This is a genomic window from Chitinispirillales bacterium ANBcel5 (assembly GCA_029688955.1).
GTDB classification, from domain to species: Bacteria; Fibrobacterota; Chitinivibrionia; order Chitinivibrionales; family Chitinispirillaceae; genus Cellulosispirillum; species Cellulosispirillum alkaliphilum.
The window spans coordinates 1-98,355 of record JARUKZ010000018.1 but is presented as its reverse complement, the minus strand read 5'-3'; the positions used below and the strand labels follow the sequence as shown (position 1 = coordinate 98,355).

The window sequence follows — 98,355 nt, the reverse complement described above, 5'->3', positions numbered from 1 at the left end:
GTAAAAGTTTGGCTGGCGACACCTCAGGGTGTGGGATACGGAGGTAAAAGTTTGTCACTGGGGCCTCGCATGCCAAATGCCGGGTATTCCCCAAATCCGAGTGATGAAGGGATACCTCATAATTAAGAGATTTTCGAGCCGTTGCGCGTTTTTGGGGTCGGACCAGACGAAATGCCTATTGTAAGGGTGAAAGTTCGGAAAAATTTAGTTTACCGCTGGATGTTTTTTTGGGTCCGCAGTAACGTAAGGTGGTTTGAAACATGATGACTACTGTACATCCAGTGTTGCTTTTGGAGCTCTGAATTTGTTCGTTCAGTTCACGAGCGTCCTAAAGAAAGAATGGTGGCGAAAAGCACAACCCATGTGGAAAAAGAGGTGAGCCTTGTTAAGGAACTGGGGATACCCTATTCTGTATCTAAAGAGAATCGTGCTTCGATCCTCTATCGATGGGCTTTGTGAGGTGTACCATTTTAGATTCTTAGAGCTTGATGAGATGCCTTCCCATCGAGCTCTAAGCCCGGGATATTTGGCTTGAAGATAGAGGTTTTTGCCCATTGCAGCTCAATTTGGGCAATTAGGTTGACTAAATCTGGTCCGACCCCAACGACGCATACTCGGTTTGCCGGCAAACAGAACTGATTACACAATGGATGATTTGTTAATTAACTATATCGGTACTATCGCTGAAGACCACTGGGGCGGGTATCCGCTAATACCGATGATAAGCTGCCTATAGAGTATATCTCACCAAAAACTCATATCACCGATCAGGATAAGGTGCTGATCGGTGAAAGGTATGAGGAGCTCAGCAGGAGAGTGCGGAAGTTGTCATCGGTAAGCAGATGATAATCCAGCTATATTATATGGTCACGTGTTTTAGGCTTTCCAGAAGTTCCCAAAGTTCAATCTCTTCCTCTCTTACTGGGTTAAAAAATGATGTGTCTGAGGTTTGAACCATGCCATTAATCATAATGATTGTATCTGTATTCCCCTTGGAATCAAGGAGAACAATTTTTGTTTTTAAGGCTTCATTGGACCATCTGATCATTATGTCACCTTTTGATGGAAGTGTTCCGAGAAGTTCGACTACTTTCTCAATCGTAGTTTGATCTGATATCTCTTTTTCCTGAAATGGAACAGATGCAATCAGTGACTCATAATAGTGTACCTGGATCTCAGTAATATCAGATCTGTTTAGTTGGGATATCATGGATTTGTTTTCGTAATTATCGTAATTATCGGTACCAACAGAGTTACAGCCGATAAAAAGAGTTGCAGTGATCAGTAATAGGGCGACTTTCATAGTTTTCTTTCCAGTCTAAAGAGATGATGAATTAGAGTTACTGCAATTAAACTTCCAATCTGATAGGTAATATAAACAGCACAGGGGTAAAATAGCAATATTCTACTTAAGAAAGTGTATTCAGGTGTATTTATCGATTGAATTTACGATAGTTACATTCTGACCATTACTGTTAATGGCGGCTATGAAGGCCCCTGGGTGGTGCACCAATTTAGATTCTTAGAGCTTGATGAGATGCCTTCCCATCGAGCTCTAAGCCCGGAATATTTGGCTTGAAGATAGATGTTTTTGCCCATTGCAGCTCCAATTGGGCAATTAGTGTAGCGGAACCTATTTATGTAGAATTAATAACATTTTCCAGCTTAGCTCTTGCTCGTTGAATTTTTTCAAGAATTTTTTCTCCATCAGCATTCCAGCTGTATTTCCGCGGAGATTGATTTCTTTGCTCTAAATATTGATATATATCATTTTCAAGTTCTTTTACACTTGAAAAACTACCATACCTAATACACTCTTCGCTTATATCCCGAAGGAATCTTTCTACCAAATTCATCCAAGAACTACCAGTGGGTGTAAAATGTATTTTGAAACGTGGATTTTTCTCTAGCCACGCTATTACCTTTTCATGTTTATGTGTGCAGTAATTATCTGCTATAATGTGGATTGTCAGATCTTTTGGTGTTTCTCTGTTTATTTGTTTTAAAAAACGTAACCACTCAACATGCGTGTGCTTCTGCTCGATTCTGCTTATTATTTTTCCCTCAAGATAATGCAAAGCAGCAAAAAGTGTTACAGTGCCATGGCGCTTGTAATCGTGCGTTGTAGTCTTTACATACCCATTAAGACCAAGAGGCAGAGATAGCTGTGTTCTCTCAAGTGCCTGACACTGACTCTTTTCATCACAACAAAGCACCAGTGATTTCTCTGGAGGGTCCAAATATAAACCAATTACATCCCAAAACTTTTTTTCGAAATCTTTGTCTGTGGATATTTTGAAAGTTTTCTGTATGTGCGGTTTTAATTCGTTTTTGTTCCAAATTCTACGAACTGTACTATGAGAAACTCCAACGTGTTCAGCCATTTTGCGTGTTGACCATCTTTTAAGAGGTTTAGGAGGCTGGGTAGCACTTGTAATAATCTTCTCAACTTTGCTCAATGGAAGAGATTCTTTTCTTCCCCGCCCTTTTTTATCGATAAGCCCGTTTAGACCCTCTCGCTCAAAACGCTGGCACCACTTATTAACACAAGCGACACTAACATTAAGCTTTTTAGAAACATCTATTTGGCGCATACCCTTGCTGCGCATGAGAATTATCTGAGCACGTGTGTGATCTCGCTTCGAAGTAAGAGAGGAATTAGTGCGACGAGATAACTCTTTTATCTCATCAGATGTTAATTCAATAATTGAGATTGTCTTTGCCATAGAAACAATATAATAAATAGAATCAAATACTTCAACTTAATTGTGTTCCACAACACTAGGTTGCCTAAATCTGGTCCGACCCCAACAACACTGAACCATTTGCATTAATAAACATACTAATAATAGTCACCACAGAACAAAAATGGGCACCATTCACCAAAAAAAAGGAGTATAAAAATGCCTTCAAGGTATTTTACACCTCTAATCATTATGTTAATAACGCTGAGTCTTTCGGCTCAGGAACTGCTTAGAAACGGCAACTTTTCTTCTGGAACTGATGACTGGGACGCCCGGCTTTCAGGTACCGTGAGTGAAGTAACCGGTAGTTGGGGCACGGGACTTCTCTTTGACATAACAAGCGGTGGAAGTCAAATGTGGGATGTACAGATGACTCAGGAGGAAATACACCTACGTCCTGGCTACACTTACACAATCAGCTTCAGTGGCATTGGGAATGGTGGAGACAAACGGGTTGTGTTGGGTATCGGCCAGGATGGCGGAGACTACACCTCGTATATAGAAGCTGATGGGCTTTTTAGAGAGGACAATCTTTCAGAATTTGAGATTGAATGGGAGAACAGTTCTGTTGATGACTCCAGAGCAAGGTTTTTTCTAAATGGTGGTATGTGTAACACCAACTTCACTATTGTATCTATTTCAGTGACAGAATCCCAAACACCGGGTGGCAACCCCAGTGATGAGTTTGCACTGATAAACCAGGTTGGATTACACGTAAGTGGCCCCAAGCAGGCGGTGCTGCGCAACAGCAGCGGGGGCTCCTTCGAGGTGCGAGACAGTGACGGCACGGTTGTGTGGACAGGAGAGGCATCTGCTGAGCGCAGCTACCAACCATCGGAAGAAAGAGTTCGGACAATCGATTTTTCATCAGTAACTCAACCAGGAACCTACGCAGTTTATAAAAACTATACCAAAATCAGTCGTGATTTTGTAATTAGCGAAGATCCATACAAAGAGCTGTCAATTGCCAGTCTCAGATCGTTTTACTTTCAACGTGTTTCAATCGACCTTCTTCCTGAATATGCCGGAATATACGCACGCCCCATGGGACACAGAGATGAGTCCATCGGCCGTTTCTATGATGGTGCGACAGGAGGACCAATTTCCAGCCCCAAGGGCTGGTACGATGCAGGTGATTATGGAAAATATGTGGTAAATTCCGGTATCACGACCTACACGCTTCTTCTTTTATATCAGCACTTCCCTGAATACTTCAAAGATCTTTCGTTAAACATTCCTGAAAGTGGCAATACTACCCCTGACATTCTGGATGAAATCAGATGGAATCTTGATTGGATGTTCACAATGCAGGATATTGACGGTGGAGTTTTCCACAAACTAACCCCTCTCGGATTTGATGGACGGGTTATGCCCCATGAGAGCACTCAGGAGCGTTTTGTGTTTCAAAAGTCCACTGCAGCGGCTCTTAATTTTGCAGCCGTAATGGCCAAAACCAGCCGCATCTTTACCCCTTTTGACAAAACCTTTGCCGATGAATGCCTTGAAGCCGCAAAGAGAGCATTTGCCTGGGCGCAAGCTAATCCCGAGATCTATTTCACAGAAAACCCTGAGGGATCCAATACCGGCATGTATGATGACACCTACGTTGAAGATGAGTTCTACTGGGCAGCAGCAGAGCTCTATGCTTCGACCGATTCATCTGAATACCACTCCTATTTGCTAACAATCCCCACGCTTACAACCCCGGACTGGCAGGGTACAGGAGGTCTGGGACTTTACACGATTCTAAGCAATGACAGCAAATTTGACAGCACAGTTATAAGCCTTGCCAGGGATCGGCTCTTGCTTCTTGCAGACACACTACTCGACAATCAGCAAAACGGCTATATCGTTTCCATGGAAGTGCCTGATTTTGTCTGGGGTAGTAACAGCGTGGCTGCCAATCAGGGGATTGCACTTCTGCATGCCTACTACGTAACCAGCGACCCGAAATATTTGAATGCCGCGTTTAACCAGATAGATTACCTTCTTGGCCGCAACCCACTTGACCTTTCTTTTGTCACTGGTTTTGGACGAAGATCACCCCAAAATCCTCACCACAGAGTCATGGACGCAGATGGGATTGCAGCACCTATCCCGGGATTTATAGTGGGCGGTCCGCAAAGCCACAATAACCCCGATATTACTGAGGATGGATGCGAAACATACGTCAATCTTCCGGCCACTTCTTATATAGATCACTGGTGCAGTTACGCAGCCAACGAAACCGCTATAAACTGGAGCGCCTCCTTCTCTTACCTTTCCAGTGCGCTTGTTGCCTTGTATTCTGGTCATGAAGTACACGGTTTCGCTCACACAACAAGTAGTACTCGCCAGCCATTTGCGAAATCAAGAAGAGATAATGGCATTACTCTTAACATGCAAACCACTGGTGCCAAACTTAGCATAAGGTTCTCAGAGCCCCGGAACGGTGTTTTCGATGTAAGCATCTACAATCTTAGTGGCAGACGTGTTCACTTCTCCTCACATCATCGTTCTGCCGAAGGAGAAATGAACATATCGCTCAATGACTCAAAACTTAGCAGGGGCGCATTTATAGTTAAAGTAACAGAAGGCAATTTCAGCTACAGCAACAAAATAATAGTACGCTGAGACCACTCTTTTGAATGAGAACGGGGCTGCCTGGAACCTTTAATTTCCAGGCAGCCCTATTTCTTATTAGTGTCCAAGCGCACGTAGTGGGTCTAATTCTATGGGGTAGGTAGTGGTTTATGTATGATGTATTAAAAGAGTTAACGAAGCTGGTGTTGGCTACTAATTTTTTAGGTATTGGTTCTGGTTAAGGAACTGGGGGCACCCTATTCTGTATCCCAAGAGAATCGTGCTTTAAACCTTTATCGATAAGGCTTGGGAGGTGCACATTTTAGATCCTTAGAGCTTGATGAGATGCCCTTCCATCGAGCTCTAAGCCCGGGATATTTGGCTATAAGAGAGATGGTTTTGCCCATTGCAGCTCAATTTGGGCAATTCGGTTGTTCAATTCTGGTCCGACCCCAATTACGGCAAGGGAATCAAACCATCCTGAAGCACTGCAAGCTGTAAAAGGAGCCCATGCAGCGAGGGTCCGCGTGAGCCATACCCCCCCAATCGTTGCTCTACGGGCCAAATTCAGCTATATTTGAACAGCCACATACCCCAAGACCAACGCCAGGAAAAAACGATACAAGATGTTCAATGTTCGTTTGCGCGGGGTGGGGTGGCAGTGGTCGGATATGGCGTGAACAGAGAAGAAGAAAATGTCCTATCCATTTGATAATAAGAACATATTCGCTTAATATGTCTGTAATAGTATTCAAATTGATATTAAATATAAGGATTGATTTTATGAAAAAAACAACGAGGTTAATGGTATGACATGTCATTTTGTGAGTCACATGAAAAGGATAAGTTATAAAAAGTTTCTGGAGTAATTGCAGTGAATAATAATACAGTTGTAACATTAATTGGTAATGGTGATGAAAGTAAGCTAAAAAAAACAGTAGAAAGAGTTGGCTATAAGTTTGCAGGAATCGAGTGAACAAAAAGTGTGTAGCACCTCATACATTATGAACTGATGGGTGTTTTTTTTGTTAATTAGCAGCAAGTTTGTAACTAAAAATCAAATACAAAAGGTGTTTTAATGTATAAATATAACAGTCTAATAATTTCTTCTTTATTTTTAGTTTTGTTAGTTTTACCTGTCACAATAAGTTATGCAGAAGAATATGATTGGGATGAAAGTAATGATTATTTTATCGAAAAGGTGATAATAGCCTTGCAAGAAGGGAATGAAGATGAGTTATTAAATCAAGATTTTGGCTTAAAACAAGCTGTTGATTTTGATTTGGAATATGTCGGGATTGATCCTGAAATAAAGATTGAGAATATTGTGAATGGTGATATGGTTCCATTTTCTTCGATAATGGATGACATTTTGTTTAACTTTATGTACTTATTAGATTTGAAGAATGACGGAGAAACAGATTTTGCTTTAGTAGAGCTTATCTATAAAGGATCTGCTAGATTAAAGGACTTTTTTTTGTTTAAAAGAAATGATTGTGGTGAATTTGAATACCTTAAATATACTGATGCAAGAAGCTTAATCCGGGATTATTACTTTTTAGATAATGATAAGGTTTATGCTTTAGATTTTGCTATTTTAGAAAAATATACACGAGTATGTGCTTTGAAATATATAGATGGAAAGTTTTATAAGATAGCAGAAATAGAAATCATGAGAGGAGAAGAAATATATCAGCTTGAGATAAATAAAAATGACTCTCTGTTTAAAAAAATAAAAACTTTATCAAATCAACTTTTAAGTGATTTTGGAGAAAAATGAAAGCACTTCAGGTAGAAGATCTTTTAACAGAGCAAGAATTTAATGAAATAATAAGTCAAACTGAAAAAAGTTGGCAAGCTTTCAAAAACAAGAATCATTGGCTTAAGGCAGATATTAATAATGACGGAAATTAAGAAATTATATACAGAAACTGGTGGCTTCCAGGACAACATAAATCCAAGTATTTTAAGACAGTATAAATATTTTATTAATAGAAAATAAAGCTATGGAGATTGTAAATCAATACATAGTAGAATATAATAGAAGGATAAAGGTGGAAGTTTTTGATTAATAAGTTTAAATATTATCACATTAACTTCTTCTTATAAGCCAATAGTACACTAAAAGATGGTACTGAATTGGTGTGGATAATAGAGGGTCAAAAAACAGATATTTTGAAACTTTGAATCAACCGAGATTCGACCATACCGTTGGTGGACTCTGATGCATGAACACTAAAGGAAATGCTTAGGTAATCTTAAAGCGTTATTAGAGTGCTGATTTGAACTTCAATGATTAATCTGTATGTGGCCGATGGTTTTAGTTCTGCTGTGAACAGCAGAGCAATATCACCGGAGATCTATCACGCCTCATATACAGCACAAGTCCTTATGACACCTAAATAATAATTCGGATTGAGTAAAATGACCAATTCAAAAATGATGGATAATAAAACAAGTAAATCATCTCCACAACTGGTAACAAGAAATTTTTGTCGAAGTATTGAACTAATCGAGCGTGCTGCTGGAAATATGACATTCGAACTAGATATCCCTAACTACTCAATGATGGCGATTTTTATGACAGTGGGAGCAGTAGAAGCTTTCCTTAATACATTTTTTCGTGAATTAGTTGAGCAACCACCATATCTGGAATTGAAGAATAACGTCCTTCAGCAAATGACAGATCGACGTTTTGGATTGGAGCAAAAGTTACGGAAATGGCCAGAAATGTTTTTTAAGAAAAATTTTATAAACACAAAACCAGGCAAGGCATTTGAAGAATATAGGCGAATTCGCAATGCGTTACTCCATTTTCAACATACATATGAAGAATTAGATTGGCATGACACCAAACTCATAGGGTTAACGAATACCAGTTTATTTGACACTCTTGATACCAGCTACATTTACAACGCCAAATCCACTGTGTGCAATTTTTATTCTGAAATATTTCGAATGGCTGGGCACAAGGAAACCCAAATAGAACAATTGGTTCGAAACTGGACAGGGTATTTTGATCCAAACAAAACTAATAAACAATTGAAGATGTAGAGTACTTTTTTTGTTTTTGAATAAGTACACCTAACCCTACAACAAAACCAAAGGCGAATGATATAAGGCCCGAGTCTACTTCCAACTGCTATCAACTGTTCTAAGCTCTTCGATTTTCTCCTTCAAACGCCTCATCTCCTGCTCAGTCTCTAAAATAACACCGTCATCACTGAGCGGGCCAAGTACACTCTCCATCTCTTTGCTGTTATCATAAACTGAGAGCCGAAATGGTGATAAATAGTCCTTTTCTCTGGAAGAGCGGGTTAAGTAGGCTATTTTTTCACAATCAGCCGCACAGGAATCAAGATCATGTAAAAAGTCTTTAGAACCGTAACTCTCTTTTCCAAGACCATTTAATGCAGTAAGCGAGCTTAGAGCGTGTTGGACTACCTTATCTTTATAACTGCCTTCAAGCTTTTTGTAGAATTCATGTACCTGATTCCAATCCTTTATGTTACCAGAGTAGACTCTTTCTTTTAAGTCGCTAAGATCTGCTTTGGAGAGCAGCATTCCGGCACAGTTTACCCAATCAACAGAACGCTTCTCAGGCATTAGATCCTTTATTTGGCTAAACGTTAAGGGGCTTTTTTGGTAATTAACGATACTCTTTATGGCATAATAACGAATCATCATTTTGTAGGCTGACCATGCAGAGCAACAGTTCTTCACCCACATATTTTTGTTCCCGCGCTCAACATTATCCACAGTGATCGTTAACGATGAGCAGATTTCAGGCTTTTTCGTTAAAAGCTCATTTCCCTTTGCTATGAGTTCTTTATCAGATAAACCGTTTATTCTACCGTACTCTTTTATATAAAAGGATTTACCTACTAACAGTTCAAGCAAATCCATAGCTGAAAACATCTCCTCCACAGTGTCGGGAGCGAGTACTTCATGTTCGATAAACTGGTGGCGATGAACTCTCTTATCCCTCTTTTTAAATTTCAGGGCATTTCTCATAAATGCATACATGTCATGGGTGAACCAGAAGGCCGGAATAAGTACTGTTGAGTTGTTCTCTCTATCCGGGCAGAGAAGTGAAAAGGGAAGTTTAAGATCTATTTCGGAAGGGTAATCGCCCTTTGCGATCATGGTGAAGGAAGCAAAAGAGCTGTTGTGTTTAAGCGAAACACACAGCCCCGGCCAAAAGCCGCGCTTTGCCCACACCTCTCCGTCATTAACACGGCTGTTGTGGTTTGAACCAATTGTTGCGCCTGCCGCGATATTACTCTGACCACCGATCATTGAGGCGATAAGAAATGAGTTGTTATGATGCTGCGCGTGGGAAGGGGAGAGAAGCGCATTTGCTATTTCACAGCAACACACATGGGCGTTATCACCGATAAATGATTCGGTTATTCGCGAACACTGGCTTACAGAAACAGCAGTCCCCGATACACTGGAATAGAGTTGAGTGGCAGTTTCGATTGTGTTACCATAGCCAATGATTGAATCTTTAATGATAACTGCAGAGCCGATAACGGTTGGTTCAGAGAGATCGGATAGTATGGTCACATTTTCTAATCGCTCAGCCGAATCTATAACAGTCCCTTCCCCAATGATTGCATTTCTGATGCTTTTTGCATTTATAACAACCGATTTAGCTGAAATGACTCCTTCCTTACCTGCCACCGTTTTAGCAGCCTGGGCACTGAAGGCCTGGAAATTTTCGAGCAACTGAAGATCATCTCTATATTTTGACCATATAAAAGCATCTGTGCAATTAATCCCAATGAAAGGTAAAATGGCCCTGCCACCATTTTCATTAATAATGCTTACTTTGTTGACCTCTTTTCCCCATCTATCTATCCCTGTTCCAAAACAGGGTTCTTCAGAACAATCCACTTCAGCACAGTTAAACAGTATTACCTCGCTGTTAATCGAGACGTTTTTGCAGTAGGACACTTTATGCATGGCCACATTGTCCTCGATAATACAATCGGTGATAAAGCTGTCATAGATTCCTACCGGCAAGATAAGGTTATCGTGGGAAAGGGATTCTTTGGAAAAGGAACCGATATAAACACTGCCCCAAAATGTACAACCATGAACCCTTGAAGGATCAAAGCCATCTTTTACATATATAGTTTTCCAATCAATTGCTCTGTTTCTGTTTTCTGTGAGTGATTTCTTCTCCTGCTCATTCAGAGGACGGTAAGCAGAGGTATCTATAGTCACGATCAGTTTTTCGGTTTCTTTGATCATACTTAGCTCCGGTCTACAGATTTTGAATTGGGGTTATTTGATCGCAGTTTTGGTGTTATAACTAACAGCAAATTTCCTACCCTAAAACATAAAAATAACCTTTGAGCAAACAGATAACTAAAAGATTAGGAATTTTGTGATTTCATGAAATTATTCTATTTATGAAGCAGATACAGTTGGTGGGGAAAAAAGCTCCTCATGACCGGCAAGTATTACCGCTTTGATACTGCGAATGTTTGCTAAAACATTCCTTACTTTCAGCATAGACATTTCAGTGCAATGTTGGTATAATCAACCACATAGTTAATTTAGCTAACGTTGAGCATCAGTTTGGTTCATCCGTTGAAAGAGGTGGCATACCTATTGCATATTAGAGCGTTCAAACGTACTACAAAGGGAAAGTTATGCTAAGAGAAGCACTTTTTAACCGAACTCCAAATCCGGTAGTGAAGAAGAGCCTTGATGCATCGATGTTAAGAAGCCGTGTGATCGCCAATAATATCGCCAATGTGACCACCCCCGGCTATCGTCGTGTGGAGGTTTCATTTGAAGATGAGTTGAGGAATGCACTAAGCTCCACCAGGCTCAAAGGGAGCCAAACCAATAACAATCATATGAGACTTGGAAGAAGCGGTGTTGGTGATGTAAATGCCAGAGCCTATAAACCAAACGATCCAACGTTGCCAAGTGGGGTAAATAATGTTGATATCGATATGGAGATGGCCAAGCTGGCAGAAACGCAAATAATGTTTAACTACGGGTTACGGTTTAATCAGGGCACCTACAGAAAGCTCAATGCTTCGATTCAGGGCAGAGCATTGCCACTATAATAACGGAATAAGGAGTATTATTCTATGTCGATGACAGGTATTTTTTCGGGGCTTTCAATAAGCGCATCGGGGATGAGAGCACAACGAACGCGCCAAAACACCATCTCTTCAAATCTGGCCAATGCAGAGACAACCCGAACACCTGAAGGTGGTCCCTACAGAAGGCAGTTTGTGGTGTTTAATGCTCAGAGTGATAAACGGGATGTACGGATTTTAAATAAAGAAGTTGCTCTTGAAGGCAGGAGCTCTTCAAGCAATCATATGCCTATTCCATCGTCTAATTTTCCCCGCGATGAACGGTTCTTTGGAAGTGGTGTTGAGGTTTCAGAGATAAGGGAGGATTCACGTCCCGCAAGGATGGTGCATGATCCGGCACATCCGGATGCAGATGAACGGGGATATGTGGCGATGCCAAACGTAAACGTTATTGAAGAGATGACCAATATGATCGCTGCAACCAGAGCATATGAGGCCAATGTAACAGCGTTTAATGCAACCAAAAGTATGCTTATGCAGGCACTTCAAAGTTAGGGGATAGAGAAGGATGAATACACAGGGTGTTAATTCTCAGGACTCCTGGGCACAGTTTATGAAACTTACCTCGCAGGCCAGAGCACGAAACAGCACCGCTTTTAACGGTAAAACTGATACCAATCAAAAAGCAGGAGCCAAGAGCACTATCTCCAGAGAGGTAAAGATGTTTCAATCTTCAAAGCTTCCTTCAGTGAATCTTCAATCTGCCGATAAAGCTAAAAGTGGGAAGACTCTTGGTTCAAAATTCGATGCCTATGCTTAAAGCATAACTGTATACTGGAGGGATTAAACTTATGAATATCAATCAAATAGGACCGGTTGGAAACACAGGGGGCGATTCACCGTTAAAACCTAAAAAAACGTCTTCTGGTGCTCCCTCTTTTAAGGATACTATGAATGGATTCCTAAAAGATGTTAATGATATGCAAAATAAAGCAGATCAATCCATAAAAAAAATGGCTGCCGGTGAAATCACTGATGTTCATCAGGTAATGTCTACCGTTGAAGAGGCCAATGTGGCGTTTAATATGATGATGGAAATTCGAAACAAGGTAATGGATGCATATCAGGAAGTTATGCGAATACGACTCTGATGTGTTATCAATAGAACTGGCTGAAATTTTACTCTGCAAAGAGCTTTAGGGGAAGAAACAGAATGTCGGATTTTTTTAAGCAGTTAATTACTCAGCTTTCTGCTGTGTGGCAGAAACTTTCGCTTCAACAAAAAATTATTACCTCTGCCCTGGTAGGGTTTACCCTCTTTGGGCTGGTAGGACTTCTTATCTGGTCGCATAGTACGGGATCGACCGAAAGCGGCTATAGAGTCTTATACTCAAATCTGGATATCGAAGATGCTTCTCTTATTACCGAGCAGCTTGATAATCATAATTTCCGGTATCGTATGCAGAATAACGGAAGTACAGTAACGGTACAGGCCTCACAGCTCTATGAGGCACGGATGGCACTTGCACGTGAAGGACTTCCCCGAAAACGTGGGTTGGGGTATGAGTTGTTTGATGGTAACAATTTTGGAATGACCGATTACGTCCAGAAGCTTAATCACCGGCGTGCCCTTGAAGGGGAGATTCAAAGAACGATTGAGGGGCTTTCTGAAGTCAGGAGTGCCAGAGTTCACATAGTTATTCCCGAAAATACCATCTTTTTGGACCAGCAGCAGGATTCAAAGGCGTCGGTAGTATTAAATCTTACCCATGGTAATCAGCTATCAAGAGACCAGGTGCGGGGAATAAGCTATCTGGTCTCATCCAGTGTGGATGGACTTAGCCCCGAAAATATTTCAATCCTCGATTACAACGGCAGGCTTCTCTCAAACCCTTATGCACAGGATGAAACCGCCATAATTAGCTCCAGAAATATGGAACTACAGCAAAATGTGGAACAGTATCTTGAAAAAAAGTCAAATCAGCTTCTCTTAAATATCCTTGGTCCTTCCAAGGCATATGTGAATGTTTCTGCTGTGTTAGACTTCGACAGAGTTGAAAAAACAATCGAGAGGTTTGATCCCGAAAGCAGAGTTATAAGATCTGAAGAGTTGATTGAAGAATTTACCAAGAATGCTCCTGATGGTGATCACACGCGCGAACGCTCACTTACCAATTATGAAATCAACAGAACCCTTGAGCAGGTGGTTAGAGAAGTCGGTAATATAGAACGCCTCACTGTTTCGGTAGCTGTGGACGGAAGGTATCAACAGGGTGAAAATGGTGAGCAAATTTATGTGGAGCGTAGTCCCGAGGAACTTCAAAACATAGAAGATATAGTGAGAAACGCGGTTGGATACGATATCACCCGTGGCGATCAGATTACAGTTTCGGCGATTCAGTTTGATAATGAATTTCTAAGACGCGAACAAATGGATATGCAAAACAGAGAGCAGTGGGAGTTCTGGATGACTATTGCCAAATATGTTCTAATTTTCATTATTGCTCTGGTGTTTATGGTCTTTCTCAAATATGTGGCCGGAATACTGTCTGAAGCAATGAATCCACCCGTTCCGGCAATGGAAAACTTTGGAATTACAGAAGATATTATACCAGAAGTTCCCGAAGATGTCAGATATCATTCTGAAATTCTTGAAAGAGTAGAGATGATGACCAGAGAAGAGCCTGATAATATCTCCTCTATTATTAAAGAATGGCTTTCTCAGCCAGCACCAAAACGAAAAAAGTAGTACACAGATCTTGAAATAAATGGTGTGGATGGTATAATAGATTGTAGTAATTTTTTTCTCCAACTCATTGTTGTGGGGTGATATAAGAATTACTACAAAGAGCGCATTTAGCCATTGGTACCATTTAATGAAGGTCTGAATTATGCCCATTTTAGATCGCAACGAAAAAGCAGGTTTCTATAAAGAAAATTATGTATCCCCCAAAGATTCCAAGAAACCCAAAGCGGTAGATGTATCAGGTATTCCGGGTCCTGCTAAAGCCGCAATCGTTATGGTTGCTCTTGGGTCTGAAGCTTCCGGCCAGATCTTTAAAAATCTCGATGAAGCAGATGTGGAGCGTCTTTCCACCGAAATTGCACGATTGGAAAACGTTCAACCTGAAATACGCGAAGCTATTCTGGAAGAGTTTCACGAAATTGCAATGGCCCACCAGTACATCTCCCAGGGCGGAATCGATTATGCACGTGAAGTGCTTGAAAAAGCACTGGGATCTCGCAAAGCCAAGGAGATACTGGAAAAAGTTCAGCAAACTATAAGAACAACAGGATTTAATCTTTTAGAGAATATCGACCCAAAACAGCTGGTCAATTTTATTCAAAAAGAACATCCCCAAACCATTGCCCTTCTTCTTGCACATATGAGCGCGACCAACGCAGCTCCGATCATCTCCTCCTTACCCCAGGAGTTGCAGGTGGACGTTACAACAAGAATCGCAACCATGGAAAGCATCTCACCAGAAACCCTCGATCAGGTCGAAGAGGTGCTGGTCAGTCAGATAAAATCCTTGTTTGGCGGTGATGTATCTGAGGTTGGTGGTGTTAAAGCAGTTGCAGAGATGCTTAATAGCGTTGATCGGGGAGCTGAGAAGAATATTCTTGGAAATCTGGAAAGAGACAATCCTGAACTTGCCACCGAAATTAAAAACCTTATGTTTGTCTTCGAGGATGTGCTTCTTCTGGATGATCGCTCGATGCAGCGGGTATTAAAAGAGATAGATACCAAGGAACTTTCTATGGCGCTCAAGGGTGCTTCAGAAGAGCTTCAGGACAAATTCTTCAGAAATATGTCATCACGTGCTTCTGAAATGATAAAGGAAGATATGGAGTATATGGGCCCGATCCGGCTAAAAGATGTGGAAGAGGTTCAGCAAAGAATTGTTGATGTGGTCAGAAGGTTGGAAGAGGATGGCGAAATCATAATCAGTGGTCGCGGTGGCGAGGACGACATAGTCGTATAAAGGTGAAGTGCTATGGATAATAACAATTTTGAGGAAGAAAATGTTCCAACCCTTATAGATCAGCTCCTCAAAGCCAAAGATCCTGCTTCGGTTGGGTTGAAGAAAATTCTTCGCAAAAAGGTTGAGGAACACAACGACTTCCCACTTCATGCCCCCAATCTGGAATCATTTGATACTCCTGATAAAAGCGGAATCTTAAGCGCCGATGAAAGGCATATTCTTGAGCTTGAAAAAAAGATTCTTGAACTGAAAAATCAGATTACAAGAAAAGAGAATATCGCAAAACAGGCAGTTAATAACGCGTATAACAAGGGCAAAAAGGAGGGGGTTGCTGAAGGGGAAATCCTCGGTAAAAAAAGAGCTGATGAAGAATATAACGCACAGTTAGAAAAGCTTCAGCAGAATATATTAACTGTCCTTCAAAACCTGGAAAAATCAAAAAAGGAGATGATCTGGCGCTCTGAAGGTGCTGTGATGAGGGTATCGTTTGCAATCGCTAAAAAAATAATCGGTGCTGAGTTGTCCACTAATCATGAACTAGTGCTGAAAGTTATTAAAAAAGCTCTTAGCTCCATATCACAAAAAGAGGATATCATTATACGAATATCTCCTCAGGATTTAGAAACTGTTAAGAAGGGAAAAGAGTTCTGGGCACCGGTAAGTGAACGACTTAAGGATATTGTAATCGAAGAGGACAACAGAATAGACAAGGGGGGGTGTATAATTGAGTCGGGGAACGGATTAGTCGATGCAAGAATCGATGTTCAGATGGAGGAAATAAATTCATTGATTGAAAAAAGTTGGTCACAGCAAACAGAAGGTCAATCTCCAACCATCCCGGATGATTCATGATACTTTTTCAAAACGAGATCGAAGAACGGCTAAATTATCTACTCGATACGGTAAATGCTTCAGAACCGATCAGGATTCATGGGCGAATTATCGAAGTCATTGGATTGATGATAGTTTCAAATGGTCCGGCTGCATCAATTGGAGAAATCTGTAACATTGAGAGAAATGGTATCAGAGTTGGACAAGCCGAAGTTGTGGGGTTTCGAAAGAAAAATACTCTTCTGATGCCTCTTGGAACCATTGAAGGTATACACCCCGGGCTCACTGTATCTGCCACAAGACATCCATTGATGGTTTCTACCGGTGAAAATCTACTGGGAAGAGTGTTAAATGGTTTAGGTGTTCCTATTGATAACAAGGGACCACTTAACACCATCGATAAAAGATCGGTCTTCTCTGCTGTTCCAAACCCACTAAGCCGAAACCGAATAACCGAGCCATTTCATACCGGTATCAAAGCAATCGATAGTTTGATCACCATAGGCAAAGGTCAGAGAATGGGAATCTTTGCGGGAAGTGGTGTTGGAAAAAGTGTTCTGATGGGCATGATGGCTAAAAACTGCAAATCAGATATTAATGTCATTGCCTTAATCGGTGAGCGGGGAAGAGAGGTAAGAGAGTTTATTGAACGTGATCTTGGACCTGAAGGTATGGCCAGGTCGGTGCTCGTTGTGGCCACAAGTGACCAACCTGCTCTAATAAGAATAAAAGGTGCTCTTATTGCTGCTTCCATTGCCGAATACTTCCGGGATCAGGGTAAAAATGTTCTTTTTCTGGCAGATTCAATTACCCGCCTTGCAATGGCACAACGGGAGATAGGACTTGCTGTAGGCGAACCCCCTGCCACCAAAGGGTACACGCCTTCGGTTTTCTCGCTTCTACCACAATTTCTGGAAAGAGCCGGAAATTCTGATAAGGGTACCATTACAGGGCTTTTTACGGTGTTGGTGGAAGGTGATGATATGGATGAGCCTATAGCTGATACTGCCCGATCGATTCTTGATGGTCATATTGTGCTATCAAGGAAACTTGCACACCAAAACCACTTTCCAGCTATTGATGTGCTTGAAAGTATATCAAGGTGTATGAATGATATCGCAAAAAAGGAACATGTATCGATCAGCAGTAGAATAAAAGATCTTATGGCAGCTTACAGAGAAAATGAAGATCTGATCCAAATTGGCGCATATGTAGCGGGAACCAATGAAAGAGTGGATAGAGCAATAAAAATTCAGCAACATATAAAAACATTTCTACGCCAATCAACTGATACATCCTCTGATTTTGATGGAAACATTAAAAAGTTAAGAGAGCTCTTAGCTGCTGCAGGATAAAGCTAAAAGATGAAAAAGAAATTTAAGTTTTCACTTCAGGCACTACTTGATTTCAGGCTTCGCAAAGAGGATGAAATCAAAGGCTTACTTGGTCAAAAGCATGGTGAAATAGAAAATCAGAAAAAAGAGATACAATCTTTGGAACAATCGCTTAAGGAACTTCAGAGATCAGAAAAAGAGAGTAGGGGATCGGGTGAGGATATTCTCTCAATGCGCTACTCGGTAAGTTACAGAAATCATCTGAAACTTACAATTTTAAAACAGGGACGCAAATTCCAGGATCTTGGTGCTGAAGCTGAAGCGATTCGAAAAGAGCTGGTAAAAGCAACTCAGAAGAGAAAAGCTGTGGAAAAAATAAAAGAACACAAACTCAGAGAATGGAAAAAAGAGCAAAACAGGAATCAACAAATATTCTCCGACGAAATCGCACAGCAGGCTTTTATCAGGAGCGCACATGAAACTGGTAGTTAGTTTACTCATCCTTTTGGTATCCATATCCTTCGTTACTTCCAAAACTTTTACCAGAGAATCCTTCATGGAAGGAGAAAGACTCAATCTTGCCGATAGCTCCGGTGGTTTGATTATTGATACCAGTCACAGCAGCCTTATAAATCTGTATAATGATTTCCCCGAAAGTAGTAACAGTGCTAATGCTGATGTGATATTTAGAGCAAATGATTCTCTGACCTTTTTCTGGGCTTCACCGCAAGACGGGTATATATTTAAACGCGATGTTATACTTACAGATTTCAGTTCACAATACCAAAGTAATGCTCAGGTGGTAACAGATTACAATCCTTCCACATTTAACTACCTAAATTCAGCAGGAACTATCAACACGGTTATCTCATTCATTGAAACGAGCCCACATGATGACCTTGATGTTTCGCTGGTACTCTTTAATGGTAATGAAAAAATAGTTGTGGATAGCTCAAGAGGTGGAAACAGACGAGGACGAATGGCTTCAAGTCTTACTCAAGTGTCTGAAGATACCTTTCTGATAGCAAACTCGGTGAATGACAGTCTGCTCTATTTGAGAAAAATACACTCTGATGGCATCACAATAAGCGTCGAGTCAGAAGTAGAAGTAACGAGGAATAGCACCGGGCAGATAGATAATAGAATCAGTAATTGCTACGTGGCTGTTGATTCATCAGGCAACGCACTTGTTACCTGGACTCAGGGTGATCTCTTTGGTGACAAGTATCTTCATGTTAAAGGTTTTACTGCTGATTTGGTGGAAACGTTTCATCATAGTGAAGTTATTACGGTTTCAGATAATTACTTTCATTTCACTTCAGATGCTCCAGCTGTGGCCATAGGTAATAATCGCTTTGCAATTGCCACATGGGATGAGTCTGGAGTGTTGCTTCATACAGTAACAGCCCAGGAAGTTGAAACCAAAAGAGTAATTCATGCCACAGGAATCAAACATGTTGCAATCACTACCAATGGACAACACCTGGCGGTTGTTTACAGAGACACTCATAATGAATCCATAAAGGCAGTGCGTTATGTTACAAAAAATGGGGAAGTGCTGGATACTACCAAAGAACAGTATGAAATTTCAAAAGGAACAGTAGATCTCAAAGAAGATAATGCGAATACCTATACCAGTGCTGCTCTTAACAGTGCAATGGACAGAAATGGTTCCATAGCAGCTGTTTGGCGAAATGGAGAGATTATAGAAGGAGGTGTGCTGGGGAGACGTTTTATCAGATACAGTAGTGGACAATATGTTTCCCCCGTAGAAGAGATAGGCGTTTTTTCAGGAGATTCAGTTCGTTTTTATCCTGCCACCATAATGATTGATTCACTCTCCCCTTACTGGAGTGTTACCGGTAAAATCCGTTTTGGAACTTCAAGTGAAGAGATAATTAATAAGGGCTGGGTCTCTTTAATGGATAGCTCAGAACTATACCAAGCCAGAGGGGTGTATAGTCATTTTCAATACAAAATTGATATCGTAACAACGGATACCCTCTCAACACCTCTGCTCAAGAGGGTTACCATAGACTGGAACTCAAAACCGGTTATTACTAATGCTGAAGTTTATATAAATGATAATAGTATAGGAACTATCAGCAACGGTGATGAGGTGACAGTTTTTTCCAGAAAAGATAAAGCGCAGATACATTTCAGTGTAAGAGATGGTCGTGAAGAGGAATGGATACAATTTCTAACCAAGACTCCCCAACACGATACTACCTTTTATGTTCACAGCGATTCACCAATTTATTCCGGATATACAGAAATTGAAAATTTTGCGGTTTCAGACACCAGTTATGAGATAACGATAGAAGCGAAAGATTCATTTAACTGGAATGCTGTTCCATTACAGTTCAGTTTTAGAACCAGAAATTCTATCCCAAAGCTTCACTTGAAGGCCAAAGATAGTTCGGTAATAAAAGATGGAACAACAATACTATTTCAGGAAGATGATTCTCTTATGATAACTATGGGTGTTAGTGATACTAATGATCCTCTTACAGTTACGGCCTACGCAATTATTCTAAGTGATGAAAAACCAGACACAATTGGCCATACATCAGGCAGTGAACCTCCCGTTTTGATGATGCTCTCAGCAGAGCAATTCTCAAAACCCAAAGAACTGAAAATTGTTGCTTCAGATCCCGATACCGTTGTTGTGACCATGTGCAGTATCAGAGTTAATCATATCCCCGAAATTAAATACGTTACTATTGATGATAAGAAGTACAAAAATCGTGATACTGTCAGGATTATTCCTGGTCGGGAGTTTGAATTAAGCATCAAAACAGATGATCCTGATCTTCTTTATGGCGACACACTTACCTATACTAACTCTCTTTCCGATTTATTCATCAGAACCGTTCAACCACTGCTTAAAAAAAAAATTACTCCGCAGGCAGAAGATCCATATTTAACTATAAAGGTATCTGATACTCATAATCGAACAGATAGTGTAAGAGTTTATTATAAGTATCCGCAATACCAGTCAGAATCCCCGTCTCATGACTATTTATATGGGAAAGGAAAACTCCGCGATGGGATATCACTGATACATGGTAGCCTTGATACTGCAAACGTATCACTTCCTCTTCAAAACAGTGGTAGTGATACATTATCCATAACTTCAGTTTCATTCGGTAATGAAAGTTATCAGTGGCTTTCTTTTGCTGTTTTGTACGATGAGGACACACAGGTTTTTAACTCAAAAACAATCGATGAATTTTCGCCATTGGTTATTGGAGCAGGAGATACTATACCGTTTAGAATCAATCTGACCGCGGATGGGCTCAAAGGTGATGGGGTAGTGGACGATACGATTTTTATACACACAAGCGATCCTCGTAATTCTATTGATACCATACCGATACGCTTTGAACACAATGACCTGCCCCGAATTGTATCGGTTGAAGTGCTGTTTGATAAATCTGTTTTAAATAAAACTCAGCAATCTACATCCTATGACTTTCCCCCTCATGGCCTAATATCTGTTTTATTCAGTGAGCCAATAGATTCTATCTCTGCTCAAAACGGTATTTCACTTTTTAGTTACTTTGATTTGAAAAAAAGCGGAGTAGATAATCCCATAAGTACCTACCATAACTGGAATAGTGATTACACAAGATTAAATATCAGGGCAAATTATACGGATTCAAGTTCTCATTTTGGTTTAAAGCCACCAGCTGGAATGTTTATTCCTACAGATTCAATTCATTTAGCAATAAATCAAGGGGTTAGCGATTTAGCACAAACCCCCTCCGGGCCTAACGCATTGGATATATTACAGATAAATGAAAGAGTTTCAGAAAGCGATACAACGTTTGCCTTTAGAATAGACTCCATACCGTTTAGGGTAACATCGTTAAGCCCTTCTCATGCTTCGTTTAATGTCACAAACACTTTTGGAATATCCATCGAATTTTCATCACCTGTTGATCCGGCAAGTGTTGATACATCCCTTAGCGAAAACAAAACACTTCAGGTCTATTCAAGTATGAGCAAAGATGAATTGGTATCGTTTGATTCAATCGATGTAACAGAAAACATTATAACAGCTTATCCATCGAGAAGGTTCTTTTATGGAGATACGATTTTTTGCAGATTTAACTCTTCGGGTGTAAAAGATTTTTTGGGCTACACCACAGACAACACCGGTGATGGAATTTCTATGCCCCTCATAGATCCCGATTCTCCGGCCGATGATATAGAGTGGCATTTTATCATTCAAAACAATGATATCGTTACGGTTACACCAGTTGAAGGGTCGGCAGTCGATGAGATTAGCCCTGAAATTACTATCACCTTTTCTCACCCTATTTTCCCCGGAACTTTTGACACCGATACAACCGCTAATAATAAAAGTTTTTCTCTCTCTTCCAGATTTGGTGAAGATGACATCTCTTTTAGTGATATAACCATCTCTGACTGCAGCACCGAAGTAACGATTGTACCTGACAGACGTTTCTTCGCTGATGACAGTGTGTTATGCCACTTTAAAGGTTTTACGTCACCATTTGATTATCTGAGTGAGAATAATTTACCTTTAAATAATTTAAAAGGGGAGTATCAGTGGTATTTTACTACAAGTGGAACCGGTTTTTACACCTATCCAAATCCTTACAGACCCTCAAAAGACCCAAGGCATTGTATAGAAAATGGTCCGTGCGGAATATGGTTTAAAAATCTTCATCTGATCGATCCTGAAAAAAACGATTTGAGGATTAAAATTTTCACGATTAAAGCAATCCCGGTGTTCGACACTCAAAGAGCAGGAATATCTCTGAACTTTGATCCGGACAATCAGTTCGTTGAACCACAATGGTTATGGGATACAAAGAATCAATCAGGTACAAAAGTTTCCTCGGGAGTGTACTTTTATCTGATATATGATTCTGACGGAAGTGCGCTGAAGCGTGGAAAGGTGATGATCGTTAGATAGTTATCCTATAGTACTATTTTGAGAGAACAAGGATAGGGTAATATATGGAGTGGCGCATAATACATATTATGTAAACTAAGGATGTTGTATATCACCCCCATTGCGGTTTTTAGCTTTAAGTACCTGTTGTTTTAGGAGATAAATACTTTATCCATAAAAAGAATCACATACCCCGTAATGACAGGAACAGCAAGGTTGTCATTGATTATGTGTTTTTTGTTTATTTTGAGTGGAAAGAGTTCCAAAAGGGTAATTGAAAGAGAAGTTATAAGCGCCAAAATAAGTGGAAATCTGTTTCCCCACGGTTCGAAAACGCCTGGAAAAAGTGGGATGACCCAGTATAAAAGCGCCATGCAAAGAAGAAAACAGGCGATACTTCCTTCGAGAGATTTTTTTCCTATTTTGACTCTTCCGATACTCAACCCCACAATAGCCGCTATGGCATCACCAAGTATAAACAGAAAAAGAACAATAAAAGCAATATGCAGGTTATTTCTAAAAAGAATAGCACAAAGCAGTGATGCAGCAATTACAAAGGTGCTTCCGGTGGTTTTTGATTTTTCCTCTTTTCTTAACAGTTTTCCAAAACAGGTAAAAAAGACCTTCTGAACCAAAGGGTAACGAAATCTAAGCCATTCTACAATTATGGATCCAAAAAGAAGAAAAGCAAGCACCCCTAAAGGCAGAAGAAAGGAAACATTCATTCTTGGTGTGTAGAAGATTGCAATTGGCATTAAAAGCGCAAAAAGGTGTAAAATTTTTCTGGTGATTTCTTCTTTCCGAAGTCCCATTTAGATTAAATCCCTTCCAAGAGTGGATGTGAAACAGAAGTGATCTATAAAATAAACTCTTTATCAATAAAGATGTGAAAAAACTCTATTTACGAAGGTTCGCTCAAGAGAACGCACTTATTACGAAATGGATTTGGCTCTATTTTATCATTGCAAATCTTTTATCTGATCCCCCCTACCCGACTTAGACTTTAATTATTTTACACTACTATGCAATTTTTCTTTAATATTTACGGTACTATATGAAACCAATAGTCTTATCGATGATTCTCTGTGATCATTACTATCGTGATGTTCATAGTGGAAAGAGTATACTTTCAGGCACTTTTAGCTCTATTAATGTTGCCGGGTTTCCTTCAAAGCATGGTAACTGTGCGGTATATTTAGCTTTTACCGATGTTGCTTCCAGCGGGGAAGCACAATTGCTCTTTAGAAAAGAGGGTGGTGGATTTTCAATGAAGCTTCCGCCCTGGGAAGTTAAGGCACCTGAGGACAGAAGAGCAGTTGTTGAAATCGGGGGTAATATTAATGGGTTACCGTTGCCCCAGGAGGGTGATTATGAATTTGTGCTGCTTTGGGACGGTGTTGAGATAGCACAAAGACGATTGAAAGTTACAAAGATAAAAATTGAACCACGCGGCCCGTTTCATAAAGGATAATCTGGCCCTAAAAATTAGAAGGAGAAAGAGAAAACACACATGGATACTCCTGCAATACTCATAAAAATCACGGGTTTTGTACTTTTTTTGGTAACCCTCCGTTCCATCTACAAACACATCCAGGAGAAGCGTAAAGCTGCAGGGACGAAGGAGAAGGACCAGTCAAATTCAGAAAAGCTCTTTAACGGCCTGCTTCTTTATGTATGGTTTTTGTTTATGTCGGCTTTTTCCCTGGGGATGATTTTCAACAATTAGTTTAGTTTTTAATTTGCCCTCCCCTGTTTCTTTCTGAGCCCAAAACGCGTCGGCATGTTTTTTTCATTTACTTTTCAAGTAAACATTGTATGCTATATATTCGGAAAAACTTAGTATGAAATTCAAATTAAATACCGATTTCAAGCCAGCTGGAGATCAGCCCGAGGCCATTAAGCAGTTAGTAGATGGGGTGGATAAAAATATCCAAAACCAGGTACTGCTGGGCGTAACAGGTTCTGGTAAAACGTTCACCATGGCCAATGTAATAGAAAAATTACAAATGCCCACACTTATAATGTCACATAATAAGACTCTGGCAGCACAATTGTTTCAGGAATTCAGGGATTTTTTCCCTGAAAACGCAGTAGAGTATTTTGTCAGCTTTTACGATTACTACCAACCTGAAGCCTACATCCCCTCCAGTGATACCTTTATAGCCAAGAGTTCGCTCATTAATGAAGATATCGATAGATTACGACTAAAAGCAACCAGCTCTCTTTTATCGAGAAATGATGTCATAATTGTGGCCAGTGTTTCCTGTATCTATGGTATCGGCTCACCCGATGCCTATTCTGAATCAAGTATTAAACTACGGTGCAACGACCAAATCACCCGAAGAGACTTGCTCCAGAGCTTCACTGAGATGCAATATGTGCGAAACGACATTTCCTTACAAAGAGGTACATTCAGAGTTAAGGGTGATGTGCTGGAGATTCAGCCTGCGTATGAAGAAAGAGCCCTAAGGATAGAAACCTTTGGGGACACAATCGAATCTATCAGCTATATATCACCAGTTAGTGCGAAAGTGTTACAAAGACTTGAAGAGGTGACCATTTTTCCGGCAAAGCACTATATGACTACCGGAATTACCATGGATGAGGCAATAAATAAGATTAATCTGGAACTGAATATGCAGCTACATAAGTTTCAGACCCAAAATAAGCTAGTTGAAGCTCAGCGACTTGAACAACGTACCAAATACGATATCGAGATGTTACGTGAAGTGGGGTATGTAAATGGTATTGAAAACTACTCACGCATTCTCGATGGACGTGAGCCCGGGACACGCCCCTATACAATGATCGATTTTTTCTCTAAACCATTTTTAACCATTATTGATGAATCTCACGTTACTATTCCACAAATTCAGGGAATGTATAACGGAGACAGAGCCCGCAAACAAACCCTTGTTGATCACGGCTTTAGATTACCGTGCGCTCTGGATAACAGACCCCTTATATTTAACGAATTCAATCAGTTAATTGATTACACCATATATGTTTCCGCTACTCCCGGAGACTATGAGCTGGAAAAAAGTGAAGGGCTGATAGTAGAGCAGGTTATCAGACCTACTCACCTGGTCGATCCACCAATAGAGATAAGGCCGGCAGTTAATCAGGTGGATGATTTAATTGAGCAGCTAAGAACAACGGTTGAAAAAAAGGAAAGAGCACTGGTTACTACCTTAACCAAAAAAATGGCCGAAGACTTAACTGAGTATCTTGAGAATCTGGACTTTAAGGTACGGTATCTACATTCTGAAATCGATACTTTGGAACGAACCGATATACTCCGTGATTTGCGACTTGGTGAATTTGATATCCTTATAGGGATAAATCTGTTAAGGGAGGGATTGGATCTACCGGAAGTGGCACTGGTCACTATTCTTGATGCCGATAAAGAGGGGTTTTTACGATCGGTACGCTCAATCGTTCAGATCGCCGGACGAGCCGCAAGAAACGTTAATGGAAGAATCATTCTCTATGCCGATACAATTACCGATTCCATAAGAAAAGCATTGGATGAAAGCTCAAGAAGAAGAAACAAACAACTTGAGTACAATAAGAAGCATGGTATAAGTCCTAAAACTGTAGCCAGAAAAATTGATCAGCGCCTTACCTTTTATGACACAGAAGATTCCCCCACACTGTTTAAAGCAGCTGAAAAGCAGAAAACCTATAAAACTGACACCAAAAAAAGAGGCAAAACCAAACTGCAGAAACTTGAAAAGGAGATGCAGGAGGCAGCAAAGAATCTCGATTTTGAAAAAGCGGCACAGTTACGAGACACAATTGCTCAGATTAAAGCCAAAGGATAGTCTGTTATGGATCATAAGGAAGCACTTAAATTACTATCATCTAACCAAGTAGATGAAATACAAAAATCGCTCCACTACTTCTGTTCCAATGGCTCTATTTCCGATGTCTCAACATTGATGCCCCTGATTAATCATGATCAATTTAAAATTCGCAAATTAGCTGTAACTACCTTATCTACAATTATTAAAGAGAATTTGATAAACCACTATTGTCAGATAGCACAGGATGTTCGTCTTAAACTTGGATCTATAATGGAAAAACTCGATCCAAGAATAGTTGAAGAGATAGGAAATGATCTTTATTGCGAGAATGAATCAAGAAGGCTCAGGGCGGTGCAGATACTGGGGTTACTAAAGAAAAATCCCAAAACCAGACAGATATTAGCTAACCTTATAAAAGACAGGGATGTTAAGATACGGGCAACAGCAATAAATCTTCTTGGAAAAATGATCGGACCCCATGATCAGGACTTAGTTCTCTCTCTTCTTACAGATGAGGACACACGTGTGAGGGCTAATACAGTCGAGGCTCTCGAAAGTATGCAAAATAAAAGACTTGTACCTATTTTACTGAGACTTAGACTCGATCCTAATAACCGTATACGTGCAAATGTACTCAAAGCGCTCTACAATCTTGGCTATACTGATATAGAATCAGATTTGCTTGATATGCTCTCTCTTGAAAACCCCTTTATGAAAGCATCTGCATTGTGGGTACTTTCTCAGATTACTATCAAAGCTCAATCACTGGAAGATGCCGCGGGTGAATGTATGCTTAACGATAATCCTATGGTGGTAAAAAATGCTAAAAACGCACTCGAAAGAATTGCTACCCCAAAAGCCAAAGGGTATGTCAAATACCTGAGCGGAATTTTTTCTGATAATTAATTACCTGATGTTTTTTGGGGGTGGGATTTTTTAATACCCCTGTAATTTTAAAATACAGGGGTTTATTTATTGCCCGAGGCCGGAATCGAACCGGCACGGCGCTAAGCGCCAAGGGATTTTAAGTCCCTAGTGTCTACCTATTCCACCACCCGGGCTTTTAATAGCTTATTTTAATGTAATTTATAAAAATGGCTTCTTTTCACTTGAAAATCAAGTGAAAAATCACTTCTTTGCTGAATTTAGCGATATCAGGCTCAGTTTAGCCACTTTGGAATTGGTATTGATACCCCTTTTCGTCTCTTTTTATCTCTCACCCTCTCCAAAAATAGCTCTTTATCTATAGATATGAGTTCTTTAAGCGACAGCTTCAATCCTGAATAAGTTAGAAATTCCCTATAAAAAGCAACACGCTCTGTAGAAGTTAACTGCTGTTTTTTCTCTTTTAATAATTCGTAATAGATACAGAATGAAAACTTCGAAAAACGATTCATAAACATACTCTTAACCATAACGGGCAAAGGATAAATTCCATCCATATCGACCAAATAAACGCCAATAGCCCTATCTTTTATTTTAATTAGAAAGTTATCCGTACCTGGATCAGAGTGTAAAAAACTGTTTTTGTAAAGAATGCCCCACAATCTGCCCAGCTCTTTAATTAATTGGATATCTCTAGCGTTCGTAGATTCCTTACGTAAGTACTCTGAAAGAGGAACTCCTGAAACTGCCTTAGTAACAAATACACCTTCATGAGTTAACAGATTTTTTCTGAATGAAAATGCCAGAACCGGTTCGGCTACCTGTATTCCAATCTTAGATAATCGATAGGAAATTTTTAAGTACCGGGATGGAGGGCGAAAAACATTTCGGACTTTATGTTTCCATAGTCGATTCCTGGTATACTTTATATAATAAGTAACATTCTGCCATTGGAGAATGAATAAATCTCCTTTGGGCTTGGAGTGATAAAGATTGAATACTGCTTCAGGGTGCTTTTTCTTGTTCCAGAAATAATCGATTATGACCCGGGATAGTTCGCCCGGCTTATCAGATAAGTAGTAGGTCTTTATTTTCCCGATTTTTTCTCTACGTAAGTTCACATCTCTAACCTGAAAGAAATAGTACATTTAAACTTATTGTTCAGCTAAAAACTGAATGCAAGTCATTAGTACTTTGATTGTTATGTCTTCGAGGATTAAAGATACTATTAGAAACGATCAGAACACCATAAAAAACAAACCACTGATAATTTTTAGAATAAAGTTGCAGGTATAGATAGTGGAGGGGTAGGTTATAATTACCATGATATGCTTTAATACCTAAACATATTTTTTATTCATTGAGCTCTTTTTGCAACCAACTAAGATCATTTCCAGAAAATTTCTGCATTGCCTTATAAAAATTTGACTCTATAGGGTAAGAGTTGTACCTGATTTTTTCCTGAATTTCTTCAACCATTTTAATTCTAACTTCAGGAGAAGCATCAACTACATCTTTTATCTTCCTGAGGTTCAATGAAGTATCGGAGAACTCTACTCGTTCTTCTACTTTTTTTGAGGGTATATCAGATGTTACTTTCTCACTCTTCTTGATCAGAGATTCCTTAGAATAAGCCCCGTAAGCATTCGATAAACTCCGAATATCCATAATCAGTCCCCTTCCTTACTCGGGAGTTATGCTTCCGTCCCTGGAAGCACACACTACTACCTCCATCCCTGGATCCCTCCCACTTTATATACTTTCAAGTCCTTTTGTAAGAGCCGCTTCATTTATCTCTACTATTATTATCGGTTTTAAACAGCATACTCTTTAGCTAAACTATAGGCTTATAAGAATTTTGAAAACATATACCAATTTTTCCAGTATAGGATGGTTTATTAAGTGTATCAATACTTCTATTCCTCTGTTACATTTAACTATTTTTCTTTTTTGGAGTTAGAAGATTTCACTGGAGGTATACCATCGAGAAAACAAAGTATTCGAAAGAATCGGGACAAAAAAACACACCTTCCGTTAAAGGTGCAAGTTTAAAAAATAACCGTCCGGCCGCAATAAACATTATCTGGCTCTACCTAATACTGATCAGCATAGTAGTTGCTGCTTATACTGGTAATATGGATGAGCTTACAAGTGCCTCATTCGAATCAGCTAACAGTGCAGTAACTCTGGCTATTGGATTAATTGGTGCCATGGCTTTATGGCTTGGAATAATGAAAATAGCTGAAACAGCCGGATTACTCAAAGTAATTGCACGTGCCATAAGACCCCTTATGGTGCGTCTATTCCCTGATGTACCTGCAGAACATCCCGCTATGTCTGCAATTATAATGAATATGGCTGCTAATATGCTTGGTCTTGGGAATGCAGCAACACCCATGGGGATCAAGGCCATGACTGAGCTTGATAAACTTAATCCCCAAAAAGATACGGCTTCCAATGCTATGTGCTTGTTTTTAGCAATAAATACTTCCAGCGTTACCATTTTACCACTGGGTGTTATCTCTGTTAGAGCTGCTGCCGGTGCTACAACCCCTGCATCTATACTCCTTCCTGCTATTATGGCTACCTTTTGCTCAACTCTAACAGCGGTAGTGGTTTCTAAGTTATTATCTAAAAGGTCACCAAATCCGGCTCAAATTTCAGACAGTTTGAAAAATAAAGACAACTTTGAAGAAATGCTAAAAGAGGAAAAAAAGGAATCGGATCTGACCCCTCCCGGATTGGTAGGCAAAATCTTTGCCTACTGTACCATTGGAGTCTTTGCTTTATCTGTTCCCTTTCTTATTAGACAGAGTGGTCAGTTACCTACGTTTAATCTCGACCTTATCACCTCTGCAACCGGATGGCTTGTCCCCATAATAATGGGGGGACTTTTGATTTTAGGTTACTTAAAAGGGGTAAAAATCTATGAAGTTCTCACCAATGGAGCAAAAGAGGGGTTTCAGGTAGCTATCAGAATTATTCCCTTTATGGTAGCTATTTTTGTAGCTATTGGTATGTTCAGAGCAAGCGGAGCACTTGAACTGTTCACCCGTACATTACGCCCGCTTACCAGGCTTGTCGGTATGCCTGCAGAGGTTCTTCCAATGGCGCTTATACGCCCCCTTTCCGGGACCGGAGCTTTTGGGTATATGGCAGAAATAGTGAATAATGCTCCCGACAGTTTTAGCGCATTTTTCTCTTCTATAGCGCAAGGCTCCACAGAAACAACCTTTTATGTGTTGGCTGTTTATTTTGGAAGCATAGGGATAAGAAAAACCCGTCACGCTCTTCCTGCCGCTCTTACGGCCGATGCTGTAGGTATTGCTTCGGCTTTATTCTTTGCTCACCTCTTTTTCAGGATATAACACAGTGAATTCCAACAGTGTAAACGAAAAGAAAATAAAAAATTGGAAAAAATCTGTTGAGAATTCAGGGTGCACTATACGCTCACTGGAGGCTATAAAGGAGATTAGAAAAAAAGATGGCAGCCTTTTGTTTGCACTTCTTGAGACCGATGTAATTTCCCCGGAAGGAAACAAACTTCCCCATGTACTTTTTATCAGAGGGGATGCATGCGTAATAGTGACTCTGATTAAAAATAGTGATACCGGTGAAGAGAAATTTCTCATGGTTGGTCAGAGGCGTATTGGAAACGGATTTATGAGCCTGGAATTCCCCGCCGGTATGCTCGATGAAGAAGATGACCCGGTTGAAGTAGCAATTCAGGAACTCTATGAAGAGACTGGGTTACGTGTAAGTCGAAGCGATATCTATCCTCTGAATGATAAAAAACTGTATAGTAGTGCTGGTGCAAGTGATGAAGGTATATACTATTATGGGTGCATAAAAAAGATGGATGAAAAAACTTACCATTCTTTTGCAAACAAAAAGACTGGTAGTGTTCATGAAAACGAATTCATTACCACGGTACTGAAAACCCGCACAGAAGCAGAAAAAGAGAGCTCATCACTACAGGTACGGTTAGGCTTTTACCTTTTTGAAAACAGTAGAAATTCGGGATAAAGGATGAAAATCACTGAAGGCAAAGAGCGGATTTTAAAACACTACCCTGATTTGCTCAGTGATGAATCAAAGTACACAGATGGAGTTCCTTCCAAAATTTGTTTTCCGGAATCAGCTAAGGATATTTCAAATATTCTAAAAGAGGCCTTTAAAACTTCCACTCCGGTCACCTTAAGTGGTGCAAGAACCGGAGTTACGGGAGGGGCATCCCCAATCGATGATTCTGTTTTGATTTCGTTTTCAAAAATGAACAGAATACTCTCTTGTGATTGGATAGATGAAAATACGCCGGTTCTTTACTGCGAACCAGGAGTCACTCTTAAAGAAATAGATGATTTTCTGCTTAACCCTCGTAGCTGGCCCAGTAAGGTCAAGGGTAGTGAAAATCTTGCTCCGGGTCGTTTTTTCTATCCACCTGATCCCACTGAATCCAGTGCTCAGTTGGGAGGAACTGTAGCAACAAACGCTTCCGGCGCACGCTCCTATTACTATGGTCCCACGCGCAGCTATATAGAATCCCTTCAGGTTGTTGTTTTTCCAGATCAAACCATTGATTTAAAAAGAAATAGCCCAAACAATGAAAGTAATACAATAAACTATTTCAATTTCCTAAACGACGCTTCATTTAAAGATCTCACATCTCCCTGTATCAAAAACGCATCCGGATACTATTTGCACAAAGATATGGAACCACTTGATCTCTTTATTGGTTCAGAGGGTACACTTGGGGTTATCTCTAAAATTGGAATTAAACTAACCAAAAGAGTTGATTTAACCGGTGGTCTAACCTTTTTTCCGTGTAATGATACCGCTTTTGATTTTGCCGATTATCTTCGTACTATTAAATTCGTGACTGCAATTGAATACTTTGATTCCAGTGCGCTTAGACTTTTTTCAACCCCTTACAAACCATCTAACCTAACAGTTCCTCAGTTCCCAGAAAAGATGAACTGCGCCATTTATTGGGAATATATAGAAAATGATGAAGCTCCTTTTGAAAGCATCTTTGAAAAATGGGAGCAAATACTCAAGCAGTGCAAATCATCCTTTGAGCTAACCTGGAGCGGCTTTGATCCACAGGAGATGAAACGATTAAAGGAGTTTCGCCATGCAGTGCCTGAACTTGTTAATATGGTGGTCAACTATAACCAACAAAAAGACCCGGGGATCCGTAAATTCAGCACAGATTCCTCAATCCCCCATTCAAAATTTAGGCTTTGGTTTAAAGAGTGCGTTGAGCTACTTAAAAAAGAACCTATTCAATATGCAGCTTTCGGTCATCTGGGCGACTACCACCTCCATATCAATATTTTGCCACAAAGTTCAAAAGAGCTTAAAAGATCAGAAGCTCTTTATCACAAATTTATGAAAAGTGCCTGCTTAGCAGGGGGAACAATTTCAGCTGAGCATGGAGTAGGCAAATTAAAGAAAAGCTATCTTAAATACATGTATGGCTTAGATAGTATTAATACTATGAAAGCTATAAAACAAAAATTTGATCCCCAATCACTTCTAAACAGAGGTGTTTTGTTTGAATAGACTTAAGCGATCTCCGCTTGGCATGCTCATTACAATTCTTGACCCGTTAAGCTAAACTGTTTTCTTAAGCTGTTCAACCTAGTCGCTTTAGATTCAATGTATTACAAAATCATTCCGCCCAAGTATCAAAAAACTCTGATTCCCCTACTCTCACGCATCCTAAATTAGTATTTTAGTGTCGCACGCCACTCAAAACATTCTATATTTTTATAGGTTACTTTAGATGTCAAAATACACTAGTGGATTAAATGAAAGCCAACGGGATGCAGTTTTATATAATGAAGGTCCATTACTTGTAATAGCTGGCGCTGGTAGTGGAAAAACTCGTGTTCTAACCATGCGCATAGCACGTCTGGTTGCAGAAAAACGATGTAACCCTGAGCAGATACTTGCAGTCACATTCACCAATAAGGCTGCTAAGGAGATGAAAGAAAGAGTGGCCTCTTTGACCTCCAAACCTGTGGCTGACAAAATGACTCTGTGCACTTTTCATAGTTTGGGAGTCAGAATCTTACGCGAAGAAGGTGAAATCGTTGGTCTTAATAAAAATTTCACTATCATTGATGAACATGAACGCACCTCAACATTAAAATCGATAATGAGAGCCGCAGGTGTCCGGGGGTTGAAAAATGAGGATCCAAATGAGTTTGGAACCCGAATAAGCCTGGCAAAAAACGCTTCCTTGATTCCTTCGGAGTACAAAAAAGAGAATCCTGAAGATAGAAAGCTCTTTAGAGTATATAACAGTTATAATCAGATTTTACTAAAACGACAGACAGTTGATTTTGATGATCTGTTACTGTTACCTCTTCAAATTTTCAGGAAGAAACCTGAAATACTGAAAAAATACCAACAACGTTTCAAATTCATATCCATCGATGAGTTTCAGGATACAAATGCTGTTCAGATGAAACTGGCCACACTCCTGGCTTTTCCATCAAACAATATCATGGTAGTTGGGGATGATGATCAGGGTATTTATTCATGGCGGGGTGCAGAGATACAAAACATAATCTCTTTCTCCAGCACCTTTAAAGGGGCCAAAACGGTAGTTTTGGATAAAAACTACCGCTCGACCAGCCAGATACTTGGCGGAGCACATGCGGTGGTATGCAATAACAGAATCAGAAAATTTAAAGAGATAACTGCTGTAGCGGGTGAAGGGGATCCGATATTTCATTATAAAGCGGATGATGAAGAGGATGAAGCGATATGGATAGCAGAAAAGATAAAGGAGCACGATAAACATACCTCATTTTCCTATAAGGATCACGCCATTCTTCTGCGCACCAATGCTATGACGCGCCGGTTTGAGGAGGAACTGCGACGGCACAGAATTCCTTACAAAGTCAGTGGTGCCATGAGCTTCTACGATAGAAAAGAGATTAAGGATATTTTAGCCTATCTTCGCTTTTTTTCCAATACAGATGATGAGCTTAGTTTATTAAGAGTCCTTAAAGTACCTTCAAAGGGGATTGTTAAGTCTACCATAGAAAAACTCGATGAAATGGCAGCATTTAGAAGAATGTCGCTGTGGGATGCTATGCAACGGGCCAATGAGAATGACAAGATTACTCCAGAACAAAAGCGAAAAATCGAAACTTTTGTTGAACTGTGTAACAGGTATACTACTCTTTTTAACCAGGGTATCCTCGCCACATCCTTCAGAGCCCTTCTTGAGGAGTGCAACTACTTTGAATTATTAAAAAAAGCATATTCCGAACCAGACGAACTTGAACCCCGATTGGCCAATATTGAAGAGATGTTTCATGGTCTTGAGATATATGAAAAAAAACATAAGAGAAAAACACCGACTCTAAGCGGATATCTTCAGGAAATCGCGCTTCTCACTCAGGATGAGCAGCAGGAAAATGAAAAAGATAAAAACAAAGGTGTGATCCTTATGACGCTTCATAAATCTAAGGGTTTGGAATGGCCGGTGGTAATCCTTGCTGGTTTGGATCGGGAAGTAATGCCTTCACCAAGAGCAGTATCAGAAGGGAAAGTGGAAGAAGAACGTCGACTCTTTTATGTTGGTATGACACGGGCACAAAAGAGGCTCTATCTTACCTATCCGGGGACTAAAATGTTTAGAGGGAAGATGAAGCAGGTTACCCCATGTCCTTTTCTAAGAGAGATTCCTCAAGAGTTCCTGGATGGAATAATCGGTGAAAAACAGGATGAGGAAAAATTGGAGTATCTTGATAGCTTTTTTAAAGAGATGCAATCTAAACTCTCACAAACCACCTCTGAAGAATTAGATTGAATTTAACGTGAAAAGTATTAGATAATTGAAACAATATTTTCTCCCTGTAGGGGTATTATTTATAATTGCAGGGATTATTTTTAAATGACGGAAGATCGGGCAGTCGCTTCGGAAACTAAACCCGAAGAGGAAAGTCCGGGCACCACAGGACAGGATACCTCTTTTTAGGGGGACTCGTAAGAGTACGGAAAGTGCCACAGAGAAAAGTCCGCTCTGTGCAGAAGAGATTCTGACGGGGTGAGAAGTGAAAAGGTGGGGTAAGAGCCCACCGTCCCGCATAACCGGGAGCTGGTAAACCCTATCCGGTGCAAGACCAAGCAGGGAGATTCTTCCTTTGGAAGAGAGAGTGGTCCGCTTTTTTATCTCCCGGGTAGGTTGCTAAATGTTTCGATTCATTTCGAAGCCAGACAAATGACTGCCTCTTCTCGTAAGAGAAAAGACAGAACCCGGCTTACAGATCTTCCGTCCTTTTTTCCCTCAATTCAGATGGTAATTACAGTGTTTAAAAAAGCCCTTTTCATAACAATTTTCCTTTCTCTCTCCATTTCAAACCCCACCTACGGGTATGATTTCACATCCATAGATAGCTCAAACATAAAAAGTGTACAAATTGTGGGTGCTGATAATGTTTGCCACCATTTGATCAAACAAATCAGTGGCATCGATACTTCTGTTGTATTAACCCATGATCTTATTGAAAAGGGCAAACAACACCTTCTTCAGTCTGTTCTTTTTTCTGAAGTTCAAGTTTTCTATACAAAGGAACAAAACGGTGCAGACGTTTTTATCAAAATTGAAGAAGGGCCCCGATTTTCAATCTCAGATATTGGGGGGATGCTCTACTCTTATAAATATGGTGAGCGTGATCCATGGTGGCGCTTGCAATTTGGTATTACCGACCATAACTTCAGAAACAAAATGGAGCGTCTTTCTCTCACCGCTAGCATCTGGGAATGGCGTAGCCTTGCTCTTTTGTGGGTAAAACCGTTAATAGGAACGCCCTACTACATCGGTCTGGGGTCATCATTTGCATCTTATCCTTACGACATTTGGGCTTATGATTACAGAGACATAGTTGCACGTGCACAAATTGGTCGTAACCTTAACCATCAAACAAGAGTTGCTTTTAATATAATACCTACTTTCAGGAGAAGAATAGGTCGCGCATCATCTTCGGACACAAGTGTTGTAGAAGAAGGGGTAAAGGATTTCTATGAAGCCTTCGCAACCCTAAGCCTTATAAAGGACCACAGGTCCCGTAGATTTGACCCTGAAAGCGGTTTTTATAATCGAACACAACTTATGACTAACTATCTTTACCATGGTGCTAATACTCCTTTTTGGCAACTATCAAACGATTTCAGGTTTTACCTCACCTCTTTTCTGGAATCTCACAAATTTGCTTTTCGATTGAATACCACAGTTAGAAACAGAAACGCAGGTAACTATCACCGGCGTATGTACGGTGGAAGTGGACAGGTACGGGGATACACTACTAAAGAACTGGGAGCTAACTTTGTGGTAAACAACAGCATTCTTTTCTCCTCAGAGTACCGGTTCCCTATCTGGACAGCTCCGGATATGCCATTTCCATTGGTCAGTATTTTATACCCCGGGGTAAGAACCCTTTCATGGCGAATTGATGGAGCTTTAATTTATGATTATGCAAGGATTGGGTCCAAACTTAGCGACCTGATTGTAGCAGGTAGTGAAACTGAAACAGGCCACGGTGTTGGCGCTGCTCTGAGAATAATGTTTCCAAATATCAGAAATACAATTTGTTTTGACGTCGTATTTGGCAGAAGAAAAAGGGATCCTAAAACTAACCCCTCATTTACCTGGCCTCCGGTGCTCTATCTCTACCTGGATATGCATTTTTAACCACATCACAGTAGTAATTAACCAAGCAATTACTTTTTTACACTCTGCGGTACTTTAATGCCTTTACGGAATTATAGATCCATGCAATAACTACGGGAACCAAAGCAGCTGTTGCCATAGCAGGTCCACCCGGAAGATCGTAAAGAAAAGAAGCTGTCAAACCTCCAAAAGAAGCTAACATTCCGGTAAGAACTGAAAAAATAATAATCAAAGGAAAGCTGCGAAAAAGAATAAGAGCAGCAGCTGAAGGACCAACAAGCATACTGAATGCAAGCATTCCACCGGCAGTATTCATCACAATTGCTAAAGCAACACCAAGACACAGAAATACCAAAGCATCCCATAGCTGAACTTTAATTCCCATCGTTGCCGACATCACAGGATCGAACCCAGTAATTACAATTCGGCTCCAAAACAATCGGAAAATTATACCTACTGCAATTGCGGCTCCAAAAGCAAAAAGCGCATCACTACGGGTGGTTCCAAGTATATCTCCCGTGAAAAATCTGAGTACTTCTCCATCTGGTGCTGGTGAAAGTGCAACCAGCACAATAGCCACAGAAGACCCTGCGGCAAATGCAAGCCCAATCCATCCATCCGGGGGTAGATGACTTTTTTTGCCAGTAAATGACAGCAGGACTATTCCGAGAATTCCACCCCCAATTGCTCCAAGTATAGGAGATATGGCGAAAAAAACCGCTGCTGCGATTCCTGTTGCAACTATTTGGGGTAATGCAGCGCCAAGAAATACAATTCTCCTAAGATGGACAAAAATGCCTAAAAAAGCAAGTAATCCCCCACCAAAGACACCCACAGCAAGCGCATTTTGCATGAAAGTAAATGAATACATCTCACTTATTGTTTCTATCACCTTTTAATCTCCCCTGCTGTTTTTTCGGGAAAAATTACCGTCCTTCCCTCAACCTTTTTGACCACCATAGGTTCTTTGTAGATAGTGGAAAGGTTGATTGAGGTGAGTAACTTATCTGCAGTATCGCTATGAAGTGCACCGTTCTGAATAATACCTAACCGATGTGCACGGTCTACAAGTGATTGTAAATCATGGGTTACCAAGATAACAGTCACGTTTCTTGAGTGATGAATCCCAGTGATAATTGATAAAAACTTCTGCGAAGCTACAAGATCCATTGCGGCTGTGGGCTCATCGAGAAAAAGTACATCCGGTTCAATAATAAGTGCCCGGGCTAAAAGCACCCTCTGCATCTCTCCACCAGAAAGTGTATCAAGAGTCTGGTTTCTAAGGTGTTCAATTTCTGTTAACTCCATCACTTTACCCACTTGTACCTGCTCTTTTCGGTTATAAAACAAAGCAGAATCAGCACTACAGAGCGTTAGTCTTAAAAGGTCTCTTACTCTCATAGGCCATAAAGGGTCAACCTGCTCCCTCTGAGGTACATAACCCCGTTTGGGTACTCCAGAAAGCCAATTAATTGATCCATGTCTAGGCCTGACCAGGCCCAGCATAGATTTCATTAAAGTCGATTTTCCGGATCCGTTTGGACCAACGAGGCCAAAAAAATCACCTTTTCTAACTTTAAGATTTATCTCTCTAAGTATAGTGTGTGGTCCATAGCCAAGGGTTACATTATTGAACTTTAACAGATCCAATCAATTACCTCCGGTAGCATTTATAGCTTCATAAATTTTAGCCGCATTAGTTTCAAATAAAGTGATCACACAATTTGCTCCATCACAGGAGCCAACACTTGGACACCCTACTACAAGATCAACACCAATACCTTCAGCTACCTGCTTTCCTACTCTTTGATCATGCCAGGGTTCCATTATTACAGCTCTCACGCTTTCAGAATCAAAGGTTGATAACAGTGTGGCTACATGGCCGGCGGAGGGAGCGATACCAGGAAGTGGTTCTATAGCATCAACTATGTCTAAACCAAGTGTTTTAAGCATATAATCAAAGTGCTTGTGGTAAATAATAATGCTCGTTCCGCTATATGGTTCAAACTTTTCCACCCACTTTTCTACTATTTCATTGCTACGCTCAATATACTGTTCCAGATTCTTAAGGTACGTTTCACTGTTAGCTCCATCAACACGAATCAAACCATCCGCAATGTTTCGGGCAGCCTGTTGAGCAAGCACCGGTTCAAGAGTGTAATGTGGGTTTCCTGATGGATGAACATCACCCTGATCACGACTTATGCTCTGTGGAATCTGAATAGCCTGAATACCATTTGATGCATCAACATGGCCTTCACCACCACGCCGTACCCTGCGATTGCGAGTTTCTCTAAGCACTTCCGGTACCCATCCGGTTTCAAGCTCAAAACCATTTTCCACGAAAAGATCACTTCTTGAGATTCTCACTACCATCCCGGGGGTAGCATCCAGGTAGTGTGCATCCTGAAGAGGACGTGAAAGTGAAGTCACATCAACCAGATCACCGCCTATTGTTTCCACAAGTGCGGCAAGATCTGTAGTTGTTGTTGTTACACGCAGCTGACTCCAGCTATTTAAAACTCCAAACATTATGATGCAAACTATGGCATGTAATCTAACTATCTTCATTTTTTTTCTCCTTATATTGGTTTCAATTATAATCCTGTATATTGCCATCAATCAGAAACGATGGGGCGGATGCCAACCAATAAAAAACGTACCCTGAAGCATGACTTTGTGCTCAGAATCTTCCCCTGGCTCAGTAACATTCTGGTATTGAAGGCGAATTCTTGAAAACTCTGTTGCTCTCCATTCTCCATAAATTGAATGTGCTGTAAGCTTTTCATTATCAGCATTTAGGTTACTAAATAAAACATCGGTATAGTCCAAACGATAACCAATTCCCCAAAAGCGATTTAAGTTCCACTGGGTATAAAGGTATAATCCCTGATCAGAACCAGGATCAAATTCAGGGTCGTCATCATAGTGCACATGATTTTTATAGGGTACATAATCTTTATAGAGGTATTCTGCTCCAACCACAAGTCCCCTGTAGGTTTGCCCGGTTGATGGAGAGAGACGGTACTTAAAATCAACACCCGCCATATGGTTAATTTTACCCAAAGCCCTTCTATCGCTGGTTCTGTTCCTATCATTGAGTCTCCCTTCCATATGATCAACATTATGAACACCGGTAAGGTAAGAAGCACCCACAAGGAACTGGTGGTTTCCGTTTAAAGACTGAAAATACGACTGAATCCTTCCCATCAGAGGATAACCATCGATTCTACGTCCTACACTGTGCCCAACATTCTGATATAAACCAAAATTTAAAGTAAATGTAGGATTATAAAAGGGAGCTAAAAACTCAAGGTGTCCTCCATCACCAATGAGCCCGTGATCTGTTGTAAGCCCCTCAATTACATACGGCTGATCTACCTGTGGAAAATCATGCTCATGAATTCTGTTTAAATAACCAAAAGGAAGCATCTCACGACCGACCTGTAATTTGAAGTTCCAGGGAAGAATAGCTGAAACCCAAGCCTCCTCAAACTCGATTTCTCCCTCATGATAAGCCAGGGTTGCTAGCATATCAAAATATGGATCTACCGCAGCACCAAAATTCACTTCAAAAGCACGAAGTTCAAATTCACTCTCAGAGAAGTCTTCAGGATTGATTTCTACAACTATATCAAGGGCACCACCAAGGTTCATTGGTGTACTGGCAAGTCCCATTCCGGAGAAAACCAAAGAATAACTTATCAGCAAAACTGATGATGCAAAAAACATGACTCTAAACACATTTATTTTACCAAACATATAATTATCCTTTACTATATACTAATTATGTAAGTACAATAGTTATACTATCGATCTAATTTCTTATAGCAAAAAACGGCTTTTTAACAAACTGGTTAGACTTTAAAGCCTAAAACAGGGGGGGCCCGGGAATCTGGAAGGTTAATTCTTACGAATGAAATTTGATCGTATTTAGTGGATAAAATTGATAATACAAAATTTCCTGTTAAAACACGGAAGGTGTTATACTCACTTGTATCAGATCTTTTTATCTGCCATCTGCATAAATGGTCTTCTTCATCAATATCCTGATGACAATGATCGGGAGCACAAAGAACATGTCCGTCTTTATTTTCAATAATATGCGACTTAGAAAGACTGTAATGACAACTAGTATGAAAAGCTGGAAAAAAGGCAAATACTGAAAGCAAACAGTAGATACCTAGCAAAGCTGAAGAGGTATAAATATGCTTCTTAGGGATTGTATCCATACTGTTTGCTCTTCCAGTCCTCATTTTTCAAGAATCCTGTGTTAAAATAAGAATAAACAATATACTTTTGTGCTAAAGTACACTCAAGTGAAATTGATTATCATTAATACTTTTTTTGGATTCGCAGTACTATTGAACTTTTCCATACTACTCTAATAGCCTTTTAAGTTCATTAAAATCTTCCTTTATGATGGCCATTTCGTTTCTAAGTTCATTTACTTCCCCTTCAAGTAGTGCCACTCTATCGCTTAGACGTGGCTGGACATCAGCACTCTCCATGTCAGTAAGCTGGTTTTCCTGTGAGATTTCACCCACCTCTTCTTCACTAAACAGCTGAACATACCTATTCTCTTTTTGCCCTGCTTTTCGGGTTATCTGTTGTACAAAGGGACCACCCTCTTTTCCTGACAGTACCTGCAAAACATTTTCTACTTCATCGAGTGATGTGAACTTAACCATTCTTTCTGTTCTTGCGCGTAGTTCACCTACCGTTTGAGGACCTCTTAACATTAAAACAGACAGTAATGCTAACTCATTATCGTCAAAACTATATAAACTTTTAAGATTATGTTCGTATTTTGGAACTCTGCTTCCCGCAAGACTCATCTGCCAGACCATCCTTTTGTCTTTTAGATCTTCAAGGGTATTTTCCACTTCTTTACTACTTAAAGACATTACAGGATGACGATTTGACTTTTGGTTACAGGCGCTTACAAGAGAATTCAATGTTAATGGATAATATTCAGGCGTTGTCAGCTCTTTTTCTACCAGGGAACCAAGGATTCTTACTTCAACAGGTGTCAGTTTGTGCTCCATATTCATCTCCAAATCTAATTTGTTGTAATAACAGCAGAAATAAAAGAGTATAAGTGTTTAATATACCAAATCTGCATAGGAATTGTAAGCAAATCGTAAACCATTGTTTTTTAACATGTTACAGTCACTTTACAGATTAAGTACTACTAAATATCCACATGATAAGAAGTTAGAGTTAAAATAAGAAATGATTTTTTTTTAAGAAAATTCTTTTATTAGAGTATGGCAACACTTATCTTGATTTAGTTTCAATTACGGACAGTTTGTCCGGTATGTTTCATTTATTAAAAGAGGTTTTGTAGTATGCCTACAGGTGTAGTCAAGTGGTTCAACGAAGCTAAAGGCTTCGGATTTATTTCTCCCGATGACGGGACTCGTGACGTGTTTGTCCATTTTTCAGCTATTCAGACCAGTGGTTTCAGAAAACTCGAAGAAGGACAGAAAGTACAGTTTGAGATTGTGGATGGAGCAAAGGGTCCAAATGCTCAAAATGTTACTCCTGAATAAATAGAATTTCAGATTTGATGTTTAAGCCCGGATTTATCCGGGCTTTTTTTTTCTATTTTCCTATGGGTATGATTAGAAGCGGATCGGTAGTACTTAGATTCAGTGCCGAGGAAAGATTTTTATCATCAAACGCTCCAATTTTATAGCTCGAGAGTCCCAGTGCCTGGGCCATTAAAGCTACATTCTGAGCACTCGCTCCTGCTTCCATAGGAACATATCGTCTTTCCCCTCTTCTTGAGTATCGGGCTGTTGTAACAGAAAAATCAGCCGTTATAACGATTAGTGCAGCTGCATCGGATCTCGATAACGTGGGACTAAAAGTAGAAGCAACGACATCCGGTATACGATCACTTAAACCCTGTGGTGTTATTGAGTGATCTTTCCAATTATACCGATAGATATCTCTTTGCAACCCGTCTACGTTTTTAACAACGATAAAAAAATCGAGCGGATACAATCCTCCGGCAGAGGGATAGGCGCGTGTAGCCCCTGAAATACCATCCACAGTCTTACCACCCGCAGCCCACATAAGATCAGAAACGTGCTCTTGTGTTAAAGCATCTTCAGAGAAAGATCTCTGAGACCTGCGATCAAATACTACCTCATGAATATCACTGCTGCCCTTCAATCCAATATCAGGAAGACTTATACTTTCACTCTCCTGGTTTCCTGGGTTACCTACACAACACACTATTAATACTAAAACTGATAGTCCTTTCTTTGAAATCATCGAAATTACCCCTTAATAATTCTAGTTTAAACTGTACCCAAACCAGTAATATAATAAAAGTAATCTATTTGCTTCTCCATACCCCACTTATGAACTTACCACAATTATTACATTTGTTATCTTCTAGGGCTATATATTCTACTCTATACCCCTCTCTTTTAACTACTACACCACCACAGTTATTGCACACCGTATTGTTTGAAGCTGCAATATTTCCTAAATACACATATTTAATTTGATGCCTTTTGGCTATTTCATATGCTTTTTGAATTCTTGTAACCGGTGTTGTTTCTTTTTCAGTAATTTGGTACTGAGGATGAAACCTTGAAATATGCCAGGGGATATCAGCGCCAAGCTCATTTGCAATGAATGATGATAACTCATTAAGTTGCTGATCAGAATCGTTTTCATCGGTAACCAGAAGCGTAGTGATCTCAAGCCAAACATCACTTTGGGAGATAATTTTCAAACTTTTTAGAACCGGGCTTAAAGATGCTTTGCACAGCGTTTTATAAAAAGAATTACTAATCGACTTTAAATCAACATTTATGGCATCGAGGTAGGGTAAGAGCAAGTTTATTGCTTCGGGGGTCATATAGCCATTCGAGACAAATATAGTTTTAACCCCTCTCTCTTTTGCTATCCTGCACGTCTCAAGTGCATATTCAAAGAATATTGTTGGCTCTGTGTAGGTAAAAGATATACTCTGGCAATTTTCTTTTAATGCATTTTCAACGATTTGCAGAGATGACAGTTCTATCCCCCATCGTTCCAATGATTTTTCATCTACCTGAGATATTTGCCAGTTTTGGCAAAATCCACACTTAAAATTACACCCTGCAGCAGCAACAGAAAAAGTGTCGGTTCTCGGCAAAAAGTGAAACAGAGGCTTCTTTTCAACCGGATCGATAGCCCTGGCTATTGCTTTTCCAAAAGAATGTGTGTAGAGAGTACCACTGATATTTTGTCGCACAGAACAGATCCCGAATCCATCAGGTGCTATTTTACAGTGATGAGCACAAAGGAAACAATGAACCCTTTTATCTGAAAGTTTTTGGTAAAGGGTAGCTTCTTTCATACCAAAGTCCCTTTCGATTTGAGCACTGTTTATAAATTAATTCTGTGTGGCACTGGATATAACCGAATGGATCGACATACCTAACTTTTGTGGCTCTACTGTGGATTCAATTTTCCATAGCTGCTGAACAGCAGTGCTTGAGACCGGGTAGAGATCTCTGTAAAAAGGTCGTTTTAATTTTCCATCCCTGGGATTAAAACATATTATGGTAGAAGGTGTCATAAGGCTCTTTGGCCGATTTTTTACAACGAGTCCTATTTCACCAGTTGTAAGTTTAACAAAACTGCCGACTGGATAAATTCCCATTAACCGTGTAAAAGCTTCAACAATATAACGCGGATAATCCTGGTTTGCACCCTGAAATATTAAAGCCATAGCCTCCTGAGGTAGACATGCTCTTTTGTGCTCAGAATTTCTGGTAAGCGAATCGTATATATCACTCACAGAACAAATCATTGAAAAGTGCTCAATAGCATCCTTTTTTAACCTGTTGGGGTAACCGCCGCCATTCCATCTTTCATGGTGCTGCATAACAATTGTTTTAACGATTTCAGGAAACCTACCAGTTTTTTCTATAATGCCTGCCCCTAAACCTGGATGTTTTTGCAACTCACTATATTCAGTTTTCGTAAGATTAACATTTTTTTTCAGTATATTTTGGGATATCTCCAACATACCTATATCGTGAAGTATTGCTCCTGTTGCACATTTTACAATATCATTACGGCTTAAATTAAGAGAATAGGCCAGTGCTGCAGAGGTAGCACAAACGCTTACAGAGTGTGCATAAAGAGGATCATCTTTTATCTGCATTCTGCATACCAAAAGTAGTGCGTCTCTCCTTGCTATTACTTCCTCCACAATGGTTTGTGCTATGCAATTTACCCCTTCGACCGAAAGATTTATATCCTTTAAAAGACTGTCCATACACTTTTTAAACAAAAGAATAGATTTATATATAACTGCTTGCGCCTGGTATATGTCGTGTTTGAAACAAATGAGTGGGCCTGAGTACAGAGACTTGCTATGCGCGGTGGTTTTTTGGTTTTTGGGTTGATTGAGCTGATTTGCATTTTTATTTACATTTATACTAACATCTCTAACACCCTGATTTTTAAGCCTCTGTATTTGTGTTGGATTAGTTATAAAAGTATCAGCGCAGAAAAGAAGAATGCCATTTTCGCTTATAACATCTTCCTGTATATACATACCTAGTTTCAATTTACTGATAGGTATTTTTACTGTAGTCTGCACCTACTACCTCCCGGAGCGGACTTAAACACAAAGCCTGTTCTGGCCCGGATTCCAAGTTAAGTATAACTGAGCGTTGAGTGAATATCAACAATATCTAATTTAAGAAATTTAGAGAAACCAGCTAAATACACAAAAACAGATTGTTTTTTATCAATATAGACGAAATAGTGAGTTGGGCTATTATAAGATGTGGTCTTTTGGGTTTTTACTATTTATGGTAAAAACGGAAAGTGTAACCTAACTTACCCACTATTAGTTAAAATAACTATATACAAAACAAACAATCAAATAAATTAAGGGACTCTCTTCTCAGAGAATCCCTTTTCCATAGCATAAGATGATGAAATTAGAATTCAAGACCATATCCAGCCATTATCTGAAACGATATATTTCTAATATCATCCCCATCAAGATCATCAAAAATTTCAACAAAACCAAAATTCACTCTGAAATCTAATATAAAAGCACCAGGACCAGCTTCAATGTCTACACCAATACCGGTAGCAAGCCCTATATCAAAACCCCTGGTTCCATCTGAAATATCCTCGTCCTGGCCAACCAAAAATCCCAAATCTGCTTCATCCGGAACATCCTCTATACCATCAGCACGTGAGCGTAACCTGAAATTTACTACAGGTCCTACATACACATTAGGGGTAATGGGATCAAAAGGTATAAGCAGTTTTACAAGCACAGGAACAGAAATGTAATCATTGTAAACATTTAATTCTGTGTCTTCAATGGTCCATTGTTTTCCACTGCGTAGATAGAGTATTTCTGGCTGAATGGCCAAAAAATCCTGCACAATTTCATATCGTGCAAAAACACCACCAGTAAAAAAGTTAAGCATTGAAGATTCAAAATCGACACCCAGATTATCCTCAAAATCATCAACCCCATCTCCCCAAAAACTCGAGCTTGAAAGCCCACCCTTTATACCATACATGTTTTGGGAAAAAGTGGCAGAAGATACTGATAATACTAACAGAGCTACCAGTGCAATATTTCTGTAAACTTTAAACATAGTCTCCTCCTTGGCATTAACAAGATGAAAGTAATACCCCGGTTTCGATTTTACTCGAAACTTTTAGATAACCACTGTTATATAAAGGAGCAATTGTTGAGCCGGAAAGAGACTTCACATTAAATCGATAAAATTATGATTTCAGGACAGCTGTAGAAATTCAATTCTCAATCTAACCCTTTACATTTCCCAAAGGTGTAAAGCGTGCAACCGGACGGCTTATCCCAGCACTCCATGCAGCTTCAACCACATCGTCAACTTTCTTATATGCAACCGCCCCCTCCTCTGCAAATCCAGAATAAGAGGAAGTTCTGGTGTAAATACCCCTGGATTCCATACTCTTTTGAAGCTCCCTACCACCCTGTAATTTTCTGGCACTTCTCCTACTCATAACCCTCCCACTGCCATGAGTAGTAGAATAGAAGGTAGCATCACCACTGCTGAGACCGGCCAGCAAGTAGGAACCGGTTTCCATGCTACCACCAATAATCACCGGCTGCCCTATTTTTTGGTACTTTTGAGGAGTATCGGGCATTTTTGGACCAAATGCTCTTGTCGATCCCTTACGGTGAACAAGTAGCTTTCTTTGCTCCCCATCAATAGTATGCGTCTCCAGTTTTGCTGTATTATGTGAAACATCATATACTTGATGTATTTGCAGTTGTTCCGCACTTTTTCCAAAAACTTCAGCAAAAACTCGCCTGATCTGATAGAGTATCAACTGTCGATTAGCAAAGGAGATATTAGCTGCGCACTTCATGGCAGAAAAATATGCCTTCCCTTCCGGTGAGCTAAATGGAGCACATGCAAGATCTCTGTCTGCAACATTAATGTGGTATTTGGGTTTCATGACCTTCAAAAAAGACTGAAGATAATCGGTAGCTATCTGATGTCCAAAACCACGGCTTCCGCAATGAAACATTATCCCCACCTGGTCTGGAAGGGTTATACCATAAACTTTTGCAATTTCAGGGTCTAAAATATCACTCTTACGGACAACCTGAATTTCAAGATAGTGATTGCCGGAACCGAGAGTACCAAGTTGCTGATACCCACGTTCAATAGCTCTCTCACTTACGTCTGAAGGATCGGCACCTGCTAATCTCCCCCCCTCCTCTGTTCGTTCAAGATCTTCCTGCCATCCATAACCATTTTTTACACACCACTGAGCCCCCTGTTCAATCACCTCCTTAAACTGCTTTCTTGATAGCTTTAAAAGACCATGTCCCCCAACTCCGGCAGGTACACCCTTAAACAGCTCATCAACAAGTTTCTTTAAATAGGGCTCGATATCCTTTTGGGTTAAATTGGTCATAACTAAACGCATTCCGCAGTTTATATCAAATCCGATCCCCCCGGGTGATATAACTCCCTCTTCACTATCCATTGCTGCTACTGCACCAATCGGAAAACCATACCCCTTATGACCGTCAGGCATGCACAATGCATATTTCACTATCCCAGGCAAACGTGCCACATTGGCCAGTTGCTCAAATACCCCTTCATCCATTGAGTTAATAAGACTCTCTGAAGCGATTACACGCCCCGGAACATTCATTCCCGCCTTATAGGTAATAGGTAATTGCCACACACACTCAGATACCCGAGTAAGCTCAGAAGGCCTGGGCATAAGCAGTTCCTCCAACAATGAAGTAAGTAACAGAAATTTTAAAAATAATACCGAACCAGAAAAGTCTAATATTTTCTCTCTGATCTTATAAACCAGAACCATAGGTGTGGGGAATGTCTCCTATCTTCCCTAACCATCCAGGCTCAAGAGGCTCCGTAGCATGGGTATGATCATAAAAGATCTGCAAATCATAACGCTGGGGTAACCTTACCTTTATATAACAATACTCATTTTCCGTCTCTGGAGTATAAACTGCCCCAATTACCCGTTCATAAATATCGGTGGTATAAAGCTCATTTGAAATCAATGATGGATCAAGAAAGAAGGAATTGATACCCGTTTGATGAAAAATAGACTCTAAACTTGAGCCAAGGGCCTGTTTAAGATTTTTCCTACCAACTGAGCCACCCCAGCCAGCCGAAGCACTAACCGTGCCCCTGTAGGTATGCATACCGATAGAGATAACCTTGTCTTTTTGACGTTCCCGTAACAATTGTCCCATTGACAACTCACCAAATCCACCTAACTGTGTAGCCCTTGCATCACCGATATGAGAGTTATGAGCCCAAACAACAATTTTTCCCTCATTAAACCGCCTCAGATGTTCCCTTAACTGCTCAAGTGTATCGGCCATGTGCCTGTCTCTGATATTCCACGATATCACTTTTTCATCAAACATGGCCCTGTAATACTCTTCTGCACTCTTTGCCAGTCTTGCATTTTGTTCAGCATAAAACTGCTCTTCCCTTGCCGAGAATCCATCCCGATTAACATACTGTATTCGACGATTTCTAAGATCTTGCAACTGAGCTACCGCTTTTTCTTTACAACTTTCACCGATAAAGGACATTGCAGATGCATAGCTGTCCTCCAGCCTTCCAAATCGCTCGAAACATTCATAACGCTTTCGGGCAAGAGCGGCTGCATCGATATCAATTTTCTCCAAGTAAGAAATAACTGCATCAATTGATTTATACATGTTATAAAGATCGAGTCCATAAAACCCGACCTTTTTTTCTGAAGGTAAATCATGATTAAAATCTTTCAAAAAACCAACAAAATTCAATATATCGGCATTTCTCCAAATCCACTGAGGGAAACGGTCAAAATCAGATAAGGCTTCAATCGAAACACTGTCTTCTCCGATACCACGAACATAGTTATTCACTCTGTAAGCATCAGGCCAATCCGCTTCAATGGCAACGGCATTAAACCCTTTTTCCTCTATGAGCCTTGCAGTAATCTGTGCACGAGTTTTATAAAATTCATGGGTACCATGAGTAGATCCACCAATTAATACAATCTCTCTTTCACCCACAGAATCAATAAGTGGATCAAGATCCTGTCTGCAGCCGGTAAACATAAAAGCATTGGCTTCAATTTGAGCTATTAATTCTTTTTCATCCATGTTAACGCCTTCTTAAAAAAAACCCTTTTAGCTGATGAGAAGATTATTTATAACGTCCTTAACACCTTTTGTATGCCTGGCTAAAAATTCCGCATGAAGCCATGCTGGCAGAAACGGGACTTTTCCCCGTAATTCAACTACTCCATCCGTTACAATTACAGTTGTCTCTTTGGGATCGATTTCAGGTATTTTTTCGAACTGTTGTTCTATATCCTGAGCGATCAGTTTGTCATCGTTTTTTTGAGAAGAGGCAACGGTAAGTCTGTTTATAATGACCGCAACACCACTTGTAGATGAAACGATGGATTGCACTCTGTCCTTTTTCCACAGGGCATCAACTGTACCATCTATGCTTATTACTCCGTCTTCAACCGTTATTACTATCTCCCGCTCATCTATTTCGCTATGAGAAGTTAATGTCTGTTCAATAAAATTTTTTAATTGTTCATCAGGAGAAGGGGCGACTTTTATCTTCAAATCACTCTCAACCTCTTTAACCCCCCGTACCCTAAAGACAGAAAGCTCAGCATCCATAAGCTGCTCAAGAGAAGTAACCCAGCCATATAGCCTTACCCTGCTCTTTGAAACCTCCGCGCCTATCTGTGCCTCTTCAAGCCTTACATCCCAGGAAAGCTGTTCGAGTATTTTTTCCTTTAATTGCTCATCGGTTTTATTCATGATATCCCCTCTCACAACACCTCATATCCCAGCGTATTTTAACAACACAGCTATTTAAAGCTTAAGTCCTGCTCTATTTTCCCTGCTGCTGGGTTGGCGATAACGGATCCTGTGGTTCTTTTCCAAAAAGCTCTTTGAATTCAGCTGGAAGATGCTCAAGCACCTTATTTATCTGTCCCTCAGTTACTGCTTCTTTAAGTACTGTCATGACTTTTCGCGATCGCTGGACTGCATCAGGATAACCAACATCAGCACGGGCTGAAACACGATTATAATACTCCTCCAGATCAAAACTATCCACTCGACTCCTTTCTGAAAGAAAATGCTTCAGCTCAGAAGGCACCTGAGCACCAAGAGCAGTAGTATCTGTGGTATTCAATCTCTCACCAAGAGTAGCAAGCGATGCCTCAACCGCTACTTCTGCATCATGAAGAGAATGCAGTTTTGCCCCTTTGCGCACTTTATCTACAAATTCCACATATTCCATCTTTCCCCTCCTCTCAACCACCTCTCCCAAAGCCTCTCTTCTTTAATTCTTGAAAGCGAATCACATGCCACTTGTGAATTTACCTTAATCTGCTCCAGTAATAACCGTTGCTCCTAAAAACCACAGTTCCATCAATATAGGTCAAAAGTGTTTCTGAACCGGTATTCATAATCTCCTGCAACATCCTTCTTGATGGATGACCATAAGTGTTGTTTTCACTACATGAGATTACCGTTACAGAGGGAAGCACATAACCAAAAAAAATATGGTCAGCTGACCCTGCGCTTCCATGATGCGGCGCAACCACTATATCAGAACGTAGCTGATAGCCGTATTTTTCATAAATGTTCTGCTGAGAAAGGGTGTCGATGTCAGAGGTAATTAAAACAGAGTTTCTGTGATGCTCAAGTGAGAAAACAAGACTGTAGAAATTTTTAAATCTGTCTACGATTGGTACCATTTCGTTTATGTTCTCAGGGGGCCATAAACACCGTATTATAACTTCATCAAAAAAGTAGAGCGTATCATCCCATACACACAGTTCAAATTGTATCTCATCACGCCAATAGGTGCTTTTCTCCCTTAAAAAAGAACTATCCTCATGAGGTGAAATAATGAGTGTACCACTCCAGTTAATGCTGGAGTCCAAATGCCTAAGCCCACCCCAGTGGTCTTCGTGCGTGTGTGAAATAACAATCGCCTCAATATGTGGCTTGCCTATCCTTTTGTATTCCTCAAGCCAATTATCATAGTTTCTTGCAGGTCCCATATCAAAAACGACAGATCTGTTTTGCTGAAATGCAATTTGTGAAAGTCCCTGTCCAACATCAATTATTGAAAAGGTAAAATCATCACCTTCTGCCACACCCGTTGAGCTGTTACAGCCCCAAAGAAACCAAAGACTTATTACACTAAAACAAAAACCCCGAAGAGCCCCTGATAAACACATTTCCCCACCCTCTTTCATTTAGTTCTTTTTCTATACTAAACGATGTCCATGTTTTATTTCCCAAATTAAGTCGCTGTTTAAGACCTGCAAAAAAACGATTGTTTCCCGATTTGGAAACAGTAGCCCTGAAAAGAGGCGAAATCTCGAAAACATCATCTAAATTGTGAGTCGATTGTGTTAAAAGAGAGTAACTGTATTCTCCAGTATCAGAAAAATTTGCCCGTATTGTAGTTCTTAAATCGGCTCTTCTCTTAAAACTTTTTTGCAAGGAAAGGAAAAGACGGTGAGAAAAGGTACTACTTTGACCTGAAGCACTGATGTGGGTGTATCTGAATCTAATATTCACGGGTCGTAACATACTCAAAAGAATTGAAGAGTTCAGGTGTCTTTGAAGCTGTCCACTTCGGGTTAGTGAAAGCTGGGGCACGAATCTTATTCTGTTTCCTAATTTGTTATTAATTCTCACAGTTACACCTGTGGCACCCTTTTGAGGGTTGGAAGTATTCGATGTTCGAAATAGTGCCACACGTTTCATTCTGCTCAGGGGAAAACTAGCGCCTTGTGGAAAATAGTAATACTCCATATCTATTCTCTGCTTAGCTAAACGATTGGTAGCTTTGATAAATAAAGGTGTATGGCCATGTTTATCACTACCGCTCTCAAGTTCAAATCTCCACTGTTTAATGTTAAAAGTGGAGTATAAATGGAAATAGGTATCCTTTTCTTTTATATCTGAAAACACCCCTTCCATTCTTGATACACCAGCAGTTACATTCCACAGAGTACCACTTGAATAGGATAAAGCTGTACCGGTGGCACTCTCCAAGTCCCTTTTATGATAAAACGACACCGCCCTGAATGGATTGTTTGCGCTGGAAGAGAAAAGAAAACCATTCCACCTACTGGATTTCGGTACTAGCCAGGTATGTGTGTAGGTGCTATCATTCAGCCTAATTGTTGGAAAGAAACCATAGAACAGTTTTTGTGGAAAATTTGGTCTGAAATTGCCGACCTGTACTTCTAACCATGGAAAACTAAAGTTAATACTTCTGTTTAACCATTTTGCATTTGTTTCCTCAATGGTAACCCTGCCTTTGCTCTTTATCCATTCAACTGCACTGTAGTTAAATCTTAGCGTTTGGGTTGCAATACCGTCTTTAAAGGGCTTGGTAAAATTTAAAGCCAAATTACCTTTAAATTCTTCATTAAAATCTCTAAATGAGATTAGTGGCCTAAAAATATCAAGAGTGGGATAGTCAGAGAAAAACATTTGTATCTCTCTGTTTGTCCATGGGTGGTAATCTATCAAGTCCTGTTCAGAAGGAATTTCCTCTTTTAGTTGGGGAAATATATCAGTTAACCTTTTTAGCTCTCCCAGGGGAACAGAAAGTGGCAGTGAATAGAGGGGACGCATTTGTGCCCAGGAGAGAGAGTCAATGGCTCCCCGTTCAAGTAACTCGTCACCCTCAGTTTCATTGATAGGAATGTAAAATGAATGCTGGGCATAAGGTATAGAGAACGTTCCTAACAGAAAAAAGATGGAAGCACAGCATAATTTTATTTTACTGCTATGCAGTTTGGGAGCGGTAATAACTATTTTATAAAAAGAAAACGTGTATATTACCATATCTCCCTAACCATCAAGGGCTCTTTTTTATATATTTTTAAGATACTTTTATGAAACGGTCCTTGAAAAGCTCATTTTTTTTAAACGGCTTATTTTAGTGTAGGATAGTAAAACTTACATATTCGCAAAACAAACTGAACACAAAAATGAAAAAACCTCAAAGAATTGTTACAGGATGTCTTCTTTTACTCCTGTTTTCAGCTTACCTCTTTTCGCCAAATGCAAAATATCGCTTTGCCCTGGTTTTAAGTGGCGGGGGCGCCCGCGGTGTAGCTCAGATAGGAGTATTAAAAGCGCTTCAGGAAGCGGGGGTTAAACCAGATCTAATTGTTGCATCAAGTATGGGTTCGGTGATCGGGTCACTTTATGCAAGTGGTTATGAGTTATCTGAAATTAAATCACTGATAAAAAATATTAACTGGGAAGCTTTCCTTAAAAACAGAAGTAAACGACAAAATCTTTTTGTTAACCAAAAAACATCTCATGTTAATTACCTCTTTGAAATCCGCTTTGATAATAATTTTCGTCCGATACTTCCAAATTCAATTTCTCACGGTCAGGCCTTTTACAATCATCTCTCTCCAAAGCTCCTCTCTCCCCAGTTCATGGCATCAAATGATTTCAGTAAACTTCCTGTTTCTTTAAGAATTGTATCCACCGATATTCTCACTGGTAATAAATATGTTTTCAGTGAGGGAAATCTCATAAGTGCAGTCAGAGCCTCCTGTGCGGTCCCGCTTGCGTTCTCTCCGGTGCAAAAAGGTGAAAAGCTTCTTATTGATGGTGGGATAAGCTCTAATATTCCAGTAGAAACAGCCAGAGATGAAGGGGCTCAGTTTGTAGTTGCAATAGATGTAACTTCATCTCTTTGGGGTAGGGAGGATCTTGATAATCCCATCAGAATTGTTGATCAGATTGTTGCCATCGGTATCGAAAAAAATAAACGTCTTGAAATAGATATGGCAGATATTGTAATACGCCCTGAACTTGATGGCTTCACAAATCTAAATTTCAACAATCTAGATACTCTGATTGAAATTGGGTATGCCGCAACAAAGGAACAACTTCCACAGATCGTCCAAAAATTGCAAAAATTATACAATGATAACCAGCGAAAGAATAAAAGTTATACTGTAAGGGTTAGGGTTTTGGATATAAACGGAGAAAAAATAGCAGAGACATATATGGATACCTTAGATTCATGTCACAATATTCTCTCCTCACTTTCCTCAAAACTGCCCAGAGAATTATCTGAATTCAAAACAATAAAGTCGGATCTTTTTTGTGAGAACAGCTCAATACGTACAATAACCGTTAAACCGACTAGAATTACCGAAGTTGTTTTTCAGGGTGCTAAACGTACCAACCCACAATTTCTTACTACCGCCAGTGGTCTCGATACAGGTATGACACTTTCCGAAGAGCTGATTGGAAGCTCTACAGAAAGTCTTTATTCAACAGATTTATTTGAAACTGTGAATATAGATATTGATGACCAAGCACGTTTAAGTGTGGTTTTGCAAGAAAAAAAATACTTACGTCTACGCAGCGGTCTCAGGTATGATGAGTTTCACAGGCTTGAAGGATACATTCATCCGGCCTATGAAAATATTTGGGGAACAGGAATTACCTCTTCTTTGTATCTACAATACGGCCTGAGACGTGAAAAATACGCTGTTGATCTTCAGGGGAACTATCTTTTTACCAGTGACTTTGCTAATAACATTCTTCTAAAAGGCTACATCTCTAAAGAGAGAGTATATGATCGTGACTCAATTAGCAAAGAAACACTATTCCTAAGAAAAACAGGTTTTATGGCTTCTGGTGGTGCCCAAATTCTTAAGTCACTTTCTTTTACTAGTGGCATAAAATATGAGCTGTTTGACTTAAGAAATAGAAACAGGAGTTTACTTGATGATGGTGTTGGATTTAGATTCAATAGAAGCGTCCCCTATTTTCTCTTGCGTTTTATTTACGATACCATAGATGAAAAACCCTTCCCCAGAAACGGTTGGAACCATACTATAGCATTAACCAGTGCTTTAAAACCACTACCAGGAAGTGAAGATTTTCTAAAAATTGATGGTAGTTCAGGGCTTTATTTCACCCTTGGAAACAGCCATACCATTCATTCACGTTTCACCTGGGCATGGTCTAATTCTACTCTTCCTGAAGTTGAAAGAGTTTATCTTGGCGGCTCATTTCAAGAGCATGGATATAAAGATATAGATATGTATAATAACATCCCCTTTAAAGGCCTCAGTACAAGATCACTAACCGGAGATATATTAGCATCACTTCATCTTGATTATTCCTTTAGAATTAACACTAATTTGTTACTCACTTTTGATCTGGACTGGGGTAGAGTATGGAAAAGAGATGCTGATTTTGTTACAAGGAAACTACCATCAGAATTTTTGTACCAAAGTCTTCTGGGCTCAGGAGTAGGGGTGGTATATAAAACCATTTTTGGTCCAATAAGCATTTCATACGGCAATTTGATTGTAGCTTCAGAACATTTCAACTTAAACAGAGAACACCAGTTTTATTTCTCTCTTGGGCACGATTTTTAGCACAGTACAAAATGTTTTAATAAAACCTTGTTTAGGTCATTGCGTTTTCGGTCTAATAATAATATACTACTACATTATTTTATTCAAATTATTTTCAGGTTCATAGAGTATGAGAAGATTTATAGCATTTAAGTTGTTTGGCGGATTTCTGGTAATAATCTTTCTAAACCTGTTTCTTTTTATAATTGTAGATAAAACCCAGGATCTAACAAGCATATCAAACATATTAAAATACCAAAATGAGATAAAAAACACTCTTCTGCACCTCAGAGGTCTTCACAACAATCAGGACCTTATTGCTTATAGCTTTGAAAATGTCGGTATACATGAATCGATCGATAATTTCAGGGATGTTAATCACGAAATTCAATTTAAGCTGGCTACTCTTGAGGTATGTGTGGATTCTTTGCGTTTTTATGATTCTCTTTTGATGAATAACTATTCGACCTCAGCAAACCACTCATACTCAAAGCATATCAAAAATTTGGCAGAGTATAACGATTTCTATAATGTACTCTTTGATTCATTAGTCAGTGTTCGCAACTCAGCCCAGGACTACACGAGCCAAAGGCTCTCATATCCCGCTTTAATGAAGGATATCGGAAAAAAACTCAACACGGAGCTGGATTCTGCTTTAATTTCAATCGATAAGCTTAATGTTTTTTATATAGGTAAAATGGAGAACAGAATCAAAAATGTGAGCCGAGTCACGATTTTAATCTTTACTGGGATGACGCTCTTTTCTATATTATTTGGGTTCCTTTTCTCGAGAGCCATTACCAATTCATTGCGTAGGCTAAAAGAGTCAGCTAACTCGGTAGCAAAAGGGGATTTTAATATCAACCCTTTTGGATACCCAAAAGATGAAATCGGTGATCTTGCAACAGCGTTCTTTAATATGGCCGTTGAGCTAAGGAATGCTCAGGATGAGTTGGTACGCTCAAAACGAATGGCTGCTATAGGTGAAATTGTAGCTTCTATAAATCATGAAATTAATAATCCTTTGATGATAATTTCAGGTAATGCTCAATTTCTTGAACTTTCAATGGAAGATTATCCCGAAATTATGAAAGATCGGGTGCGTGCCATAATTTTTGAAGCAGAGAGAATTTCTAAAGTGACTAAAAAATTACGAGAAATTAAAAATCCGGTCACAAAAGACTATACTTCAAACGGAGAACAGATGATCAATCTGGATGGATCTGTGTAATCTGGAGGTTATTATATATCGCTCAGCTCCTGTTTCAGCCTGTTTTCTGATTTTTGTCTTGATTCTATCACTTGCAGGCTGTTTAACAACTATTCCCCCTCAGGAAGATTTAGTTAGGGATACTCAAAACCTTTTACTCTCAAACGATATAGATTTTGATTCTGCTATCACGAGATTAGGTAAAATTGCAGACTCCATACCCTATTCATCTCAGGGTATGGATGCACAGTTTACTTTAGCCACCCTGTATATTTCTCCTCTTAATCCAACCCCCGATTATCACTGTGCCTTGGTAGAATTTACTACCTTTTTTAACCTATACCCCTACGACTCACGTGCCAAACAGGCCAGTGCCTGGGTTCGTTTACTCAAACACTATATAGATTCGCAAAGAACACTTGAAAATACACTCCAAAAATTAACTATAATGGAAATCAATGAAGAAAAGGAGAGAAAAGAAAGAAAACAAAATCTTGAATCTCTTGCTCAAGTTATGAAAAACTGCTATGCAGAAAGAGATTCTCTTGAAAATACGATTCAAAGCCTTAGAGAAGTAATCCTTCAGATGGAAAGAAAATACCTCAAGAGAGGCAGGTAATCTACTACTTTTCACTTCTAACATGACAAAAAACTATGACTTCCACTCTATTTAGAACTGAATTATATAATATAAAAACAATTGTAGTCAAAACCGGCAGCAGAATTCTTACCGCTCAGGGCAAAGAACAAAGGGTTAAACAACTTGCTGAAGATCTTTCTTTTTTACATAAAAAAGGGCTACGTGTAATACTCGTCTCTTCGGGAGCAATTGCTCATGGAATGGATGTACTAAAGGTAAAAAAAAGACCAGAAACAATACCCCTTCAACAGGCCTGTGCAAGTGTGGGTCAAATCAAATTAATGGATATCTATCAATCCTTTTTTTCGACTCATGATGTAAACATAGGACAGGTTCTTCTCACCTGGGATGATTTAAGGAGTAAAAAGAGATATCTCAATCTCCGTAATACACTATTTCAGCTCCTGGATTGTCGTATCATACCAATTGTTAATGAAAATGATTCAGTGGGAACAGAAGAGATTCAGTTTGGAAACAATGATGTACTCGCTGCACAAATTTCTCTGTTATCCCATGCCGATGTTTTTGTTAACCTAACCGATGTAGGTGGCCTGTACGATAAAAACCCACAGAAACATAAAGATGCCCGGCATATTCCTGTAATCTCTCACCTTTGTTCATCAGTGCACAAAATGGCATCTGAGAATATAAGCAATATCAGTGTAGGTGGAATGACAACTAAACTAAAAGCCGCTGAAATGCTCACCCGCGCCGGAATTCCATCACTTATTGGAGATGGATTTTCAAGTTCGCTTTTATCAGTGTTAAAAGAGAACAACTGCTCGACTCTTTTCCTGCCATCAGAAAAAAAGATGACCTCCAAGCACCGATGGCTGGCTTTTACCGGGCAGTCTCATGGAAAAGTTACAGTCGATGATGGTGCCTGCAAAGCCATCAAAGAGAAAGGAAAAAGCCTTCTTGCAGCGGGAATCCTTGATTTCTCCGGTAATTTTAGAATCGGCGATATGGTAGATATCACCTGTTTAGATAAACAAGTGATTGCAAGAGGAATGGTGAATTTTCCATCAACTCAGATAGATTCTATAAAGGGTTGTAAAACAAGCGAAATAAAAAGAAAGCTGGGTAGCGTACAATTTCCTGAAGTAATACACAGAGACAATATGGTGGTGTTATAAGAGTCAACTGTAGTTGCTTAAATGGAGAGGTTTGTGGAAACAGAATCCAGGAGGCAATCAGAATCTGCTCCCACCTCCCCTACTCTTTTCTGTGTACTGAAAGCCAGGCTGTAGTTTTCTGGATTTAGGTGGCTTTCACCAAAAAAGAATTTTCCTGTGTTAGCGGATTTACTCCATCATCAATTGCTGAAATTTTTGAGCAAGTTCCTTATCAGCATTAACCTGTTGCATAACCGTATTATATTGCTCAACACTCAAACCAGAACTCTCTACAGCTTCCATCATATTCTTGTTGGCACTCTGCTGTAATTGTAATCTGCTTTCCTGGTCCTCAGCGGTTTGGAGTTCAGCCTGTAACTGCTGCTGTACGGCCGCTATTTTTCGATAAGCATCTGCTGTTTTCTCAAGATCCTGCTCACTTACTTCAACTTCTGCTACTGGCTCAGCAGCACTTGGTGGTGGAGCTTCCTGAGCAATTGATGGTGCTACAAAGAAGAAAGTCAGAGTTAGTGCAGAAATCACACTAGTTATTTTTTTTGCTGATAACATATAGTCCTCCCATTAAAAAAAAAATATCAATGAATTTTCTCAAAACTGTTCTTAAAATTTGCGCTTACTTCTTATTCCCCCCTTCCAGCGCTTCCTAAACTACAATTACTTTATCACGATACATCTTCTCTGTCACGCCATTATATGCAGACACCGTGCCATAACCCTAAATTCCACCATAATGCATTATTTATGCACTACACCCACCAACAATTTGTATCTAAATGACACATGTGCTATTTTTTGTGTCACAGGAGGTGTGCAATGAGAAGACCATTTTTTTCCAAAAAACTAAGCTTTAAAGTAATAATGATTATCTATATAGTCCTTCCTCTGATAGCAGCTGTTGGTCTTTTTAGCTATCTGGCTTTAGCTTCCGTTCAAAAACATGTAATCGAACAGATGCAAAAAGATCTTGAACTTGTAGCTCGTGCAGTACAGCTTCCTCTTAGCCATGCACTGGAAAGAGATAGGGTGGGTAGTATGGAGCAGACCCTTGAATCAGTTTTTTCCATAGGGAGGGTGTATAGTGCTTATGTGTATGATGAAAGTGGAGAAGAGATTATGCGCCTTGGTCCTCCCCACCCCCGCGCCAAAAGCGAACAGATGAACCGGGTAGCAGGAGAGGGTGAGCGTTATGGAGAGTTCGGTCATATTGCTGGTCGGGAAGTGTACTCCTATTTTGTACCTCTTACTGATATGGGGGGAAGAGTAACCGGGATGCTTCAGCTAACCCGAAAACAGAGTGATTTTAGAGATCACCTTGGATCCATCCGCTTACAGGGGCTTATCAGTTTGGGTTTTTTACTTATAATCTTATCCGTAGTTGTGCTTTATGGTCACCATATAGCAATTGGAAAACACATCAAAAAACTAAGCTCAGTAATGTATAGCATCACAGAAGGTAATAGAAAAAGCAGGTATACAGACAGTGGTCCAAAGGAAATTGTCCAACTTGGAGAAACATTCAACACTATGCTTGATAGTATCGAGTCCGCAGAAAAGGATCTTGAAAAGCATAGAAAAAAGCAAAGTTTACTTGAAGAAAAACTGCGTCATGCCCAAAAACTTGCGGCTTTAGGCAGACTTGCTGCAGGTACAGCCCATGAATTGGGTACACCTCTTAGTGTAATCAGTGGAAAAGCGCAACGTGCTCTGAGAAAATTAAATCTTAGTGGGCCCCAAAGAGAGGCGTTTCACTCTATTCGGGACGAAGTTAACAGGATGGAGTACATAATACGTCAGTTACTTGATTTTAGCAGAAGAACTCCCCTGAGGTGCTCTGAAATAAGGCCATCTGATTTAATTTCTTCTGTGATTGATTCTCTTAATGAAGACTTAAAGCAGAGCAGAACAGATTTAGTTGTCCACAAAGACTCACACAGCGTTGCTTCGGTTGTGAAAATTGACCCCATAAGGGTTCAGCAGGCATTAACCAATTTAATCCGAAATGCCATTCAGTGTTCTGCTGAGGGAAATATTTGCTGTTCCTGGGAAAGAACTGATGAAGGGGTTACCTTTCATGTCGAAGACGATGGTCCGGGAATACCTGAAGAGATCAAAAGCAAGATTTTTGAGCCTTTTTTCACGACAAAACCAGTCGGGGAAGGAACTGGGCTTGGACTGTCTATCGTCCACACTGTTGCTCAGGAACATGATGGTACCATAGAAATTGGTAATAGTGTTTTGGGTGGCAGCCTTTTTAAACTTTACGTTCGTGATCAGAGCTGCGCATCAGCCTAAGAAAGAGGAACATATGAAAAAAGAAAATATAACAGGTTCCAAAGTATGGATTATTGAAGATGACAGGGCTCTTGGAACCTTACTGAAAGAAGAAGTGATCGATTCGGGACTTGAAGCCATATGGATGTCTTCCGCTGAAGAGGCCTTGATGGCAATGCAAAAAGATTTACCAGATCTATTTGTATGTGATCTGAAATTACCTCAGATGGATGGGCTAACATTTTTGAGCAAAGTTAAGCAAACTGTTGAGGGTATTGCGCCCGGTTTTTTAATTATTACCGCTTTTGGCACCATTCCCAAAGCGGTGGAAGCGCTCAGGGCAGGGGCAGATGATTTCCTGACCAAACCACTTGATCTGGAACACTTTATACTCTGTGTAAACAGAATCATTGAAAGTAAAAAATTAAAAGAAGTGGTGAGCAGGATGCGGGGACTTTTTTCAAGTGATATTTTTCACGGCATGTATGGGAAAAGTACACCCATGCGGTTATTATTCGATCAAATAAAGCAAGTAGCTAAAGCCCGCGGTCCGGTGCTTATTGTCGGCGAGAGCGGCTCAGGAAAAGAACTGGTGGCCAAAGCCATTCATGAAGAGAGTGAACGTGAAGGAAACGTATTTTTACCCGTGAATTGTGCAGGAATTCCAGAACACCTTCTTGAAAGTGAATTTTTCGGGCACGCAGAAGGGTCTTTTACAGGAGCAAACAGAGGTCGCCAGGGATTGTTTGCAGAAGCTCAGGACGGTACACTGCTTCTGGATGAAATCGCCGAAATGCCACTTGCGCTCCAGGCTAAATTGCTCAGAATTCTACAAGATGGTAAAATCAGGCGTATCGGGGAAAACAGAGAACATCAGGTCAATGTACGTGTTTTAGCTGCAACTCACGGAGATCTCGAAGAAGAGGTGAAAAAGAGCCGTTTTAGGGAAGACCTTTTTTATAGATTAGAAACTTTTACCCTCCGGGTTCCACCCTTAAGGGAACGAGGTGATGATGTAGAGCTGCTGGCGGCAAAATTTTTACAACAATTTTCCCTTGCACTGGATAAAAAAGTCACCGACTTTTCACCACAAGCACTTGACCTTATTACCAATTACTCTTTCCCGGGTAATGTAAGAGAGCTTAGAAATGCTGTTGAACGGGGTGTAACGTTTGCCACTACAAATCGCATTCAGGTTGATAACCTGCCCGCTAGAATAAGAGATTTTGCCTCCTCTAATGAAAACATTAACTGCTCAGAGTTTGCGTTTAAAAAGAATGACAATAGGTTTCTTACACTGGCACAAATGGAGCAGCGCTACATTTATCATGTGCTGGAAAGTGTTAATGGAAACAAACGTCGAGCGGCAGCTATTCTTGATATTGGTCGAAGAACTTTGTACAGAAAATGTGATGGGGAGATTTAACCTAATAGGGTTTAATACTCAATTAGCCTTTGAAACCTTCTGGCAAGCCTTTTATCGGCATTAATTCTTCTCATTATTTTATTATACTCCTCAACACTCAAGCCAGATTCCTCAATAGCTCTTATTGCCTCTCTTTGGGCTTTGTGCTCTATATTCCACCTATTTTCTGGATTTGTAGCGTACCTGAGATCAAAGTCATATTTGTGTCTCACAAGGGCAATTTTTCTGTAGGCATTCACCATTTTTTCAAACTCTTCATCGGTTACATATTCTTTAATTGGTTCAGCTAAACTTGACCAGCCCTGAGCGATTAATGGTGAGGCAAGCAAAAACAGCAGAACCATGACTGTTAGTGTACTAAATACCTTTTTACCTTTATTCATTAACTTTAATCCTCTTTTAGTTTAGTTGAGATAGTTTCGAGCTAATGCTTTGAACTCTTTATCTCAGCTCCCCCCCCCCCCCAAAAAAAACACTACACATTTTTTGTAGGTCTTTCCTGAAAAAAGCACATTTTGTGCCACTTAACAATGTTTCACCAACTAAATAGATATTTCTCCTATTGTGGTAGCTTCGCAAAAAACATGCTAATGTGCTCAAAGTGGGGTAATATTGCACACAGATTAGTTACACAAATTTATACGCCACATAATCTGCTAAGAGTAGTTTTTTCATACAACGTTGCTAAGGTGTCATAAATTACTTAGATTTTTTCTAAATCGCAAGAAAAGATCTGTAACTAAATATTTAACAAAACTGTTTCTAAAAGCCATTTTACTTAAATTCAAAGCTTTAGATATTTAAGTAAACGATGAACTTTTTTTTCTCTTTAGTGGTAAAATACTGGTCCCACAATCTCAATTTTACCACCCCTGTCGCTTTGGGTCTGCATTGCAGGGATGGTTTTAGTATGTTTTAACCAATATAAAGGTTTTTCTTCACTTTTTCCGCCAAAATGGTATCAAATCCAGATATAGAATCTATTTCATCCAGTTTTTTAAACCCTCCATGCTTCTCTCGGTACCGGATAAGTTCCATTGCATGAATTTTGCCCATACCAGCTATACGTGAAAGCTTTTCCTTGTTAGCCTTGTTTAGATTAACAAGATTTTTGACCCTTTGACGATCCTTTTCCTCACCCATCTTGTCCTCCCTGAGATTAAAAAAACCTCGATCACTTTAATGATTACCGATTTTACGGATGACCATATTTTGCAAACCTTCTTGGTGTTGTTCTGGAAATTTGTTTAATGGTTTAATCAAAAGGGATGGAGTTAAATATCTACTTTTCACCAAGTCGCCCCATCTATGTATACTCTTTGGCACAACTGCACTTCTAATTATTCACCTTGGATCAAAGCGATCCGCTCCACTACATTATATTTGATTGCGGGTTGTGTGTTGAATATTTGGTCATACAACAGACAGCGAGTGATAAAGAGATCTTCACCATAGTTAAGGTACTGATAGTCTTTTTAACTATTAATTGAAGAAGAAGGTAAGCATACGTTCTTTGTGTTTGTATGAGGAGAGTAAGACATGTGGTGCTTGAAATCTACCTTTTAAAAAAAAAGAAGGGACTCCGAAAAATCGAAGTCCCCAACACTCATCATGTGTAAATAAGTAATTTAGCCAGCGATACGAACAATCACCGGTGCAATAACCAGAGATACAACACTCATAAGCTTAATAAGGATGTTAAGTGAAGGACCAGCAGTGTCCTTAAATGGATCACCAACAGTGTCACCTATAACTGCGGCCTTGTGTGCTTCACTTCCCTTGCCACCATGAGCTCCACCTTCGATGTGTTTTTTAGCATTATCCCATGCACCACCGGCATTTGACATAAAAAGGGCCATCATAACACCGGAAACGGTAACACCTGCAAGAACACCACCAAGCATCTCAGCACCACCTATGAAACCTACTACAACAGGAGTAAGAACAGCTAAAAGGCCTGGTACAACCATTTCTTTGATAGCAGATTTGGTTGAGATGTCAACACATCTTGCATAATCAGCCTTACCAGTTCCTTCCAGAAGGCCGGGTATTTCTTTGAACTGACGACGCACCTCTTCAATCATAGCGAAAGCAGCGCGTCCTACAGCACCCATTGCAAAGGATGAGAAGAGGAAAGGAAGCATAGCACCGAGAAAAAGTCCAGCCATAACAATCGGCACTGTTACATCAATACTTACAGCCGCATCAGCTGCCGGTACACCCGCAGCCATACGTCCTATAACAATAGTTTCTCTGTATGCAGCAAAGAGTGCAAGCGCGGTGAGAGCAGCAGAACCGATTGCAAAACCCTTACCGATAGCAGCAGTAGTGTTACCAACAGCATCAAGTTTATCGGTGCGCTGACGGACCTCTTTTTCAAGTTCAGCCATTTCAGCCAGACCACCAGCATTATCAGCTATAGGACCATATGCATCAACTGCAAGCTGAATACCTGTGGTTGCAAGCATACCAAGAGCGGCTATAGCAATTCCATAAAGACCTGCAAAGAAGTAAGAGACCAAAATCGCTGCAGCGATAAATAGAATAGGAAGAGCAGTTGAAACCATTCCAGTACCAAGACCGGCAATAATATTCGTAGCAGCACCGGTATTTGAAGCTGAAGCAATCTTTGCTACAGGGCTTTTGTTTTCTGAAGTATAGTATTCGGTAAATTTTCCAATCGCTATTCCTGCAATTAAACCCGCAATGGTTGCATAGAAAATTCCAACCGCCTGATATTCAACTCCCCCAAGTGTGTACTGTGCAGGAGCAAGCCACATTACGATAGGATAGGTAATAACAAGCATCACACCGGCAGCACCAAAGGTACCAACATTCAGTGCAGATTGAGGATTACCACCCTCTTTTGTGCGTACAAGGAATGTTCCAAGAATCGAGATAATAATACCGGCACCGGCAATCATTAATGGTACGAGTGCAAGATTAACCTCACCAGCAGAAGCACCAAGTACCATTGCACCAATGATAGCACCTACGTATGATTCGAAAAGATCAGCACCCATTCCGGCAACATCACCCACATTGTCACCTACATTATCTGCTATAGTAGCCGGGTTACGTGGATCATCTTCAGGAATTCCGGCTTCAACCTTACCCACCAGATCAGCACCCACATCAGCCGCTTTTGTATAAATACCTCCACCTACACGGGCAAAAAGCGCAATTGATGAAGCACCCATTGCAAAACCATTAAGAATAGGTAAGACAACAGTCCTAAGCGTATCAATCTCATCACCAAATACATTGGTATAAATGATTAAAAGGAGGGAAAGTCCTACGATTCCAAGACCCACCACACTCATACCCATCACAGTACCACCAGAGAATGCTACAGCGAGAGCCTGTGGCAATCCCTTACGGGCACCATTAGTGGTACGGGTGTTAGAAGATGTTGCTACGCGCATACCAAAGAAACCGGCAAGTCCTGAGCAGAGCGCACCAACAATAAAGGAAAGTGCTACAAGCCTTAAACTTCCCTCATTACCGATTACCAGAAGAATCGCCACCGCAATAACAAAAATAGAAAGAACTTTGTACTCACGTGACAGAAACGCCATCGCACCCTCACGTACCGCAGCACCAATTTCCTTCATCTTTGGAGTACCTGCATCCTGTTTAGTGATCCAGGTAGCTTTCCAGAAGGCAAACAGCAAAGCAATGATACCAGCGCCCAATGACGCATACAGTATACTAACGTCCATACATCCTCCTACATTCTATAAATGAAAAGTATTTAACAGTCATATGACTGTAGTTTCGGGGAGTTTTTCGTAAGCAAATCACGTAGGTTTCCACAAAATTAAAAAGTAAGTGTTAAAAAAAGAGTTATAAAATAATAGTTATTTCAAGGCTGAGCAATAGATGTAGTTATAACCGGCTATAATAATATTTAAACGATTATAATGAGGCGGGGGTCAAATATCTCTTTAAGAGGTGTTGGATTGTTATATTGTTATAATGAATCATAGTTCTAAAAAATTCTATTGGTCGTTTTGTTCATCATCTTGCAAAATTTCCTCCTCTACAAATTCTGTTGAATTGATTTCTGGTTGATGATCAGGATCCTGCTGCAACTCTTCCTGTGGTTCAAATAATTCAAATTCGGTTCCTTCACCTAAAGTCCTAAGCACTTCGGCGGCCGTAAATGCAACGGCGTCATCGGGATCATTGGTAAGATTTCGGATTATATAAATAGCCCGTGTTTCTCTTAGTTTGCCAAGCGCAACCAGGGTAACGGTTTTGATTTCAGGATCATAGGACTGACTGAGAATCTCCAGTAAAACATCGGATGCATTTCTGTTACCGATCTCCCCAAGAATAGAAACTGAAAGGGTGCGAATTCTACGATCGTTTCCCCTTTCCAGAGCAGTTTCCATGAGTATGGGTACTATTTTGTCTCTGTAAGATACAAGTTCTCTGGTAACAGCGTTAACCTGCGAAGGATCAAATGGCTCCTGTTCGTAAAGCCTCTTTAATTTTGCGAGTCTTTCAGAAACCATCTTTTCAAAGGGTGCGCCCTGGTCCGTTATATTTTCATTTAACTGAACAATTAAATTGTTTATGTCCTGCATTTGGTCATGCTTTTGCCCAATTATTTCTTTAAGGCTATCTATTTCGCTCCGTAGATCTCCCATTTTTTTATTTTGCATAGTAATTTTGTCCTCCACTCCCCTGAACCCATCCATAGAACCAATTCTTGTGGAGCCTCTGAATTTTAAAGATACTTTCAAACCAGGCGTAGTAAAGGTATTGTAATCCAAATCTCTAATCAACTGAATCAGGTCAATTACCCCTGCACTGAATTCAAATTTATCCTGTAAAAACCTAACTGAAGTAAATAAAGAGATTACGTTGTGCCCATCGAGTCTGTTTCCTTCCACAGTCATATATACTCCGGCACCAAAATATTTCTCAATGGCAGCAAAGGGATTGTAGCGATTATCAGCTGAAAAGGGGGTAACTGTCAGTCCACCATGAACCCTCGTTCTTATAGGCTCAATACTTTTGCCAATCGCAAGAAAAAACTCATTGCTAAGGGAGTCGTTTCGGTATCCAAAGTAGCTGTTTTGTTTATGAGTTATCACATTTTGTGCACCAATTGTAAGCGATGGTAAGACTCTTTGTTCATTGACAAGCATTGTTTTTAAGCCCAGCGTCAAACCATCAGCATACCCCAGGCTGATAGTAGCTCTTTCTGAAAACCCCAGGTGAAGGGTATAGGAGGGCACATAATCGCTAAAATCTTCTATTGGAGAGAAAACGTCTGCGTCGAGAAGGAAAGTACCACCCTGGAGCATATCTGCACTGGGGATAATTTGCAGAGCGCTCCAGCGGGTTTTACTGTGACTGTAAGAAAATAGCAGTACAATTATCAGGACTGTTTTAAAAGTAATTTTATTACTAAATAAAATGCCTTTTTTTTTCATAAAACAGCCCCTTCATGTTTAAAGAAGCAAACTGATCAGTGATCTGATTTTTCTTCTTGCTGCACTTCTGAAACTTCTGTTTGTGCTTGCTCTTGTGTTGTTTCAGAAGGTTCATTTTCCTGCTTCTTCTTTTCCTGTTCCTGTTCATCCGTTGAATTAACTGTGGCATTTACAGTTTCCTCAAATTCCTGTTTCACAGGTTCAGGTAATCTGTTTTTAATCTCTTTAAGTAGTTTAATAATTATATCGTTTTGTTTAATTAATCTATCGTTATTTGATCCATTATGTTTGTTTCGATCAGGTCTGCGCCTCTGTTGTTGTCCGTTATAACTGTTGTTGCTGTTTCCATATCCATAACCCGTGCCTGAGTTATAGTGGTAGTTTTTGTCATTAAATTTTTGTTTGCGGTTAAAGTTATACGTTCCCCTTTGGGAATCATCATGATACATGCGGTACTACTCCTTTCAATACTTATAAAAAAAGCTGAAAACAAATTAGCTCATGCACGGTTATCTTCATTTTATCATATTGAAGCCATACTGATGAAGCATACTATTTTAGATAATTATTATACCATGGTTAAAAGAATGTTGCAAATAATTACTTTTCGTGAATTTTTTCGATCTCTTCTTTAAGACTCTTCAGAGCCGTATTATAAGAGAACTGGATTCCTGCAGTTTTGTTTCGAAACCATGTACGTTGTCGTTTTGCATAACGCCTTGAATTTTGAGAGATTTTTTCGATTGCCTCTTTAAGTGTAATGTTTCCCTTTTGCACATCAAAAAGTTCTTTATAACCTACACACTGCATTCCCGGGCTTTTTTCATCATATCCCAAAGCACACAAAAGGCGAAATTCTTCATATAATCCAGCATTTATCATCTCCCTAACCCTTCTGTTTATTCTCTCATAGAGAACATCTCTGGGACGGGTTACAATAAATAATCTGAATTCCACATCAGAAGGTGGGGTGTTTTTCTCCTGCAGTAAGGATAGAGGTTTTCCTGTGTGATAATATACTTCAAGTGCCCTGATTATTCTTTGAAGATCGTTAGGGTGCAATCGATCAGCACTTATAGGATCTACGCTTTTTAGCTCTTCATGTAAAACTTTTTCTCCCTGCCTGGAGGCTTTTAGCTGTAATTTGGCCCTGATCTCAGAATCAGCATCAATTACAGCACCCATTCCATGGGTCAGAGTATAAAAATACAGACCGGTACCACCACAGATCAAAGTTTTTTTTCCTAATTTTTTTCTGCTACGCATAATAGCAAGTGCGTCTTTAGCAAATGAGTAAGCAGAATAAGCCTGATCAGGGTTTAAAACATCAATAAGCCAATGCCTGACACCTTCTCTTTCTTTGCAGCTAACCTTTGCTGTGCCGATATCCATGTGGCGGTATATCTGCCTGGAATCACAGGAGATTATTTCGTAATCATAATCTGATGCCAGTTGAAGGGCCAGTTCAGTTTTTCCTACAGCAGTTGGGCCCATTATTACAGGTATAATTATCTTTTCCATTTTCAGTAGATAAAAATACCCTGTTTATAACCGATTTACAAGAAATGTGTAAAAAAGGTGCTATAATTTCTGCTTTGATCCCTTAAAGGAATGCTTGCAGAAGCTCTAAGCAATGGCTATTTTCTGGTATCTTTCCCTTAAAAAAAGATTTAAATGGTTCCTATAGCCGCTTAAGAGAGAACAGCTAAATTTGAGTAAAAAAACGTACGATTATCGCCCCTTACTGATCGGTGCATCCGTTCTTGCAGTAGCTCTATTTCTCATTATTGGCTCGCGAAATAAGGCTCTTGAATCATCAAAAGGTGATAAGTTAGCCTTTGAGTCCCAGGGAAACATAAAAAACAATCTGAAAAGACTATTTGAAATTATGGAGTTACGGGAAAGCGATTTTAGCTTTGATAGTTCTAAAATTAATATCGAGGTTCAGGCATCTGTTCCCCGTGGTAGACCTATCGAATGGGTGGTTTGGAAATTATCAAAAGCAGTGGATGCAACTAATTACAAGGTAGCAGATAGTTTTCTACGCAGTAATAACAGAAGCACAATTACCTTTAAAAGCACAAAACCAAATGAACCCGATATCAAACTTTTAGTGTCAAGGTCTTCACGCTTTCTCTCAAATACTTCAAAATTTGCCATTCTTATCTACAATTTTGGTTTTGAGGCAGATAAAACAACTGTTGAATACCTCTCCTTCCCTGAACCACTTACAATAGCCCTTCTTCCACATGAGCGTCTTGCGCCCTGGACTGCCCAAATTGCAAATGAATACAACAAAGAGGTAGTTGTTCTTGTACCGATGGAAGAATTACCAAGGTCATACAGCAGATATAACGATGCTGCTATTATGGTACACCATGATGAAAATGAGATAAAAAATCTTTTATCGCAGGCTGTTGGCTCTTTGCCGGATTTTTCGGGTGTTGGGAACTTTCATGGCAACCGGTCGATGCAAAATTCAAGAGTTGTTACCACTATAATGTCAGAAATTAATAACCATGATAGCTATTTTATTCATATAAACAAATCAAGATTTTCAAAAGCTGATTCAATAGCCGCCTATCATAATGCACAGTACACCTCTGTAGACGGGGTCATAGATCCACAGGATAACGCAGAGCAGATAAGAAATAAGCTTTTACACTATGCAGTAGTTTCTCACAATACAGGAAGATTTGTTTTAAAAGCTCCCCCTACATCACTTTTTATTGATATCCTTAACGATCAACTACCAAATCTTAAAAGCAATGGTGTTAAGCTTGTATATGTTTCTGAGTTATTGATGTAAAGGGGAGAGATCTGGTTTCAAATCTCTCCCTGTCGTTTTAAGCAGCTGCTTTGTGCCATCCGGCTTTATCAACCCAATCTTCAAAAGTATCCAAATCAACGATTATATTTCTTAAATCAGATATATCAGCACTATACCCTCTTAAATTGAACCAATCGTACATCATGGCATGCTCTGCACTGTACTCTCTTACCTGCTCAAGTGGTTCCTGGTTAAATACAACGTTCTTCCCTATTGCATTGCTCAGTATTGTAGCCATTTCCGGTCCAGTCAGTTCATCACCAGCAATGTCGAGTTCTGTTTTGCTAAACTCCTCTGGTTTTCTGAATGCCAGTGCTGTGAAGGCTCCTATATCATCCACAGATATAAGCTGTAGTGAAACATCGGGCCCCAGCGGTAAGTATAGCACCCCATCATAAATTTTATCTCTTATAGCCGGATCTGACAGGTTTTCCATAAAATATACCGGTCGCAAAATGGTATAATTGAGGTCCAGACTCTTTATATGATCCTCAATTTCTGCCTTACTGTCAAAAAAAGGAATTCCGGTTTTTGTTTCAGCGCTACCAACGCTGCTGTAAACGAAATGTTTAACTCCCGCTTTTTTGGCTGCATCGGCCAATGCTTTTCCCTGCATTATTTCACTATCAACACCGTGTTCAAGTGGCTGCTGTACGCTAAAGACCCCGTATACACCCTCAAGTAGTTTTTCTAATGAAGCTTTTTCTGTCAAATCTCCTTTTACCACATCGGCTCCCAGATTTTTAAGCTCTTTAGCTTCTATTTTTTCAGGGTTACGAGTTAAAGCACAAACTTTCCACCCATCTTTTAAGAGATGGCGAACCACTGCTCCGCCCTGATGCCCAGTTGACCCTGTCACCAAAATAGTCTTATCCTTAGTTTCCATAACCTACTCCTTAGCGATTGTAATCACCTGTGTTACCTTTGGACGTCACCCCAGAAGTACTTTTGCACAATTAGATTACGACCTCTATTAGTTGGATGTTTAAAAAATGAAATAGGGATTACTTTTGATTATTTTTATATTAATTCAGTAGATTTCTTTAAAAGGGAGTTTTTGACAGTTTGACCTGTAAGGTAAAAAGTAGCTATAGTAATCCCTACTACTTATATGTGGTACGAACGAAGGATAATTATCTCTATACAGGTATCACTACCAACATAAAAAGAAGATTCGGAGAACATCTAAGCACCACCAAGAGACGGGCAAAATTTTTCCATTCTCATCCACCGCTAAGGGTAGAATTTAGTGTAAAAATCGGAAACCGTTCACTGGCCCAGAAAGTTGAATACCACTTTAAGCGGCTTAGCAGAAGTAAAAAGAACTCTGTAATAAGCTCAGGATATCTACCCTTTGATTTAAAATCAGGGAAAATTCTTTAGTAACCTGGATAACTGTTACTCACTAATGGCTGAACTGAAAAAATCTGATACGGAACAATCGGTATTGGCATTGATATTTATATCTGGCAAATAGGTTTGATCGTACACACGTACATTTTCACCTTCTTTTGTTATGTCAACCAAGTTATACCAGTCTATAACTCCATCAACTGTTGTTTTGGCATACAGGGTAATAAATTTATCGTTGTTTTTTCTCAGGCGAACAGCAAATACAGATGCGTTTAATTTTTTAACAATATGTTCTTGAAGGTCTTCTTTCACTACAAAATTACGGAAAGTTGTAAGTAAATTCAAAGCAGATAGTACTCCGGGAAGTTCAATCATATAATTTCCCTCTGCCCCTTCTTTCTCTACATCTCGTTCACAACTTATAAATGCGGTAAGCGTTATCATTGGCATTTCAGTGGTAAGATCGATGGAAAGGCCGGCAGGAAATCGTAACCTCGCTACGTTTCTTAAATTAGTATTGTTTTCAGAGATAAAGTGAAAGATTTTCTCTTCTGTTTTACTGTCAGCGCCCTCTACCGTTATCCCAAATTTAGAAAAATCAGCATTAAAAAAGAGGGGGTGCCTTCTACTGAAAGCAAGTTCATCCTCCATTTCGTTTCTAAATAGCATTCTGAGATCTTTTGCACTATCAACCAAAGATTTATACACACTATGCCCTGAAGCGGAATAGGTATCTATAAAAGCTTCAAGCCTGGAGAGTTTACCCGATTCCATCGCTTTTAAATACTCACTTCTGACTGGATCGTCTATGCTATCGGGAGCTAACTGGGTTGCCACTGCTTTTTGCTCAAGCATGACACGGGCTTTTTCACACCATCTTCTCTCAATCTGGTAGTAATCACAATCCTCAACATATCTCCTTATTACTGAAGTATCGTTTGATTCAACTGCTCTGTTATAATAAAAACGAGATTTTAAATCGAAATCAAGTTGCTCCTGGGGATAAGCTGCTAAAAGCAAAGTATCAACACGATTAAGATCAGAAATGCTTTTCTTAAGCAAATCATTTAGTACTGAACTATATCGGGGGCTGTTAGTCTTCACGCTTTTAAGTGTATCTTTCAGTTGTGCTACGCTTCTTTTTATCTCTCTTCGATCCTGTAGGATTATTTTCTGCTCTGTATCAGGAAGTTGTGCAACATCATCTTTAAACTGGTGAATAAATTCCATTGTTTCATGCAAAAAGTCGCTTAAACCAATCTTTTCAGTTATAGAGGCGCTGTCCATTCCCTCCGGCGGATCAATATGTCTTTCAAAGGATAAATAGGAAGACAAGTCTTCAAGTACAGAACGGTATGCTTGTGAGGCTTCCGCGTACTCTTTTTCAGAAAATAGCTGCGCTGCATTTTTAAACTCCGATTCGACTGCCGTAATCAGCGAGTCTCGGTGATTAGCACGTTCCCTAAATACTCGTATCAGAAAGAATCCACCGGTACCGGCTGTTAGTTTCGCGGTACCCATAACTGGCCAGGAAATTATTTTTAATGCAGAAGCCTCATATACGTTCGCTTCAGCAGTACCAATACCAATAATTACAAGATATAAACCTACAAAGAGACTTAACCCTTTCATAACTTAACCCCAGCCCATTTCAGTTAAACTAAGAATACAAGAATTATGGAATTTTAAATAATATAGTATTTGGTATAATGATAGATTTTTCACTACTCTATTTTAAACATAATTGTAAGATTGTATAATTATAGGAACGGGATTTTGTATTGAGTGCTCTTTGCAACTCTACTAACCACCTGAAATTTAAAGATTTTTAACTGGGCCACTTTTTGCCCTGATACCTGAAAAGAACAAACCGTCTACTCAGGAACTCGTTTGGCTATTGGAGTTAGAAATAAATGGATACTTTTTCAATCCTTGATCTCTTTTCACTGCTTTGCGGACTTGCACTGTTTCTCTACGGAATGCAGCAGGGGGAAAAAAATCTGAGACATCTGGGGGGAACAGATGTAAAAAAGGTGATAAATCTTATTACCCGACACCGATTGAGTGCTTATGTCGCTGGTTTTACCACCACTATAATAACTCAGTCCTCCTCTGCTACCACAGTGATGCTTGTAGGGCTTGCGAGCGCAAAACTGATGAGCTTTGGGCAGTCCTTGGGTATGATTCTGGGCTCAGATCTGGGAACGACTTTAACGGTTCAACTTTTTGCTTTCAATTTTCACCAATTTTCACCTATTCTAATCGCTGTTGGTTTCTTTTCCTCTGTTTCTATCAAATCGGAAAAGGTAGCTGATTATGGCAATCTCGTTTTGGCATTTGGGTTCATCTTCTTTGGAATGAGCCTCATGGCACAAGCAGTTACACCACTTCGCAGTCTCCCGTTTTTTGAATATCTTCTAAGAGAAAGTTTTTTAAACCCATGGTGGGGACTTTTAACCGGTACCCTGTTTACTGCTATTATTCAAAGCAGCGCAGCCACCCTTGCCATACTCATTACTTTGGTTGCATCGTTTGAAGGCAGCGGATGGATGCCGGGAAGTGCTGATATACTCCCCCTTGTTCTTGGAGCAAATCTTGGGACCTGTGCTACAGCTTTGATTTCAACTTTTAGTGCAGAACCCGAAGGCGTGCGGGTCGCATGGGCACATTTCTTCTTCAAATTTATTGGAGCTGCTGCAATTTTTCCCCTTTATTGGGTACTTAAAGCTGCTGATATCAGTATCGGTGGTTCCCCTGCTTTTCAGGTTGCGGCAATGCATACTTTCTTCAATATCTTTATATCAGTCCTGTTTTTACCATTCCTAAGGCCTTTTGAAAAATTTATCCTTTCATTGATCAAAAACGATTCAGCCTTAAATCCAAAATATCAGCTTAAACATATACATCAAAAAGTGTTGACATTGCCATCTCTTGCACTTTCTCTCTCAGAAAATGAGATTTCGAGGATGGGTAAACGTGTAACTGATATGTGTCATAATTGCAGAAACCTGGTTAAAGGGTACAATACCAAACTGTTCAACGCTATTTCTGAACAAGATAATGAGGTCGATTTTCTGCATGAAAATATCGTTACGTTTCTTACCCGTATCTCTCATAAAGAACTCAGCACCAATGAAGCCACTAAAGCCTATCAGCTCATAATGATCACTACTGATTTAGAACATATTGGGGATATCATTTCAAAACGAATTATTGAGCTTGCAGCAAAAATTAAATCCAGTCCGATTCCGCTTTCTGATGAAGGTAAAGAGGAGATATCGAAATTTTTTGATGAAACCACAACACTGCTTGTGAACGTATTTACTGCATTTGCCGAAAATGATAAGAATCTGGCCTGCCATATATTCAATCAAAAGCATAAGATTCGCTCTCAGTTTAACAAGTATGTAGAACACCACATGAAAAGACTCTATCAAAGAAAGCCAGAATCACTTCAAACCACTTCAATACATGTAGACCTTCTCGAAGAAATACAGAGAATAAATCATTTTTCATTTAGAATTGCAGCCCATATTTTGGAGATACACCGCGCCGAGTAATCAGTTTAAAGAATATTTTTATTTTGTTTTTAGCGCATATTATATTGTTTCTATGAATAGAAACACCGCTACACAGAACTCTTCGTATGATGAAATCATATCCTTAATCACCCGGATTGATGATTTCAACCTTATGCGCAATTTTTTTTCTGAACTATTCACCGATTCGGAGTTAAGGGATATCGCACTGAGATGGGAACTTATAAAAAGATTGAAACGTGGTGATAGTCAGCGTAAGATATCTTCAGAGCTGGGTGTTAGTTTGTGCAAAATCACCCGTGGCTCAAAACTCATAAAAAATGATTCATCAGCAGTAAATAGGTTACTTTCAGATTAAAATATGACTTACTTTCAGGAAAGGTTAGAACAATGAGTGTTAAAGTAGTGCTTAATGAGAGTGAAATCCCCCGCCAGTGGTATAATATCGCCGCGGACCTTCCAACGCCTATGCAGCCGCCCCTTGGGCCTGATGGTGAAGCGCTTTCGCCAGAAAAGCTTTCTGCAATCTTTCCCATGAACCTCATCGAACAGGAAGTGAGTACAGAGCGCTGGATAGACATACCCGAGGAAATTCTTGATATGCTTTATCGCTGGAGGCCCTCTCCTCTCAAACGTGCCGTTTACCTTGAACGGGCCCTTGGAACACCAGCAAAAATTTACTATAAAGATGAATCAGTTTCTCCTGCAGGAAGTCATAAACCAAATACTGCCCTCGCTCAGGCCTGGTATAACAAGCAGGCTGGAACAAAAGTACTAACAACCGAAACCGGTGCTGGTCAGTGGGGCAGCGCCCTCTCTTTTGCTTGTTCTTTAATCGGGCTTGAATGTAAAGTTTTTATGGTAAGAATAAGTTTTGACCAAAAACCATTTAGAAAAACTATGATGGAAACCTGGGGGGGAAGCTGTATTGCAAGTCCAAGCACAGAGACTGAGGCTGGTAGAAATATACTTAAGAAAGATCCTAATACACCCGGGAGCCTTGGGATAGCAATCAGTGAAGCGGTAGAAGCGGCTATTTCTGATAAATCCGGGTCTACTAAATATACTCTTGGAAGTGTTCTAAACCATGTGATGCTTCACCAAACAATAATCGGGCTTGAAGCAAAAAAGCAGCTTGAAAAAGTTGGGATCAAAAAACCGGATGTTGTCATCGGGTGTGCTGGTGGGGGAAGTAATCTTGCGGGTATTACTTTTCCATTCATAAATGATAAAATTAATGGTGCAGAAATTGAAATTATTCCGGTTGAACCCACTTCTTGCCCCACTCTAACCAGAGGTGTCTTCTCCTACGATTTTGGAGACACTGCAGGTTTTACACCACTATTACCCATGCACACGCTTGGACATAACTTTGTACCTGAAGCAATTCATGCCGGTGGTCTTCGGTATCATGGTATGTCTCCCCTTGTAAGCCAAACCGTTGTTGAAGGACTCAGTACCCCAAGAGCTATTCCTCAGCTTGAGTGCTATGAAGCAGCTCTTAAGTGGGCGCGAACAGAGGGTATGATTGTAGCTCCAGAATCAAGTCATGCAATTGCAGCTACAATCCAGGAAGCTATTAAAGCTAAAGAAGAAGGCAAAGAGAAAGTAATTCTTATGAATTTAAGTGGTCACGGGCATATGGACCTTCTTGGATACTCCAAATTCCTTAACGGGGAGTTGATGGATCATTCACTTCCACAGGAACAGATTGATAAAGCTGAAAGTGAACTGCTCTCTTTACCTAAAGCAGAAAAAAACAAAACTGGTAAATGGTAATTTTTTGTTAGTGGTCTGTTTTTTAAACAGACCACCTTTTTTTTACCTATAGGAGAAGATATGGCCACTTACAGTGAAATAGCCCAAATGATAGATCACTCACTCTTAAAGCCTCAGTTAGATTCAAAAACCATTGCAGATGGTTGCAACATAGCTCTTGAATACGAGGTAGCTTCTGTTTGCGTGCGTCCCTGTGATGTACAATTAGCCTATGAAATAATAAACCGATCTTCTGTAAAAGTTTCCACTGTAATAGGTTTTCCACATGGCAGCACAACCACTGCAACCAAGCTTTTTGAAACCAATGAAGCACTTGAAAACGGAGCTGTTGAACTGGATATGGTGTTAAACATCTCTAAACTAAAATCAGGTGAGTATAAATACGTAGGTGATGAAATACGCTCTGTTGTTGAAGCTGCGCATAGCAGTGATGCTATTGTAAAAGTAATCTTTGAAAATTGTTATCTTTCAGACCCTGAAAAAATTGAAGTCTGTAAGATATGCAATGATACCGGTGTGGATTATGCAAAAACTTCCACTGGGTATGGTAGTGGTGGTGCTACAGATGAGGATATAAAATTGATGCGTCAGTATTGTGCTGATAGCATAAAGATAAAAGCTGCTGGCGGGATCAGGACGCTGGAGAGGGCCTTACAGGTTAGAGAGTTGGGGTGCAGCAGAATCGGCGCAACAGCAACAGTGGATATTCTAAGTAGACTTAAATAATACCTAGCTCTGTTTTCGATTATTACAACAGATAAAAAGAACCACACTCTTCCACAAAAAATCTCTATTATCGAGTTTTAAATGAAGCTTTTTCTGTAAAGACTGCATTTCTTTTGGATTGAATAGTTCTCTTAGCCTGTCTCCAAGAGAAAGCCGTTGTCCTTCAGAAGAATACCTGAACCAAAAATCTATCTCTGCAGGTGTTATTCTTCTTTTAGAACTATCAATGTGCATACTTGAAGAGATGGTAAAGAGATCTAATTTCTCTAAATCATCAATAATACTGTTAGCATCCCAGCTCATTAATGGATCATCTTTGCTATTAAACAGATGGTTTTCCGCTTCTTTAAATCGGACTAACGTTTCCTTGTCGAAGATATCACCCGCAATATCAGAGATTCGCTGTCCCATTGATGGCACAGTTTCCGAAAGTACAATCTTACCATCTGGTTGGAGAATAGAGGAGATAGATTTAAGAAACTCAGCTTTTGCATCAATACTTCTTAAGACATTTCTACCGGTAATAATATCAAAGCGTACTGATTTTCCAGCTTGAGATTTGATTGCTTCAATTACATCAGCGGTATTACTTAAAACAAGCTGTGGCCGTGCAAGCGGATCCATTCGTGATGCCATTTTTGCGATGGTATCAAATTCTTTATTGTCGTGAACTACAGCCCAAACACCTCCTTCAGTAATTCTTCGTGCAGCCTCAAAAGCCAACAGTCCGGTGCGGGCATGAAGATCCAGAATGAGGCTGGAGCGATTGGGGGAAGCCAGCTCCATTACTCGGTCTCTGATCATCTGAAGCAGTTTCCCCTTAGCACCCAATGTTCTTTGTATCCACTGTTCAGAGCCATTCTCCTGGCCACCGGTCAATCCGTTATCTTCATTGTCCACCATTGCTTCAAGCTGTGCTTCCCGATACCGCTCCACCCTGACTTTAATATTCTTTTCGTACCCTATTTCACCTGGCTGGTAGAAGAGCTTTCCCTGGAGACTGCCAGGGAGATATTGCTGCGCGACCCAGTGCTCTCTGTAAGCATGGGGATAGAGATATCCTTCACCGTGCCCCAGCCCCTCTTTGTCTCTTGAAGGGTCACGCAGATGGTCGGGGACATCATCCTCTGTTTGTTGAGAAACTGTTGCCAGTGCGTCGAAAAAGGCCATATTCGAATTACTTTTAGGAGCCGTAGCACAGTAGATACAAGCATGTGACAGGTGATAACGTCCCTCGGGAAGCCCCACATAATCAAATGCCTGTGCTGCATCCATGACTACACCAAGGGCATATGGGTCAGCAAGACCAATGTCTTCGCAGGCAAAAATTACCATCCTTCTAAATATGAACCTTGGGTCTTCACCAGCATAAACCATTTTTGCCATCCAATACAGGGCTGCATCAGGATCTGATCCTCTGAGGGACTTTATAAATGCACTAATTGTATCATAATGAGCATCCCCATCCCGGTCATAGAGCACAGCTCTCTTTTGAATCGACTCCTCAGCGATTGTTCGATCAATGTAAACTTTACCGCTTTCATCGGGGTCAGTTGTTTCAACTGCAAGTTGAAGAGCGTTTAAAACACCTCTGGCATCTCCGTTGGCAACTTTTACCAGGTGATCAAGAGCCTCATCAGCAATTTTTACATTTTTATTTCCATAACCCCTTTCAGAGTCTTTCAAAGCCTGTATCGCTACGTTTTTAAGGTCCTTTTCTGTAAGTACACTAAGTTGAAAAATTCTAGACCGTGAAACGAGTGCTTTATTTACTTCAAAGTAAGGATTTTCTGTAGTGGCGCCAATCAGAATAATAATTCCGTTTTCCACATGGGGAAGCAGTGCATCCTGCTGAGATTTATTAAATCTATGTACTTCATCAATGAAAAGAATTGTTCGTTTTCTGTACAGTGAAAGGGTTTTATGGGCATTATCTATAGCTTCTCTTATGTCTTTTATACCCGAAAGAACCGCGTTAATAGAGATAAACTTTGCTTTTGTGGTATTGGCAATAATACGTGCCAAAGTAGTTTTACCAGTTCCTGGTGGCCCGTAGAATATGATACTTGAAAGCTGATCAATCTGAATAGCTCTTCTAAGAAGCCTTCCCTCTCCTATAATATGTTCCTGTCCAATGTATTCATCCAGCGTTCTTGGACGCATTCTATCGGCAAGGGGTGCGTTTTGTTTTAGTAAGTGTTCTTTTTGTGATTCAAACAAGTCCATATTTTTCCACAGCTATTAAGGTTTTAATTAAAGGTTATTAAAATAGTAAATAAAAGATGCTAAAGCGAATGGCATAAAGTTTGTACCTTAGAAAAGTAGTGCTTCTATTCTTCTAGCTAAAGGAGAAACACTATGATAATACGCTTAATTTTAAGACATAAATGGCCTGTTAGAGTAGTATTTATCCTGATGATTTCTCTTATCTATTACTTTGGACTGAGACCATTTAATTTTTATCAGGAAAATGAGGTACACAGAACCGAACATGGTCTTTTTTTTGGTCCCCTTGGAATAGCGTATACTCCCGAGCGTATCATCAGGCCCAATGCCACAGGACTTACTCTTGAATTTACACTCATCCCTTCTGAATTCCCCAATCATTCTGTTCCAACCATCATAACTTTTGCAGATAATGAAGGTAAAGAGCTGGTAACAATAGGGCAATGGAAAGAGAGTATAATTATTCGACGTCACGATTCAAAAGATGTACACAAAAGCCTCCCGGAAGTATCAACCAGCTCGTTATTGAATATCGCAAAACCAGTATTTATTTCTATAATTAGTGATTCTCATCGGGGAGCAATTTTTGTAGACGGAGAACTTATCAGTGAATCCGAATACCTCTCCGATATGGGTAGTATTCTTCGTGATGGCACTCAACTGATAATCGCAAACAACGCTTCAGGTACTTCTCCCTGGAGTGGGATACTGTCATCAATTTCTCTTTACTCAAACAGACTTCCGTTAACCATTGTTAAAGAACACTTTTATAGATACAAACTGGGTATTTCATCACACTCCGGTAGGTATCCCCCCTTTATGTATTATATACTAAATGCTCAAATGAACTCAACTATTACCGATTTGATTTCGGGTGAGGGGCTTTTGGTACCAGAACGTTTTGGTGCGCCAAGACAAGACTTTCTTGTTCCAATTTGGGTAGATTTCATACACAATCGTTCTTATTACCAGGATATCATAACTAATTATTTAGGATTTTTACCAATGGGTATTATTTCTTTTGTGTTCTTTAGTGGATTGTTTAAAAGTAGCTTTGAGAAAAAATCAGTTCTTTTGACTGTTTTGTTAGGTTTTGGCTTAAGTCTGTCTATAGAGTATTTGCAGATATATTTACCTACAAGAAGTTCCCAACTCTCGGACCTTATATTTAATACTTTGGGAGCAACTACTGGTGCGTTAATGATGTTTAAATACCAACAATTCTACAGGAAAAACAAAGCGGAGCCCATATAATCACAGGCCCCGGCAAATTTAGACGTTTATTTAAAATCTAAAAGCTCGATATCAAATACCAGATAGGTTTCAGGAGGAATTACACCACCGATTCCCTGATCACCATACGCATACTGGGGAGGAAGCACCACAGTACGCCTCTCACCTTTTTTCATATCCATAACAGATATATCCCACCCCTCAATAACCTGTCCCACACCAAGTCTGAAGGAAAATGGTTCATTGCGATCACGTGAACTGTCAAATTTTCTGTCATTTAGGAATGTACCAGTATAGTGGACCTTAACAGTTGAACCTCTTTTCGGTTTATCTCCGTTGCCTTCTGAATGGACTATATACCTTATCTTCGATTCCTCCATAATTTTTGCATCCGAAAATTTTTCTTCAATTAATTGCATTTGTTTTTGGAGGTGTTGTTTTTTTGCATCCTGTTCCTTTTGGCCTATCTGCTCAATTAGTTTGTCAAAAGCTTGCTGATCACTTTTAAAATTTTGAGCATTATCCCCTATTCGTAGTATTTCCACCTCTTCAATTTTATCACCCTGTGATATACTCTCCACCACATCCATACCCTCTACGACGTGGCCAAAAACAGAATGTCTGTTATTAAGATGGGGGGTGGCTCCAAGAGTTATAAAGAATTGACTACCATTAGTTCCGGGACCGGCGTTAGCCATAGAAAGTATACCGGCTGAGTCGTGTTTCAAATCGGGATGGAACTCATCTGGAAACTGATAGCCAGGACCACCAGTACCATTTCCATCAGGATCACCCCCCTGAATTACAAACCCTGGTACAACTCTGTGAAAGGTGAGTCCGTTGTAAAATCTAGTTCCTTTTCCACGGGTAGTGCCAAGGTTACCTTCTGCCAAACCAACAAAATTTGTAACTGTAAGGGGAGCTTTTTCATACTCAAGACTTACAACAATGTTACCCCTGTTTGTCTTCAATTTCGCATAGATACCATCACCCAGTTCTTTTCCGTTCACTTGATTTTCCTTTCCTGCGCCGCTTGCATTTATGAAGCTTAGCGCCAGAATTGTAAATATTAAAAAAACAGATTTCACTATACCCCTCCAGTTAATCCCAGTCCAGAGGTGACCGGAATTTTGAATCCTCGCTTGATTCAGAACTATCATTTTTTGCAGATCTAAATTTCTGCTCTATCTGCTCTTTTCTTTTTCTCTCTTCCTCTTTAGCCTTTTTAAACTTATCATCCCAACATACGCCTTTTTTTCTTGAATTCAAAAACTCCTCAAAGCCCATTTTTTTTTCTTCGGCAGATCTATGTTCAACGACCTTAGAAGTAACAGGATCGATCCAAAGTGTTCCTTTGCACATCGGGCATTTAACTTCAAATATACTCATACTGGGTCCTTCCTGTAGTGATTATGGGGACAGAAATCAAGGTACAATCTATAGCTGTTTCAAGCCCTAAGCTATAAAAAATAGTTTTGGGCATAAAAAAATTCGACTCTGTCTCTGTTTTTGCTAAAAATTATTGATAATAGTTATTCAATGAATTTATTTATATACGCACTTTGTTTATCTTTATTAAAGAGTTTTATAAAACAATGACATACGAAATTAATATCAAAAATTTTCAAGAACACATCCAACGCCCGTTGGAAAAAGCTGACCCAAGATCATTTGAGCAGATTAAACGTTCATTCTACGAGACTTTCACTTCAAAGCGCAATCCTTTTTCTGTATTGATTAAAAAATTAACAGGAAAAACGATGTCCGATGATCAGGCATTAATTCTATGGCGTCGTATTCTTGAAAATAAGACAGAAATGGAAAAAAAGCTTCTGAGACGGGTAGGTATACAGACTGCAGCATTAGACTATATTGAAACTCAGGGCGTAGATAAGCGAACTACTCCTCCCCCAACCTATCATAGTACAGAGAAAAAAGAGGAACAGTGGTTTGAAAAGCTGTATTCTCCGGGATATCACGTAGAGAAACTTAAAGAAGAAGTTCTTCGCAGCAAACGGTATAAACACGCTCTTTCTGCAATAATGCTTGATGTGGATGAATTTCATAGAGTGAATGAAACGTTCTCTTACGAAGAGGGAGATAAAATATTAGGCATTATAGTAAAAATTATAACAAAAACCATTAGAAATGTTGATATTCTTGCCCGCTATTCCGGCGATCGTTTCCTACTTATTCTGCCAAATACTAACCGTCGTGAGGCAATGGAGCTTGCAGAAAGGTTACGGGAGCGGGTAAATGAAAGAACACAAAGAATACAAGGTTTGCCGGATGGTCTAACACTTACCCTTTCGGTTGGCCAGTGTCGAAATGATTCCACTTCTACTGAATTTATGAAACAATTGGAACATTCACTCATAGAGGGTAAAAGAAAGGGACGAAACGCAGTATATATGCTTGAATAGAGGGGGCGATTGTCTTCCTTCATGATTTTATGTACTTTTTTTCTTCTCCTTAGCATTCTATACTTTTTTAATTATAATTTCTTTTATCTTTTTAAAATACAGAATTATATTATAATTTCTATTATTGATGATTAAAACCGTAATCACAGAGGATTACAAAATATGGAAATAGGCGGCAGAGAAAAACACAAATTTCACATCATTGATCTAATCGGTAAAATCGACCGTCTCAAAGATTCAATTGTCCTGAAATCCTACGTTAACACTCTGATAGAAAAGAACGTAACGCATGTTGCGCTCAATCTGGCACAGGTTACCTATTTGGACAGTGGTGCGTTGAACGTACTAATCTATTGTCACAATACACTTAAAAAGAGTGATGGAATGCTGGTTCTTATTGAACCCAATGAGTATGTTAGAGATGTTTTGGAAGTTGTGGGGCTGAATAAACTGGTAAAAATTTATTCTACTGAAGAGGAGTTTGATCATGAAATTCAGAGTGCTTAACCTAATTCTTTTAAGTGCGGTGATTCTTTTATCCGGTTGTGCTTCAAGAGACCTTATCAAACGGGACCGCGCAGAAGTTGATGCTTATATTGCACAAAATCCTGAGCTCTCATCCTTGGACAGAACATGTCTTCAGCAGGGACGCTTTGAGATTGGAATCACAGCAGAAACACTTCGTTTTATGTTGGGAGAACCCAATTCTATCGAGACAGTACAAAGACCATGGGCTTCTCAGGAATACTGGAGGTACAGACGGGGGGGGCAAAAAGTATTTATTATCGAAGACAATCATGTAGTAGGAATTACTGAATAGCTTTGCTCTCTTAATGTTGTAAGAAGAAACACAGGCGGAATACTTTTCTCCGCCTTTTTGCTTTAAGGGGATACTTTGCATACCTATTTAGACGTCTTCACACTAATACTGGCTATTGTTCTGTCCGTAATGGGGCTTAAACGCGGCTTTATTAGAGAATTTTTTCGACTCAGTGCTTTGATTGTAGGCTTCTTATTGGCATATTTATATTATGAAGATATCCAGGGGTTAATCAGCTTTCTTTCAATGCCACAGCAGCTAAGTGCTCTTTTCTCCTTTTTAACAATTTTTCTCTTTTCATTCCTGATCATCCTTGTTTTGGGTCTGTTTATACGAAAAATAACCCATCTCACCCTGCTTGGATGGTTGGATCGGCTCCTTGGTCTCTTCCTTGGAATGCTGAAAACTGTAGTAATAGCATGGATTGCATGCCTTTCTCTTTCAACTATACCGTCCAACCACATTCGCTCTGATCTTGATATGAGCTTCACCTACCGCGCCTATAAAGCATTACCCCATTCATTGTCCCTGGATGGAATGGAGGAAATGCGCCGAAGAGTTAGAAATGTAGTTGAAGATGAAACAAAAGAACGCATCAGGAGATCAAAAGAAAACCTTGAAGTATTCAGGGAAAATCTTGATTCTGCTAAGGTTGCCAATGGTATAATTAATTAAATTACCATTTCAACTTTGTTTCCAGCGTTTTTAGGAGAACATATGTTTCAGGTATATATTGTGCTTGCGTTTTTGGGTCTTGCGATTGGTTCCTTTTTCAATGTCTTGATTTGGAGAATTCCAAGAAATCAAAGTGTTTGTTGGCCACCTTCCCACTGCACATCATGCAACCATAAAATCCGTTTTTGGGAAAACATTCCACTTTTTAGCTATTTATGGCTTAAAGGTAAATGTAGTGATTGCAACCAAAAAATAAGCATTATCTATCCCCTCATTGAAATTACCACCTCTGCAACACTTATAACACTATTTTACTTTTCCGGATTAAGCCTTGACCAATCCTGGCCAGATATAGTCATTACTTTATTTAAAATTGTTTCTATTTTGCTTTTTATACCAATTGCTGTAATAGATTTAAAACATTACATAATCCCGGATCGCTTCACTATTCCCTTTTTGATTATTGCTTTTAGCATCTCATTTTTACCCGGTAACATTACGCCTATGCAATCTTTCTTAGGTATTGTTGCTGGTGGTGGTTCACTGTTTGCAATGGGTTTGCTTGGCCAATATGTATTTAAAAAAGGTGACTCCATGGGGGGAGGAGATGTAAAGCTCATGGCATACCTGGGCGCTCTTTGGGGAGCCCAAATTGCGCTCATGGGCATTGTTTTTGGTGCGTTTTTAGGATCTGTGGCAGGGATCTTTCTTATTTTAACAAATAAGCTTAATGATGATAACAAAATACCTTTTGGACCATTTTTACTTTCAGGTACATTAGTCGCCATTATAGCCGGAGAAAAGCTTCTTAATGCTTACCTGAGTTTTGTTGGCTTTTAACTCTTAGTGCGGCACCTCTTTTAAACACTAAAACTTTAAGTAGCCTCTCCTCTACTGTTCTTTATTATACATTCCTTTTTTTGTTTTTCAATATTGATTTTGACCTACTCACATTTGTACTCTTAGCATAGACCAGGATATTTGGTTTATTATGTAATCTTAAGGAGTAGGTCCAATGAAATTGTATCACTTTTATCTGTCAGGTTTAATTACCGCGTTTATAGTTGTTTTTACTGTAACAGCTGCTAAGCACAATGTTTCAGACTTATATATTTATTCGGGTAATACTATAAATGCAGGACAAGAAAATCGTATTGAGCGAGAGCAATGGTTCGCCGCAATCATTGATGAAATTGTTGCTCTTAGACTTAATTCAATTTCCGCTATAAAACTTAGAGAGATAAACAAATACCAAACCAACTATTCTAAAACAGAGTCGAAACACGATGACAGTTCTGTAACGGAAAATTTATCAAAATACCGCTTATCTAAAAAATTTGAACTGAGTAACAGGGGGCGTTCTGTTTATCTTTATTTTGAACTTATACCTTATAATCAAAATGAATCGGATATCATTTCAAGACGCAGGTTTCATATAAACGACACCTCCACAGAACTTGACTCATTACTAATTAACCTCCTTGTTCAGTTAGACATAGGTATCTCTGGTGATTACCGAAATTTCTTTGCTACTCCTGTTATAAGCTCAAATCGAAGAAGATTGCGTTCACTTGGAAATGCACTGAATGATGCTCCACACAATGATGATTATGAAAATAGAGCAAGAACCTTTAGGAGAATAGCAAACAGAGATGATTCACAACTAATTGCAGTATATCATGCTGGGCTAAATTACTTTAAGTCTGGAGATTACGAAGTAGCAGCAAGACATTTTTCTTCACTCAAACGAGCACTTCCACTATATGAGTATTTTGACCTGATGCTTGTTCGTTCTTTTAGAATGGACCAAAGGTTTAATGAAGCACTGAGAGTTATTGAAAACCATGAAAAGTATAATGAAAATCCCGATTTCCTGATAGAAAAAGCCATCATTCTTCACGAATCAGGAAACATCGATGAAGCCTTAAACACCCATTATCAGATTCTTTCACTCGCTCCGGAAACAAGTATATCAAATCTTTACCTGGCACAAAATTATAATAAAAATAAAAATTACAAAAAAGCTCTTACCCATACGGAAACTTATCTAAAACGTAATCCCAATAGTAGTACGGGATGGTTTGAATCCGCGAAGTCTTATCGTTATCTTAAACAAGACTCTTTAGCGATCATAGCAATTGAGAATGCATTGAATTATGATACGGCCAATTGCCTAGATATAATAAAGTTTGCTGCTGATTTGTATTACAGTGCTGAAGACTACGCTAACGCTGCGAATTATTTTAAGAAAGCTGCATTGAGGGAAAATGAGTTATCATTTTATTTAAAAGCTGCTGACGCAATGAGGAATGTACAACGTTCAGAAGAAGCGTTTTCATTTCTCAATTCTGCAGACAATCGTTTTTCTCAGGATCACCATTTTAACCGACTAACCGGCATTCTTGCCTATGAAACGAATCAATATACTGAGGCTGAAACATATCTTAAAAGAATTCTCAACGATTCTGGTACTGACAAAGATGTTCTGTTTGCCATTGGAGACATTAATCTTTCTAATTCCAATTATACCAAAGCATTAAAGTATTTATACAAAGCAAATTCCTTAGACACAAACGATTCACAGCTAAAATTTTACATTTCAAAAGCCTATTTTGGTAAACAAGACTACGATAATTCATTTGCATATTTAAACAAGTTAAATTATGAAAAAGCACCCCTTGAGTATTACAGATTAAGAGGTGATATAAATTACAAAACAGGTAATCTTAAAGATGCGCTCTCTGGTTATACTTCTGAGCGGGACCTTCACCAAAACACATCACATATACAATATAAAATTGCTAAAGTAAACTATGAACTAGGTAACTTCAAACAAGCTGAATCTGAATTTAATAAACTTTTTGAGTTTGATTCAACAAACAATTTAGCCAGATATTATCTAGGTATCATAGCTCTCAAAGATGCTCAAAATGAAAGAGCTGAAAACATTTTAACTATCGCCAGAGAACGTTGTATGGGAAATTTCGAGGTTAACCTAAACCTTGGTAAACTATACAACGAGCAAAAAAGATATGAAAAAGCAGTTAAATCGTATTACATAGCACTCTCTTTTGACCAAACGAGCCAAGCTGCACTCCTTGGATTAGCTACCAATCTATCCCTTGGTGGTGAAGATAGTGCTGCCGCGGAATACTATGTTAAACTGTATAATAGCAACCCTGATAAAAATCACCAATTTTTAGCATATGCCGGGCATTTATTCAGGCATAACGATTTCCCCAAAAGGGCAATGAAGTCATATACTACTTTTTTAAATGATGGTTATTCAGACGAAGCTGTAAATGCCGGACTAGCTTCACTTCTCTATAAAAAGGGTGAGTTCAAAAAAGTTAGCAGTTACCTGAAAAATATTAACGATTCGATATTAAAAAAGGAAAACTTAATTTTTCCTCTGGCACACTCATATTGTGAAATTAGCGATTACTCATCCGCACTACCCTATCTTTCTATTTTGCTTGAAAGTCAAACACCTACACCTCATACAGTACGCTTATCTGCACTAGCTTATGAAAAAACAGGCGATGTAGACAATTCCATCCAAATGCTTGAAAAGTATCTGGATATGGAAAACATCACACAGGAACAAGATTATGCCTTTCACCTTGGCTTCTTATATGAAGAACTTGGGCAGGAACAAAATGCAGTAGATAGATATATGGTAAATATAAACGATTACCAATATGATATCAGAAATTACAAACGACTTGTAGATATTTACACCCAAAGAAATAATTTAAATAAAGCAGAAGTGACATTAGCTGGATTATTAGAATTAGATGACGTTTGTAGCTCCTATTACCTGAAACATGCCAAAATTAATTCTAGCCTAAATAATAAATCGAAAGCTATTGAGTCCTATATTTCTTACTTATCTTTTAACCAAAACGACATTGATGCCTGGCGCGAACTTACAGAAATATATCTATCTAACAGACAGTATTCAGAAGCGATTACAACATTGGAAACGATACTTAAAATCGATTCTGATGATCAAACATCCAGGTTGAAATTAGGAATGTCACAGGTTGAAACCGGAAACTACTCTGATGCAATCAGGACATTACGAGAAGTAATAAATAGTGATAAAGAAAATCAAAACGCACTTGAACTTCTTGCCAGGTGTTACAGAAATCGTGATGATGATAGAAATCTAGTCAGAACTTTAATACAGATGGCAGATTTAAATGAGCAAAGGATAGATATACGTCTTGAATTAGGTAACCTTTTAATGTCAAATAATGATGTTCAAGGGAGTATACAATACCTAAAAGAGGCTTATGAACTTAATCCAACGAGTGAAAATCCTCACCGATTGCTTGCAGAAGCATACAACCAATTGAATAATGACAGTCTTCAATTATATCACCTCAAGTCTGCGGTTAAATACTCTCCAAGAAATTGGAACAACCATTACCAGACAGCACTGTTTATGCTGAAAGCAGGGAATGAGGAATATGCTAAGGGGTATTTAAAGCGCACTGTTAATCTCAATACTAACCATTCTGAAGCCCGCTATAAATACTCTCAGATAATATTTAACAGAGGTGACTCACAAGCTGCCTTTAATCACCTTAAGATAGTAGTAAGTCAGGAGCCTCAAAACCCCTATTATAATTCGTTATTAGCATACGCAGCCCAAAAAGTAGGTTATGACAGTTTGGCAAACGAACTTACCGATAAAGCTCTATCCCTTTCACCCAGTGACCCAACCGTTCTTTACAGAGCTGGTATGGTACATAAATACATGAATAAAAGAGCATCTGCTTATAATCATTTAAACAGATCACTATCCATATCATCTGATTGTTATCAATGTCATGAAGCTTTAGGTGACCTGTTAATGAAGGATGCAAAATTTAAAGAGGCCGCAAACCATTACAACGCTTCCAGCGATTTGCAAGGTTTTAACAGAGAGATTGGATTCAAAATTGCCAGAGCTTACCGTTTGGATTATCAGTTAGAAAAAGCAGAAAACTTTTATAAAGCAATATTAAGTGACGATTCTACCAATTCAAAAGCGCTCTATTTTATGGTTTATATCAATGCTCAAAAAGATAATTTACAAAAATCCAAGGATCTGCTTTCAAATTTTAAATCCAATAACGGAATGGAGTGGATTCACGCAGCAAAAGCACATATGTATGAAAGCGAAAATAGAAACAAAGCAGCACGCATATCCTATATGGTAGCCCATAGGATCGATAATCTAAATTCTTATATAAACGCCGGTTTGGGCCGGGTTTACTCAAACCAAAATCAATATGATTCAGCGCTTGTGTTCTTTTCCAGGGCACTTATCGCAGATACCCTCAATATGAATTATCACATGGAAGTTGGTAATACCTACAAAGCTTTAGGCGAATATGATATATCTATTCAATATTATGACAATGTATTGAAAAAATATAATACCCACCCTAAAGTACATATGGCATTAGCTGATGCATATCGGCAAAAACAAGAATATCAAAATGCAATTAATTACCTCAAACAAGGACTTGATTTACGTCCAAGAGACCCGTCACTACATTTTATGCTGGGAAACATTCAAAAAGAGTCTGAGTATTTTGTTGAAGCGATTCGTTCATTCCAACACGCGATCCGAAGAGGAAGCAGACAGTATGTGGAAGCCTACAGAATTATCGGCAACATTTATCTTTCTGAGCTCACCAATAACAGAAGAGCTCGCAATTACTACAGAAGGTATGTGAGAGCTGGTGGAGATTCTCAGAAAGAAGTGATAGAAATTTTAGATAATATCTAAAGAAAAGGGGTGAGCATTCAATTGCTCACCCCTTTTTTAAACAGATCGTGTTAACCCACCATCAACAATAAACATCTCTCCACTTATATAGCTTGCAAGATCAGATAACAGAAAGGCCGCTGCATTGCCAAACTCCTCAGTTTTTCCGTATCTGCCAAGTGGTATACGCGACTCCATAATTTTTCTCTGCTCTTCAGCTGTACCATTTGCTCTTCTGGCATTACCTCTATCCAACTCTCTGACTCTCTCTGTGTCGTACCTTCCTGGTACAAGGTTGTTTATTCTGATTCCAAAGGAAGACAATTCACGTGAGAGATATTTGATTAACCCAGAAACTCCACTTCTCATTACCGTTGACAACAGAAGCGTATCGATTGGCTCTTTAACCGATGTTGAAGTTATAACGATGATTGATCCCTTTTTCTGTTTTTTCATCTCAGGTAAAACAGCTCGTATCATACGAACAGTGCTCAGCAAGGTTAACTCAAAAGCATTTTGCCACTGAGAATCATCGAAATCTTCAAAATTACCAGCAGGTGGTCCGGCAGCATTAACCACTAATGAATCGATCGTACCAAATCTTTCTTTAACATCACTGACCCACTTTGTAATGGAAGCAGCATCAAACACATCAAAGACATACCCCTCTACCTCAGATCCGGTTTGAGTTCGCAGGGTGTGAGCAGCACGTTTTATTCTTTCTTCATTGCTACTTGCAACAGCTACATTTGCGCCTTCTTTAGCAAGAGCTTTTGCTATCCCATATCCAAGTCCCCTACTTGATGCGGCTACCATTGCGGTTTTACCTTTAAATTTCAAATCCATTTACGAACCTCCAATTTGATTCACAATCTGTTTATCAGATAACAACCTGATCCATCAGTGCACGGTTTTTAAAAATAGACGGGATTTTTATAAGTGAGTTGGCTAAAAATTTAAAGTTTTATTCGTAGCATATCGCCGGGCCTTAGCCTGGTACCGGTGATAGAGATTTTAACCAGTCTGTTGGTTGGTGCCCGGGTGATAGTATTACCATTGAGATCAGTTAGATTCTCTATTTTTACCTCATAGGGAGCTAATTTATGCTGCACCGGGAGTATATTGACATTAGATCCGCAATCGAAGCTATTTTTAACATCAGCAACCGCAACACCCTCATGAATTTCTTTAACTGTTGCAATCAGGCGATATCCAGCTTGCGCTTTAGAATTAAACACTTCCTGTTTCATCTGATTTTGTTCATAGAAACCAGTTGTATAGGTGCGATGTTCTATGGATTTTAGTGCAGTAATCCATTGCGTATCAGTTTTGAAATTTTCGCCTTCATCTTTATAGCGGTCGAGTGCCTCTCTGTACACCTTTACCACCGTTGCTACATAATGAGCACTTTTATTCCTACCCTCAATCTTCAAACTTGATACACCACTTGCCACCAACTGAGGTATAAGTTCTATAGCACATAAATCTTTAGAGTTAAGTAGATATACACCTTCTTTTGATTCTTCTGCAATGAAAGAGAGTTTTTCCGGTTCAGGGCCTTCCATAGGAATTATTTTATATTTATACCTGCAAGGCTGAGGACAATCTCCAAGATTAGGATGTCTTCTTGATACATATGCACCAAGCAAACATCTCCCTGAGATTGAAACACACATCGCACCGTGGACAAACACCTCTGTTTCCAGTATTTCCCTATGGCTTAAAGTTTTAATATCACGTAAAGACAACTCTCTGGGCAACACGACCCTTTTAATCCCCTGCGTTTTCCAAAAACTAAGTGATTCAGAGTTAAAACAACCGGTTTGGGTGCTCAGGTGTAATTTTACTTCAGGAACCAAACGATTACATACTGCTATAACGCCCGGATCTGAAACAATAAATGAATTTGGTAATGCGTCTAAGTTGCGCAATTGTAGTAATTGTTCACTAATTTGTTCAAGAAGCTGATCATCGGGCATAATATTTAGAGCAGCATATACCCTTTTCCCTCTGTCTTTACTGTATTCAAGAAGTGCCTTAAAATCTTCATTGGTAAAACCCGGGGAGTGAGCGCGCAGATTAAACCTTCCAACACCAACATAGACCGCATCAGCTCCATGGTCAAAAGCGCTCTCAGCACATTGAATTGATCCTGCTGGGGCGAGTAATTCAGGCAATACCATTACTGATCCTCTGTTGCCTTATCCAAAAGCGCTTCCAGTCGATCGATGTAATAGTCTTTGGACCGAACACCTGGAATTGCTTCAATTACATTTTTATCATGAATCAGGAAGACTGTTGGAATCGAAGTTACTCCAAAATACTGAGCTATAGCCTTATGCACATCGACATCAACTTTCATAAAAAGAATTCTGTCGCTGTATTTCTCCTTAAGCTCCTCAATAATTGGATTTAATTTATAGCATGGTGGACACCACACTGCCCAGAAATCAACCAAAACGGGGGTATCTGATTCAATAATTGTTTCTGCGATTTGTTGGGATGAATCAATTCTGGCCCCTTGTACTTCAGCAGCTGTTTTGGTTTGATGAAAAAGTACAAAAGATAGAACTACAATGCCTACATTAGCTAATTTTTTAACCACCATTTGTTCCTGTTTAGCTTTAAGTTCAAAGATAAAGTAAGTAGCTACTTATACTACGTATTAGAATTGGGAATAATAAACGATTTTTAACTCTCTGCTCCACCCAAGCGCCCCTTCTTCAGTACCCTTGTTTTCAAGCACGTCCTTTGCATCAAACTCAATATAAAAATTTGGAGTAAAAGCCCACCTTAATCCAAGATTGAGATATCCTCTGTGTGGGTGTGCAAAATTCTTCTCTTCCTTAATACTCTTATCATTAAACCCCAAATCATACTCCACAACAAAAGAAAGCTCTTCATTAAATCCCACATCCAAACCCACTGTCAGGTTTGGCCATCGTACTACATCACTTTCTTCAAGAGAATAACTGGCCATTCCGTGAATACCAAATTGGATTCGGTTTAAAAGGATGTAATTTTTACTGGCAGAAAGAAAAAATCCTGGTGATTTGTATACAAATCCATCATAACCAAATTCTTCACTATCAACACTGCCTCCAAAACCCTGGTTATCGAATCCCAGGGCAAGCGCAGGCCCGGCAATACTTTCTTCAAACAACCGGTATTTTATCTGTACGCCGGGAAGTTCGTTAAACTCCACATCCCCTCTTCCTATAATCCCTTCACCACCATACATTATTCCGATATCAAGCCGATCAGTAAGCCCCACATTAAAACCCATCATTAACCCGGAGCCCAATTCAGCATTACCCGCTGAATACACTCTGCACTCAAAGTCATAATACCCTCTGGGCAAAACGCCGGCAGTGTGGCTGTCCACAAGACGACGGGGTTGAATCATACCTGCAAAGGAGTTGATAGTCAGTGCTGAAATTATAACCAATGATTGAATAACAACAACTTTAAAACCTCTGCCTGGTCTTAGCACTTATTCCCCCCTTTGCTTCCTGAGCTCATTTTGTCTGCGATAGTGTAATTTTTTTCTATTGTGTTCTCTGTAGGTTCTTGAGAAATCATGAGCTCCTGTACCATCCCATTTAGCCACAAAATACAGTGCATCAGTTGAATCCGGAGTGAGGGTTGCCTGTATTGCACCTAATCCGGGCGAGCAGATGGGACCTGGCGGAATACCAGCAAAACGTCTGGTGTTATAGGGATTATCCACGTTTAATTCCGAAACATAAAGTGGTCCATCGAATTTGCGAAATATATACCGCACGGTTGGATCTGCTCCAAGCGGGTATCCTTTTATAAGTCTGTTATGGAAAACCCCGGCGATTTTACCACGTTCTGAAGCTAATGTAGCTTCTTTTTCTACAATTGATGCTACGGTCAGTAATTCATGACGGCTATATTTTGAAACTAAAGCGCTATCACCTTCAAGGGTTTTATAGAGTTGTTTGAATCTTGAAACCATTCTATTTATAATGCTTCGCTCTGAGGCATCTTCGGGGAAATGATAGGTGTCAGGAAACAGATACCCTTCAAGTGAAGGTGCGTCTTTAATTCCTAATTCTCTAACAACATTAGTGTCATAGCATATAGCGATAAACTTAGTAGTATCAATATCGATAACAGAAGCGATTCGCTGAGCGGTTTGTTCAACCGTTAAACCTTCAAGAACTGTTACTCGTACCTCAATCTGCTGAGCATTCAGCAATCCCTCTGAAACACTGAGAGCACCTTGCCCCTGTCTGAATTCAAACTGTCCAGCCTGAATTTTTTTGTCTCTTCCACTTAATTTCATCCATGCAATCAAAGCCTTTGAAGAGGTTATTACCTGGTTTTCTTCAAGGTAATTTGCCACAGCACTAAGCGATGTTCCTCGTTCAATGACCAGTACAACTTTTTCATCACCCCGGTCCATAGGAAAATAGAGATAGTAAAATGATGCTGCAGATCCAATAATCACGATTACAAAAACTGAGATAAAAATTTTAATAAGCTTTTTCACAAACCTCACCACCCATAAAATTCCATACAGAAAATACCCCAAAAGGAATAGAAAAAAAATAACTCCTGTGAGCCATAGCCTGTACAGGTATTTAAAACATTTGAAAATCATTAGGTATGACCCTGATTTTATGATAAGTTACTATAATATACAATAAACAAGTTTCCTCAGGGTAAAAGCCCTACTCAAATCGTAAAATTTTATGCTTTTTTTATTCAGAGGCACTAAGTTTGCTTATTCTTTCCCCCCACACAACGGTTTGTAGTGTGTTTGTTTTTTTGCAGCCAAATAGTACCTTTTTTCCTACCACCCCAATCAATTGGTGGTTTAGGGTGTACAAAATCAGTTTTTCCTGTATTTTCGATAACGACTATAGTTTTTCAAAGTGTTTTTCAAGGGATTAGTTTTTTGGATAGTTCACAAAAGCTTCGACGACAATTAGGTTTATTGGATGTATTTGCTATAAGTACCGGTGCTATGTTCAGTTCGGGTTTCTTTCTTCTCCCCGGTTTGGCAGCAGCGCAAAGTGGTCCCTCTGTTTTTATCGCCTATCTCTTAGCCTCAATTGTGATGATCTTCCCAATGCTCAGTATGGCTGAGTTATCTACTGCACTTCCACGAGCTGGTGGAGCGTATTTCATTCTCGATAGAAGTCTGGGGCACATTGCGGGATCAATTGCCGGTCTTGGAAACTGGATCGTGTTGATTTTAAAAAGCTCCTTTGCTCTAGTTGGTATGGGTGCTTATCTTAGCATCATTGTCGATGTACCAATACAACCTCTAGCACTTGTTTTTGTGCTCATTTTCGGGTTAGCTAACCTTATGGGTGCTAAACACAGTACATTCTTACAAAAATTACTTGTTTTGTACTTATTTATTATGATGGTCCTCTTTGTGGCACAAGGCTCCGTTGAAGTAGCAACAGCTGGCTTCCAAAATATCTTTGAGGGGCAATTTCGCCCTTTTTTGCCTTTTGGAGTAAGCGGATTATTGGCAACAGTAGGGATGGTTTTTGTTTCTTACACCGGGTTAACAAAAGTTGCAAGCGTTGCGGGGGAAATAAAAAATCCCGATAAAAATATCCCGCTTGGAATGGCAATTTCACTTCTGGTCACTACTTTGATTTATGTAGTTGGGGTATTTATAATTGTTGCTCTTTTAGAGCCCAATGAACTTAGAGGGGATCTGAGACCGGTAGCGACCGCAGCAAGTGTATTTATGGACTGGTTACCAAACTCATTAGGAGTAGTACTGATTGTTATTGCAGCAGTAGCCGCATTTGCCTCCACCGCCAATGCGGGGGTGCTTTCTGCATCCAGATATCCCCTGGCCATGGGAAGGGATCATATATTACCCCCGTATTTCCAGAAACTAAACCAATTCAGAATACCACAAAACGCTATTATTATCACCTCTCTCCTTATTGCTATTATTGTACTTTTTGTAGATATTTCGGAGATAGCAAAACTGGCAAGTGCATTTCAGCTACTGTTATTTGCTCTTATAAATATTGCCGTAATCGTTATAAGAATGAGCAAAATTGAAGGGTACAAACCAGGATTTGTAACACCTTTCTACCCCTGGATACAAATTATCGGTATAGCAACAACGCTTTTTCTGATATGGCAAATTGGTTTACTGGAACTAATTTTTTCTACCATTCTTATCCTTTTATCCATTATATGGTTTTATCTGTATGCACAAAAAAGAACTTCTCCACAGGGAGCAATTTATAAATTATTTAAACACTCGGATGAAAAATATATTCTTAAACTAAAAAGAGAACTTAGAGTCAGAATAAAGCTGCGCGAGGCATTTAAAAGCGATAACTTCCCTACAATTATTAAAAATTCTTCGGTAACAGATATTAAAAGTCAAAGGCATCAGAAGATACCTTTAAATCAAATTCATAGTGTTGTCTCGGAAACTCTGAAAAAAGAACAAATTATCCCTCCCTACATAAAAAAGGTAATTGGTAAAGGAACTGAACTTGACTTCCTTACATTTCCTAACGGTATAGTTGTAATCGATATATTATACCTTTCTACGAAAAAACAAATTGATGAAACTACTACTTTGCATCTTATCCGTCTTCCTGATGACTACTCTTTTGATTTGTTAGATTTATACCAAACTGATATAAATCATCGGGTCAAAAATGGAATTGTTGTTTTATCCAGCTCTAAAAGAGCACGTCTCAAACATCTAAGAATTTTATCACAAATAGTTAAACCAATGGATAAAGAAAATTTTATCCCAAAGTGGAGACATGCTCCAAATCCTAATGCTCTTCGTAATCTCTTTCTTTAATAATCCCCTTTAAATCAAAATGATATCTCAATTTTAGCAAATAACCCTTCAAAGTACACTTGCCCAGGGTAAGCTGCGTATCCCACACCCTCAGGTATCGCGGGAGAAACTTTTGTCGAAAACTACTCCACAAGTGATTAGTCTCATTTCAATTTAAAATGAACCTAATGCAGAGGTGATTAGTCTCATTTCAATTTAAAATGAACCTAATGCAGAGGTGATCAG

The 98,355-nt window shown here is 39.5% G+C and carries 83 protein-coding genes, 1 tRNA gene and 1 other RNA gene; 45 read left to right on the top strand and 40 right to left on the bottom strand.

Annotation, left to right across the window (positions count from 1 at the left end):
* Nucleotides 1-859: 859 nt before the first annotated feature.
* Complete coding sequence (locus QA601_11250; GenBank protein ID MDG5815659.1) at nucleotides 860-1,303, bottom strand: hypothetical protein; 444 nt, start codon at nucleotides 1,301-1,303, stop codon at nucleotides 860-862.
* A gap of 334 nt (nucleotides 1,304-1,637) precedes the next feature.
* On the bottom strand, nucleotides 1,638-2,726 hold the full coding sequence (locus tag QA601_11245; GenBank protein MDG5815658.1) for an IS630 family transposase: 1,089 nt from the start codon (nucleotides 2,724-2,726) through the stop codon (nucleotides 1,638-1,640).
* 177 nt (nucleotides 2,727-2,903) lie between these two features.
* Here QA601_11245 and QA601_11240 point away from each other — a divergent pair, with 177 nt between their 5' ends.
* The 4 genes from QA601_11240 to QA601_11225 all read left to right on the top strand — a co-directional run bounded on the left by QA601_11240 (nucleotide 2,904) and on the right by QA601_11225 (nucleotide 8,360).
* A complete protein-coding gene (locus tag QA601_11240; GenBank protein MDG5815657.1) occupies nucleotides 2,904-5,357 on the top strand; it encodes a glycoside hydrolase family 9 protein in 2,454 nt (817 codons plus the stop codon).
* A 1,027-nt stretch (nucleotides 5,358-6,384) separates the two neighbouring features.
* Nucleotides 6,385-7,086 carry a hypothetical protein gene (locus tag QA601_11235; GenBank protein ID MDG5815656.1) on the top strand — a complete coding sequence of 234 codons (702 nt, stop codon included), beginning with the start codon at nucleotides 6,385-6,387 and terminating at the stop codon, nucleotides 7,084-7,086.
* On the top strand, nucleotides 7,083-7,220 hold the full coding sequence (locus tag QA601_11230) for a hypothetical protein (GenBank protein MDG5815655.1): 138 nt from the start codon (nucleotides 7,083-7,085) through the stop codon (nucleotides 7,218-7,220). The genes QA601_11235 and QA601_11230 overlap by 4 nt, the downstream gene beginning before the upstream one ends.
* A gap of 510 nt (nucleotides 7,221-7,730) precedes the next feature.
* Nucleotides 7,731-8,360, top strand: a complete 630-nt coding sequence (locus QA601_11225; GenBank protein ID MDG5815654.1) for a hypothetical protein — start codon at nucleotides 7,731-7,733, stop codon at nucleotides 8,358-8,360.
* Between the two features lie 75 nt (nucleotides 8,361-8,435).
* On the opposite strand, the gene QA601_11220 is transcribed toward QA601_11225, so the two are convergent.
* On the bottom strand, nucleotides 8,436-10,565 hold the full coding sequence (locus QA601_11220; protein ID MDG5815653.1) for a DUF4954 family protein: 2,130 nt from the start codon (nucleotides 10,563-10,565) through the stop codon (nucleotides 8,436-8,438).
* A 404-nt stretch (nucleotides 10,566-10,969) separates the two neighbouring features.
* Between QA601_11220 and flgB the strand changes: the two genes are divergently transcribed.
* The 10 genes from flgB to QA601_11170 all read left to right on the top strand — a co-directional run bounded on the left by flgB (nucleotide 10,970) and on the right by QA601_11170 (nucleotide 22,470).
* On the top strand, nucleotides 10,970-11,395 hold the full coding sequence (gene flgB, locus QA601_11215; GenBank protein ID MDG5815652.1) for a flagellar basal body rod protein FlgB: 426 nt from the start codon (nucleotides 10,970-10,972) through the stop codon (nucleotides 11,393-11,395).
* A 24-nt stretch (nucleotides 11,396-11,419) separates the two neighbouring features.
* A complete protein-coding gene (gene flgC, locus QA601_11210) occupies nucleotides 11,420-11,926 on the top strand; it encodes a flagellar basal body rod protein FlgC (GenBank protein ID MDG5815651.1) in 507 nt (168 codons plus the stop codon).
* Nucleotides 11,927-11,939: 13 nt separating this feature from the next.
* Nucleotides 11,940-12,191 (top strand): hypothetical protein, encoded by a 252-nt coding sequence (locus QA601_11205; protein ID MDG5815650.1) that lies wholly within the window; start codon nucleotides 11,940-11,942, stop codon nucleotides 12,189-12,191.
* A gap of 31 nt (nucleotides 12,192-12,222) precedes the next feature.
* Complete coding sequence (fliE, locus tag QA601_11200) at nucleotides 12,223-12,522, top strand: flagellar hook-basal body complex protein FliE (GenBank protein ID MDG5815649.1); 300 nt, start codon at nucleotides 12,223-12,225, stop codon at nucleotides 12,520-12,522.
* 62 nt (nucleotides 12,523-12,584) lie between these two features.
* Complete coding sequence (gene fliF, locus QA601_11195) at nucleotides 12,585-14,120, top strand: flagellar basal-body MS-ring/collar protein FliF (GenBank protein ID MDG5815648.1); 1,536 nt, start codon at nucleotides 12,585-12,587, stop codon at nucleotides 14,118-14,120.
* Between the two features lie 142 nt (nucleotides 14,121-14,262).
* Complete coding sequence (gene fliG / locus QA601_11190; protein MDG5815647.1) at nucleotides 14,263-15,357, top strand: flagellar motor switch protein FliG; 1,095 nt, start codon at nucleotides 14,263-14,265, stop codon at nucleotides 15,355-15,357.
* A gap of 12 nt (nucleotides 15,358-15,369) precedes the next feature.
* On the top strand, nucleotides 15,370-16,209 hold the full coding sequence (locus QA601_11185; protein ID MDG5815646.1) for a FliH/SctL family protein: 840 nt from the start codon (nucleotides 15,370-15,372) through the stop codon (nucleotides 16,207-16,209).
* Nucleotides 16,206-17,543 (top strand): flagellar protein export ATPase FliI, encoded by a 1,338-nt coding sequence (fliI, locus tag QA601_11180; protein ID MDG5815645.1) that lies wholly within the window; start codon nucleotides 16,206-16,208, stop codon nucleotides 17,541-17,543. The genes QA601_11185 and fliI overlap by 4 nt, the downstream gene beginning before the upstream one ends.
* 9 nt (nucleotides 17,544-17,552) lie before the next feature.
* Complete coding sequence (fliJ, locus tag QA601_11175; protein MDG5815644.1) at nucleotides 17,553-18,014, top strand: flagellar export protein FliJ; 462 nt, start codon at nucleotides 17,553-17,555, stop codon at nucleotides 18,012-18,014.
* The gene (locus QA601_11170) at nucleotides 17,998-22,470 is read left to right on the top strand and encodes an Ig-like domain-containing protein (protein MDG5815643.1); all 4,473 of its coding nucleotides are present in this window, start codon (nucleotides 17,998-18,000) and stop codon (nucleotides 22,468-22,470) included. The genes fliJ and QA601_11170 overlap by 17 nt, the downstream gene beginning before the upstream one ends.
* A 131-nt stretch (nucleotides 22,471-22,601) precedes the next feature.
* Here the strand turns inward: QA601_11170 and QA601_11165 are convergent, their stop codons facing one another.
* Nucleotides 22,602-23,261 carry a hypothetical protein gene (locus QA601_11165; protein ID MDG5815642.1) on the bottom strand — a complete coding sequence of 220 codons (660 nt, stop codon included), beginning with the start codon at nucleotides 23,259-23,261 and terminating at the stop codon, nucleotides 22,602-22,604.
* Between the two features lie 242 nt (nucleotides 23,262-23,503).
* Between QA601_11165 and QA601_11160 the strand changes: the two genes are divergently transcribed.
* From QA601_11160 to QA601_11145, 4 genes are all read left to right on the top strand, one after another.
* Nucleotides 23,504-23,920 (top strand): hypothetical protein, encoded by a 417-nt coding sequence (locus QA601_11160; protein ID MDG5815641.1) that lies wholly within the window; start codon nucleotides 23,504-23,506, stop codon nucleotides 23,918-23,920.
* Nucleotides 23,921-23,959: 39 nt separating this feature from the next.
* A complete protein-coding gene (locus tag QA601_11155; protein MDG5815640.1) occupies nucleotides 23,960-24,175 on the top strand; it encodes a hypothetical protein in 216 nt (71 codons plus the stop codon).
* A gap of 115 nt (nucleotides 24,176-24,290) precedes the next feature.
* The gene (gene uvrB / locus QA601_11150) at nucleotides 24,291-26,273 is read left to right on the top strand and encodes an excinuclease ABC subunit UvrB (protein MDG5815639.1); all 1,983 of its coding nucleotides are present in this window, start codon (nucleotides 24,291-24,293) and stop codon (nucleotides 26,271-26,273) included.
* Nucleotides 26,274-26,279: 6 nt separating this feature from the next.
* Nucleotides 26,280-27,161: a HEAT repeat domain-containing protein gene (locus QA601_11145; GenBank protein MDG5815638.1), complete on the top strand. Its 882-nt coding sequence runs from the start codon at nucleotides 26,280-26,282 to the stop codon at nucleotides 27,159-27,161.
* Between the two features lie 70 nt (nucleotides 27,162-27,231).
* On the opposite strand, the gene QA601_11140 is transcribed toward QA601_11145, so the two are convergent.
* The 3 genes from QA601_11140 to QA601_11130 all read right to left on the bottom strand — a co-directional run bounded on the left by QA601_11140 (nucleotide 27,232) and on the right by QA601_11130 (nucleotide 28,808).
* Nucleotides 27,232-27,316: transfer RNA gene (locus tag QA601_11140), tRNA-Leu, on the bottom strand.
* A 99-nt stretch (nucleotides 27,317-27,415) separates the two neighbouring features.
* The gene (locus QA601_11135; protein MDG5815637.1) at nucleotides 27,416-28,261 is read right to left on the bottom strand and encodes a hypothetical protein; all 846 of its coding nucleotides are present in this window, start codon (nucleotides 28,259-28,261) and stop codon (nucleotides 27,416-27,418) included.
* A 232-nt stretch (nucleotides 28,262-28,493) separates the two neighbouring features.
* Nucleotides 28,494-28,808, bottom strand: coding sequence for a flagellar biosynthesis anti-sigma factor FlgM (locus tag QA601_11130; protein MDG5815636.1), 315 nt, complete (start codon nucleotides 28,806-28,808; stop codon nucleotides 28,494-28,496).
* A 467-nt stretch (nucleotides 28,809-29,275) separates the two neighbouring features.
* On the opposite strand from QA601_11130, the gene QA601_11125 reads away from it, so the two are divergent.
* From QA601_11125 to QA601_11100, 6 genes are all read left to right on the top strand, one after another.
* Complete coding sequence (locus QA601_11125; protein MDG5815635.1) at nucleotides 29,276-30,508, top strand: nucleoside recognition domain-containing protein; 1,233 nt, start codon at nucleotides 29,276-29,278, stop codon at nucleotides 30,506-30,508.
* 4 nt (nucleotides 30,509-30,512) lie between these two features.
* On the top strand, nucleotides 30,513-31,166 hold the full coding sequence (locus tag QA601_11120) for an NUDIX hydrolase (protein ID MDG5815634.1): 654 nt from the start codon (nucleotides 30,513-30,515) through the stop codon (nucleotides 31,164-31,166).
* A 3-nt stretch (nucleotides 31,167-31,169) separates the two neighbouring features.
* On the top strand, nucleotides 31,170-32,705 hold the full coding sequence (locus QA601_11115; GenBank protein MDG5815633.1) for an FAD-binding oxidoreductase: 1,536 nt from the start codon (nucleotides 31,170-31,172) through the stop codon (nucleotides 32,703-32,705).
* 223 nt (nucleotides 32,706-32,928) lie between these two features.
* Complete coding sequence (locus tag QA601_11110; protein MDG5815632.1) at nucleotides 32,929-34,971, top strand: 3'-5' exonuclease; 2,043 nt, start codon at nucleotides 32,929-32,931, stop codon at nucleotides 34,969-34,971.
* Between the two features lie 87 nt (nucleotides 34,972-35,058).
* Nucleotides 35,059-35,441: RNase P RNA component class A (gene rnpB / locus QA601_11105), an RNA gene on the top strand.
* Between the two features lie 28 nt (nucleotides 35,442-35,469).
* Nucleotides 35,470-36,852 carry a BamA/TamA family outer membrane protein gene (locus QA601_11100; GenBank protein MDG5815631.1) on the top strand — a complete coding sequence of 461 codons (1,383 nt, stop codon included), beginning with the start codon at nucleotides 35,470-35,472 and terminating at the stop codon, nucleotides 36,850-36,852.
* A 37-nt stretch (nucleotides 36,853-36,889) separates the two neighbouring features.
* Here QA601_11100 and QA601_11095 read toward each other — a convergent pair whose 3' ends face one another.
* The 6 genes from QA601_11095 to QA601_11070 form a co-directional block, all read right to left on the bottom strand.
* A complete protein-coding gene (locus QA601_11095; protein ID MDG5815630.1) occupies nucleotides 36,890-37,723 on the bottom strand; it encodes a metal ABC transporter permease in 834 nt (277 codons plus the stop codon).
* The gene (locus QA601_11090; GenBank protein ID MDG5815629.1) at nucleotides 37,720-38,481 is read right to left on the bottom strand and encodes a metal ABC transporter ATP-binding protein; all 762 of its coding nucleotides are present in this window, start codon (nucleotides 38,479-38,481) and stop codon (nucleotides 37,720-37,722) included. The genes QA601_11095 and QA601_11090 overlap by 4 nt, the downstream gene beginning before the upstream one ends.
* On the bottom strand, nucleotides 38,482-39,402 hold the full coding sequence (locus QA601_11085; GenBank protein MDG5815628.1) for a metal ABC transporter substrate-binding protein: 921 nt from the start codon (nucleotides 39,400-39,402) through the stop codon (nucleotides 38,482-38,484).
* Between the two features lie 51 nt (nucleotides 39,403-39,453).
* A complete protein-coding gene (locus tag QA601_11080; GenBank protein MDG5815627.1) occupies nucleotides 39,454-40,593 on the bottom strand; it encodes a hypothetical protein in 1,140 nt (379 codons plus the stop codon).
* A 95-nt stretch (nucleotides 40,594-40,688) separates the two neighbouring features.
* Complete coding sequence (locus QA601_11075; GenBank protein MDG5815626.1) at nucleotides 40,689-41,063, bottom strand: hypothetical protein; 375 nt, start codon at nucleotides 41,061-41,063, stop codon at nucleotides 40,689-40,691.
* 147 nt (nucleotides 41,064-41,210) lie between these two features.
* Complete coding sequence (locus QA601_11070) at nucleotides 41,211-41,879, bottom strand: YceH family protein (GenBank protein MDG5815625.1); 669 nt, start codon at nucleotides 41,877-41,879, stop codon at nucleotides 41,211-41,213.
* A 303-nt stretch (nucleotides 41,880-42,182) separates the two neighbouring features.
* Here QA601_11070 and QA601_11065 point away from each other — a divergent pair, with 303 nt between their 5' ends.
* Nucleotides 42,183-42,386: a cold-shock protein gene (locus QA601_11065; GenBank protein ID MDG5815624.1), complete on the top strand. Its 204-nt coding sequence runs from the start codon at nucleotides 42,183-42,185 to the stop codon at nucleotides 42,384-42,386.
* A 52-nt stretch (nucleotides 42,387-42,438) separates the two neighbouring features.
* Here QA601_11065 and QA601_11060 read toward each other — a convergent pair whose 3' ends face one another.
* From QA601_11060 to QA601_11015, 10 genes are all read right to left on the bottom strand, one after another.
* Nucleotides 42,439-43,116, bottom strand: coding sequence for a SagB/ThcOx family dehydrogenase (locus tag QA601_11060; GenBank protein ID MDG5815623.1), 678 nt, complete (start codon nucleotides 43,114-43,116; stop codon nucleotides 42,439-42,441).
* A gap of 64 nt (nucleotides 43,117-43,180) precedes the next feature.
* Entirely contained in the window at nucleotides 43,181-44,194 is a 1,014-nt protein-coding gene (gene amrS, locus QA601_11055) for an AmmeMemoRadiSam system radical SAM enzyme (protein MDG5815622.1), read from the bottom strand.
* 36 nt (nucleotides 44,195-44,230) lie between these two features.
* Nucleotides 44,231-45,448 carry an HD domain-containing phosphohydrolase gene (locus QA601_11050; protein ID MDG5815621.1) on the bottom strand — a complete coding sequence of 406 codons (1,218 nt, stop codon included), beginning with the start codon at nucleotides 45,446-45,448 and terminating at the stop codon, nucleotides 44,231-44,233.
* Between the two features lie 346 nt (nucleotides 45,449-45,794).
* A complete protein-coding gene (locus QA601_11045) occupies nucleotides 45,795-46,472 on the bottom strand; it encodes a porin family protein (protein MDG5815620.1) in 678 nt (225 codons plus the stop codon).
* 172 nt (nucleotides 46,473-46,644) lie between these two features.
* Nucleotides 46,645-48,102: an RtcB family protein gene (locus tag QA601_11040; protein ID MDG5815619.1), complete on the bottom strand. Its 1,458-nt coding sequence runs from the start codon at nucleotides 48,100-48,102 to the stop codon at nucleotides 46,645-46,647.
* A gap of 85 nt (nucleotides 48,103-48,187) precedes the next feature.
* Complete coding sequence (locus QA601_11035; protein ID MDG5815618.1) at nucleotides 48,188-49,510, bottom strand: erythromycin esterase family protein; 1,323 nt, start codon at nucleotides 49,508-49,510, stop codon at nucleotides 48,188-48,190.
* Nucleotides 49,511-49,537: 27 nt separating this feature from the next.
* Nucleotides 49,538-50,188, bottom strand: a complete 651-nt coding sequence (locus QA601_11030) for a BON domain-containing protein (GenBank protein MDG5815617.1) — start codon at nucleotides 50,186-50,188, stop codon at nucleotides 49,538-49,540.
* Nucleotides 50,189-50,261: 73 nt separating this feature from the next.
* Nucleotides 50,262-50,675: a DUF2267 domain-containing protein gene (locus QA601_11025; protein MDG5815616.1), complete on the bottom strand. Its 414-nt coding sequence runs from the start codon at nucleotides 50,673-50,675 to the stop codon at nucleotides 50,262-50,264.
* Nucleotides 50,676-50,754: 79 nt separating this feature from the next.
* Complete coding sequence (locus tag QA601_11020) at nucleotides 50,755-51,624, bottom strand: MBL fold metallo-hydrolase (protein ID MDG5815615.1); 870 nt, start codon at nucleotides 51,622-51,624, stop codon at nucleotides 50,755-50,757.
* Nucleotides 51,587-53,251 carry a hypothetical protein gene (locus QA601_11015; GenBank protein ID MDG5815614.1) on the bottom strand — a complete coding sequence of 555 codons (1,665 nt, stop codon included), beginning with the start codon at nucleotides 53,249-53,251 and terminating at the stop codon, nucleotides 51,587-51,589. Before QA601_11015 ends, QA601_11020 begins: the two co-directional genes overlap by 38 nt.
* A 146-nt stretch (nucleotides 53,252-53,397) precedes the next feature.
* Here QA601_11015 and QA601_11010 point away from each other — a divergent pair, with 146 nt between their 5' ends.
* The 4 genes from QA601_11010 (at nucleotide 53,398) to proB (ending at nucleotide 58,789) form a co-directional block, all read left to right on the top strand.
* Nucleotides 53,398-55,824, top strand: coding sequence for a patatin-like phospholipase family protein (locus tag QA601_11010; protein MDG5815613.1), 2,427 nt, complete (start codon nucleotides 53,398-53,400; stop codon nucleotides 55,822-55,824).
* 109 nt (nucleotides 55,825-55,933) lie between these two features.
* Nucleotides 55,934-57,034: a HAMP domain-containing protein gene (locus QA601_11005; protein MDG5815612.1), complete on the top strand. Its 1,101-nt coding sequence runs from the start codon at nucleotides 55,934-55,936 to the stop codon at nucleotides 57,032-57,034.
* On the top strand, nucleotides 57,021-57,632 hold the full coding sequence (locus QA601_11000) for a hypothetical protein (GenBank protein MDG5815611.1): 612 nt from the start codon (nucleotides 57,021-57,023) through the stop codon (nucleotides 57,630-57,632). Before QA601_11005 ends, QA601_11000 begins: the two co-directional genes overlap by 14 nt.
* Nucleotides 57,633-57,667: 35 nt before the next feature.
* Nucleotides 57,668-58,789 carry a glutamate 5-kinase gene (gene proB / locus QA601_10995; protein MDG5815610.1) on the top strand — a complete coding sequence of 374 codons (1,122 nt, stop codon included), beginning with the start codon at nucleotides 57,668-57,670 and terminating at the stop codon, nucleotides 58,787-58,789.
* A gap of 168 nt (nucleotides 58,790-58,957) precedes the next feature.
* On the opposite strand, the gene QA601_10990 is transcribed toward proB, so the two are convergent.
* Complete coding sequence (locus tag QA601_10990; protein ID MDG5815609.1) at nucleotides 58,958-59,338, bottom strand: DUF4168 domain-containing protein; 381 nt, start codon at nucleotides 59,336-59,338, stop codon at nucleotides 58,958-58,960.
* A 264-nt stretch (nucleotides 59,339-59,602) separates the two neighbouring features.
* Here QA601_10990 and QA601_10985 point away from each other — a divergent pair, with 264 nt between their 5' ends.
* Together QA601_10985 and QA601_10980 are read left to right on the top strand one after the other, a co-directional pair.
* Nucleotides 59,603-61,081, top strand: a complete 1,479-nt coding sequence (locus tag QA601_10985; protein ID MDG5815608.1) for an ATP-binding protein — start codon at nucleotides 59,603-59,605, stop codon at nucleotides 61,079-61,081.
* A 13-nt stretch (nucleotides 61,082-61,094) separates the two neighbouring features.
* Nucleotides 61,095-62,486 (top strand): sigma-54 dependent transcriptional regulator, encoded by a 1,392-nt coding sequence (locus QA601_10980; protein ID MDG5815607.1) that lies wholly within the window; start codon nucleotides 61,095-61,097, stop codon nucleotides 62,484-62,486.
* An 11-nt stretch (nucleotides 62,487-62,497) separates the two neighbouring features.
* Here the strand turns inward: QA601_10980 and QA601_10975 are convergent, their stop codons facing one another.
* The 6 genes from QA601_10975 to miaA all read right to left on the bottom strand — a co-directional run bounded on the left by QA601_10975 (nucleotide 62,498) and on the right by miaA (nucleotide 69,454).
* The gene (locus tag QA601_10975) at nucleotides 62,498-62,869 is read right to left on the bottom strand and encodes a DUF4168 domain-containing protein (GenBank protein ID MDG5815606.1); all 372 of its coding nucleotides are present in this window, start codon (nucleotides 62,867-62,869) and stop codon (nucleotides 62,498-62,500) included.
* A 532-nt stretch (nucleotides 62,870-63,401) separates the two neighbouring features.
* Entirely contained in the window at nucleotides 63,402-63,629 is a 228-nt protein-coding gene (locus QA601_10970) for a helix-hairpin-helix domain-containing protein (protein ID MDG5815605.1), read from the bottom strand.
* A 485-nt stretch (nucleotides 63,630-64,114) separates the two neighbouring features.
* Entirely contained in the window at nucleotides 64,115-66,208 is a 2,094-nt protein-coding gene (locus tag QA601_10965; protein ID MDG5815604.1) for a sodium-translocating pyrophosphatase, read from the bottom strand.
* 279 nt (nucleotides 66,209-66,487) lie between these two features.
* On the bottom strand, nucleotides 66,488-67,933 hold the full coding sequence (locus tag QA601_10960) for a hypothetical protein (protein ID MDG5815603.1): 1,446 nt from the start codon (nucleotides 67,931-67,933) through the stop codon (nucleotides 66,488-66,490).
* A 35-nt stretch (nucleotides 67,934-67,968) separates the two neighbouring features.
* Nucleotides 67,969-68,382 (bottom strand): hypothetical protein, encoded by a 414-nt coding sequence (locus QA601_10955; GenBank protein MDG5815602.1) that lies wholly within the window; start codon nucleotides 68,380-68,382, stop codon nucleotides 67,969-67,971.
* A 151-nt stretch (nucleotides 68,383-68,533) separates the two neighbouring features.
* Entirely contained in the window at nucleotides 68,534-69,454 is a 921-nt protein-coding gene (gene miaA / locus QA601_10950; protein ID MDG5815601.1) for a tRNA (adenosine(37)-N6)-dimethylallyltransferase MiaA, read from the bottom strand.
* Nucleotides 69,455-69,644: 190 nt separating this feature from the next.
* Here miaA and QA601_10945 point away from each other — a divergent pair, with 190 nt between their 5' ends.
* Nucleotides 69,645-70,742: a divergent polysaccharide deacetylase family protein gene (locus QA601_10945; GenBank protein MDG5815600.1), complete on the top strand. Its 1,098-nt coding sequence runs from the start codon at nucleotides 69,645-69,647 to the stop codon at nucleotides 70,740-70,742.
* 37 nt (nucleotides 70,743-70,779) lie between these two features.
* On the opposite strand, the gene QA601_10940 is transcribed toward QA601_10945, so the two are convergent.
* The gene (locus tag QA601_10940; GenBank protein MDG5815599.1) at nucleotides 70,780-71,649 is read right to left on the bottom strand and encodes an NmrA/HSCARG family protein; all 870 of its coding nucleotides are present in this window, start codon (nucleotides 71,647-71,649) and stop codon (nucleotides 70,780-70,782) included.
* A 179-nt stretch (nucleotides 71,650-71,828) separates the two neighbouring features.
* Here QA601_10940 and QA601_10935 point away from each other — a divergent pair, with 179 nt between their 5' ends.
* Entirely contained in the window at nucleotides 71,829-72,146 is a 318-nt protein-coding gene (locus QA601_10935) for a GIY-YIG nuclease family protein (protein MDG5815598.1), read from the top strand.
* 15 nt (nucleotides 72,147-72,161) lie between these two features.
* Here QA601_10935 and QA601_10930 read toward each other — a convergent pair whose 3' ends face one another.
* Nucleotides 72,162-73,748 (bottom strand): hypothetical protein, encoded by a 1,587-nt coding sequence (locus QA601_10930; protein ID MDG5815597.1) that lies wholly within the window; start codon nucleotides 73,746-73,748, stop codon nucleotides 72,162-72,164.
* Between the two features lie 281 nt (nucleotides 73,749-74,029).
* Between QA601_10930 and QA601_10925 the strand changes: the two genes are divergently transcribed.
* The 4 genes from QA601_10925 to deoC are packed head-to-tail and all read left to right on the top strand — an operon-like array spanning nucleotide 74,030 to nucleotide 78,160.
* Nucleotides 74,030-75,676: a Na/Pi cotransporter family protein gene (locus tag QA601_10925; GenBank protein ID MDG5815596.1), complete on the top strand. Its 1,647-nt coding sequence runs from the start codon at nucleotides 74,030-74,032 to the stop codon at nucleotides 75,674-75,676.
* 52 nt (nucleotides 75,677-75,728) lie between these two features.
* The gene (locus tag QA601_10920; protein ID MDG5815595.1) at nucleotides 75,729-76,013 is read left to right on the top strand and encodes a Trp family transcriptional regulator; all 285 of its coding nucleotides are present in this window, start codon (nucleotides 75,729-75,731) and stop codon (nucleotides 76,011-76,013) included.
* Between the two features lie 32 nt (nucleotides 76,014-76,045).
* Complete coding sequence (locus QA601_10915) at nucleotides 76,046-77,434, top strand: TrpB-like pyridoxal phosphate-dependent enzyme (GenBank protein ID MDG5815594.1); 1,389 nt, start codon at nucleotides 76,046-76,048, stop codon at nucleotides 77,432-77,434.
* A gap of 60 nt (nucleotides 77,435-77,494) precedes the next feature.
* Nucleotides 77,495-78,160, top strand: coding sequence for a deoxyribose-phosphate aldolase (deoC, locus tag QA601_10910; protein MDG5815593.1), 666 nt, complete (start codon nucleotides 77,495-77,497; stop codon nucleotides 78,158-78,160).
* A 3-nt stretch (nucleotides 78,161-78,163) separates the two neighbouring features.
* On the opposite strand, the gene QA601_10905 is transcribed toward deoC, so the two are convergent.
* Entirely contained in the window at nucleotides 78,164-80,386 is a 2,223-nt protein-coding gene (locus QA601_10905) for an AAA family ATPase (GenBank protein ID MDG5815592.1), read from the bottom strand.
* A 132-nt stretch (nucleotides 80,387-80,518) separates the two neighbouring features.
* Here QA601_10905 and QA601_10900 point away from each other — a divergent pair, with 132 nt between their 5' ends.
* Nucleotides 80,519-81,640, top strand: a complete 1,122-nt coding sequence (locus QA601_10900; GenBank protein MDG5815591.1) for a VanZ family protein — start codon at nucleotides 80,519-80,521, stop codon at nucleotides 81,638-81,640.
* 26 nt (nucleotides 81,641-81,666) lie between these two features.
* Here QA601_10900 and QA601_10895 read toward each other — a convergent pair whose 3' ends face one another.
* Together QA601_10895 and QA601_10890 are read right to left on the bottom strand one after the other, a co-directional pair.
* Nucleotides 81,667-82,629, bottom strand: a complete 963-nt coding sequence (locus QA601_10895) for a peptidylprolyl isomerase (GenBank protein MDG5815590.1) — start codon at nucleotides 82,627-82,629, stop codon at nucleotides 81,667-81,669.
* A gap of 91 nt (nucleotides 82,630-82,720) precedes the next feature.
* Nucleotides 82,721-83,008, bottom strand: a complete 288-nt coding sequence (locus QA601_10890; protein MDG5815589.1) for a hypothetical protein — start codon at nucleotides 83,006-83,008, stop codon at nucleotides 82,721-82,723.
* 206 nt (nucleotides 83,009-83,214) lie between these two features.
* On the opposite strand from QA601_10890, the gene QA601_10885 reads away from it, so the two are divergent.
* From QA601_10885 to QA601_10860, 6 genes are all read left to right on the top strand, one after another.
* Nucleotides 83,215-84,042, top strand: a complete 828-nt coding sequence (locus QA601_10885) for a GGDEF domain-containing protein (GenBank protein MDG5815588.1) — start codon at nucleotides 83,215-83,217, stop codon at nucleotides 84,040-84,042.
* 162 nt (nucleotides 84,043-84,204) lie between these two features.
* The gene (locus QA601_10880; GenBank protein MDG5815587.1) at nucleotides 84,205-84,549 is read left to right on the top strand and encodes an STAS domain-containing protein; all 345 of its coding nucleotides are present in this window, start codon (nucleotides 84,205-84,207) and stop codon (nucleotides 84,547-84,549) included.
* The gene (locus tag QA601_10875) at nucleotides 84,530-84,862 is read left to right on the top strand and encodes a hypothetical protein (GenBank protein ID MDG5815586.1); all 333 of its coding nucleotides are present in this window, start codon (nucleotides 84,530-84,532) and stop codon (nucleotides 84,860-84,862) included. The genes QA601_10880 and QA601_10875 overlap by 20 nt, the downstream gene beginning before the upstream one ends.
* 75 nt (nucleotides 84,863-84,937) lie before the next feature.
* Nucleotides 84,938-85,537 carry a CvpA family protein gene (locus QA601_10870; GenBank protein MDG5815585.1) on the top strand — a complete coding sequence of 200 codons (600 nt, stop codon included), beginning with the start codon at nucleotides 84,938-84,940 and terminating at the stop codon, nucleotides 85,535-85,537.
* Nucleotides 85,538-85,579: 42 nt separating this feature from the next.
* Complete coding sequence (locus QA601_10865; GenBank protein MDG5815584.1) at nucleotides 85,580-86,377, top strand: prepilin peptidase; 798 nt, start codon at nucleotides 85,580-85,582, stop codon at nucleotides 86,375-86,377.
* A gap of 175 nt (nucleotides 86,378-86,552) precedes the next feature.
* Nucleotides 86,553-91,322: a tetratricopeptide repeat protein gene (locus QA601_10860; protein MDG5815583.1), complete on the top strand. Its 4,770-nt coding sequence runs from the start codon at nucleotides 86,553-86,555 to the stop codon at nucleotides 91,320-91,322.
* Nucleotides 91,323-91,358: 36 nt separating this feature from the next.
* Here QA601_10860 and QA601_10855 read toward each other — a convergent pair whose 3' ends face one another.
* The 5 genes from QA601_10855 to mltG form a co-directional block, all read right to left on the bottom strand.
* Nucleotides 91,359-92,147: an SDR family oxidoreductase gene (locus QA601_10855; protein MDG5815582.1), complete on the bottom strand. Its 789-nt coding sequence runs from the start codon at nucleotides 92,145-92,147 to the stop codon at nucleotides 91,359-91,361.
* A gap of 110 nt (nucleotides 92,148-92,257) precedes the next feature.
* Complete coding sequence (locus QA601_10850) at nucleotides 92,258-93,484, bottom strand: U32 family peptidase C-terminal domain-containing protein (protein MDG5815581.1); 1,227 nt, start codon at nucleotides 93,482-93,484, stop codon at nucleotides 92,258-92,260.
* Nucleotides 93,484-93,909, bottom strand: a complete 426-nt coding sequence (locus QA601_10845) for a thioredoxin domain-containing protein (protein ID MDG5815580.1) — start codon at nucleotides 93,907-93,909, stop codon at nucleotides 93,484-93,486. Before QA601_10845 ends, QA601_10850 begins: the two co-directional genes overlap by 1 nt.
* Nucleotides 93,910-93,966: 57 nt before the next feature.
* Nucleotides 93,967-94,794 carry a hypothetical protein gene (locus QA601_10840; protein ID MDG5815579.1) on the bottom strand — a complete coding sequence of 276 codons (828 nt, stop codon included), beginning with the start codon at nucleotides 94,792-94,794 and terminating at the stop codon, nucleotides 93,967-93,969.
* The gene (mltG, locus tag QA601_10835) at nucleotides 94,795-95,820 is read right to left on the bottom strand and encodes an endolytic transglycosylase MltG (protein MDG5815578.1); all 1,026 of its coding nucleotides are present in this window, start codon (nucleotides 95,818-95,820) and stop codon (nucleotides 94,795-94,797) included.
* 408 nt (nucleotides 95,821-96,228) lie between these two features.
* Here mltG and QA601_10830 point away from each other — a divergent pair, with 408 nt between their 5' ends.
* Nucleotides 96,229-98,130 carry an APC family permease gene (locus QA601_10830; GenBank protein MDG5815577.1) on the top strand — a complete coding sequence of 634 codons (1,902 nt, stop codon included), beginning with the start codon at nucleotides 96,229-96,231 and terminating at the stop codon, nucleotides 98,128-98,130.
* The last annotated feature ends 225 nt before the right edge of the window (nucleotides 98,131-98,355 follow it).

Coding starts and splice junctions, on each gene's coding strand:
- QA601_11250 (MDG5815659.1), bottom strand. CDS start 1,303: ATGAAAGTCGCCCTATTACTGATCACTGCAACTCTTTTTATCGGCTGT.
- QA601_11245 (MDG5815658.1), bottom strand. CDS start 2,726: ATGGCAAAGACAATCTCAATTATTGAATTAACATCTGATGAGATAAAA.
- QA601_11240 (MDG5815657.1), top strand. CDS start 2,904: ATGCCTTCAAGGTATTTTACACCTCTAATCATTATGTTAATAACGCTG.
- QA601_11235 (MDG5815656.1), top strand. CDS start 6,385: ATGTATAAATATAACAGTCTAATAATTTCTTCTTTATTTTTAGTTTTG.
- QA601_11230 (MDG5815655.1), top strand. CDS start 7,083: ATGAAAGCACTTCAGGTAGAAGATCTTTTAACAGAGCAAGAATTTAAT.
- QA601_11225 (MDG5815654.1), top strand. CDS start 7,731: ATGACCAATTCAAAAATGATGGATAATAAAACAAGTAAATCATCTCCA.
- QA601_11220 (MDG5815653.1), bottom strand. CDS start 10,565: ATGATCAAAGAAACCGAAAAACTGATCGTGACTATAGATACCTCTGCT.
- flgB (MDG5815652.1), top strand. CDS start 10,970: ATGCTAAGAGAAGCACTTTTTAACCGAACTCCAAATCCGGTAGTGAAG.
- flgC (MDG5815651.1), top strand. CDS start 11,420: ATGTCGATGACAGGTATTTTTTCGGGGCTTTCAATAAGCGCATCGGGG.
- QA601_11205 (MDG5815650.1), top strand. CDS start 11,940: ATGAATACACAGGGTGTTAATTCTCAGGACTCCTGGGCACAGTTTATG.
- fliE (MDG5815649.1), top strand. CDS start 12,223: ATGAATATCAATCAAATAGGACCGGTTGGAAACACAGGGGGCGATTCA.
- fliF (MDG5815648.1), top strand. CDS start 12,585: ATGTCGGATTTTTTTAAGCAGTTAATTACTCAGCTTTCTGCTGTGTGG.
- fliG (MDG5815647.1), top strand. CDS start 14,263: ATGCCCATTTTAGATCGCAACGAAAAAGCAGGTTTCTATAAAGAAAAT.
- QA601_11185 (MDG5815646.1), top strand. CDS start 15,370: ATGGATAATAACAATTTTGAGGAAGAAAATGTTCCAACCCTTATAGAT.
- fliI (MDG5815645.1), top strand. CDS start 16,206: ATGATACTTTTTCAAAACGAGATCGAAGAACGGCTAAATTATCTACTC.
- fliJ (MDG5815644.1), top strand. CDS start 17,553: ATGAAAAAGAAATTTAAGTTTTCACTTCAGGCACTACTTGATTTCAGG.
- QA601_11170 (MDG5815643.1), top strand. CDS start 17,998: ATGAAACTGGTAGTTAGTTTACTCATCCTTTTGGTATCCATATCCTTC.
- QA601_11165 (MDG5815642.1), bottom strand. CDS start 23,261: ATGGGACTTCGGAAAGAAGAAATCACCAGAAAAATTTTACACCTTTTT.
- QA601_11160 (MDG5815641.1), top strand. CDS start 23,504: ATGAAACCAATAGTCTTATCGATGATTCTCTGTGATCATTACTATCGT.
- QA601_11155 (MDG5815640.1), top strand. CDS start 23,960: ATGGATACTCCTGCAATACTCATAAAAATCACGGGTTTTGTACTTTTT.
- uvrB (MDG5815639.1), top strand. CDS start 24,291: ATGAAATTCAAATTAAATACCGATTTCAAGCCAGCTGGAGATCAGCCC.
- QA601_11145 (MDG5815638.1), top strand. CDS start 26,280: ATGGATCATAAGGAAGCACTTAAATTACTATCATCTAACCAAGTAGAT.
- QA601_11130 (MDG5815636.1), bottom strand. CDS start 28,808: ATGGATATTCGGAGTTTATCGAATGCTTACGGGGCTTATTCTAAGGAA.
- QA601_11125 (MDG5815635.1), top strand. CDS start 29,276: ATGGATGAGCTTACAAGTGCCTCATTCGAATCAGCTAACAGTGCAGTA.
- QA601_11115 (MDG5815633.1), top strand. CDS start 31,170: ATGAAAATCACTGAAGGCAAAGAGCGGATTTTAAAACACTACCCTGAT.
- QA601_11110 (MDG5815632.1), top strand. CDS start 32,929: ATGTCAAAATACACTAGTGGATTAAATGAAAGCCAACGGGATGCAGTT.
- QA601_11085 (MDG5815628.1), bottom strand. CDS start 39,402: ATGAAGATAGTTAGATTACATGCCATAGTTTGCATCATAATGTTTGGA.
- QA601_11080 (MDG5815627.1), bottom strand. CDS start 40,593: ATGTTTGGTAAAATAAATGTGTTTAGAGTCATGTTTTTTGCATCATCA.
- QA601_11075 (MDG5815626.1), bottom strand. CDS start 41,063: ATGGATACAATCCCTAAGAAGCATATTTATACCTCTTCAGCTTTGCTA.
- QA601_11070 (MDG5815625.1), bottom strand. CDS start 41,879: ATGGAGCACAAACTGACACCTGTTGAAGTAAGAATCCTTGGTTCCCTG.
- QA601_11065 (MDG5815624.1), top strand. CDS start 42,183: ATGCCTACAGGTGTAGTCAAGTGGTTCAACGAAGCTAAAGGCTTCGGA.
- QA601_11060 (MDG5815623.1), bottom strand. CDS start 43,116: ATGATTTCAAAGAAAGGACTATCAGTTTTAGTATTAATAGTGTGTTGT.
- amrS (MDG5815622.1), bottom strand. CDS start 44,194: ATGAAAGAAGCTACCCTTTACCAAAAACTTTCAGATAAAAGGGTTCAT.
- QA601_11045 (MDG5815620.1), bottom strand. CDS start 46,472: ATGTTTAAAGTTTACAGAAATATTGCACTGGTAGCTCTGTTAGTATTA.
- QA601_11040 (MDG5815619.1), bottom strand. CDS start 48,102: ATGCCCAGGCCTTCTGAGCTTACTCGGGTATCTGAGTGTGTGTGGCAA.
- QA601_11035 (MDG5815618.1), bottom strand. CDS start 49,510: ATGGATGAAAAAGAATTAATAGCTCAAATTGAAGCCAATGCTTTTATG.
- QA601_11030 (MDG5815617.1), bottom strand. CDS start 50,188: ATGAATAAAACCGATGAGCAATTAAAGGAAAAAATACTCGAACAGCTT.
- QA601_11025 (MDG5815616.1), bottom strand. CDS start 50,675: ATGGAATATGTGGAATTTGTAGATAAAGTGCGCAAAGGGGCAAAACTG.
- QA601_11020 (MDG5815615.1), bottom strand. CDS start 51,624: ATGTGTTTATCAGGGGCTCTTCGGGGTTTTTGTTTTAGTGTAATAAGT.
- QA601_11015 (MDG5815614.1), bottom strand. CDS start 53,251: ATGGTAATATACACGTTTTCTTTTTATAAAATAGTTATTACCGCTCCC.
- QA601_11010 (MDG5815613.1), top strand. CDS start 53,398: ATGAAAAAACCTCAAAGAATTGTTACAGGATGTCTTCTTTTACTCCTG.
- QA601_11005 (MDG5815612.1), top strand. CDS start 55,934: ATGAGAAGATTTATAGCATTTAAGTTGTTTGGCGGATTTCTGGTAATA.
- QA601_11000 (MDG5815611.1), top strand. CDS start 57,021: ATGGATCTGTGTAATCTGGAGGTTATTATATATCGCTCAGCTCCTGTT.
- proB (MDG5815610.1), top strand. CDS start 57,668: ATGACTTCCACTCTATTTAGAACTGAATTATATAATATAAAAACAATT.
- QA601_10990 (MDG5815609.1), bottom strand. CDS start 59,338: ATGTTATCAGCAAAAAAAATAACTAGTGTGATTTCTGCACTAACTCTG.
- QA601_10985 (MDG5815608.1), top strand. CDS start 59,603: ATGAGAAGACCATTTTTTTCCAAAAAACTAAGCTTTAAAGTAATAATG.
- QA601_10980 (MDG5815607.1), top strand. CDS start 61,095: ATGAAAAAAGAAAATATAACAGGTTCCAAAGTATGGATTATTGAAGAT.
- QA601_10975 (MDG5815606.1), bottom strand. CDS start 62,869: ATGAATAAAGGTAAAAAGGTATTTAGTACACTAACAGTCATGGTTCTG.
- QA601_10970 (MDG5815605.1), bottom strand. CDS start 63,629: ATGGGTGAGGAAAAGGATCGTCAAAGGGTCAAAAATCTTGTTAATCTA.
- QA601_10965 (MDG5815604.1), bottom strand. CDS start 66,208: ATGGACGTTAGTATACTGTATGCGTCATTGGGCGCTGGTATCATTGCT.
- QA601_10960 (MDG5815603.1), bottom strand. CDS start 67,933: ATGAAAAAAAAAGGCATTTTATTTAGTAATAAAATTACTTTTAAAACA.
- QA601_10955 (MDG5815602.1), bottom strand. CDS start 68,382: ATGTATCATGATGATTCCCAAAGGGGAACGTATAACTTTAACCGCAAA.
- miaA (MDG5815601.1), bottom strand. CDS start 69,454: ATGGAAAAGATAATTATACCTGTAATAATGGGCCCAACTGCTGTAGGA.
- QA601_10940 (MDG5815599.1), bottom strand. CDS start 71,649: ATGGAAACTAAGGATAAGACTATTTTGGTGACAGGGTCAACTGGGCAT.
- QA601_10930 (MDG5815597.1), bottom strand. CDS start 73,748: ATGAAAGGGTTAAGTCTCTTTGTAGGTTTATATCTTGTAATTATTGGT.
- QA601_10925 (MDG5815596.1), top strand. CDS start 74,030: ATGGATACTTTTTCAATCCTTGATCTCTTTTCACTGCTTTGCGGACTT.
- QA601_10920 (MDG5815595.1), top strand. CDS start 75,729: ATGAATAGAAACACCGCTACACAGAACTCTTCGTATGATGAAATCATA.
- QA601_10915 (MDG5815594.1), top strand. CDS start 76,046: ATGAGTGTTAAAGTAGTGCTTAATGAGAGTGAAATCCCCCGCCAGTGG.
- deoC (MDG5815593.1), top strand. CDS start 77,495: ATGGCCACTTACAGTGAAATAGCCCAAATGATAGATCACTCACTCTTA.
- QA601_10905 (MDG5815592.1), bottom strand. CDS start 80,386: ATGGACTTGTTTGAATCACAAAAAGAACACTTACTAAAACAAAACGCA.
- QA601_10900 (MDG5815591.1), top strand. CDS start 80,519: ATGATAATACGCTTAATTTTAAGACATAAATGGCCTGTTAGAGTAGTA.
- QA601_10890 (MDG5815589.1), bottom strand. CDS start 83,008: ATGAGTATATTTGAAGTTAAATGCCCGATGTGCAAAGGAACACTTTGG.
- QA601_10885 (MDG5815588.1), top strand. CDS start 83,215: ATGACATACGAAATTAATATCAAAAATTTTCAAGAACACATCCAACGC.
- QA601_10880 (MDG5815587.1), top strand. CDS start 84,205: ATGGAAATAGGCGGCAGAGAAAAACACAAATTTCACATCATTGATCTA.
- QA601_10875 (MDG5815586.1), top strand. CDS start 84,530: ATGAAATTCAGAGTGCTTAACCTAATTCTTTTAAGTGCGGTGATTCTT.
- QA601_10865 (MDG5815584.1), top strand. CDS start 85,580: ATGTTTCAGGTATATATTGTGCTTGCGTTTTTGGGTCTTGCGATTGGT.
- QA601_10860 (MDG5815583.1), top strand. CDS start 86,553: ATGAAATTGTATCACTTTTATCTGTCAGGTTTAATTACCGCGTTTATA.
- QA601_10855 (MDG5815582.1), bottom strand. CDS start 92,147: ATGGATTTGAAATTTAAAGGTAAAACCGCAATGGTAGCCGCATCAAGT.
- QA601_10850 (MDG5815581.1), bottom strand. CDS start 93,484: ATGGTATTGCCTGAATTACTCGCCCCAGCAGGATCAATTCAATGTGCT.
- QA601_10845 (MDG5815580.1), bottom strand. CDS start 93,909: ATGGTGGTTAAAAAATTAGCTAATGTAGGCATTGTAGTTCTATCTTTT.